The sequence below is a fragment of the Microlunatus capsulatus genome, from assembly GCF_017876495.1.
Taxonomy (GTDB): Bacteria; Actinomycetota; Actinomycetes; order Propionibacteriales; family Propionibacteriaceae; genus Microlunatus; species Microlunatus capsulatus.
In genome coordinates this window covers 3,184,811-3,296,666 of record NZ_JAGIOB010000001.1, presented here as the reverse complement: position 1 = coordinate 3,296,666, position 111,856 = coordinate 3,184,811, and the positions used below count along the sequence as shown (strand labels likewise).

General features: G+C 74.5%; 108 protein-coding genes and 3 tRNA genes (2 of these 111 cut by a window edge). 44 read left to right on the top strand and 67 right to left on the bottom strand.

Translation table 11 applies throughout. The features are described 5' to 3' along the window. The 3 genes from mfd to JOF54_RS15225 all read right to left on the bottom strand — a co-directional run. A protein-coding gene (gene mfd, locus JOF54_RS15235) for a transcription-repair coupling factor (protein ID WP_307804221.1) crosses the window boundary here: on the bottom strand, positions 1-791 show its 5' end (the start). It extends 2,806 nt beyond the left edge of the window; only the first 791 of its 3,597 coding nucleotides appear in the window; its start codon is at positions 789-791; its stop codon lies off the left edge, out of view. A gap of 185 nt (positions 792-976) precedes the next feature. Further along, the gene (locus tag JOF54_RS15230) at positions 977-1,873 is read right to left on the bottom strand and encodes a type IV toxin-antitoxin system AbiEi family antitoxin domain-containing protein (protein WP_210057345.1); all 897 of its coding nucleotides are present in this window, start codon (positions 1,871-1,873) and stop codon (positions 977-979) included. Positions 1,874-2,066: 193 nt separating this feature from the next. Further along, positions 2,067-3,815 carry a glycoside hydrolase family 36 protein gene (locus JOF54_RS15225; protein WP_210057343.1) on the bottom strand — a complete coding sequence of 583 codons (1,749 nt, stop codon included), beginning with the start codon at positions 3,813-3,815 and terminating at the stop codon, positions 2,067-2,069. A gap of 149 nt (positions 3,816-3,964) precedes the next feature. Between JOF54_RS15225 and JOF54_RS15220 the strand changes: the two genes are divergently transcribed. Beyond that, positions 3,965-4,456, top strand: a complete 492-nt coding sequence (locus JOF54_RS15220) for a hypothetical protein (protein WP_210057341.1) — start codon at positions 3,965-3,967, stop codon at positions 4,454-4,456. A gap of 12 nt (positions 4,457-4,468) precedes the next feature. On the opposite strand, the gene pth is transcribed toward JOF54_RS15220, so the two are convergent. The 5 genes from pth to JOF54_RS15195 form a co-directional block, all read right to left on the bottom strand. Next, entirely contained in the window at positions 4,469-5,053 is a 585-nt protein-coding gene (pth, locus tag JOF54_RS15215; protein ID WP_210057339.1) for an aminoacyl-tRNA hydrolase, read from the bottom strand. Between the two features lie 20 nt (positions 5,054-5,073). Then, a complete protein-coding gene (locus tag JOF54_RS15210; RefSeq protein ID WP_210057337.1) occupies positions 5,074-5,754 on the bottom strand; it encodes a 50S ribosomal protein L25/general stress protein Ctc in 681 nt (226 codons plus the stop codon). A gap of 362 nt (positions 5,755-6,116) precedes the next feature. After that, complete coding sequence (locus JOF54_RS15205) at positions 6,117-7,094, bottom strand: ribose-phosphate diphosphokinase (protein ID WP_210057334.1); 978 nt, start codon at positions 7,092-7,094, stop codon at positions 6,117-6,119. Further along, positions 7,091-8,752, bottom strand: coding sequence for a bifunctional UDP-N-acetylglucosamine diphosphorylase/glucosamine-1-phosphate N-acetyltransferase GlmU (gene glmU / locus JOF54_RS15200; RefSeq protein ID WP_210057332.1), 1,662 nt, complete (start codon positions 8,750-8,752; stop codon positions 7,091-7,093). Before glmU ends, JOF54_RS15205 begins: the two co-directional genes overlap by 4 nt. Before the next feature lie 37 nt (positions 8,753-8,789). Next, positions 8,790-8,868, bottom strand: a tRNA-Gln gene (locus JOF54_RS15195). Positions 8,869-9,078: 210 nt separating this feature from the next. On the opposite strand from JOF54_RS15195, the gene JOF54_RS15190 reads away from it, so the two are divergent. The 4 genes from JOF54_RS15190 to JOF54_RS15175 all read left to right on the top strand — a co-directional run bounded on the left by JOF54_RS15190 (position 9,079) and on the right by JOF54_RS15175 (position 12,029). Continuing rightward, positions 9,079-9,681: a TetR/AcrR family transcriptional regulator gene (locus JOF54_RS15190; RefSeq protein ID WP_245360253.1), complete on the top strand. Its 603-nt coding sequence runs from the start codon at positions 9,079-9,081 to the stop codon at positions 9,679-9,681. Between the two features lie 92 nt (positions 9,682-9,773). Next, complete coding sequence (locus JOF54_RS15185) at positions 9,774-10,991, top strand: MFS transporter (protein WP_307804220.1); 1,218 nt, start codon at positions 9,774-9,776, stop codon at positions 10,989-10,991. Positions 10,992-11,044: 53 nt separating this feature from the next. After that, positions 11,045-11,569 (top strand): MarR family winged helix-turn-helix transcriptional regulator, encoded by a 525-nt coding sequence (locus JOF54_RS15180; RefSeq protein ID WP_210057328.1) that lies wholly within the window; start codon positions 11,045-11,047, stop codon positions 11,567-11,569. 43 nt (positions 11,570-11,612) lie between these two features. Further along, complete coding sequence (locus tag JOF54_RS15175; protein ID WP_210057326.1) at positions 11,613-12,029, top strand: HIT family protein; 417 nt, start codon at positions 11,613-11,615, stop codon at positions 12,027-12,029. A 19-nt stretch (positions 12,030-12,048) separates the two neighbouring features. On the opposite strand, the gene JOF54_RS15170 is transcribed toward JOF54_RS15175, so the two are convergent. From JOF54_RS15170 to rsmI, 8 genes are all read right to left on the bottom strand, one after another. After that, positions 12,049-13,026 (bottom strand): phosphotransferase family protein, encoded by a 978-nt coding sequence (locus tag JOF54_RS15170; protein ID WP_210057324.1) that lies wholly within the window; start codon positions 13,024-13,026, stop codon positions 12,049-12,051. Further along, complete coding sequence (locus JOF54_RS15165) at positions 13,023-14,216, bottom strand: low temperature requirement protein A (RefSeq protein ID WP_210057322.1); 1,194 nt, start codon at positions 14,214-14,216, stop codon at positions 13,023-13,025. Before JOF54_RS15165 ends, JOF54_RS15170 begins: the two co-directional genes overlap by 4 nt. Positions 14,217-14,288: 72 nt before the next feature. Beyond that, on the bottom strand, positions 14,289-15,218 hold the full coding sequence (locus tag JOF54_RS15160; protein WP_210057321.1) for a 4-(cytidine 5'-diphospho)-2-C-methyl-D-erythritol kinase: 930 nt from the start codon (positions 15,216-15,218) through the stop codon (positions 14,289-14,291). Positions 15,219-15,261: 43 nt separating this feature from the next. Next, positions 15,262-16,128, bottom strand: coding sequence for a 16S rRNA (adenine(1518)-N(6)/adenine(1519)-N(6))-dimethyltransferase RsmA (rsmA, locus tag JOF54_RS15155; RefSeq protein ID WP_210059597.1), 867 nt, complete (start codon positions 16,126-16,128; stop codon positions 15,262-15,264). Beyond that, positions 16,125-17,300 (bottom strand): resuscitation-promoting factor, encoded by a 1,176-nt coding sequence (locus tag JOF54_RS21605; RefSeq protein WP_210057319.1) that lies wholly within the window; start codon positions 17,298-17,300, stop codon positions 16,125-16,127. The genes rsmA and JOF54_RS21605 overlap by 4 nt, the downstream gene beginning before the upstream one ends. A gap of 142 nt (positions 17,301-17,442) precedes the next feature. Continuing rightward, positions 17,443-18,093, bottom strand: a complete 651-nt coding sequence (locus tag JOF54_RS15145; RefSeq protein WP_210057317.1) for a nitroreductase family protein — start codon at positions 18,091-18,093, stop codon at positions 17,443-17,445. Between the two features lie 2 nt (positions 18,094-18,095). After that, positions 18,096-18,920 (bottom strand): TatD family hydrolase, encoded by an 825-nt coding sequence (locus JOF54_RS15140; RefSeq protein WP_210057316.1) that lies wholly within the window; start codon positions 18,918-18,920, stop codon positions 18,096-18,098. A 66-nt stretch (positions 18,921-18,986) separates the two neighbouring features. Further along, positions 18,987-19,847, bottom strand: coding sequence for a 16S rRNA (cytidine(1402)-2'-O)-methyltransferase (gene rsmI / locus JOF54_RS15135; protein WP_210057314.1), 861 nt, complete (start codon positions 19,845-19,847; stop codon positions 18,987-18,989). 68 nt (positions 19,848-19,915) lie between these two features. Between rsmI and JOF54_RS15130 the strand changes: the two genes are divergently transcribed. From JOF54_RS15130 to JOF54_RS21600, 6 genes are all read left to right on the top strand, one after another. After that, the gene (locus JOF54_RS15130) at positions 19,916-21,517 is read left to right on the top strand and encodes a dolichyl-phosphate-mannose--protein mannosyltransferase (protein WP_210059596.1); all 1,602 of its coding nucleotides are present in this window, start codon (positions 19,916-19,918) and stop codon (positions 21,515-21,517) included. A gap of 145 nt (positions 21,518-21,662) precedes the next feature. Next, positions 21,663-22,646 (top strand): ABC transporter permease, encoded by a 984-nt coding sequence (locus JOF54_RS15125; protein WP_210057312.1) that lies wholly within the window; start codon positions 21,663-21,665, stop codon positions 22,644-22,646. 9 nt (positions 22,647-22,655) lie between these two features. Continuing rightward, positions 22,656-23,591 carry an ABC transporter permease gene (locus JOF54_RS15120; RefSeq protein ID WP_210057310.1) on the top strand — a complete coding sequence of 312 codons (936 nt, stop codon included), beginning with the start codon at positions 22,656-22,658 and terminating at the stop codon, positions 23,589-23,591. Further along, positions 23,588-25,747, top strand: a complete 2,160-nt coding sequence (locus JOF54_RS15115) for a dipeptide ABC transporter ATP-binding protein (RefSeq protein ID WP_210057308.1) — start codon at positions 23,588-23,590, stop codon at positions 25,745-25,747. The genes JOF54_RS15120 and JOF54_RS15115 overlap by 4 nt, the downstream gene beginning before the upstream one ends. A gap of 130 nt (positions 25,748-25,877) precedes the next feature. Continuing rightward, positions 25,878-27,563: an ABC transporter family substrate-binding protein gene (locus tag JOF54_RS15110; RefSeq protein ID WP_210057306.1), complete on the top strand. Its 1,686-nt coding sequence runs from the start codon at positions 25,878-25,880 to the stop codon at positions 27,561-27,563. A 134-nt stretch (positions 27,564-27,697) separates the two neighbouring features. Beyond that, entirely contained in the window at positions 27,698-28,216 is a 519-nt protein-coding gene (locus JOF54_RS21600; protein WP_210057304.1) for a winged helix-turn-helix domain-containing protein, read from the top strand. Between the two features lie 425 nt (positions 28,217-28,641). Here JOF54_RS21600 and JOF54_RS15100 read toward each other — a convergent pair whose 3' ends face one another. From JOF54_RS15100 to JOF54_RS15090, 3 genes are read right to left on the bottom strand one after another with little or no spacing between them, the layout of a single operon-like run. Beyond that, positions 28,642-29,538 (bottom strand): TolB family protein, encoded by an 897-nt coding sequence (locus tag JOF54_RS15100; protein ID WP_307804217.1) that lies wholly within the window; start codon positions 29,536-29,538, stop codon positions 28,642-28,644. After that, positions 29,535-30,329 carry an SDR family NAD(P)-dependent oxidoreductase gene (locus tag JOF54_RS15095; RefSeq protein WP_210057303.1) on the bottom strand — a complete coding sequence of 265 codons (795 nt, stop codon included), beginning with the start codon at positions 30,327-30,329 and terminating at the stop codon, positions 29,535-29,537. Before JOF54_RS15095 ends, JOF54_RS15100 begins: the two co-directional genes overlap by 4 nt. 33 nt (positions 30,330-30,362) lie before the next feature. Continuing rightward, the gene (locus tag JOF54_RS15090) at positions 30,363-30,704 is read right to left on the bottom strand and encodes a hypothetical protein (RefSeq protein ID WP_210057302.1); all 342 of its coding nucleotides are present in this window, start codon (positions 30,702-30,704) and stop codon (positions 30,363-30,365) included. A gap of 304 nt (positions 30,705-31,008) precedes the next feature. Here JOF54_RS15090 and JOF54_RS15085 point away from each other — a divergent pair, with 304 nt between their 5' ends. The 4 genes from JOF54_RS15085 to JOF54_RS21155 all read left to right on the top strand — a co-directional run bounded on the left by JOF54_RS15085 (position 31,009) and on the right by JOF54_RS21155 (position 36,536). Further along, positions 31,009-32,097 (top strand): ScyD/ScyE family protein, encoded by a 1,089-nt coding sequence (locus tag JOF54_RS15085; protein WP_210057301.1) that lies wholly within the window; start codon positions 31,009-31,011, stop codon positions 32,095-32,097. Between the two features lie 76 nt (positions 32,098-32,173). Beyond that, positions 32,174-32,941 (top strand): PIG-L deacetylase family protein, encoded by a 768-nt coding sequence (locus JOF54_RS15080; protein WP_210057300.1) that lies wholly within the window; start codon positions 32,174-32,176, stop codon positions 32,939-32,941. A 17-nt stretch (positions 32,942-32,958) separates the two neighbouring features. Then, positions 32,959-33,993 (top strand): LLM class flavin-dependent oxidoreductase, encoded by a 1,035-nt coding sequence (locus tag JOF54_RS15075; protein WP_210057299.1) that lies wholly within the window; start codon positions 32,959-32,961, stop codon positions 33,991-33,993. 38 nt (positions 33,994-34,031) lie between these two features. Continuing rightward, positions 34,032-36,536 carry an AAA family ATPase gene (locus JOF54_RS21155; protein WP_307804216.1) on the top strand — a complete coding sequence of 835 codons (2,505 nt, stop codon included), beginning with the start codon at positions 34,032-34,034 and terminating at the stop codon, positions 36,534-36,536. 21 nt (positions 36,537-36,557) lie between these two features. Here the strand turns inward: JOF54_RS21155 and JOF54_RS15065 are convergent, their stop codons facing one another. Then, on the bottom strand, positions 36,558-37,295 hold the full coding sequence (locus tag JOF54_RS15065) for a TetR family transcriptional regulator (RefSeq protein ID WP_210057298.1): 738 nt from the start codon (positions 37,293-37,295) through the stop codon (positions 36,558-36,560). Positions 37,296-37,341: 46 nt separating this feature from the next. Between JOF54_RS15065 and JOF54_RS15060 the strand changes: the two genes are divergently transcribed. The 3 genes from JOF54_RS15060 to JOF54_RS15050 all read left to right on the top strand — a co-directional run bounded on the left by JOF54_RS15060 (position 37,342) and on the right by JOF54_RS15050 (position 39,678). Next, complete coding sequence (locus JOF54_RS15060) at positions 37,342-38,175, top strand: alpha/beta fold hydrolase (protein ID WP_210057297.1); 834 nt, start codon at positions 37,342-37,344, stop codon at positions 38,173-38,175. A 51-nt stretch (positions 38,176-38,226) separates the two neighbouring features. After that, positions 38,227-39,264: an ABC transporter substrate-binding protein gene (locus tag JOF54_RS15055; protein ID WP_210057296.1), complete on the top strand. Its 1,038-nt coding sequence runs from the start codon at positions 38,227-38,229 to the stop codon at positions 39,262-39,264. Positions 39,265-39,393: 129 nt separating this feature from the next. After that, the gene (locus JOF54_RS15050; protein WP_210057295.1) at positions 39,394-39,678 is read left to right on the top strand and encodes a DUF1540 domain-containing protein; all 285 of its coding nucleotides are present in this window, start codon (positions 39,394-39,396) and stop codon (positions 39,676-39,678) included. A 115-nt stretch (positions 39,679-39,793) separates the two neighbouring features. Here JOF54_RS15050 and JOF54_RS15045 read toward each other — a convergent pair whose 3' ends face one another. From JOF54_RS15045 to JOF54_RS15035, 3 genes are all read right to left on the bottom strand, one after another. Further along, positions 39,794-40,354 carry a dihydrofolate reductase family protein gene (locus tag JOF54_RS15045; protein ID WP_210057294.1) on the bottom strand — a complete coding sequence of 187 codons (561 nt, stop codon included), beginning with the start codon at positions 40,352-40,354 and terminating at the stop codon, positions 39,794-39,796. 98 nt (positions 40,355-40,452) lie between these two features. Next, a complete protein-coding gene (locus JOF54_RS21150; protein ID WP_210057293.1) occupies positions 40,453-40,995 on the bottom strand; it encodes a GNAT family N-acetyltransferase in 543 nt (180 codons plus the stop codon). Continuing rightward, the gene (locus tag JOF54_RS15035; RefSeq protein ID WP_210057292.1) at positions 40,992-41,498 is read right to left on the bottom strand and encodes a DUF402 domain-containing protein; all 507 of its coding nucleotides are present in this window, start codon (positions 41,496-41,498) and stop codon (positions 40,992-40,994) included. The genes JOF54_RS21150 and JOF54_RS15035 overlap by 4 nt, the downstream gene beginning before the upstream one ends. A gap of 57 nt (positions 41,499-41,555) precedes the next feature. Between JOF54_RS15035 and JOF54_RS15030 the strand changes: the two genes are divergently transcribed. After that, positions 41,556-42,341 (top strand): methyltransferase domain-containing protein, encoded by a 786-nt coding sequence (locus tag JOF54_RS15030; protein WP_210057291.1) that lies wholly within the window; start codon positions 41,556-41,558, stop codon positions 42,339-42,341. Beyond that, positions 42,338-42,532, top strand: a complete 195-nt coding sequence (locus JOF54_RS15025; RefSeq protein WP_210057290.1) for a DUF664 domain-containing protein — start codon at positions 42,338-42,340, stop codon at positions 42,530-42,532. The genes JOF54_RS15030 and JOF54_RS15025 overlap by 4 nt, the downstream gene beginning before the upstream one ends. 117 nt (positions 42,533-42,649) lie before the next feature. On the opposite strand, the gene JOF54_RS15020 is transcribed toward JOF54_RS15025, so the two are convergent. After that, entirely contained in the window at positions 42,650-42,964 is a 315-nt protein-coding gene (locus JOF54_RS15020; protein ID WP_210057289.1) for an SHOCT domain-containing protein, read from the bottom strand. Positions 42,965-43,286: 322 nt separating this feature from the next. Between JOF54_RS15020 and JOF54_RS15015 the strand changes: the two genes are divergently transcribed. The 5 genes from JOF54_RS15015 (at position 43,287) to JOF54_RS14995 (ending at position 48,321) form a co-directional block, all read left to right on the top strand. Next, complete coding sequence (locus tag JOF54_RS15015) at positions 43,287-44,057, top strand: class I SAM-dependent methyltransferase (protein ID WP_307804212.1); 771 nt, start codon at positions 43,287-43,289, stop codon at positions 44,055-44,057. A gap of 257 nt (positions 44,058-44,314) precedes the next feature. After that, the gene (locus JOF54_RS15010; protein ID WP_210057287.1) at positions 44,315-45,028 is read left to right on the top strand and encodes a DUF6766 family protein; all 714 of its coding nucleotides are present in this window, start codon (positions 44,315-44,317) and stop codon (positions 45,026-45,028) included. A 165-nt stretch (positions 45,029-45,193) separates the two neighbouring features. Further along, entirely contained in the window at positions 45,194-46,498 is a 1,305-nt protein-coding gene (locus tag JOF54_RS15005; RefSeq protein ID WP_210057285.1) for an ABC transporter substrate-binding protein, read from the top strand. Positions 46,499-46,525: 27 nt separating this feature from the next. After that, positions 46,526-47,440, top strand: a complete 915-nt coding sequence (locus tag JOF54_RS15000; protein WP_210057284.1) for a carbohydrate ABC transporter permease — start codon at positions 46,526-46,528, stop codon at positions 47,438-47,440. Continuing rightward, complete coding sequence (locus JOF54_RS14995) at positions 47,437-48,321, top strand: carbohydrate ABC transporter permease (RefSeq protein ID WP_210057282.1); 885 nt, start codon at positions 47,437-47,439, stop codon at positions 48,319-48,321. Before JOF54_RS15000 ends, JOF54_RS14995 begins: the two co-directional genes overlap by 4 nt. 55 nt (positions 48,322-48,376) lie before the next feature. On the opposite strand, the gene JOF54_RS14990 is transcribed toward JOF54_RS14995, so the two are convergent. Beyond that, complete coding sequence (locus tag JOF54_RS14990) at positions 48,377-49,231, bottom strand: helix-turn-helix transcriptional regulator (protein WP_210057280.1); 855 nt, start codon at positions 49,229-49,231, stop codon at positions 48,377-48,379. A gap of 101 nt (positions 49,232-49,332) precedes the next feature. Between JOF54_RS14990 and JOF54_RS14985 the strand changes: the two genes are divergently transcribed. Next, complete coding sequence (locus tag JOF54_RS14985; RefSeq protein WP_210057278.1) at positions 49,333-50,094, top strand: SDR family oxidoreductase; 762 nt, start codon at positions 49,333-49,335, stop codon at positions 50,092-50,094. A gap of 37 nt (positions 50,095-50,131) precedes the next feature. Here JOF54_RS14985 and aztD read toward each other — a convergent pair whose 3' ends face one another. The 4 genes from aztD to aztB all read right to left on the bottom strand — a co-directional run bounded on the left by aztD (position 50,132) and on the right by aztB (position 54,507). Beyond that, positions 50,132-51,364, bottom strand: a complete 1,233-nt coding sequence (aztD, locus tag JOF54_RS14980; protein ID WP_210057276.1) for a zinc metallochaperone AztD — start codon at positions 51,362-51,364, stop codon at positions 50,132-50,134. Positions 51,365-51,399: 35 nt separating this feature from the next. After that, a complete protein-coding gene (aztC, locus tag JOF54_RS14975) occupies positions 51,400-52,302 on the bottom strand; it encodes a zinc ABC transporter substrate-binding protein AztC (protein ID WP_307804211.1) in 903 nt (300 codons plus the stop codon). A gap of 20 nt (positions 52,303-52,322) precedes the next feature. Then, entirely contained in the window at positions 52,323-53,561 is a 1,239-nt protein-coding gene (locus JOF54_RS14970) for an ABC transporter (RefSeq protein WP_307804210.1), read from the bottom strand. Between the two features lie 79 nt (positions 53,562-53,640). Further along, positions 53,641-54,507, bottom strand: a complete 867-nt coding sequence (gene aztB, locus JOF54_RS14965; RefSeq protein WP_210057271.1) for a zinc ABC transporter permease AztB — start codon at positions 54,505-54,507, stop codon at positions 53,641-53,643. 51 nt (positions 54,508-54,558) lie between these two features. On the opposite strand from aztB, the gene aztA reads away from it, so the two are divergent. Further along, positions 54,559-55,287, top strand: a complete 729-nt coding sequence (aztA, locus tag JOF54_RS14960) for a zinc ABC transporter ATP-binding protein AztA (protein ID WP_210057268.1) — start codon at positions 54,559-54,561, stop codon at positions 55,285-55,287. Here aztA and JOF54_RS14955 read toward each other — a convergent pair. The 7 genes from JOF54_RS14955 to glp form a co-directional block, all read right to left on the bottom strand. Next, entirely contained in the window at positions 55,217-55,663 is a 447-nt protein-coding gene (locus JOF54_RS14955) for a Fur family transcriptional regulator (protein WP_210057266.1), read from the bottom strand. The two genes, aztA and JOF54_RS14955, sit on opposite strands and share 71 nt — an antisense overlap. Positions 55,664-55,999: 336 nt before the next feature. Beyond that, positions 56,000-56,072: transfer RNA gene (locus tag JOF54_RS14950), tRNA-Ala, on the bottom strand. Positions 56,073-56,133: 61 nt separating this feature from the next. Then, positions 56,134-56,907, bottom strand: coding sequence for a divisome protein SepX/GlpR (gene sepX / locus JOF54_RS14945; protein ID WP_210057264.1), 774 nt, complete (start codon positions 56,905-56,907; stop codon positions 56,134-56,136). A gap of 211 nt (positions 56,908-57,118) precedes the next feature. Further along, positions 57,119-57,742: a GNAT family N-acetyltransferase gene (locus tag JOF54_RS14940; RefSeq protein ID WP_210059593.1), complete on the bottom strand. Its 624-nt coding sequence runs from the start codon at positions 57,740-57,742 to the stop codon at positions 57,119-57,121. Between the two features lie 77 nt (positions 57,743-57,819). Beyond that, entirely contained in the window at positions 57,820-58,323 is a 504-nt protein-coding gene (locus tag JOF54_RS14935) for a MogA/MoaB family molybdenum cofactor biosynthesis protein (RefSeq protein WP_210057262.1), read from the bottom strand. Beyond that, the gene (gene moaC / locus JOF54_RS14930) at positions 58,320-58,808 is read right to left on the bottom strand and encodes a cyclic pyranopterin monophosphate synthase MoaC (RefSeq protein WP_210057260.1); all 489 of its coding nucleotides are present in this window, start codon (positions 58,806-58,808) and stop codon (positions 58,320-58,322) included. Before moaC ends, JOF54_RS14935 begins: the two co-directional genes overlap by 4 nt. After that, complete coding sequence (glp, locus tag JOF54_RS14925; RefSeq protein ID WP_210057258.1) at positions 58,808-60,130, bottom strand: molybdotransferase-like divisome protein Glp; 1,323 nt, start codon at positions 60,128-60,130, stop codon at positions 58,808-58,810. Before glp ends, moaC begins: the two co-directional genes overlap by 1 nt. A gap of 144 nt (positions 60,131-60,274) precedes the next feature. Between glp and JOF54_RS14920 the strand changes: the two genes are divergently transcribed. Next, the gene (locus JOF54_RS14920) at positions 60,275-61,201 is read left to right on the top strand and encodes an Fpg/Nei family DNA glycosylase (RefSeq protein WP_210057256.1); all 927 of its coding nucleotides are present in this window, start codon (positions 60,275-60,277) and stop codon (positions 61,199-61,201) included. Here JOF54_RS14920 and JOF54_RS14915 read toward each other — a convergent pair. Next, positions 61,179-62,861 (bottom strand): glycoside hydrolase family 13 protein, encoded by a 1,683-nt coding sequence (locus tag JOF54_RS14915; RefSeq protein WP_307804207.1) that lies wholly within the window; start codon positions 62,859-62,861, stop codon positions 61,179-61,181. The genes JOF54_RS14920 and JOF54_RS14915 overlap by 23 nt on opposite strands. A gap of 34 nt (positions 62,862-62,895) precedes the next feature. On the opposite strand from JOF54_RS14915, the gene JOF54_RS14910 reads away from it, so the two are divergent. Continuing rightward, positions 62,896-63,501: a 5-formyltetrahydrofolate cyclo-ligase gene (locus JOF54_RS14910; RefSeq protein ID WP_210057253.1), complete on the top strand. Its 606-nt coding sequence runs from the start codon at positions 62,896-62,898 to the stop codon at positions 63,499-63,501. Positions 63,502-63,595: 94 nt separating this feature from the next. Here JOF54_RS14910 and JOF54_RS14905 read toward each other — a convergent pair whose 3' ends face one another. The 5 genes from JOF54_RS14905 to JOF54_RS14885 all read right to left on the bottom strand — a co-directional run bounded on the left by JOF54_RS14905 (position 63,596) and on the right by JOF54_RS14885 (position 72,439). Next, the gene (locus JOF54_RS14905; RefSeq protein WP_210057250.1) at positions 63,596-64,090 is read right to left on the bottom strand and encodes a hypothetical protein; all 495 of its coding nucleotides are present in this window, start codon (positions 64,088-64,090) and stop codon (positions 63,596-63,598) included. Positions 64,091-64,229: 139 nt separating this feature from the next. Then, positions 64,230-64,502 carry an acylphosphatase gene (locus tag JOF54_RS14900; RefSeq protein ID WP_210057248.1) on the bottom strand — a complete coding sequence of 91 codons (273 nt, stop codon included), beginning with the start codon at positions 64,500-64,502 and terminating at the stop codon, positions 64,230-64,232. Positions 64,503-64,524: 22 nt separating this feature from the next. Next, positions 64,525-67,803 (bottom strand): isoleucine--tRNA ligase, encoded by a 3,279-nt coding sequence (gene ileS, locus JOF54_RS14895; RefSeq protein ID WP_210057246.1) that lies wholly within the window; start codon positions 67,801-67,803, stop codon positions 64,525-64,527. Between the two features lie 315 nt (positions 67,804-68,118). After that, a complete protein-coding gene (gene yicI / locus JOF54_RS14890) occupies positions 68,119-70,386 on the bottom strand; it encodes an alpha-xylosidase (protein ID WP_210057244.1) in 2,268 nt (755 codons plus the stop codon). A 1-nt stretch (position 70,387) separates the two neighbouring features. Then, on the bottom strand, positions 70,388-72,439 hold the full coding sequence (locus tag JOF54_RS14885) for a beta-galactosidase (RefSeq protein WP_210057242.1): 2,052 nt from the start codon (positions 72,437-72,439) through the stop codon (positions 70,388-70,390). 32 nt (positions 72,440-72,471) lie between these two features. Here JOF54_RS14885 and JOF54_RS14880 point away from each other — a divergent pair, with 32 nt between their 5' ends. Beyond that, a complete protein-coding gene (locus JOF54_RS14880) occupies positions 72,472-73,473 on the top strand; it encodes a LacI family DNA-binding transcriptional regulator (RefSeq protein ID WP_210057240.1) in 1,002 nt (333 codons plus the stop codon). A gap of 53 nt (positions 73,474-73,526) precedes the next feature. On the opposite strand, the gene JOF54_RS14875 is transcribed toward JOF54_RS14880, so the two are convergent. From JOF54_RS14875 to JOF54_RS14865, 3 genes are read right to left on the bottom strand one after another with little or no spacing between them, the layout of a single operon-like run. Continuing rightward, positions 73,527-74,498, bottom strand: coding sequence for a carbohydrate ABC transporter permease (locus tag JOF54_RS14875; protein ID WP_210057238.1), 972 nt, complete (start codon positions 74,496-74,498; stop codon positions 73,527-73,529). Continuing rightward, positions 74,495-75,511 (bottom strand): ABC transporter permease, encoded by a 1,017-nt coding sequence (locus JOF54_RS14870; RefSeq protein WP_307804205.1) that lies wholly within the window; start codon positions 75,509-75,511, stop codon positions 74,495-74,497. The genes JOF54_RS14875 and JOF54_RS14870 overlap by 4 nt, the downstream gene beginning before the upstream one ends. Beyond that, positions 75,508-77,166 carry a type 2 periplasmic-binding domain-containing protein gene (locus JOF54_RS14865; RefSeq protein WP_210057236.1) on the bottom strand — a complete coding sequence of 553 codons (1,659 nt, stop codon included), beginning with the start codon at positions 77,164-77,166 and terminating at the stop codon, positions 75,508-75,510. The genes JOF54_RS14870 and JOF54_RS14865 overlap by 4 nt, the downstream gene beginning before the upstream one ends. 264 nt (positions 77,167-77,430) lie before the next feature. Here JOF54_RS14865 and JOF54_RS14860 point away from each other — a divergent pair, with 264 nt between their 5' ends. Further along, positions 77,431-80,253, top strand: coding sequence for a glycoside hydrolase family 3 C-terminal domain-containing protein (locus JOF54_RS14860; protein WP_210057234.1), 2,823 nt, complete (start codon positions 77,431-77,433; stop codon positions 80,251-80,253). Positions 80,254-80,389: 136 nt separating this feature from the next. On the opposite strand, the gene JOF54_RS14855 is transcribed toward JOF54_RS14860, so the two are convergent. Continuing rightward, a complete protein-coding gene (locus JOF54_RS14855; RefSeq protein WP_210057231.1) occupies positions 80,390-82,936 on the bottom strand; it encodes a penicillin acylase family protein in 2,547 nt (848 codons plus the stop codon). Positions 82,937-83,096: 160 nt separating this feature from the next. Here JOF54_RS14855 and JOF54_RS14850 point away from each other — a divergent pair, with 160 nt between their 5' ends. From JOF54_RS14850 to JOF54_RS14840, 3 genes are all read left to right on the top strand, one after another. Next, positions 83,097-83,489, top strand: a complete 393-nt coding sequence (locus JOF54_RS14850) for an FmdB family zinc ribbon protein (protein ID WP_210057230.1) — start codon at positions 83,097-83,099, stop codon at positions 83,487-83,489. A 49-nt stretch (positions 83,490-83,538) separates the two neighbouring features. After that, positions 83,539-84,198, top strand: a complete 660-nt coding sequence (locus tag JOF54_RS14845; RefSeq protein ID WP_210057227.1) for an SAF domain-containing protein — start codon at positions 83,539-83,541, stop codon at positions 84,196-84,198. 84 nt (positions 84,199-84,282) lie between these two features. Next, a complete protein-coding gene (locus JOF54_RS14840) occupies positions 84,283-84,648 on the top strand; it encodes an MscL family protein (protein ID WP_210057225.1) in 366 nt (121 codons plus the stop codon). Positions 84,649-84,666: 18 nt separating this feature from the next. Here the strand turns inward: JOF54_RS14840 and JOF54_RS14835 are convergent, their stop codons facing one another. Continuing rightward, the gene (locus JOF54_RS14835; RefSeq protein ID WP_210057224.1) at positions 84,667-85,011 is read right to left on the bottom strand and encodes a hypothetical protein; all 345 of its coding nucleotides are present in this window, start codon (positions 85,009-85,011) and stop codon (positions 84,667-84,669) included. A 117-nt stretch (positions 85,012-85,128) separates the two neighbouring features. Between JOF54_RS14835 and JOF54_RS14830 the strand changes: the two genes are divergently transcribed. Further along, entirely contained in the window at positions 85,129-85,773 is a 645-nt protein-coding gene (locus JOF54_RS14830) for a malonic semialdehyde reductase (protein WP_307804203.1), read from the top strand. A 64-nt stretch (positions 85,774-85,837) separates the two neighbouring features. Here JOF54_RS14830 and JOF54_RS14825 read toward each other — a convergent pair whose 3' ends face one another. From JOF54_RS14825 to JOF54_RS14810, 4 genes are all read right to left on the bottom strand, one after another. Continuing rightward, the gene (locus JOF54_RS14825) at positions 85,838-87,220 is read right to left on the bottom strand and encodes a UTP--glucose-1-phosphate uridylyltransferase (protein WP_210057221.1); all 1,383 of its coding nucleotides are present in this window, start codon (positions 87,218-87,220) and stop codon (positions 85,838-85,840) included. Between the two features lie 55 nt (positions 87,221-87,275). Next, positions 87,276-88,325 carry an alpha/beta hydrolase gene (locus JOF54_RS14820; protein ID WP_210057219.1) on the bottom strand — a complete coding sequence of 350 codons (1,050 nt, stop codon included), beginning with the start codon at positions 88,323-88,325 and terminating at the stop codon, positions 87,276-87,278. A 74-nt stretch (positions 88,326-88,399) separates the two neighbouring features. Next, positions 88,400-88,894, bottom strand: a complete 495-nt coding sequence (locus JOF54_RS14815; RefSeq protein WP_210057217.1) for an aminoacyl-tRNA deacylase — start codon at positions 88,892-88,894, stop codon at positions 88,400-88,402. A gap of 42 nt (positions 88,895-88,936) precedes the next feature. Continuing rightward, complete coding sequence (locus JOF54_RS14810) at positions 88,937-89,815, bottom strand: dioxygenase family protein (RefSeq protein WP_210057215.1); 879 nt, start codon at positions 89,813-89,815, stop codon at positions 88,937-88,939. A 120-nt stretch (positions 89,816-89,935) separates the two neighbouring features. Between JOF54_RS14810 and JOF54_RS14805 the strand changes: the two genes are divergently transcribed. Next, entirely contained in the window at positions 89,936-90,433 is a 498-nt protein-coding gene (locus JOF54_RS14805) for a GNAT family N-acetyltransferase (protein ID WP_210057213.1), read from the top strand. Positions 90,434-90,437: 4 nt separating this feature from the next. Here JOF54_RS14805 and JOF54_RS14800 read toward each other — a convergent pair whose 3' ends face one another. Further along, positions 90,438-91,130, bottom strand: coding sequence for a zf-HC2 domain-containing protein (locus tag JOF54_RS14800; protein WP_210057211.1), 693 nt, complete (start codon positions 91,128-91,130; stop codon positions 90,438-90,440). Next, on the bottom strand, positions 91,127-91,663 hold the full coding sequence (locus JOF54_RS14795; protein WP_210057209.1) for a sigma-70 family RNA polymerase sigma factor: 537 nt from the start codon (positions 91,661-91,663) through the stop codon (positions 91,127-91,129). Before JOF54_RS14795 ends, JOF54_RS14800 begins: the two co-directional genes overlap by 4 nt. 210 nt (positions 91,664-91,873) lie before the next feature. Between JOF54_RS14795 and JOF54_RS14790 the strand changes: the two genes are divergently transcribed. After that, positions 91,874-92,713 carry a DUF4394 domain-containing protein gene (locus JOF54_RS14790; RefSeq protein ID WP_210057207.1) on the top strand — a complete coding sequence of 280 codons (840 nt, stop codon included), beginning with the start codon at positions 91,874-91,876 and terminating at the stop codon, positions 92,711-92,713. Positions 92,714-92,773: 60 nt separating this feature from the next. On the opposite strand, the gene JOF54_RS14785 is transcribed toward JOF54_RS14790, so the two are convergent. After that, positions 92,774-94,324, bottom strand: a complete 1,551-nt coding sequence (locus tag JOF54_RS14785) for an alpha-amylase (protein ID WP_210057205.1) — start codon at positions 94,322-94,324, stop codon at positions 92,774-92,776. Positions 94,325-94,622: 298 nt separating this feature from the next. Here JOF54_RS14785 and JOF54_RS14780 point away from each other — a divergent pair, with 298 nt between their 5' ends. Beyond that, on the top strand, positions 94,623-96,197 hold the full coding sequence (locus JOF54_RS14780; RefSeq protein ID WP_210057203.1) for a VCBS repeat-containing protein: 1,575 nt from the start codon (positions 94,623-94,625) through the stop codon (positions 96,195-96,197). 101 nt (positions 96,198-96,298) lie between these two features. Here the strand turns inward: JOF54_RS14780 and JOF54_RS14775 are convergent, their stop codons facing one another. Continuing rightward, on the bottom strand, positions 96,299-96,742 hold the full coding sequence (locus JOF54_RS14775; RefSeq protein WP_210057201.1) for an ATP-binding protein: 444 nt from the start codon (positions 96,740-96,742) through the stop codon (positions 96,299-96,301). Between the two features lie 21 nt (positions 96,743-96,763). Continuing rightward, positions 96,764-97,333: a dihydrofolate reductase family protein gene (locus JOF54_RS14770; protein ID WP_210057199.1), complete on the bottom strand. Its 570-nt coding sequence runs from the start codon at positions 97,331-97,333 to the stop codon at positions 96,764-96,766. Positions 97,334-97,430: 97 nt separating this feature from the next. Between JOF54_RS14770 and JOF54_RS14765 the strand changes: the two genes are divergently transcribed. The 3 genes from JOF54_RS14765 to JOF54_RS14755 are packed head-to-tail and all read left to right on the top strand — an operon-like array spanning position 97,431 to position 98,944. Continuing rightward, positions 97,431-98,198 carry a GolD/DthD family dehydrogenase gene (locus JOF54_RS14765; RefSeq protein WP_210057196.1) on the top strand — a complete coding sequence of 256 codons (768 nt, stop codon included), beginning with the start codon at positions 97,431-97,433 and terminating at the stop codon, positions 98,196-98,198. A gap of 4 nt (positions 98,199-98,202) precedes the next feature. Further along, positions 98,203-98,754 carry a GNAT family N-acetyltransferase gene (locus tag JOF54_RS14760; protein WP_210057194.1) on the top strand — a complete coding sequence of 184 codons (552 nt, stop codon included), beginning with the start codon at positions 98,203-98,205 and terminating at the stop codon, positions 98,752-98,754. A gap of 10 nt (positions 98,755-98,764) precedes the next feature. Further along, entirely contained in the window at positions 98,765-98,944 is a 180-nt protein-coding gene (locus JOF54_RS14755) for a hypothetical protein (RefSeq protein WP_210057193.1), read from the top strand. A 10-nt stretch (positions 98,945-98,954) separates the two neighbouring features. Here the strand turns inward: JOF54_RS14755 and JOF54_RS14750 are convergent, their stop codons facing one another. The 5 genes from JOF54_RS14750 to JOF54_RS14730 all read right to left on the bottom strand — a co-directional run bounded on the left by JOF54_RS14750 (position 98,955) and on the right by JOF54_RS14730 (position 103,624). Then, on the bottom strand, positions 98,955-99,977 hold the full coding sequence (locus JOF54_RS14750; protein ID WP_210057191.1) for a LacI family DNA-binding transcriptional regulator: 1,023 nt from the start codon (positions 99,975-99,977) through the stop codon (positions 98,955-98,957). Between the two features lie 182 nt (positions 99,978-100,159). After that, positions 100,160-101,332: a sialidase family protein gene (locus JOF54_RS14745; RefSeq protein WP_210057189.1), complete on the bottom strand. Its 1,173-nt coding sequence runs from the start codon at positions 101,330-101,332 to the stop codon at positions 100,160-100,162. A 124-nt stretch (positions 101,333-101,456) separates the two neighbouring features. After that, the gene (locus JOF54_RS14740; RefSeq protein ID WP_210057187.1) at positions 101,457-102,065 is read right to left on the bottom strand and encodes a hypothetical protein; all 609 of its coding nucleotides are present in this window, start codon (positions 102,063-102,065) and stop codon (positions 101,457-101,459) included. After that, a complete protein-coding gene (locus tag JOF54_RS21985; RefSeq protein ID WP_210057185.1) occupies positions 102,055-102,573 on the bottom strand; it encodes an RNA polymerase sigma factor in 519 nt (172 codons plus the stop codon). Before JOF54_RS21985 ends, JOF54_RS14740 begins: the two co-directional genes overlap by 11 nt. Before the next feature lie 978 nt (positions 102,574-103,551). Further along, positions 103,552-103,624 (bottom strand) — tRNA-Arg (locus JOF54_RS14730). 82 nt (positions 103,625-103,706) lie between these two features. Between JOF54_RS14730 and JOF54_RS14725 the strand changes: the two genes are divergently transcribed. Next, the gene (locus JOF54_RS14725) at positions 103,707-104,669 is read left to right on the top strand and encodes a nucleoside hydrolase (protein ID WP_210057183.1); all 963 of its coding nucleotides are present in this window, start codon (positions 103,707-103,709) and stop codon (positions 104,667-104,669) included. Between the two features lie 93 nt (positions 104,670-104,762). On the opposite strand, the gene trxA is transcribed toward JOF54_RS14725, so the two are convergent. From trxA to JOF54_RS14700, 5 genes are all read right to left on the bottom strand, one after another. Next, positions 104,763-105,161: a thioredoxin gene (gene trxA / locus JOF54_RS14720; RefSeq protein WP_210057181.1), complete on the bottom strand. Its 399-nt coding sequence runs from the start codon at positions 105,159-105,161 to the stop codon at positions 104,763-104,765. A 93-nt stretch (positions 105,162-105,254) separates the two neighbouring features. Continuing rightward, entirely contained in the window at positions 105,255-106,973 is a 1,719-nt protein-coding gene (locus JOF54_RS14715) for a cation:proton antiporter (protein ID WP_210057179.1), read from the bottom strand. Positions 106,974-107,015: 42 nt separating this feature from the next. Continuing rightward, positions 107,016-107,804 carry a class I SAM-dependent methyltransferase gene (locus JOF54_RS14710; RefSeq protein WP_210057177.1) on the bottom strand — a complete coding sequence of 263 codons (789 nt, stop codon included), beginning with the start codon at positions 107,802-107,804 and terminating at the stop codon, positions 107,016-107,018. Continuing rightward, entirely contained in the window at positions 107,801-108,859 is a 1,059-nt protein-coding gene (locus tag JOF54_RS14705; RefSeq protein WP_372443524.1) for a hypothetical protein, read from the bottom strand. The genes JOF54_RS14710 and JOF54_RS14705 overlap by 4 nt, the downstream gene beginning before the upstream one ends. 38 nt (positions 108,860-108,897) lie before the next feature. Next, entirely contained in the window at positions 108,898-109,593 is a 696-nt protein-coding gene (locus tag JOF54_RS14700; RefSeq protein ID WP_210057172.1) for an iron-dependent transcriptional repressor DtxR, read from the bottom strand. Between the two features lie 76 nt (positions 109,594-109,669). On the opposite strand from JOF54_RS14700, the gene JOF54_RS14695 reads away from it, so the two are divergent. After that, positions 109,670-111,073, top strand: a complete 1,404-nt coding sequence (locus JOF54_RS14695; RefSeq protein WP_210057170.1) for a cryptochrome/photolyase family protein — start codon at positions 109,670-109,672, stop codon at positions 111,071-111,073. Between the two features lie 134 nt (positions 111,074-111,207). Further along, positions 111,208-111,735 (top strand): hypothetical protein, encoded by a 528-nt coding sequence (locus JOF54_RS14690; RefSeq protein ID WP_210057168.1) that lies wholly within the window; start codon positions 111,208-111,210, stop codon positions 111,733-111,735. Positions 111,736-111,785: 50 nt separating this feature from the next. Here the strand turns inward: JOF54_RS14690 and JOF54_RS14685 are convergent, their stop codons facing one another. Further along, positions 111,786-111,856 carry the 3' end of a class II fructose-bisphosphate aldolase gene (locus tag JOF54_RS14685; protein ID WP_210057165.1) on the bottom strand. Its footprint extends 772 nt past the window's final position, so only the last 71 of its 843 coding nucleotides appear in the window; the start codon falls outside the window, past its right edge; its stop codon occupies positions 111,786-111,788.

The following is a 111,856-nucleotide window of genomic DNA, read 5'->3' as shown; positions in this document are numbered from 1 at the left end:
AGCATGTCGGACAGCTCGGGGTGCTCCTGGGACAGCGCGGCGGCGCGCGCCCTGACCTCGTCGGTGAGCAGCAGCTCCCGGCACGGCGAGGCGGTGACCTCGCGCAGGGTCAGGTCGCTGGAGCGCTGGTCGGCGACGGTGAAGTAGCGGATCTCCTCGACGGTGTCGCCGAAGAAGTCGATGCGGACCGGGTGCTCCTCGGTGGGCGGGAAGACGTCGAGGATGCCGCCGCGGACGGCGAACTCCCCGCGCCGCTCGACGAGGTCGACCCGGACGTAGGCCGCGCCGACGAGCCGGGCGGTCAGGTCGCCGAGGTCGTGGTCCTCGCCGGTGACGATGCGGACCGGCAGCAGGTCGGCCAGGCCCTTGACCTGCGGCTGCAGCACGCTGCGCACCGGCGCGACGAGGATCTTCGGCGCGGGCAGCTCGGCGTTGCCGGCCAGCCGCCGGAGCACGGCGAGCCGTCGGCCGACGGTGTCCGAGCGCGGGCTCAGCCGCTCGTGCGGGAGCGTCTCCCACGCGGGGTAGTAGGCGACGGCCTCCTCGCCCGCGAGGGACTGGAGGGCGGCCGTCACGTCCTCGGCCTCGCGGTAGGTGGACGTCACCACGAGCACGGGGCGCTCGGCGCCGCCGTGCGCGCTCGAGGCCGCCAGCGCGGCCGCGACGAACGGCCGCATCGAGGGCGGTGAGGTCAGGTCCAGCGCCGGCAGCCGACGCGCGCGCGCGTCGTCGATGCTGGCGGAGAGAGTGGGGTCGGTGCAGAAGAGGTCGACGAGTCCCGTCAGGGTCACCGGACAAACTTACAGGCCCCCGCGGACGCTCCCCACCGCGTGCGTCACCGCACCTCCTCCCGCGTCCCTCCCCCGCTCCCGCGCCCCGCCGGGACGACCGCGCCCCGTGCACCGGGCGCGGTAGTGCCGGCGGGGCGCGGGAGTGCGGGCGGGGCGCGGGAGCCCGGGCGGGGCTCGGGCTCCGGTCAGCGGGTGCCGCGGCGGAAGGCGCGCAGGATCCGGGCGCGCAGCTCCTCGGGACGCCGGAGGTCGTCCCGCACCCAGCGGACCACCTGCCAGTCGAGGTCGCGGACGGCGTCCTCGCGCCGCTTCTCCTCCACCACGGCGTCGGACGGCGTCTGCCCCGGGCGGAGGAGCTTCCCGTACTTCACCAGGCCGTCGAACTCGCCGAGCGTCCGGTGCTCCTCCCAGCCGAAATCCGCGCGGGCGACGAGGCGGCTGGCGGCGTCGCGGACCTCGTGCTGGAGGCTGGTCGGCGCCAGCCCGAGGTGGTGCAGGGTCACCCGGCTGCACGACTCCCACGGGCTCTCGCTCCGGGCGTCGAGCAGGGCCACGGCGCGACGGGCGGCCGCGACGCCCGGTCGGCCCGCGGCCGCCTCCAGGCCGAGCAGGAGGTCGTCCGCGTCCAGGCCCCGCCGCAGGGCGGCGTCCCCGGCCGCCACCGCGCGGTGCAGCGGGAGCGCCCGGCCGAGGTCGACGACGGTGCGGACCGGGCTCGTGACCCGGAGGCCGGCGACCTCGACCACCTCGTCGTCGGCGAGCGGGGCGACGTGCACGTGGACGTTGCCCCGCCGCTTGCCGCGGCCGGCGGCGCGAGTGACCTGGACGTGCACCAGCTGCTCCGGCCACACGGGCAGCCCGTGCAGCACCGCGGCGGACCCGTGGCTGAGCACGGAGCCGTCGCCGAGCAGGGGCCACGTCGCCGCCACGAGCTGCCGGTGCCGCGCGGCCGGGTCGGCGGCGGCCGCCCCGGCGGGCAGGTAGGTCCCGCGCCGGAGCCGGACCAGCTCGCCCCGGGCCGTCAGCCGCGCCAGCTCGTGCGGGGCCAGCAGGGCCAGGCGCGGGTCCGGGGAGCGGGGCACGCCCCAGCCGACCACGCCGGGACCGGCCCTGACGAGACGCTCCGGACGATCTGTGGACGACGCCGACCAGCCGTCCCGCGCCCCTCGTCGACGGCCGCGCCCCGTCGGGACGGCCGCGCCCCGTGCAGCGGGCGCGGGAGTGCGGACGGGGCGCGGGAGTCGCGGCGGGGCGCGGGAGCGGGGCGCGGCGGCGTCAGCCGAGCCGGAGGCGGAGGCTCCCCCAGGGGTCGACGGGGAGGTCGAGCAGGCCGGGACCGGCGGCGGTGACGGGTCCGGCGCCGGCGCCTGCCGCCGTCCGCGCCGTGCCGTCGAGGACGGGGCGGCGGGTCCGGACCGTCACCCGGGGCTCCGCGGTCGCGTTCACCACGTCGACGTGGCCGATCGGGAAGGCGTCGAGGTCGACGACGACGGGGGCGTGCCGGACGACGACGGCCCGGTCGAGGTCGGGGCGGACCGCGCTCACCGTCGCGTAGCCGTCCTCGGCGCCGGTGACCTCGAGGACGCCGTGCTGGGTGACCTCCGCGTGCTCGCGCCACAGCCCGAGCAGGCCCTCGAGCGCCGCGGACTGCACCGGCTCCAGCGCGGCCAGCCGCATGGAGATCTGCGGCACGGCGAACCAGCCGGCGTAGAGCTGCTGCGCCACGGCGGCCGCCCCGCCGACCGGGCCCCACATCATCGGGTCGGCGTGCACCACCCGGCCCGCCGCGACCAGCCGGGCGTCGACGACCGAGCGGCGGTTGACGACGGCGTCGGCCGGGCAGTCGCCGGCGCGCAGGACCTGGGCCGAGCGGGCCAGGGCGGGGCTGACGTAGGGCTGGCGGAACTCGAAGCCGACGCCGGCCCGGTCGGCGTCGACGAGCGCCCGGCGCAGGTCGGCCAGCAGCGCAGCCATCGCCTCGCCCACGTCGCCCTCGCCCGGCTCGTCGCGGTAGACCATGGCCTGGTCGAGGAAGTCGATCTTCAGCAGGTCGACGTCGTGCTCGACGACCAGCCGCAGGCAGGTCTCGACGACGAAGGCGCGGACCTCGGCGTGCCGCGGGTCGAGCACGTGGCAGCGCAGCCCCTCCTCGACCCGGACCGGCGCGAACGGCGCCATCCGCGCGAAGACGGCGCTCTGGTCCCCCAGCAGCAGCGGCGCCACCCACAGGGCGACGGCGAGGCCCTGGGCGTGCAGCCGGGCGACGGTGCCGGTCAGGTCGGGGAACTTCTCGGGGTCGGCCACCCAGTCGCCGCAGCCCTGGTAGCCGCGGCCGCGGGCGAAGCGCTGCCAGCCGTCGTCGAGGAACAGCGAGCCGCAGCCCAGCCGGGCCGCCAGCGCGCCCTCGGCGGTGACCACGGCGTCGTCGACGTCCTGGGTGAACGTGTACCAGGTCGAGTAGACCGGAACCCGAGCCGCGGGCGGCGGGTCCAGCGGCGGCTCGGCGTGCCGGTCGGACAGCCAGCCGGTCAGCCGCTGCGCGACGGTCGCGAGCGTCTCCCCGGAGGTGTCGAGCAGCACCCGCAGGGGCGTGGCCCGGGGCCGCACGGGCCGGGCCTCGACGACGAAGGTCTTGTGCTCCTCCGACACCCCGAGGGTGACGGCGAGCTCGGCGACGTCCTCGTCGGCGGCCCAGCCGAGCAGGACCCGGCCGGTGGCGTCGTGCAGCGCGCCCAGCGGGACGGAGGAGACGAGGCTGGTGACGGTCCGGCCGGACCAGTCCGGCGGCAGCGGCCGGGTGCCGGCGGCCATCGGGTGCCACCAGGCGACGGCGTCGGCGAGGTCGACCTCGAGCCGCAGGCCCGGGCGGCCGTCGCCCGCGGCGAGGCTGACCTCGAGCAGCCCCGGGCCGGAGGACGTCGTCGTCGCCGTCGTGCCGGGGTCCGGGCGGGCGAGCCGGAGGCCGGGGACGCCGGGCAGGTCGAGGTCGGCAGCGGCGGGGGTGGGCGTCGGGTCCGGGGTCACGGCCCCACCCTGGCCGAGGGGCGCGGCCGGCGCCAGGACCGCCGCGGGCCGGGTGCCGCTCTCGGGTCGGTAACGGTCGCGCCGATCGCGCCGCGCACCGGGCGCGGCGACCCTAGGGTCGGCCGCACCTACGTCTCGAAGGACCGGCCGTGTCGACCACCTCGCCCTCGTTCTCACCCGCTCCCCCGCCCGGCGCGGGCTGGGCGGCCGCGCCGCCCCACGTGCCGCTGCCGCCGCCGGGCACCCCGGCCTTCCCGCCCGCGCCGGTGCCGCCGCGCACGTCGGGGCTGGCCGTCGTCGCCGTGGTGCTGGCTTCGCTCGCGATGGTCGGCACCGTCGTCAGCGCCCTGTGGTTCGGCGGGAGCGGCATCGAGGGCTCGTCCGAGGACGGCTATTGGGGCCCGCTGACCGGGCAGATCGCCGTCGACGACGGGCGGGTGGCGGGCGTCGACCTCGCCGCGGCCGTCCGGAGCCACGTCGAGTCCGACGGCGGCCAGGTGGGGCGGATGAGCTGCCCCGACACCGCCGGGGTGGGCCAGAACGTCACCACCGTGTGCCACGGCCAGGTCGACGACGCCGAGTGGGCGATGGTCGTCTTCTTCGAGGACACCGGCGGGAACTTCACGATCCTGCCGGTGTGAGACGCGCCGCGGTCAGGAGTTGAAGGCGCTCTGGGTGCGCTCGAGGCCCACCTGCACCAGCGACTCGACGGCGTCGGCGGCCCGGACCACCTCGACGCCCAGACCCTCCCGCTCGCGCGCGGAGAAGTTGCTGAGGAGGAAGTCGGCCGGGTCCTGGCGGCCCGGCGGACGGCCGACCCCGACCCGCACGCGGAAGTAGTCGCCGGTGCCCGTCGAGCTGCGGATGGAGCGCAGGCCGTTGTGGCCGTTGTCGCCCCCGCCGAACTTCACCCGGAGCTGGCCGGGGTCCAGGTCCAGCTCGTCGTGCACGACGACGAGCCGGTCCGGGGCGATCTTGTAGTACGCGAGCAGCCGGGAGACCGGACCGCCCGTCTCGTTCATGTAGCTCCGGGACTTGGTCAGCCCCAGCCGGGGGCCGTCCGCCCCGGGCGGGCCGAGCCGGCTCTCCGCCAGCTCGGCCTTGATGCCCTTGGGCTTCGCGAACGAGGACCGCGTCCGGCGCGCCAGCTCCTCGACCACGAGGAAGCCGACGTTGTGCCGGTGACCTGCGTAGGTCGGGCCCGGGTTCCCGAGCCCGACCACCAGCCAGGGCAGCATGCGCCAGGACTACGCGGGCGTCAGGACTGCTCGGCCGCGTCGGCGGCCTCGCCGGTGCCGGTCTCGCCGTCACCCTCCTCGGGGACCTCGTCACCCTCGGCGATGGTCGGCTCGATGCCGGCCTCGGCCTCGGCCTCGGCCAGCTCGGCCTCGACCTCGGCGGCCGTCGGCGCACCGGTGATGTTGATGACCAGGGCCTCGGGGTCCATGCCGAGGGTCGCGCCCTCGGGGAGCTGGATGTCCTTGGCGAGGATCTGCGTGCCGGGAGCCAGGCCCTCGATCGAGATCACGATCTGGGTCGGGATGGCGGTCGCGTCGGCCTCGACGGGGATGCTGTTGTGGTCGACCACGACGAGGGTGTCCGGAGCGGCCTCGCCCTCGACCAGGATCGCGACGTCGACGGTGACGAGCTCGCCGCGGCGGACGAGGACCAGGTCGACGTGCTCGATGGTGTGCTTGATCGGGTCGCGCTGGACCTGCTTCGGCAGCGCGAGCTGGGAGGTGCCGTCGACGTCGATGGACAGCAGCGCGTTGTTGGTGCGCAGCGCCAGCAGGGTCTCGTGACCCGGCAGCGTGATGTGGATCGGGTCGGTGCCGTGGCCGTAGAGCACGGCGGGCACCTTGTCGGCGCGGCGGATCCGGCGGGCAGCGCCCTTGCCGAACTCGGTGCGGACTTCGGCGGTGAGCTTGACCTCGGGCACGAAACGAACTCCTCAGAAGAACTGGCGGTGGTGTGACCTGCAGGCCTGGCGAGGAGGACGACCGTCCGGGCGGGATGGAGCGAGCAGCCCGCATCCCTCGTCGATCACGGTGCGCGACCCTCGCCGAGGCAACTGGTCCAGCTTAGCCGAACCGGCGCGGGGGCGGAAACCCGTGCGGCCGGCCGCGGCCTCTGACCGCGGGCATCCGCGGCCTGAGCTCCCGTCACCCGCGGCCTGAGCCTGTCGAAGGCCCTTCGACAGGCTCAGGGAGCGGTGGTCGGGTCAGGCCCTTCGACGGGCTCAGGGAGCGGGGCCCTTCGACAGGCTCAGGGAGCGTGAGGTCGGCGATCAGGGAGCGGGGGTCAGCTCTGGCCGCCGAAGAGGCTCGTGACCGAGCCGTCCTCGAACACCTCGCGGATGGCGCGGGAGATGAGCGGGGCGATGGAGAGGACGGTCAGGCCCTCGAAGCGGCGCTCGTCGGGGATGGGGAGGGTGTTGGTCACCACGACCTCCTCGAAGCCGCTGGCCGTCAGCCGCTCGATGGCCGGGCCGGAGAGGACGGCGTGCGTCGCGGCGGCGATGACGGCCTTGGCCCCGCGCGCCTTGAGCGCCTCGGCGGCCTGGCAGATCGTGCCGGCGGTGTCGATCATGTCGTCGACCAGCAGGCAGACCTTGCCCTCGACGTCGCCGACGACCTCGTGCACCGCGACGGTGTTGGCCACGTTGGGGTCGCGGCGCTTGTGGATGATCGCCAGCGAGCAGCCGAGCTGGTCGGTCCACATGTCCGCGAGCCGCACCCGGCCGGCGTCGGGGGAGACGACCGTCATCTCGGCGGTGTCGTAGCGGGCCGAGATGTGCTCGCTCAGCACCGGCAGCGCCCACAGGTGGTCGACGGGGCCGTCGAAGAAGCCCTGGATCTGCGCCGCGTGCAGGTCGACCGACATCAGCCGGTTGGCGCCGGCGGTCTTGAACAGGTCGGCCATCAGCCGGGCCGAGATCGGCTCGCGGCCGCGGTGCTTCTTGTCCTGCCGCGCGTAGGGATAGAAGGGGGCGACGACGGTGATCCGCTTCGCCGACGCCCGCTTGAGGGCGTCGACCATGATCAGCTGCTCCATCACCCACTCGTTGATGGGCGCGGCGTGGCTCTGGATGACGTAGGCGTCGCAGCCCCGGACCGACTCCTCGAACCGGACGTAGATCTCGGAGTTCGCGTAGTTCAGCGCCCGGGTGGGCACGAGCTCGAGGTCCAGGTGGGTGGCGATCTCCTCCGCCAGCTCGGGGTAGGCCCGTCCCGAGAAGAGCATCAGGTGCTTCTCGTTGGGCTTCTTGAATCCGGTCATCCGTGGGCGTTCCCCTCGTCGTCCTGCGGGCCCGGGCGCTGGTCGCCGCCCGGGTGGTCGTGGGCCTGCTGCTGCACCTGCTGGTCCTGGACGGGCGCGGGCTGCGCCTGCTGCGTCTGCAGGGGGGCCGCGGTGGCGGCCTGGTCCTGCTCGGGCGCGGAGCCGACCGGCTCGGCACCGGCCACGGCGGCCTCGGCCGCCTGCGCCGTCCGCGTCCCGGCCCGCTTGCGCGCGACCCAGCCGGCGACGTTGCGCTGCCGGCCGCGGCTGACCGCCAGCGCCCCGATCTCGACGTCGCTGGTGATCGTCGAGCCGGCGGCGACGTAGGCGCCGTCGGCGATGACCACCGGCGCGGTGAGCACCGAGTTGCTGCCGACGAAGCTGAAGGCGCCCACGGTGGTGGTCGCCTTGTGCACGCCGTCGTAGTTGGCGAAGATCACGCCGGCCCCGATGTTGGCGCCGTCCCCCACCTCCGCGTCGCCGACGTAGGAGAGGTGCGGGGCCTTGGCGCCGGCACCCAGCCGGGCGTTCTTCGTCTCGACGAAGGTGCCGATCTTCGCGCCCGCGCCCAGCCGGGTGCCGGGCCGCAGGTGGGCGAAGGGGCCGACGCTGACGTCCGGCCCGATCACCGCGAGCGAGGCGTGGGTGCGGCTGACGTGCGCGCGCTCCCCCACCTCGACGTCGACGAGGGTGGTGTCGGGGCCGACGACCGCGCCGGCGGCGACCGAGGTCGCCCCCTCGAGGCTGGTGCCGGGCAGCAGGGTGACGTCAGTGCCGAGGTCGACCGAGGCGTGCACCCAGGTGCTGGCCGGGTCGACGACCGTCACCCCGGCCCGCATCCAGCGCTCCAGCAGCCGGCGGTTGAGCTCGGCGTTGATCCGGGACAGCTGCACCCGGTCGTTGACGCCCTCGGTCAGCCAGGCGTCCGCGGTCAGGTGGGCGCTGACCAGGCCGCCCTCGCGGCGGGCGGAGGAGAGCACGTCGGTGAGGTAGAGCTCGCCCTGGGCGTTGTCGGGCCGGAGCGCCGCCAGCCCCCGGCGCAGCGTGCCCGCCTCGAAGACGTAGATCCCGGAGTTGATCTCGCTGATGGTCCGCTGGTCCTCGTCGGCGTCGCGGTGCTCGACGACGGCCTCGACGGCGCCGCCCGCGTCGCGGACCACCCGGCCGTAGCCCGTCGGGTCGGCGACCTGCGCCGTCAGCACGGTGACGGCCGCGCCCTGGTCGCGGTGGTCGGCCAGCAGCCCGGCGAGGGTGTCGCCGTCCAGCAGCGGGACGTCGCCGTAGGTGACGACGACCTCCCCGCTGAGCTCGGGCAGCGCGGCCAGCGCGACCTGCACGGCGTGCCCGGTCCCCCGCTGCTCCTCCTGCACCACCGTGGTGACGTGCGGCGCGATCTCGGCGAGGTGGGCCTCGACCTGCTCGCGCAGGTGGCCGACCACGACGACGACGTGCTGGGGCTGCAGGGTGGTGGCGGCCGTGACCGCGTAGCTCAGCAGGCTGTGGCCGGCGACCTCGTGCAGCAGCTTGGACCGCGCGGAGCGCATCCGCTTGCCCTCGCCGGCGGCCAGCACCACCACGGCCGCGACGGTGCCGGGGCCTCCCGGGGTGTCGTCCTCGGCGGGAGCGGGCTGCACGGGCGCGTCGGGCTGTTCGGGCATCGAGCTCTCTTCGCTGGTGGTGGACGTCCTGCGGCAGCTCCCCGGGTAGGAGTCGAACCTACGTCGCTGGTCCTGATTCAAAGTCAGGCGGGCCCTGCCGGCAGACCAACCGGGGAACGACCGGTCCGGGGACCGACCGGGGACCACCCTATGCGAGCAGGACCCCTGCCGCACCCCGGCCGCGGGCCGGCCGGACCCGCCTGCGACGGCGCGCCGGAGCCCGGGTTCGGCGCCCCGGAGCCGCACCCCGCAGACTGGGCGGCATGGCAGCACGGGACGCGGAACGGCGCGAGTCCACGCGCGCCCGCCGTCCCGGCCGCGTCCGGATGTCCGGGGCGGACCGCCGCGAGCAGCTCATCGACGTCTCCCGCTCGCTCTTCGCGCAGCGCGGGTTCGACGGCACCTCGGTGGAGGAGATCGCCGCCACCGCCCTGGTCAGCAAGCCCGTCGTCTACGAGCACTTCGGCGGCAAGGAGGGCCTCTACGCCGTCGTCGTCGACCGCGAGGTGCGGACCCTGCTGGACGGCATCCGCGGCTCGCTGACCTCGGGCCACCAGCGCGAGCTGCTGGAGCAGGCGGCGCTGGCGCTGCTGGACTACATCGAGGCGCACACCGACGGCTTCCGGATCCTGGCCCGCGACTCCTCCCTCGGCCACGCCGGCGGGTCCTTCGCGACGATCCTCAACGACGTCGCCACCCAGGTGGAGGGCATCCTCTCGGCCGAGTTCAAGCGCCAGGGGCTCGAGCCCAAGCACGCCCCCATCTACGCCCAGATGCTGGTCGGGATGGTGGCCATCACCGGCCAGTGGTGGCTGGACGCGCAGCACCCGGGCAAGCGCGAGGTCGCCGCCCACCTCGTCAACCTCTCCTGGAACGGGCTGAGCCACCTGCAGGCCAAGCCCACGCTGGTCACCGACCCCGGTCGCTGACCCGCCGCCAGACCCGCCCGGCTTGCCCCCGCCCTCCCCCGGGCCCTATCGTCGTCGCTGTTCTCTTAATCGATACAGAAGACGGATGCGCTGTGGCCACGACGACCTCCCCCGCCCCTGCCACCGGCCGGGCGGCCCCGCTGGGCTCCCCGACGGCCTCCCGCGCCGTCGCCCTCCTGTTCGCGGTCAACGGCATGCTCATCGGCGGCAACGGCGGCGCCCTGCCGTCGCTGCGCGAGAAGCTGGAGATCGACGACAGCCACGTGGCGCTGATGCTCTTCTGCGGCGGGCTGGCCGGCATCCTCTCCATGCAGGTGGGCGGCCGGCTGGCCGACGCCGTCGGCGCGCGGGCCGTGGCGCTCTGCGGGCTGCCGGTGCTGATCGCCTCGGCCGTCACCATCGCCCTGGCCCCGACCTTCGGCGTCGCCGTCCTCGGCCTGGTCCTGCTGGGCCTCGGCAACGGGGCGATGGACGTCGGGATGAACGCCCTCGGCGTGCAGGTCGAGGCGGCCCGCCGCCAGCCGGTGATGAGCACCTTCCACGCCTGGTTCTCCATCGGCGGCTTCGCCGGTGCCGGTGCGGTGCTGCTGCTGGCCCGGGTGCTGGGCGTCGAGGGCGGCGACGTCGTCACCCCTCTGATGCTGGGGCTGGCCGCGATCGCGGTCGTCGTGCTGGTGGTGCTGGTGCGGATCACCCCGCAGAGCGCGGTCGTCGCGCACACCGTCGACGGTGTCCGCGCGCGGATCCCCCGCGCCGCCTGGGTGCTGGGCCTGATGGCGCTGGCCTTCGGCCTGTCCGAGGGCACCGCCGTCGACTGGTCGGCCATCCACGTCACCGACGTCGCCCGGGTCGACCCCACGACCGGCGCGCTGGGCCTGATCGCCGTCAACGGCTTCATGGTCGTCATCCGGTTGCTGGGCGACCGGCTGGTGGCCCGGTTCGGCCGCCGCGCCGTCGTCCGCTTCGGCGGCGCCTGCGCCGCCGCCGGCTACGTCGTGGTGACCCTGGTGGGCACGCTGCCGCTGCTGGTCGCCGGCTGGTGCCTGGTGGGCTTCGGCGTCGGGATGATCGCCCCGCAGGTCTACGCCGTCGCCGGCCACCTCGGCGGCGGACGGGTGCTGGCCGTCGTCGTCACCTTCGGCTACGCGGCCTTCCTGATGGGCCCGGCCGTGATCGGCTTCCTCGTCCGGCACCTCGGCATCCAGCACACGATGGCGGTGCCCGCGCTGCTCTGCGCCGGGATCATCGCGCTGGCGGCGACCATGCCGCGGACCGACACCGACCTGGCCGGGGCGCGCGACCGCGGCTGAGCGGACGTCGCGGGCCGCCGGGACCACCGGGCCCCGCCCGTAGGATGCGGGCCATGGCCGCCGACCGGGAACCGCGTGACGAGGTCGACCTCGTCGTCGAGGCCTGGTCGCGCGAGCGTCCCGACCTCGACGTCACCCCGCTGCGGGTGCTGTCCCGGGTGACGCGGCTGGCCCGGCACCTCGACCGGCAGCGGGCGGCGTCCTTCCAGGCCCACGGCCTGGAGACCTGGGAGTTCGACGTGCTCGCCGCGCTGCGCCGGGCCGGGGCGCCCAACCAGCTCTCCCCCGGCCAGCTGCTGCGGGAGACGATGGTCACCTCCGGCACCATGACCAACCGGGTCGACCGCCTGGCCGCCCGGGGCCTGGTCCGGCGCGACCTGCACCCCGGCGACAAGCGCGGGGTCCTCGTGGGGCTCACCGACGCCGGCCGGACCGCCGTCGACGCCGCCCTGGCCGACCTCCTGGAGGCCGAGCAGCAGCTGCTGGCCGGCCTGGACGAGGGCGACCAGCACCAGCTGGCCCGGACGCTCCGCCGGCTGCTCGTCGTCTACCGCGAGGACCCGACCGCGGCGCCCTGAGCGTCGTCGCGCCCGACGCCGGCGCGGCTGCCAGGATCGGCCCATGGCCGACGACGACTGCCTCATCTGCCGCAAGCACCGGGGCGAGGGACCGCTCGTCGGCCCCGTGGTGCACGTCGACGAGCACGTCAGCGTCAGCCACCGCGCCACGGGCGCCCTGGGCTACGTCTTCGTCGAGTCCCGGCGCCACGTCCCCTACCTGGACGGGCTGACCGACACCGAGGCGGAGGCGTTCGGCCGGACGACGACGCGGCTGGCCCGGGCGCTCAAGGCCGAGCTCGACGTGGCCTACGTGCACGTCCTGGTCACCGGGCACTCGATCGCCCACCTCCACCAGCACGTCGTCGTCCAGCACGCCGGGACCCCTGCCGGGCAGCCGTGGTGGCAGGAGTGGGACGGCGCGCCGCACGGCGACGTCGCCGCCCTGGCCGCCCGGCTCGGCTGGCACCTCGCGGGCTGAGCGGGATCGGGGTAGCGCCTCAGCCGGCGCCGACCAGCACGGCGAGCAGCCGCACCGGGTGGTCCGGCGGCGCCTCGGCCGGAGCGGTGACCGGCCAGAGCACCAGCTCGCGCAGCTGGTAGGCCACGCGCCATAGCCGGAGCCGCGCCGGCAGCCGGTCGACGGCTTCCAGACCCGGCAGCCGCCGCCGCAGCCCGGCCAGCAGCTCGGCGTGGCCGGCCACGCCGTCGGCCACGTCCTGGTCCACCTCGTCGGCGACCCGGGCCAGCTCGACCCACGGCGGCGCCGGCCGGACCCACTCGAGGTCGAGCAGACCCGTGACCCGCTGGCCGTCGGTCCACACGTTGTCCAGGTGCAGGTCGCCGTGCACCAGCGTCGGCGACGCGGCGTCGAGGGCGGGGCCGAGGGCGGCGTCACGCTCCAGCAGCCGGCGGACCGCAGCCACCAGGTCCGCCGGCGCCCGGTCGGACGCCGCGGCCAGGAGCACCCCGACGCCGTCGGGCCACGGGCTCATCGACCGGCCGACCACGGCGTCGACGGACGGCGCGGCCGGCAGCGGCGCGAGCCGCAGCACCGGCCGCAGCGACGGCGGCGGCCGGAAGGCGTGCAGCGCGGCCAGCGCGTCGACGACGGCGTCGACGGCGTCGCGCCGCCCACCCGGGCCCAGCCCCGGCCACGCCGTGCGCAGGGAGCAGCCCGGCAGCCTACGGGTGAGGGTCCAGCTGAGGGCGCCGTCGGCGGTGGTGCCCGCGCCCAGCACCGCCGGGTAGCCGACCGCCGCGGGCAGGGCGGCGCCGACGGCGGCCTCGCGGGGCAGCCGGGCGACGTCGCCGCGCCAGCAGACCCGCAGCACGGCGGCGCCCCACCGCTCGTCCTCGAGCAGCCAGGTGTCGTTGGAGTGGCTGGGCGCCAGCACCGGGTCCGCGGCCGGGCGCAGGCCGGCCGCGACCGCGACGACGGCCCAGCGGGCGGAGGCGTCGGCCGTCGCGCCCGTCACGGCGCCGCGGTGCCGCCCGCCGCGGCCGCCAGCCGCACCTCCACCACCAGCAGCGCGGCGACGACCAGGCCGGCGACGAGCTCGGGCACCGGCGTCAGGGTGCCGGCCAGCACCAGCAGCACGGCCAGCCCGAACGGCACGGCGGTGCGCGCGGAGGCGTCGGGCCCGCGCAGCTGGATGAGCCAGATCATGGCGACCAGCACGGCGGTCGGCACGGTGACCGACGCCGCCGTCACCAGCTCCGGGGCCTCGGCGTGGTGGGTCCAGTGGTCGACCCGTGCGGCCAGGCCCGCGCCCACCGCGGCGGCCGAGGCGAAGACGGCGTAGTGCCCGAAGCCCCAGCGGAAGGCCAGCCCGAGCCCCTCGGTCCGCGCCCGGGCCAGCACCGGCCCGGCCTCCCGGGAGAAGTAGAGCCACCAGCAGCTGAAGACGATGAGCACGCTGCTGACCACGACGACGAGGACCCCCAGCCGGGCCGCCGGGTCGGCGAAGGCCTCCGACACCGCCGTCGTGGCCGCCAGGACCGTCTCGCCCAGCACGATGATGAAGAACAGCCCGTAGCGCTCCGCCACGTGGTGGGGGTGCCAGCTGGTCATCCCGGCCCGCTCGGCCCAGACCGGCACCGCGACGTCGGCGGCGGCGAGCAGCACGAACAGCGGCACGCGCAGGACCTCCAGCTCCGCCAGCGGGATGAAGGCCACCCAGCCGAGCTGGACGACGACGATGCCCAGGGCGTAGCGGCGGTTCGTCGTCCGGTGGGCCGGGTCCTGCTGCGCCGCCCGCAGCCACTGGAGCACCAGCGCGACCCGCATCACCACGTAGCCGAGCACGACGACGGTGAAGTGACCCTCGAAGACCAGCGGGATGCCGGCCGCGAGCACCAGCACCCCGAGGATCTGCACGATGGTCAGCAGCCGGTAGACGACGTCGTCGTTGTCGTAGGCCGAGGCGAACCAGGTGAAGTTCAGCCAGGCCCACCAGATGGCGAAGAAGGCCATGAGGAAGCCGGTCACCCCGGCGACGACGTGGTCCTCGACGACGGCGTGGTGCAGCTGGGTCGCCGCGGCGGCGATGGCCACGACGAAGCAGAGGTCGGTGAGCAGCTCGAGCGGGGTGGCGACCCGGTGCGGCTCGTCGGGGTCGCGCGCCACCAGCCGGCGGACGAGGGCGGGGGCGGCGGGGGCGCTCATGCGCCGAACGGTAGGCGACCGCGGCCGCCGCGCGCCACGGGAGGACGCCTGCCGGACGGCCGGTCCGGGGGGCTAGGCGAGGACGCGGGCGCCGACCACGGGCCCGCTCACCCGGCGGACCTCCCGGCAGACGCCGTCGGCGCTGAGGGCGACGGCGAGGTCGATGGCCGCGGCCTCGCCGGCGGCGAGGAAGGCGCAGGTGGGCCCGGACCCGGAGACGACGGCGCCGACGGCCCCGTACTCCAGGCCGGCCTCGAGCACCTGCCGCAGCCGGGGCTGCAGGTCGAGAGCGGCGTCCTGCAGGTCGTTGCTGAGCGCCGCCCCCAGCAGGGCCGGGTCGCCGCTGCGGAGGGCGCCCATCAGGTCGTCGGGCACCTCGGGCGCCGCGGCGTCGGGCGTCAGCTCGTCGAAGCGGCCGTAGACGGCGGGCGTGGACAGCCCGTGGTGGCCGAAGGCCAGCACCCAGTGGTAGGTGCCGCGGGCCAGGGCCGGCACGACCTCCTCGCCGCGGCCGCTGCCCAGCGCGGTGCCGCCGAGGAGCGCGAAGGGCACGTCGCTGCCCAGCTCGGCCGCCAGCTCGCGCAGCGCCTCCGGGGAGACGTCGAGGTCCCACAGCACCGAGCAGGCCAGCAGCGCCGCGGCGCCGTTGGAGGACCCGCCGGCCAGCCCGGCGGCCACCGGGATGGCCTTGCGGATGCTCAGGCTGGCACCCAGGGAGTCGTAGGGCCCGTGCGTGCGGGCCAGCAGCCGGGCGGCGCGCAGGGCCAGGTTGGAGTCGTCGAGCGGGACCTGGTCGGCCCCCTCGCCGGTGACCTGGACGTCGAACTCGTCGGGCTCGGCCCAGACCGCCTCGACCTCGTCGTAGAGGGAGACGGCGTGGTAGACGGTGGCCAGCGGGTGGTACCCGTCGGGGCGCCGGCCGCCGACCTTGAGCGCGAGGTTGATCTTGGCGGGCACACGGACCCGTACTCCGACAGGGGTCGGCGGGAGAGGTGAGGCCACGGAGCGAGGCTACGGCGTGCCGCCGGGCCACCCGCCCCTGGGCTCAGGCCTGGACGTCCCCGGCGAGCCCGGCGCGGTCGAGCTGCTCGGCGATCCGGGCGAAGTCGGCCACCTCGAGCATCTCGCCGCGGGCCTGCGGGTCGACGTCGGCGGCGACCAGCACCTCGCTGGCCGCGGCCGAGCTGCCGACGAGGCCGGAGAGCGCGGAGCGGAGCATCTTGCGGCGCTGGGCGAAGGCGGCGTCGACGACGGCGAAGACCTGCTCGCGGGTGGCCGTAGTGACCGGCGCCTCCCGGCGGACGATCTGCACCAGGCCGGACTCGACGTTGGGCACCGGCCAGAAGACGCTGGGCGGCACCGTCCCCACCCGGGTGGCGGCGGCGTACCAGGCCATCTTGACCGAGGGCACGCCGTAGATCTTGGAGCCCGGACCGGCCACCAGCCGGTCCGCGACCTCGAGCTGCACCATGACCAGGCCGCGCCGCCAGCTCGGGAAGGTGGCGAGCAGGTGCAGCAGCACCGGCACCGAGACGTTGTAGGGCAGGTTCGCCACGACGACGGTCGGGTCCTGCGGCAGCGTGGTGACCCGGAGCGCGTCGGCGGTGACCACGGTCAGCGCGTCGGCCCGCCCGGGCATCCGCTCGGCCACCGTGCCCGGCAGGGCGCCGGCCAGCAGCTCGTCGATCTCGACGGCGACGACGGCCTCGGCGGCCTCGAGCAGGCCCAGGGTCAGCGACCCCAGGCCCGGCCCGATCTCCAGCACGACGTCCGCGGCACCCACCCCGGAGGCGGCGACGATGCGCCGCACGGTGTTGGCGTCGGTGACGAAGTTCTGGCCCTTCTGCTTGGTGGGCCGCAGGTCCAGACCGGAGGCGATCCGGCGGACCGCCGTCGGGTCGAGGAGGCTCAGCGGATGCCCAGCTTCGACGTGCAGGCGGGCCAGGCGCCCCAGCCCTGCGAGGCCTGGACCTTCTTGGCCACGGCGATCTGCTGCTCGCGGCTGGCGTTGTTCGGCATGCCGGAGCCGCCGTTCGCGCGCCAGGTGCTCAGCGTGAACTGCAGGCCGCCGTAGAAGCCGTTGCCGGTGTTGATGGCCCAGTTGCCGCCGGACTCGCACTGCGCGAGGCGGTCCCAAACGCCGCCCGAGGCGACGCTGGGGGCCGACGAGCCGGACGAGCTCGAGGAGCTGGACGAGTCGTCGGCGTCGTCGGAGGACGAGGACGAGGACGATCCGGTGGAGGGCTTCGGGGCCGGCGGCGCCTTGGTGCCGACCAGCAGGACGCGGTCGCGCGGGGCGTCGGTGACCTTGCTGGAGATCTTGGTGCGCCCGGTCACCTCGCCGTTCTCGCGGACGACGCGGTAGGTGAGGGTGCGGGTGCCCTGCTCGCCGGCGGTGTCCACCTTCGTGGTGCCGCGCAGCAGCGAGCCGGACTCCCGGCGGACGGTGCCGAAGGCGACGTCCTGCTTCTTGGTCTCCTTGCTCACGTCGACCTGGGTCCAGGTCAGGGTGTCCCCGTCCTCGACGGCCTCGTCGGCGTCGGCGCTGAGCTTGTCGTCGCGGTCGGCCTTGATCCCGGCCGCGGCCAGGACGTCGGCGACGGTGGTGCCCGTCGTCTTGACCTGGCGCTTCTTCCCGGCGGCGTCGACCGTGACGGTCTTCAGGGTGTCGACGTCGACGGCCAGGCCCTCGCGGCCGATGCTCGCGCTGCGGCTCGTCGACAGGTCGGCGCCGGTGGTGTTGACGCCGAGCGCGCCCAGGGCCTGGTCGAGGCTGGTGGCGGTGGTCCAGACGGTCTTCTTCTCACCGTCGACGGTGAAGGTCACCTGGCGGGCGAACTGGACGGCCACCCGGGTGCCGTCGGTCACCTTGGCCGACGCGTCGGGGGCGACGATGTCGCGGCTGGTGACGGCGATGCCCTGGTCCTGCAGGAGCTCGCCCACGGTCCCGGCGGTGGTGGTCACGGTCGTCGGCGAGCCGTCGACCGACAGGGTGACGTCCTTGTTCAGGGCGGCCCAGCCGACGGACGTCCCGGCCACGGCCAGAGCGGCGCCAGCGGCGACGACGGGGATGATCTTGCGCACAGCACTCCTGGAGGTGGTCCGCGGGCGCGGACCTCGGTGACATCAGGGCGCAGCGCAGAAGCCGGTCCCCGAGAAACGGTCACGGAATAGTAACGGGCACCTCGACACGACGCGAAATCCGCGCCCGGGCCGGGGCGGGCTGCTACGGGCCGGGTCGCTCCGGGGGGAGCGGACCCGTGGACCAGCGCCCCCGGTGCACCAGCTCCGCCGCAGGCCGACGCGGCCGGCGGGCCGCCGAGCCGCCGGGGCGGGCGTCCGGGGCCGGGTGCCCCAGGCTCAGCACGCCGACGCCCAGCTGGTCCTCGGGCACCCCGAACGCCGCCCGGACGGCGGCCGTCCGCTCGGCCGGCACGCCGAAGAAGCAGGCGCCCAGCCCGGCGTCGACCGCCGCCAGCAGCCCGGCCAGGGCGACCATCCCGGCGTCGACGAACCAGTAGGGCGCCGACCAGCGTCCCGGATCCCGGTCGGACCAGCCCTTGTCGGGCTGGGCGTAGCGGTCGAGGTAGGCCTCCCGGCTGGTCCACAGCAGGACGAGCACGGGCGCGGTCCGCATCCCGGCGAGCCAGCGGCTGGGCCGGTCGGGGTCGGCGTCGGCCGGGGTGGACGCGGCCCAGAAGGCGTCGCGGTCCTCGGCGGTGGCCAGCACGAGCAGCGAGACGCCCTGGGTGAAGCCGGCCGAGGGCGTCCGCAGCGCCGCGGCCAGCACGGCCTCGAGCGCGGCCGGCTCCACCGGCCGGTCGGGGTCGTAGCGGCGGACCATCCGCCGCCGGCGCAGCGCCTCCGCGAGCTCCACCGCTACCAGGCCCCGCCGAAGGCCGCCTCGGCGTTGGCGTCCAGCCGGGCGCAGAGCCCGGCCAGGTCAGTGGCGAGCTGGTCGGCGAGGAAGCGGACCGTGTGCGGCACGAGGTAGGAGGCGTTGGGCCGGCCGCGCAGCGGGACCGGCGTCAGGTACGGGGCGTCGGTCTCGGTCAGCAGCCGGTCGGCCGGGGTGAGGGCCAGGGCCTCGCGCAGGTGGTGGTTGGGCTTGAAGGTGACCGGTCCGGCGAAGGAGAGGTGGGCGCCGCGGTCGAGGCAGGCGCGGGCGAAGGCGGCGTCGCCGGAGAAGCAGTGCATGACCACCCGGTCGGGCACCCCCTCGGCGTCGAGGACGTCGAGGACCGCCGCGTGCGCGTCGCGGTCGTGGATGACCAGCGTCAGGTCGTGCGCGTGCGCCAGCGCGATGTGCGCGGCGAAGGCCTCCCGCTGCCGCGCCTGGCCGGCGGCGTCGGGGGTCCGGAAGAAGTCGAGCCCGGTCTCCCCCACCGCCCGGACGCCGGGCCGCCCCGCCAGCGCGGCGATGGCCTCCAGGCCGTCCGCCAGCCCGTCGCCCAGCCGCGCGGCGTCGTTGGGGTGCAGGGCCACGGCGGCCACGACCCCCGGCAGCCGGCCGGCGGCCTCGACGGCCCAGGCCGAGCTGGGGACGTCGCAGCCCACCTGGACCACCCGGGGGACGCCGACGGCGGCGGCCCGGGCCAGCGCGTCGGCGGGCTCGAGGCCGGAGAGCTCCTGGGTCGCGTCCAGGTGGCAGTGGGTGTCGACGACGGGGTGCGGCAGCGGGTCGGGCGGGGCGGGCAGGTCCACGGGGTCAGCCTCCCAGGTCCCTGGATCTGCAGACGCAGTCGCTCCCACCGGCCCCGACCGGGCCCGTCAGCCCGACTGCGTCTGCCGTTTCAGGGCGACCTCGTACAACGCGTTCTTGGCCAGCCCCGTCTCGGCGGCGATCGCGGCCACCGCGGGCTTCAGCCGGGTGCCGCCCGCGACGAGCGCGAGCACCTCGGCGGCCGCGGAGCCGAGGTCGGCGACGACGACGGGCGCGCCCGCGACCACCAGCGTCACCTCGCCGCGCACCTCGTGCTGGGCCCACGCGACGAGCTCGTCCAGCGGGCCGCGGACGACCTCCTCGTAGGTCTTGGTCAGCTCGCGGCAGACCGCTCCCGGCCGGTCGCCGCCGAAGGCCTCCGCCAGCGCGGCGAGGGCCTCGGCCGTCCGGTGCGGGGCCTCGAAGAAGACCAGCGTCCGCGGCTCGGCCGCCAGCTCGGCCAGCCGGCGGCCCCGCTCGCCCGGCTTGCGCGGCAGGAAGCCCTCGAAGCAGAAGCGGTCGACGGGCAGCCCGGAGACGGCCAGCGCGGTGAGCACCGCGGAGGGCCCGGGCACCGCGGTGACGCCGAACCCGGCCTCGACGGCGGCCGCGACCAGCCGGTAGCCCGGGTCGGAGACCGACGGCATCCCGGCGTCGGTGACCAGCAGCACCCGGGCGCCCTCGGCCAGCGCGGCCAGCAGCTCGGGGGTGCGCTGCACCTCGTTGCCCTCGAAGTAGGAGACGACCCGGGCCTGCGTCGTCAGCTCCAGGCGCTGCAGCAGCCCGCGCAGCCGGCGGGTGTCCTCGGCGGCGATGACGTCGGCGCCGACCAGCTCGCGGCGCAGCCGGGGCGAGGCGTCGGACACGTCGCCGATCGGCGTCCCGGCCAGCACGACCACCCCGGACGCGACCCCACCCGCTGCGCTCATCCCCCCAGCGTCCCAGACGTCACACCTAGGATGGCCCGGTGACCGAGCAGGTAGCCGCGGTCGAGCACATGACGCCCGTCCTCGACTCCCCTCGCAGCACCCCGCCCCCCGTCCCGCGACCCCCGACGACGCGGGAGCGGCTGCGCGACCCGCTGCCGGCCGACCGGCTGACGGGCTGGCTCGTCACCCTGGTGATCGCCGGCATCGCGTTCGGCCTGCGGGTGGTGGGGCTGGGCTACCCGAACAAGCTCGTCTTCGACGAGACGTACTACGCCAAGGACGCCTACTCGCTGCTCCGGCACGGCTACGAGCGCAGCTGGCCGTCCGGCGCCGACGCCTCGGTCACCGGCGGCACGCCCGACGTCATGCTCGAGTCGCCGTCGTTCATCGTGCACCCGCCGGTCGGCAAGTGGCTGATCGCGGGCGGGGAGCAGCTGTTCGGCATGAACGCCTTCGGCTGGCGATTCGCCTCGCTGGTCTTCGGGACGCTGCTGGTCGTGGTGACCATCCGGCTGGTCCGCCGCGTCTCGCGCTCGACGCTGGTGGGCGGGATCGCCGGCCTGCTGCTGACCTTCGACGGCCTCGCCTTCGTCATGGCGCGGACCGCCCTGCTGGACATCTTCCTGGCCTTCTTCGTCGTCGCCGCGGTGGCCTGCCTGGCCGCCGACCGGGACTGGATGCGGGCCCGGCTCGCCGACCACCTCGAGGACCGCGGGCTGCCCGACCTCGGCGGCCGCTACGGGCCGCTCCTGCTGGTGCGCCCCTGGCGGATCGCCGCCGGGGTCTGCTTCGGCCTGGCCCTCGGCTCGAAGTGGAACGCGATCTACCTGCTCGCGGCCTTCGCGCTGCTCTCGCTGGCCTGGGACGTCGGCGCCCGGCGGCTGGCCGGGGCCGGCTGGCGCGCCCCGACGGCCGTGCTGCGCGACGGGGTGCCCGCCTTCGTCTCCCTCGTGGTGCTGAGCGCCCTCGTCTACGTCGGGACCTGGGCCGGCTGGCTCGCGACCAGCGGCGGCTACGACCGGCAGTGGGGCGCCCAGCACCCCGACGCGCTCTCGACGCGGCTGCTCGGCGACGGCCTGGCCTCGCTGCTGCAGTACCAGCGCGACATCTACGCCTTCCACACCGGCAGCTTCATCAACTCCGCCACCCACGCCTACCGCGCCGACCCGGCCGGCTGGCTGGTGGTCGCCCGCCCGATCGGGATCGACGCCGTCAACGGCATCACGCCGGGCACCGACGGCTGCCTCGGCCCCGACAACTGCATCCGGGTGATCAGCGGGATGGGGACGCCGGTGCTGTGGTGGGCGGCGGTCTTCGCCCTCGGCGCCGCGGTGCTGCTGTGGGTCGGCGGTCGCGACTGGCGCTTCGGCATCCCCGTCGTCGGCGTCCTCGCCGCCTGGCTGCCGTGGTTCAGCCACGACACGCGTCCGCTGTTCTACTTCTACGCGATCGCGATCATCCCCTTCTCGGTGATGGCGGTCGCCCTGTGCCTGGGCCGGGTCCTCGGCCCGCGGGACGCCGGCGACCGGCGGATGGTGGGCGCGATCGTCGTCGGCGCCTTCGTCGCCCTGGTCGCGGCGAACTTCGCCTACCTCTACCCGATCCTCACCGACACGCTGCTGCCCTACCCCGCCTGGCTGTCCCGGATGTGGTTCCGCAGCTGGATCTGAGCACGCTCCTGCTTCGCTCGGCTATGTTCTCTCCGCGTCGCGCGCAGGCCGGGCGTGACGTCGTCGCAACAGTTCGCGGCTAGAGTCACGAGAACGACCGGGGGGAACGCCGCTCCCCGAACAAGGTGAGAGAGGCAGTTACCTCTTGGGTGCGTACGTCGCGCGACGACTCCTGAACTACGTCGTCCTGCTCTTCATCGCGGTGAGCCTCAGCTACCTGCTGGCGGCCAGCCAGCTCCAGCCCCGACGGCTCTACGAGCTCGTCAACCCGCCGCTGGACCCCGTCGCGATCGAGAGCAACCTCCGGCTCCGCAACCTCAGCGACCAGGTGCCGCTGCTCGAGCGGTACTGGGTGTGGCTGAAGGGCGTCGTCCTGCACTGGGACTGGGGCGAGGCGCCCAAGGGCGGCGAGGTCGTCGACGAGGTCGGCCGGCGGATCTGGGTGAGCATCCGGCTGATCACGCTGGGCTCCCTGCTCGGCACCCTCGTCGGGGTGCTGCTCGGCGCCTGGACCGCCACCCGGCAGTACAAGCCGTCGGACCGCTTCTCGACGCTGGGCTCGCTGTTCATCCTCTCGGTGCCGTCCTTCGTCATCGCCAGCGCCCTGCAGGTGCTGGCCACCAAGGTCAACAACGGCACCGGGCTGCGGCTCTTCGAGTTCGTCGGCGAGACCGGTGACCGCGGCGACTACTTCGGGGCCGCCTTCGTCGACCGGGCCCAGCACCTGGTGCTGCCCACGATCGCCCTGACGCTCATCAACGCCGCCTTCTTCAGCCGCATCCAGCGCAACCTCATGCTCGACGCCCTCGGCTCGGACTTCGTCCGGACGGCCCGGGCGAAGGGCCTGCGCCGCTCGCGCGCGGTGATGAAGCACGCGCTGCGCACGTCGCTGATCCCGACGGGCACCTACTTCGCCTTCAGCATCGCGACGCTGTTCACCGGCGCCACCTTCATGGAGATCATGTTCTCCTTCCACGGGATGGGCGAGTACGGCGTCTCCACCATCACCGGCCAGGACGTCAACGGCACGGTGGCCGTGGTCGCGTTCAGCGGGGCGTGCGTGCTGGTCGGCGCCGTCCTGTCCGACATCGCCGTGGCCATCCTCGACCCGCGCGTGCGGCTGAGCTAGGAGATCCCCATGGGTCAGAACCTCCTCGAGGTCGCCGACGAGCAGCCGCTGGGCGACGGGCCGGTCGAGCCGGTGGACACCGGCAAGCGGCTCTCCCGCAGCCGGCTGATCCTGCGCCGGTTCCTCCGCAACAAGTCCGCCGTCGTGGGGCTGGCGCTCCTGGTGGTCTTCGTCGTGCTCGCCCTGGTCGGGCCCTACCTCTCGAACTGGGCCTACGACGAGGTCGACCGGCAGGCCTACCTCAAGCCGCCGAGCGACCGGCACCCGCTGGGCAGCACGCAGAGCGGCCGGGACATGCTGGCGCTCACCCTGCGCGGGCTGCGCAAGTCGCTGCTGATCGGTTTCCTGGTGGCCATCCTGTCCACCGGCATCGCCGCGATCGTCGGCTCGTTCGCCGCCTACTTCGGCGGCTGGTTCGAGCGGATCGCCCTCTGGGTCGTCGACCTGCTGCTCGTGGTCCCGTCGTTCCTGCTGATCGCCGTGCTCACCACCAGCGGCCCGAAGGGCCCCAACTCCTGGCTGCTGCTGGTCGTCCTGCTGGCCGCCTTCGGCTGGATGCTCGCCTCCCGCGTGGTGCGCAGCCTCAGCATGTCGATCAAGGAGCGCGAGTACGTCCAGGCCGCGCGCTTCATGGGCCTCTCGGCCCCCAAGACGATCGTCCGGCACGTGCTGCCGAACATCTCCTCGCTGCTGATCATCGACGCCACCCTGAACGTCAGCGCGGCCATCCTCGCCGAGACCGGGCTGTCCTTCTTCGGCTTCGGGGTGCAGCCGCCCGACACCTCGCTGGGCACCCTGCTCGGCGAGGGCGCGCGGCAGGTCAACAGCTTCCCCTGGCTGTTCGTCAGCCCCGCCGTCGCCGTCGTCCTGTGCGTGAACGCCGTGGGCGACGGACTGCGCGACGCCCTCGACCCCAACTCGGCCTCCGGAGGAACCGCCCGATGAGCACCACCGCGACCACGCCCGCCGGACCGGGCAAGGTCCGCCGGACGGCGTCCGGCACCGTCCTGAGCGTGCAGGACCTGCACGTCACCTTCCCCAGCGAGGCCGGCCCCGTGCAGGCCGTCCGCGGGCTCAGCTTCGACCTCGCGGCCGGGGAGACCCTGGCCATCGTCGGGGAGTCCGGCTCCGGCAAGTCCGTGACGTCGATGGCGATCATGGGCCTGCACCCGGCCAGCGCCAAGATCACCGGCTCGGTCAAGCTGCACGGCGACGAGCTGCTCGGCCGCAGCGACGAGAAGATGTCGCGGCTGCGCGGGGAGTCGCTGGCGATGATCTTCCAGGACCCGCTCTCGGCCCTGACGCCGGTCTACACGATCGGCGACCAGATCGTCGAGGCGATCCAGACCCACCACGACGTGTCCCGGGCGGCGGCGACCAAGCGGGCCGTCGAGCTGCTCGACCTCGTCGGCATCCCCAACCCGCAGGTGCGGGTGCGCTCGTTCCCGCACGAGTTCTCCGGCGGCATGCGGCAGCGCGCCATGATCGCGATGTCCATCGCCAACGACCCGGACGTGATCATCGCCGACGAGCCGACGACCGCCCTCGACGTCACCATCCAGGCCCAGGTGCTCGAGGTGCTGAAGACCGCGCAGCGCGAGACCGGCGCCGCGATGATCATGATCACCCACGACCTGGGCGTGGTCGCCGGCATCGCCGACCAGGTGACGGTGATGTACGCCGGCCGGCCCGTCGAGCAGGGCAGCGTCGACGAGATCTTCTACAGCCCGCGGATGCCCTACACGATCGGCCTCCTGGGCGCGGTGCCCCGGCTGGACGCGACCGAGAAGAAGGCGCTCGCCACCCTGGAGGGGAACCCGCCGTCGGTGGTGGACCTGCCGCCGGGGTGCCCCTTCGAGCCCCGCTGCCCGCTCTCCACCCCGGAGTGCCTGGAGGCCGAGCCGCCGCTGGTGCCCACCGAGCACCCGTCGCACGTCGCCGCCTGCATCCACGTCGGCAAGGTCGCCGCGGGCGACCTGGGCTACGACGACATCTTCCCGACCCCCGCGCCGGCGCACTCGCCGCTGGAGCGGGTGCCCCGCGAGGAGCGCTCGACGGTGCTGCAGCTGGAGGGCATGAAGCGGCACTACCCGCTGATGAAGGGCGCGATCTACCGACGCCGGATCGGCACCGTGCACGCCGTCGACGGCATCGACCTCGAGATCAAGGAGGGCGAGACGCTGGGCCTGGTCGGCGAGTCCGGCTGCGGCAAGAGCTCGACCCTGCTGGAGGTGCTGAACCTCAAGGCCCCGACCGAGGGCCGCGTGGTGGTGCTGGGCCGCGACACCGGCCAGCTGGGGAACGCCGAGCGACGCCAGATGCGCCGCGACCTGCAGGTCGTCTTCCAGGACCCGATGGCCTCCCTCGACCCGCGGATGCCGGTCTTCGACCTCATCGCGGAGCCGATGGGCGTCTTCAAGGTGCCGCCGGCCGAGATCGAGCGGCGGGTGGCCGAGCTGCTCCGGCTCGTCGGGCTGGAGCCCTCGCACGCCAGCCGCTACCCCGGCCAGTTCTCCGGCGGGCAGCGGCAGCGGATCGGCATCGCCCGGGCGCTCGCCCTGGAGCCGAAGCTGATCGTCCTGGACGAGCCGGTGTCGGCGCTCGACGTCTCCATCCAGGCCGGCGTCATCAACCTGCTGGACGAGCTCAAGGCCAAGCTGTCGCTGTCCTACCTCTTCGTCGCCCACGACCTGGCCGTGATCCGGCACATCGCCGACCGGGTCGCGGTGATGTACCTGGGCAAGATCGTCGAGATCGGCGAGGTGGACGACGTCTACGACCACCCGACGCACCCCTACACCCAGGCGCTGCTCTCGGCCATCCCGATCCCCGACCCGAAGGCCGAGCGGAGCCGGCGGCGGATCATCCTCACCGGTGACCTGCCGAGCCCGGCGAACCCGCCCAGCGGATGCCGGTTCCGCACCCGGTGCCAGCGGTTCGCGACGCTCGGCGAGGCCGAGCGCAGCCGCTGCACCGACGTCGTGCCCGACCTCTACGAGATCGGCCGACCCGACCACACGTCCGCCTGCCACTACAACGAGGAGGTCCGCGTCGTGCAGCCGGTGACCGCGCCGGTCCCTCCGGAGGGGGACGACCGGTAACACGGCTGTTGCACGCAGAAGGCACAGTTGACGCAACCTCGGGCGTGGGAGCGCCAGATCGAGCCCTCGTCCGTACAGAGTTTGATGCGCGGTCGGCCACGAGTCGACCGCCAGATCTCATGGAGGAACAGTGAAGTCACGCAAGATCTTTGCGGCACCGCTGCTGCTGGGCGCGCTCGCGCTCGCCGCCTGCGGTTCCGGCTCGTCGAACGACCCGGCGGGCGACGCCACCGACCAGCCGAGCATCGCGCCGGTCACCGCCCAGGACATCAACGCCCAGGACCGCGGCAGCCTCGCGCAGGGCGGTGAGCTCCGGCTGGCCGTGAGCGACCTCGGCACCAACTGGAACCCGCTCCAGATCGACGGCAACAACAACGAGCTGACGGGCATCCGCAACACCTTCCTGCCCGGGTACTTCAACTTCGACGCCAAGGGTGCCTACACCCCGAACCCGGCGTTCCTGACCGCGGCCGACGTCGTCTCCGACGACCCGACGACGATCAACCTGAAGCTGAACCCGCAGGCCGTGTGGGGCGACGGCTCCGCCATCGACGTCGACGACATCAAGGCCACCTGGGAGGCGTGCAACGGCAAGGACAAGGACTTCCGCTGCGCCTCGACCGACGGCTTCGACAAGATCGCCAGCGTCACCTCCGGCGCCGACAAGTTCGACGTGACGGTCACCTTCACCCAGGCCTACCCGGACTGGGCCTCCCCGCTCTCCGGCCCGCTGAAGGCCGAGAGCGTCAAGGACGCGAAGACCTTCAACGACGGCTGGTCCGACCTCGACAACGACTGGCTCTCGGGCCCGTTCAAGGTCGACGCCGAGGACAAGACGCAGAAGACGATCACCGTCGTCCCGAACGACAAGTGGTGGGGCGACAAGCCGCTGCTGGACAAGATCACCTGGCGCACCATCGCCACCGACGCCACCCCGAACGCCTTCGTCAACGGTGAGATCGACGCCTTCGACATCGGGCCCGACCCGAACGGCTTCCAGCTGGCCTCCGGTGTCGCCGACGGCGCCGTGCGCAAGGCCGCCGGCCCCAACTGGCGCCACATCACCTTCAACTCCAAGGCCGGCGTGCTGAAGGACGAGAAGGTCCGCCAGGCCCTGGTCAAGGGTCTGGACCGGGCGTCCATCGGCGCCTCCGACCTCGCGGGCATCGACTGGCCGGTCACCCAGCTGAACAACGGGATCATCCTGTCCAACCAGCAGGGCTACGTGGACATGGGCCAGAAGACGGGCATCGACTACAACGTCGAGGCCGCCAAGTCCGACCTCGAGGGCCTGGGCTGGGTCGCCGGCTCCGACGGCATCCGCGAGAAGGACGGCAAGAAGCTCGAGGTCAAGTTCTCCGCCCTCGACGGCGTCCCCGCCTCCCAGAACGAGGCGCTGCAGACGCAGAACCAGCTCAAGGAGATCGGCGCCAAGGTCGACATCGTCAACGTGCCGGCCGACGAGTTCAACACGACGCTGTCCAGCAAGTCCTTCGAGCTGATCGCCTTCACCTGGATCGGCACCCCGTTCCCGTTCGCCAACATCAACCAGCTGTACGGCACGGGCTCGGAGAGCAACTACCAGCAGGTCTCGCTGCCGGAGACGGACAAGCTCATCACCGAGATCAGCAAGCAGACCGACCCGGCCGCGCGGATCGACCAGGCCAACCAGGTCGCCGAGCAGCTGTGGACCAGCGTGGGCATCGTGCCGCTGTACCAGCGCCCCGAGCTCATCGCGACCAAGGCCAAGCTCGCCAACTACGGCGCCTTCGGCCTGAGCAGCCCGCAGTGGGAGAACATCGGCTTCCAGAAGTAGGCCACGAGCACGACCCCGCCCCGGCGGGCTGAGGGACCGGAGGGCCGGCGCACCTGGGGTGCGCCGGCCCTCCGCACGTCCGGGCCCGGCTGCTAACGTCCTGACGTCATCACGTGATCCCCGCAGGAGGCCCGGTGGACCCGACGGACGAGGTGCTGGCCGACCTGCAGGAGCGGGTCCGCCGGCTGGAGGCGCGTCTCGGCGCCGACGAGGGCGCCCGTCCCGCGCCCGACGCGGAGCCGTCGGCCGGGACCTTCTGGTTGCTGGAGGCCCTCCGCGCGCAGGGGCTGGCCGGGGCCGTCGCCTTCGGGGGCACCGCGGCCGACGCCGAGGGCGGCCCCGTGTCCTGGCAGATCACCCGGTCCGCCGAGGACCTGACGGGCACCGACTGGGCGGTCTCGGTTCCGGCCCTGGCGGCCCTCGGGCACCCGTCGCGGATGCAGATCCTGCAGCTGGTGGCCACCGGCCGCGCCCGCACCGCCGCCGAGCTGGCGCACGCCGAGGGCCTGGGCACCACGGGGCAGATCTACCACCACCTGCGCCAGCTGGTGGCGGGCGGCTGGCTGCGGGTCACCACCCGGGGCCAGCACCAGGTGCCGGCCGAGCGGCTCGTCCCGCTGCTCGTCGTGCTGGCCGCCACCGCGGGCCCCTGAGCGGACACCCCGCTCCTTGAGCCCGTCGAAGGGCCGCCCACCGCTCCCTGAGCTCGTCGAAGGGCCAGCAGCGGAGGCCTTGGACAGGCTCAGGCAGCGGGGGTCGATCTGGGCAGCGGGCCTTCGACAGGCTCAGGCAGCGGGGGTCGATCTGGCAGCAGGCCTTCGACAGGCTCAGGCAGCGGAATCTGCTCAGAGTGCGAGCTCGGCTCAGGGTGCGGGCTGGCGACGGCCGGGCCCCGGGCCCGGCGCGGGCCCAGGGCCGACGGCGCGCGCGGACCCTGACGTTTGTCCCCGAGCGCCGCGGTCGTCCCGTCCATGCGTCCGACGGTGGATCCCCCGTCGTCGACCGGGACTGGCGGGCGGTCGTGACCACCACGGTGTGCGCCAGACGCTAGCGGGCGGGTCGGTCGTGCACCAGGGACCTAAGTCCCGACCTGCGGGTAGGCGACGTAGGCGAAGCGGTCGGAGTCGGGGGCCCAGCTGTTGACGTTGACGGTGCCCTGCCCGCCGCGGAAGGACAGCACGTCGCGCAGGTCCTCCCCCGCCGGGCCCATGGTGCGCAGCCGCACGTCCCGGCCGCCGGGGTGGCCGGTGGTGCCGGGCGGGAAGCTCAGCACCAGGACGGTCCGGCCGTCCGGCGAGACGTGCGGGAACCAGTTGACCGCCTCGTCGTGGGTCAGCTGTTCGGTCCCCGTGCCGTCGGGGCGCATCCGGAAGACCTGGGCGTGGCCGGGGGCCGCGGGCGGCTCGCCGTCGGGACGCAGCTCGCTGTTGAAGTAGACCCACCGGCCGTCGGGGCTGTACTCCGGCCCGTCGGTGGGGGCGGTCGTGCGGGTGAGCTGCACGTCCTCGCCGCCCTCCGCGGGGATCGTCCAGATGTTGCTGGCGCTGCCCCACACCCCGCCCGCGGTCTCCAGCCCGACGTAGGCCAGCGTCGCGCCGTCGGGCGAGACGCCGTGCAGGAAGTGCCAGAAGCCCTCGCCGCGGTCGTTGGTGACGCGCTCGGGCCGGCCGCCGCTCAGCGGCACCCGGTAGAGGTGCCGGTCCGAGGACGACGACAGGTACAGCGTCCGGCCGTCCGGGCTCAGCACGTGGTCGTTGTTGAGCTGGTCGAGCGGGGCTGTGTCGACGAGCTCCAGCTCGCCGCCCGTCGGCGCGACCCGGTAGATGCGGCCGTCGGCGTTGACGACGAGCCAGCGCCCGTCGGGCGTCCAGTTCGGCGCCTCGACGTGGACGTCGGTGGACAGCACCAGCGCGTCGGCGCCGGTGGAGAGGGTGTGCACGCGGAGCTCGGCCCGGACCCCGGGCTCGAGGGTCACGGCAGGATCCCGTCGACGTAGCCGCCGTCGACGCGCAGGGCGCCGCCGGTGGTCGCGGACGCCAGCGGCGACGCGAGATAGGTGACCATGTGGGCGATCTCCTCGGGTTCGATCAGCCGCTGGATCAGCGACTGGGGGCGGTGGCGGCGCATGAACTCGCGCTGCGCCTCGTCCCAGGGCAGCGTGTCGCCGACCAGGGAGCGGACGAAGTCCTCGACGCCGCCGGTGTGCGTCGGGCCGGCGATGACGGCGTTGACCGTCACGCCCGTCCCGGCGGCCGCCTTGGCGAAGCCGCGGGAGGCGGCCAGCAGGGCGGTCTTGGAGACGCCGTAGTGGATCATCTCGACCGGGATGACGACGGCGGAGTCGCTCGCGATGTTCAGCACCCGTCCCCAGCCGCGCGCGGTCATCCCGGGCAGCACGGCCCGGGTCAGCCGCACGGCGGTGAGCACGTTCACCTCGAAGTAGCGGCGCCAGGCGTCGTCGTCGACCTCCAGCGCCGGGGTGGCGCCGTAGACGCCCAGGTTGTTGACCAGGACGTCGACGTCGGGCAGCAGCCCCAGGGCCTGGGCGCAGCCCTCGTCGGTGGTCACGTCGGCGACGACCTCGACGAGGTCGGCGTCGGGGAGCCGCTCGCGCAGCTCCGCCACCGCGCGGCCGACGGACCCCGTCGAGCGGCCGTTCACCCCCACGCGGGCCCCGGCCCCGGCCAGCCCGGCCGCGATGGCCAGGCCGATGCCCTGGCTCGAGCCCGTCACCAGCGCGGTGCGCCCGCTCAGATCGATCTGCACGCCCCCAGCCAAGCAGACGCCTCCGCCGCCGGCTCAGTCGATCCCGTTCCCGAGCGGGTCGCCGTGCACGGGGCGGCGGGCCTGCAGGCCCCGCTCGTAGCCGACCCGGACCCAGTGGGCGAGCAGGTCGTAGTCCAGCCGCTCCGCCGCCATCACCAGCAGCCCCGCGACCACCAGCTCGTGGCCGACGCGCACCTCGGGCCAGGCCATCCACGAGCCGGCCGTCACCCCGGCCGCCTCGGCCAGCACGTCGTCGCGCCCGGCGGCCAGGCCGCGCAGCTCGGCGAGCGCGTCCTCGATCGAGCGCCGCTCGACCGCCGCCCGCCAGGCCGTCCCGTGCAGGACCGAGGAGAGCAGGTTGTCACGGGTGGCCATGCCCCAGTATCGAACACCTGTGCGAATGGACGTCAAGCCGACGCGTGCCGTCCCCGGCGTGCGCGATGCCGTCTCCGGCGACGGGATCGCGCCCGATGAACCCCTCGACGGGACCTCCGGGCAAGTTTTTCACGACCCTGGCGCGCGGCAGGAGGGCCCCGCTAGCGTCGCCGGTGCCGCGCCAGAGCCGACGCGGACCACGAGCTCCGGGGGAAACGTGTCCGAACAGCCGCCATCCGATCAGGTCCTGCCCAGCGAGACGCCGGCCAGGAAGAAGCGCTCCAGGAGGAGCGGACCGCTCGTCGTGCTGGCGGCCGCCAGCTGCGCCGTCGCGCTGGTGTCGGCCCCGGCCTCGGCCGACAGCCGCCCCGCTCCGCCCGCCGGCACCGTCGACGTCGTCACCCGGGGCCTGGACGGCCCCCGCCAGGTCTCGTCGAACGGCGGCCGGCTCTACGTGGCCGAGTCCGACTCCGGTGAGATCACCCGCGTCAACCCGCGCACCGGCGCGAAGACCGTCGTCGTCTCCGGCCTCGCCACCCCGCAGGGCGTGGTGAAGATCGGCGGCAAGATCTACGTGGCGACCGGCGACCCGGCCCCGGACTCCGCTCCGGGTGCCGTCGGTGCGGCCGTCGTGGTCGCGAAGCCGGGCGGGAAGGCGAAGAAGTTCGCCGACCTGGCGGCCTACGAGCTCAAGGCCAACCCGGACGGCCAGACCCAGTTCGGGCCGGACGGCGTCCCCCTCGACGCCCTCTCCAACCCCTACTTCCTGCTGCGCGACCGCAGCAGGAACGGCTTCCTGCTGGTGGCCGACGCCGGGGCGAACGCGGTGCTCAAGGTGGACCGCCGGGGCAGGGTGTCGACGTTCTTCGTGCCGCCGACGCAGACCACCGGGGCCTGCGCCGACGCACCCAACAACAACGCCAGCGGCAAGGGCTGCGACTCGGTGCCGACCGGCCTGGCCTACGGGCCCGACGGGATGCTCTACGTCTCGGCGCTGACCTCGGAGGTCCGCGGCCAGGGCCGGGTCTACAAGGTCGACCCGAGGAGCGGGAAGCTCGTCTACACGATCGGCGGCTTCACCTCCCCGACCGGCGTGGCCGTGGACAGGAAGGGCAACGTCTTCGTCTCCGAGCTGCTCGAGGGCGCGCCGCCGATGGACGGCCCGCCGCCCGCCGGCTTCGACCCGACCACGGTGGGCCAGATCGTCAAGCGCGAGCCCAGCGCCGCGCACAAGCGCAGCTACGCGCAGGTGACCATGCCCAGCGGCCTGCTGGTGCAGGGCGGGACGCTCTACTCCTCGGCCTGGTCCGTGGGCATCTTCCTCGGCATCCCGGCCGCCGGCCAGGTGGTCACCGTCGAGCCGGGGGCGTTCGTCCCGCTCCGCCGGAGCTGACCCCGCCGCGCGCACGGCCCCGGGTGCCCGCACCCGGGGCCGTCCGTCGTCCGGCCCGCCCGCCTAGGGTGAGCGGGTGACCGACCAGCCCGACCCGCGCCCGAACCCCTACGCCTGGGCCGAGCCGCTGCCCGACACCGAGGTGGAGCGGGCCCTCGTGGTCACGGCGCACCCGGACGACGCCGACTTCGCCGCCGCCGGCACGCTGGCCGGCTGGGTGGCCGCCGGGGTGGAGGTGACGCTGCTGCTGTGCACCCGCGGCGAGCAGGGCGGCTTCGACGACACCCCGCGCGACCAGATGCCCGCCATCCGCGAGCGCGAGCAGCAGGCCGCCTCGGCCGAGCTCGGCGTCACCGACGTGCGCTTCCTCGACGGCTGGAGCGACGGCTGGCTGGAGCCCTCCTGGGAGCTGCAGCGCGCCATCGTCGAGGTGATCCGCCGGGTCCGCCCGCAGCGGGTGCTCACCCAGTCCCCGCAGCGGCTCTACCAGCGGCTGCAGGCCTCCCACCCCGACCACCTGGCTGCCGGCGAGGCGACGGTGCGCGCCGTCTACCCCGCGGCCGAGAACCGGTTCGCGTGGCCCGAGCTCGTCGAGCAGGGTCTGGAGCCGTGGAAGGTCAGCGAGCTCTGGCTGATGGGCCACCCCGAGCTGCCGCACGCCGTCGACATCACCGACCGCTTCGACCGCAAGGTCGCCGCGCTCACCGCGCACGCCTCCCAGACCGGCCACCAGGCCGACGGGCTGGAGGAGATGCTGCGCGGCTGGAACGCGGGCAACGCCGCCCTCGCCGGCCTGCCCGAGGGCCGCCTCGCCGAGCTCTTCGCCGTCTCCCGGCTCAACTGACCCCGGAAGGACCTCCCGTGCCCCTGCCCGGCCAGCCGCTCCGCAGCCTCGGCTTCCTCACCATCGGCGTTTTCGACCCGGCCGACCCGGGCCCGGGCCACCAGTCGACGCTCGACGTCATCACGCTGGGCGAGGAGCTCGGCTACGACTCCGCCTGGGTGCGGCACCGCCACCTGCAGCACGGCATCTCCTCCCCCGTCGCCGTGCTGGCGGCGGCCAGCCAGCGCACCCGCCGGATCGCGCTGGGCACCGCGGTGATCCCGCTGGGCTGGGAGAACCCGCTGCGGCTCGCCGAGGACCTGGCCACCGTCGACCTGCTCTCGGGCGGGCGGCTCAACCCCGGCGTCAGCGTGGGCCCGCCGATGCAGTGGGACCGGGTGAAGGACGCGCTGTACCCCGACACGGCCGACCGCGAGGACTTCGGCTACGGCCGGGTCGAGCGGCTGCTCCGGCTGGTCCGCGGCGAGCCGGCCACCGACTTCAGCGGCGTGGAGGGGATCGAGGTGTTCTCCGACCGCGTGCAGCCGCACTCCCCCGGCCTGGCCGGCCGGCTCTGGTACGGCGGCGCCAGCCTGCGCTCGGCGCGCTGGGCCGGCGAGCACGGGATGAACTTCCTGACCAGCAGCGTCATCAAGGCCGAGGACGGCTCCACCGACTTCGCCGCCCTGCAGCAGACCCAGGTCCGGGCCTTCCGCGCCGCGCACCCCGACGGCGACGCGGCCCGGGTCTCCCAGGGCCTCGTCGTCATCCCGACCGACACGGCCACGCCCGCGCAGCGCGAGAAGTACCTCCGCTACGCCGCCTCGCGACAGGGCCGGGTCGGGGTGCCGCAGGGCCCGGGCCGGCTGCTGTTCGCCGCCGACCTGGTGGGCACGTCGGCCGAGATCGCTGCGCAGCTGCACGCCCACGCCGGCTTCCGGGAGGTCGACGAGGTGGCCTTCGCGCTGCCCTTCAGCTTCGAGCCCGAGGACTACGTCCAGATCCTCACCGACATCGCCACCCGGCTGGGCCCCGCGCTCGGCTGGGTCCCGGCGACGGGCACCGCGCCCTGAGCCCCGTCGCCGCCGGCGGGCCGGACGCCGGGCGGGCGGTGCCCGACGCCGTCATCGACGTCCGCGGCGCGCGCGAGCACAACCTGCGCGACGTCGACGTCCGGCTGCCCCGCGACGCCGTGGTCGCCTTCACCGGCATCTCGGGCTCCGGCAAGTCCTCGCTGGCCTTCGGCACCGTCTTCGCCGAGGCCCAGCGCCGCTACCTGGAGTCGGTGGCGCCCTACGCCCGACGGCTGATCCAGCAGGCCGGGGCGCCTCGGGTGGGCTCGGTGACCGGGCTGCCGCCCGCGGTCGCCCTGCAGCAGCAGCGCGCGGCCGGGTCCTCGCGCTCGTCGGTCGGGACGGTGACCACGCTGTCGAACACGCTGCGGATGCTGTTCTCCCGCGTCGGGCAGTACCCGCCGGGCGCGGAGCGGCTGGACTCCGACGCCTTCTCGACCGCGACGGCGGCCGGCGCCTGCCCCCGCTGCTCCGGGGTCGGGGTGACGTTCGACGTCAGCGAGGCCTCCGTCGTCCCCGACCCCTCGCTGAGCATCCGCGACGGCGCCGTCGCCGCCTGGCCGGGGGCCTGGCTGGGCAAGAACTTCCGCGACATCCTCACCGCGCTGGGCCACGACGTCGACCGGCCCTGGCGCGAGCTCGACCCCGACGTCCGGCAGTGGATCCTCTTCACCGACGAGCAGCCCGTGGTCACCGTGCACGCCGAGCGCGAGCCCGGCCGGATCCAGCGCCCGTACCAGGGGAAGTGGACCAGCGTGCGGTCCTACGTGCTCGAGACCTTCGCCGGCACCCGCTCCGCCCCCGTCCGCCGCGGGCTGCGCCGCTACCTCGACGCCACCCCCTGCCCCGTCTGCGGCGGGCGTCGGCTCCGCCCGGAGGCGCTGGCCGTCACCTTCGCCGGCCACGACATCGCCGGCCTGGCCGGGCTGCCGCTGACCGACCTGACCGCCGTGCTGCGCGCCGCCGCGGCCGACCGCGACCCCGACAGCGCCGCCGGCCTCCTGCTGGCCGACCTGCTGGGCCGCAGCGAGCTCGTCGTGCAGCTCGGCCTCGGCTACCTCGCGCTGGACCGCGCGGTCCCGACGCTGTCGGCCGGGGAGCTCCAGCGGCTCCGGCTGGCCACCCAGCTGCGGTCGGGCCTGTTCGGCGTCGTCTACGTCCTCGACGAGCCCTCCGCCGGCCTGCACCCCGCCGACACCGAGGCGCTGGCCGCGGTGCTGCTGGGCCTGCGCGATGCGGGGAACACTGTGCTGCTGGTGGAGCACGACCTCGACCTGGTGCGCACCGCCGACTGGCTGGTCGACGTCGGGCCGGGCGCCGGCGCCGCGGGCGGCCGGGTCCTGCACAGCGGCCCCGTCGACGGGCTGCAGCAGGTGCCGACCTCGGCGACCCGCCGCTTCCTCGACCCCGACCACCGGCCCGTCCTGCGCGACCGGCCACGCCCGCCCCGCGGCTGGCTCGGCCTCGACGGCGTCACCGCGCACAACCTCGTCGACCTCGACGTCGCCCTGCCGCTGGGCACCTTCACGGTGGTGACCGGGGTGTCCGGGGCCGGCAAGTCGACGCTGGTCACCGGCGTGCTGGCCGACGTCGTCCGCGACCACCTCGGGCTGCCCGCGGAGACCGAGGACGAGGAGCCCGGCCCGGACGAGGCCGCGGACGGCGCCGCCGACGAGGACCCGGCCGTCGGCGAGCCGGAGGGCACGGGGGCCGGCTGGTCGGTCCGCGGCACCCGCGGCCTGGAGGAGGTGCGCCGGCTGGTCGTGGTGGACCAGCGCCCGATCGGGCGGACGCCACGCTCGAACCTCGCCACCTACACCGGGCTGTTCGACGCCGTCCGGACCGCCTTCGCCCGCACCCCCGAGGCGCGGCGCCGGCGCTGGACGGCCAGCCGCTTCTCCTTCAACGTCGCCGCCGGCCGCTGCCCCACCTGCCGCGGCGAGGGGTTCCTGGCCGTCCGGATGCTCTTCCTGCCGGGCACCTACTCCCCCTGCCCCACCTGCCACGGCTCCCGCTACGCCGCGGAGACCCTCGAGGTCACGCTGCGCGGCCGGACCGTGGCGGACGTGCTGGACCTCAGCGTCGACGAGGCGGTCGAGGCCCTCGACGACATCCCGGCCGCGCTCCGCGGGCTGACGGCGCTGCGCGACGTCGGCCTGGGCTACCTGCGGCTCGGCCAGCCCGCGACCGAGCTGTCCGGGGGCGAGGCGCAGCGGATCAAGCTGGCCACCGAGCTGCAGCGGACCCGGCTGAGCGGCACCCTCTACCTGCTCGACGAGCCCACCACCGGGCTGCACCCGGCCGACGTCGAGCGGCTGCTGCGGCTGCTGCACGACCTCGTCGACGCCGGCAGCACCGTGGTTGTCGTCGAGCACGACGCGGCCGTGGCGCTGGGCGCGGACTGGCTGCTGGACCTCGGGCCCGGTGGGGGCGACGCGGGGGGCCGGCTGGTGGACGCCGGCCCGCCCGCCGACGTGGTCCGGCGCCGGGCGGGGCCGACCGGTGAGCACCTGGCCCGCCGGCTCGGTCCGCCGGCCGGCTGAGAGCTCGGGACGGACGCCGGCTCAGCCGCCGGCCAGCAGCCCGCGGAGCACGCCGCGGAGGGTGTCCGCGAACAGGTCCGGGCGCGGCCCGGGCGGGGTGGGTCGGGTGAGCGCGGCCACCAGCTGCGGGTGCCGCGCGGGCGTGGCGACGGCGAAGAGCTCGCCCGGGGTCAGCGGCCGCGCGTCGGCCGGCACGGGTCGGGCGAAGAGCGAGACCACCCCGGTCAGCAGCGCGACCGCCTCCATCTTCGCGGCCGACCCGGCCGGCGCCGGGGCCATCAGCCGCAGGCAGTGCTCGACGTGGTCGGTGCCGCGCGGTCCCAGCGTCCGACCGCGCAGGCCGGCCTCCGGGAGCCACGGGTGCCGTTGGTGCAGCGCGAGGAGGGAGCGGCCGACGTCGACGAGGTCCTCGAGCCAGTCCGGACCACCTGGGCCGGCCGGGGGCAGCTCCGCCAGCACCGCGTCCGCCATCAGGTCCAGCAGGTCGTCGCGCGAGGCGAGGTAGCGGTAGAGGGAGGCGGCGGCGGTGCCGAGGGCGGCGGCGACGGCGCGCATGGTCGCCGCGGACAGCCCGCCGGCGTCGGCGAGCGCGACCGCGGCGGCGGCGATGTCCTCGCGGCTGCGCTCGGGACGGGGCCCGCGGGCGCCGCGCTCCGGCCGGGTCCACAGGGAGGAGGCGCCGGGGCCGGGGTCGCCGCCGGGGCGGGGGGCGGGGTCGGGGTCGGGGTCGGCGGGGGTCGGGGGTCTTGTGCCGGGCACGTCCCCAGCCTAAACTGCGAACAACGTTCGCACTGAGGAGGGTCCGATGGAGGAGTCCACCACCCGCTCGTCCGACGGGGCACCGGTCCCCGTCCGCTCCACCGGCACCGGGCCCGGCGTCGTCGTCCTGCACGGCGGCGGGGTCGGCCAGCGCGAGTACCAGCGGCTCGCCGCCGCCCTGGCTCCCCGCTGCACCGTGCACCTCTACGACCGGCGCGGACGCCCCGGCTCGGCCCCCCTGGACGGCACCGAGACCCTGGCCACGGACCTGGCCGACCTGGCGGCCGTCCTCGCGCACACCGGCGCCCGCCGGCTGCTCGGGCACAGCGGCGGCGGGTTTCTCGCGCTGCAGGCCGGGCTGGTGCTGCCGCTCGACCGGATCGCCGTCTACGACCCCGGCCTCCACGTCGACGGCCAGCCCTCGTTCGCGTTCCTCGAGCCCTTCGAGGAGGCCGTCCGGCGGGGTCAGCACGCGCGGGCGATGACGGTGATGGCCCGCGCCGTGCACCCGCAGGAGCTGGGCGCCCGGCTCCCGTACCCCCTCGCGGAGCTGATGACGCGGGCCTTCCTGCGGACCTCCGTCGGCCGCCGGTTCGTCGAGCTGCTGCCCACGGTGCCGCCCGAGGTCCGCCGGATCGTCGAGCACGGCGGCCCCGCGAGCGACTACGCCGGCATCGACGCCGAGGTGCTGCTCGTCGCCGGCGGCCGGAGCGCGGACTACTTCGCGGCCCACTGCGCCGCGCTGGCCGACGCCGTCCCGCGCGCCCGCGCCGTCGTCCTGCCCGGCGCCTCGCACAACGCCGCCAACGTCGCCCGACCGGCGTTCGTCCAGCCCTTCGCCGACTTCCTGGCCGCGCCCGTGGACGCGGTGACGGGCTGACCCGCAATGCTGTCTAAGGTGAGGCTCACCTAACACGATCGGGGAGTGCTCATGCGTCGTCGCCAGTTCCTGTCCGCCCTCGGCGGCGCCGCCGCGGCGGCCGCGGTCGCCGGCTGCGCCAACCAGGCCAACCGCGCGCCGGCGGCCGGGGCCTCGGCGACGCCGGCCGGGTCCGGCTTCCCCGTCCAGGTGCGGCACCGGTACGGGACGACGACCGTGCCCGCCGCACCGCAGCGGGTGGTCACGCTGGGCCAGACCGACCACGACGCCCTGCTGGCCCTGGGCGTCGTCCCGGTCGCCGTCGCCGGCTTCGTGGACAGCGACTATTCCCCCGCCCGGCCCTGGAACGAGGCGCTGCTGGGCCCGACGCCGCCGGTGCTCAACATGCTGGAGATCCCCTTCGAGAAGGTCGCGGCGCTGCAGCCGGACCTGGTCCTCGGCGTGATGAGCGGCCTCACCGAGGACGACCACACCAAGCTCAGCGCCATCGCCCCGACGGTGGCCCAGCCCGTCGACCACGAGGACTGGGCGGTGCCCTTCCCGGCGCACACCCGGCTGGTCGGCGCGGCGCTCGGCCGGGCCGCCGAGGCCGACCGGCTCGTCACCGAGCTGGAGGCGGCGTTCGCCGAGGTGCGGGCGCAGAACCCGGTGCTGGTCGGCAAGCGCGCCGCCTGCGCCGAGCTGTGGGGTGCCGACTTCGCGGTCCTCGGGACCGGCGCCCCCCGCACCCAGTTCCTCACCGACGTCGGCATGACGTTCTCGGGGCCCCTCGCCGCGCTGGCCGGGAAGGGCTACAACGCCCCGCTGAGCGCGGAGAAGGTGGACCTGCTCGACGAGCTCGACGTGGTGGTCTGGACCACCGAGCACACCGACGTCGACGCCCTGCTCGACCACGAGGTCGTCCGCCGGCTGCGGACCACGACGGAGGGCCGCTACCTGCTGGCCTCGAACGGCGGGGAGGACGACCTGCTGTACTCGATGGACTGGGGCAGCGTCCTCAGCAACCGCTGGGCGATCGAGCACGCGGTGCCGCGGCTGATCCGGGCCGTCGACGGGGACTCCTCGACCGACGCCAACAGCGCCGGCTGAGCCCCTGCCGGGCCCGTCAGCACTGAGCCAAGGCTCACCTACCACGGGCTGAGCACAGCCTCACCTGCCTGGTCAGAGGCACTTTCACGGGCTACGGTCGGGGCCACCGACCACCCCTGAGGAGCCCTCATGACCACGACCCTCGAGATGCCGCACGTCACCGACTGCACGGCGACCTCCTGCGCCTACAACCACGACGGCTGCCACGCCTACGCCGTCAACATCGACGCGTCCGCCGCCTGCGGCACCTTCCTCTCGCTGAACCAGAAGGGCGGCCTCGACGTCGTCGCCCAGGTCGGCGCCTGCCAGCGCCAGGACTGCGTGTTCAACACCGACCTCGAGTGCCGCGCGCCCTCGATCACCGTCGGCTCCACCAGCGCCGACGCCGGCTGCCTCTCCTACCAGGCCGCCTGAGCCCTGCACCCCCCAGCAGGGGTGCGGAAACCGCTGAGGGGTCGCCGCCGGCCGCACGCCGGACGGACGACCCGTCAGCGGTTCCCCGTCTCCCGGGGAGCCCGGCCGGACCGGGTCAGGTGCGGGCGTAGGTCTGCAGGACCACGCCCGCCCGGAACGCGCGGGACTCCACCAGCGCCATCCGGCGCAGCGGCACCCTGTCCGGCACCAGGGTCCGGCCCCGGCTGCTGAGCACCGGGTGCACGAACAGCCGGTACTCGTCGACGAGGTCGGCCCGGACCAGCGCGTGCAGCACCCCGATGCTGCCGGTCAGACCCAGCTCGCCCCCGCCCTCGGCGAGGATCCCGCGCACCCCGTCCTCGAGGGACCCGTGCAGGAACGTGGTGCGCTGCCAGCCCGGGTCGGCCCTGCTCGAGGTGACGACGACCTTGCGCACCCGGTCCAGGTGCTCGGTCACCCCCGTCTCGTCGTCGGTCTGCAGCGGCCAGTAGCCCCGGAAGTCCTCGAAGGTCTGCCGGCCCAGCAGCAGCACCTCCTCCGCCGCGAACTGCTCCCGCTGGAAGACCAGCAGGTCGTCGGCGTCACCCTGGTCGCCGGGGTCGAACCAGGGGTCGAGGAACTCGACCACCCCGTTGGCGGTGATGTTCTGGGTCACGACGAGCCGGCGGTCGGGCATCAGCGGTCCTCCTGGGTGGGACGGGACGGTCCTCCTGCAGACCGCGCGCCGCCACCGAACTCACCGCGGCCGGCACCCCCGGTCCGGCGTCCCGCCGCTCACCCGCCGGGGACCCAGCGGAGCAGCACCAGCCGCGGCCGGGCGCCGTCCGGCGTCGTCCAGCTGGCGGTGCGCTGCCCGACCTGCTCCCAGCCGAGCCGCGCGTAGAGGCGGAGCGCGGCCGACCGGCCCTCCGCGACCACCTCCAGCACCAGGCCCGCGCCGTCGCGGACGGCGTGCTCCGCCGCGGTCCGCAGCAGCCGCTCCCCCAGCCCGCGGCCCCGGGCGGCCGGCCGGACGAACAGCCGGCTGACCGCGACCAGCTCGGCCGCCGGACGACCCGTGGCGCGGACCAGCTGCTCGTCCTCGACGCCGCGCACCAGCGCCAGGTGCCCCTGCACCTCCCCGTCGTCGACGACCCAGGCGGCCGCCAGCCGCGGTGGGGTCAGCCAGCGTCCCGGGTCGTCGGGCCACCGCGTCGGGTACCGGTCCAGACGGTGCACCGCGGCCAGCCCGTCGACGCAGCCGGGCAGGTCGGCCCCCTCCCGCAGCCGGACCACCGCGGGCCGCGTCCCGGCACCGGTCGAGCGCGGCCCGCTCACACCAGCCGCCACCGCGGCCGGAACGGCAGGGCCGCGAGCCCGGCGATGGCCCGGGGCGGGAAGTCGGGCCAGGTGTCGCGGCGCACGTCGTGGCGGCGGTTGAGGTGCCGGTCGAGGAACAGCTGGGTCCGGCGCAGACCGTCGACGACGTCCGCCGGCTCCCTCGCGCCGGACGCGAGCGCGTCCCCGTACTCGTCGAGGTCGAGGACCCGGTAGGGGTGGTCGGGCGGGCCGACGACCACGTCCACGAGGTCGTCGTCGACCCGGAGCAGGTCCCCGGACAGCTCCAGCCGCACGAGGTCGCAGTACCACCAGCCGCGCTGCTGCTCGGGGAAGATGACCGGCTGGTTGACCTGGAACCCGAGGTCCAGCAGGACGAAGGTGCGCTGCTCGAGCGCACGGCCCTCCCAGGTGAAGCCCCAGTCGTAGACGACGGCCTGGCCGTCGCGGTACCCGGCGGCCTCGACCCGGCCGTCGCGCAGCACGGTGAGCGCGGTGATCACCTGCCCGAGCCTCGCACGTCCTGGCGCCGGCCGGGACCCCTCCGTAAGGTCACCCGGGTGGACCTCTTCGCCGGCACCGCCGCCGCCTACCGCCGGTACCGCTCCGGCGTCCCGGACGAGGTCGCCGAGCTGCTCGCGCGGGCCGCACCCCGCCGGTTCCCGCGGCGGCTCCTCGACCTGGGCACGGGTACCGGGTTCGTGGTGCGGGCGATGCTCCCGCACGTCGACGAGGTGGTCGCCGTCGACGTCGACGCGGACCTGCTCGCGGTCGCGGAGGAGGACCTCCGACCCCTGGCGGGAACCACGCCGCTGACGTTCCTCCTCGGCCGGGCCGAGGAGGTCCGGCCGCCGGCGGGCTGGCAGGCGTCGCTGGTCACCGTCTGCCGCACCTTCCACTGGCTGGACCGGCCGGCGGTCCTGCGCCACCTCGAGGACCTCGTCGTCGACGACGGCGTCGTCGCGGTCTTCGGCGACCGCAGCGCCTGGACCTCCGACAACCCGTGGGCGCGGGAGGCGAAGCAGGTGGTCACCGAGTTCCTCGGGCCGGACCGCCGGGCCGGGTCGGGCACCTACCAGCGGCCCGCCCGCGGCTACCTCGACGACCTCGCCGACTCGGCCTTCTCCGCCGTCGAGCGGGTGGAGGTGCCGGTCCGGCGCGAACGCGACCTGGACGGCGTCGTCGGCTACCTGCACTCCACGTCCTTCGCCGCGGCCCACCTCTTCGGCGACCGGCTCGCGGCGTTCGACGACGAGGTCCGGCGCCGGCTCGCGCCACTGGCGGTGGACGGCCGCTTCGTCGACGACAACGCCTTCGACGTCCTGCTGGCCCGGCGGCCGGGATGACCCGGGGCGGTGGGGTCGTCGCCGACACCCAGCGCCACGCCGGGCACGCGGACGTCATCCGCGAGCTCCTGGACGGCGCCGTCGGGATGGAGTCCGGCAACCCGGGCCTGCCGGTCCGCGACCGGGCTGGTGGGGAGCAGCACCGCGCTCGGCTCGTGGACATCGCGCGGGGGTCCGCCGGCACCCGATGAGCGCGGTCGCCCTGGAAATGCAGACGCAGTGACGCGGGAAAGCGCTCATCCGGCCCCTGAGGGCTCACTGGCGCTGCATTTCCAGGGCGAGCACCGGCCCGGGTGGCGGGCGGAGCGTCAGCGGCGGAGCCGCGCCGGCCAGGGCCGCGGGGCCGCCGCGTCGACGCCGGGCGTCCAGTTGAGCAGGCTGGAGCGCTCCATGAACTCCTCGCCCGAGACCTCACCCCGCGCGAAACGCTCGGCCAGCACCCGCTTGGCCTCCTCCTCCGGGCGCGGCCCGGCGCCCCGCCCGCGCAGCTCGAGCCGGCCGGAGCGCAGCAGGTGCAGGCCCACACCGGCGAGCAGCGCCAGCAGCAGGACCAGGGCGGCGACGAACGGGAGCAGCAGGAAGGCCTCGCCGTGGACGCCGTGACCGAAGTCGCGCGGATTCACCGGTGGACCCCCGTCGTGGGTGCGGTCGGGTCGGCCGCTCCGGGTCGCGGGCTGGGTCGGGTCATCGAGACTCCTTCGTTCCGGTCACGGACGGAGCCGGTCAGCCCCGCCGCGCCCACCTTCGGACCGCCTCCAGGCAACCGGCTGGGACGCGGCTGTGCGGTACCTGTGAAGGCGCCCCGGACCACCGGCCGGAGGGGGTGACGGGCCCCGGCGGCCGTGGGAGGCTCGGCCTGTGCCGGAGGAGCGGACGGACAGGTCGGGCCCCAGGTCGTGGTCCTGGGACCCCTCTCTCTACGCGGGCAGCGCGGAGCACTACGCGGTGGGCCGGGCGCCCTACCCGACGGCGCTCGCGGACGCCCTGCAGGAGGCGCTGGGCCTGGACGGCCGGGGCCGGCTCCTCGACGTCGGCTGCGGCCCCGGCTCGCTGACCCTGCTGCTGGCTCCGCTGTTCGCCGAGGTGGTGGGGGTGGACGCCGACCCCGACATGCTCGTCGTGGCCCGCCGGCTCGCGGCGGCCGCCGGGATCACCACCACCACCACCTGGCGTCACCTCCGGGCCGAGGACCTGCCGGCCGACCTCCCGCCCGTCGACGTCGTCACCCTCGCCCAGTCCTTCCACTGGATGGACCAGCCGCGGGTCGCGGCGGTGCTGCGGCGCCTGCTGGTTCCCGGCGGGACGCTGGTGCACGTCAGCGCGACCACCCACGCGGGCGTCCCGGCCGAGCGGCCGCTGCCCCACCCGGAGCCGCCGCGGGCGGAGATCGAGCGGCTGGTCACGCGGTACCTCGGCGAGGAGCGGCGGGCGGGCCAGGGGCTCCGGCCCCCCGGATCCGGTGGTGCGGAGGACGACGTCTACCGGGCGGCGGGCTTCGCCGGTCCCGAGCTGCTGACCGTGCCGGGCCGGGTCGTCGAGCGGACCGCTGAGCAGGTGGCGTCGTCGGTGCTGTCGCTCTCGAGCGCCGCCCCGCACCTCTTCGGCGACAGGCTGGGCGCCTTCGAGGCCGACCTGCGGCAGCTGCTGCAGCGGGCGGCCCCGGACGGCCGGTTCGCCGAGCAGCTGGCGCCCACCACCCTGCACCTGTGGCGCTGACCTCCCGAGAGGTCAGGCCGCGCGGACGGGTAACCCGACCCGACGGAGCACGGGCGGACCGTGGGTCGTCCGGATTTACGGGCTTCGCCGCGCGTCCCGACCTTCTGCCTGTCTTCCTACCCACCGGGCACGCCTGTCACACGGGACACAGGTGACCCGTTGCGCCGTCGGCCACCCGGCCACGACCGCGGCGGCTGGTGTGGCCGCCGGCCGTCGCGGGTAGGGGTCCGGGGAGGACGTCGACGAGAGGAGCGCGGGTGCACGCCGTCGGTCAGGCCGTCCGGCCCCGGGCCGGTGCCGCGCGCTTCGTCCACGACAACGGGCTCACCCTGTTCTTCGGCGGCCTCCTGCTGCTGGCCCTCGTCGGCCAGTCGGTGGCCGGGCTGCTCGAGTTCAACAGCCAGCAGGTCGCCGCGGGGCTCGAGGAGGTCGGGTACCTGCACTACCTGACCACCTCCGACTTCGCCGTCGACGTCGCCGAGAACTGGCAGTCGGAGTTCCTGCAGTTCTTCCTCTACATCCTGGCCACCGTGTGGCTGGTGCAGCGCGGCTCCAGCGAGTCCAAGGACGTCGACGAGGCGGGCCCGGAGTCCGACCAGGACCAGCAGGTCGGAGCCCACGCCAGCGAGGACTCCCCGCGGTGGGCCCGGGCCGGAGGGCTGCGGCTGGCCCTCTACTCGCGCTCGCTGGGGGTGGTGATGGGCACGATCTTCGCCCTGTCCTGGCTGGCGCAGTCGGTCGCCGGCCGTGCGGCCTACAACGCCCAGCAGCTCAGCCAGTACCAGGACCCGGTGTCCTGGCCGGGCTACGTCGGCTCGCCGGACTTCTGGAGCCGGACGCTGCAGAACTGGCAGTCGGAGTTCCTGGCCGTCGCCGCGATGGCCGCGCTGTCGATCTACCTGCGCCAGCGCGGCTCCTCGGAGTCCAAGCCGGTCGGCAGCCCGCACCCCACCACGGGCGAGGAAGGCTGAGCTCCCGCACCCCGGTCCGTCGGCGCTCAGGCGGGCGGACGGGTCGGCTCGGCGGACTGGGCGCGGACCGGACCTCTCCGCCGCGACGAGCGGGCCGGCCCTTTGGCCGCCGTGGCTACGGTGTGCCGGGCGTTCCTTCGCCTGAGAAATGGCGAGGAGAACACCATGAGCTTGACCAGACGAGGCTTCCTCGGCGCGACCGCGGCGGCGGCCCCCGTGGCGCTGGCCGGTTGCGCCGGCTTCCGCACCGGCGGCGCGGCGACCGACGAGGGGGCCGACGGCGCCCTCACCTTCACGACGTGGGGCACCGACAGCGAGCTGGCCGGCTTCCGGAGCGCCATCGACCAGTTCCTGGCCGCCAACCCGGGCTCGCAGGTGCAGCTGAACGCGGTCCCGTACGAGCAGATGTTCACCAACATCGACGCGCAGATCCAGGCGGGCAACCCGCCGGACGTCTTCCGCGTGCCGTACTACACCTTCGGCGGCTACGCCGGGCGCCAGCAGCTGCTGGACCTCACCCCGCACCTCGAGGCCGGCTTCGCCGACCGCTTCACCGAGACCGCCTGGAGCGCCGTGCAGAACGACGGCAAGCCGTTCGGCGTCCCGCACCACACCGACACCTCGGCGATCCTCTACAACAAGGACGTCCTCGACGCCGCCGGCATCACCGCGGTGCCGACGGAGGTCGAGCAGGCCTGGACCTGGGACCAGTTCGGGGAGGTCGCGGCCACCCTGCGGAAGTCGCTGGACCGTGACAAGTACCCGTTCGCCTACAACTGGCAGGGCAACGGCGTCACGCGCTGGCTGAGCCTGCTGTTCCAGGCCGACGGCCGCTTCCTCGCCGAGGACCTCCGCACCCCGGCCATCGACTCCGCGGCCGGCCGGGCCGCCCTCGAGTTCAGCCAGGGCTTCTTCAGCGACCGGCTGGTCCCGCCCAGCGACTCGGTGAAGTCCACGACCTACGCGGCCGACCTCTGGTACTCCCAGACCACGGCCATGGTCTTCGGCGGCGCCTTCATGGTCCCCGACGCCGACGCCACCCTCGACTTCTCCTGGGGAGCCACCTTCGCCCCGCGGAAGGTCCGCGGGGGCGGCGACTTCGGCGGCAACGCCCTGGTGGCCACGGCCGGCACCCCGCGCCCGGAGCTGGCCGCGAAGTTCCTGGCCTTCGTCACCGAGCAGGAGCAGATGCGGGCCTTCTGCGCCGGCGCCTCGCTGCTGCCGACGCGCCGCGACCTCGCCGAGCAGGGCGTCGAGTTCGCCGTCCGGCCGGAGCTCTCCCCCGTCTTCCTCGGCCAGGCCGGCGTCGTGCGGGCCCAGGACGCCGCGCAGGTGGCCTCGCCGTCGATGACCGGGATCATCACGGTCCTCAAGGACCAGTTGGAGGAGGCCTTCGTCGGCGGCCAGAGCGTCGAGGACACCCTCGCCGGGCTCACCGAGGGCATCGCCTCGGCCACCGCCGGTGAGTAGCCGCCGGGCCGGCCGCGGCGCCGCCCGGTGAGCACGCCCGCGGTGCGCCTGCCGCGGACGGCCCGACGTCCGGGTCGGGCCGCGGAGGCGCTGGCCGGGTACACGTTCCTGGCCCCCAACCTCGTGCTGCTCGGGGTGTTCGTCCTGCTCCCGCTGGTCGGGGCCGCCGTCCTCAGCCTGCAGCGCACCGACGGCTTCGGGGCCGGCCGCTTCGTCGGTCTGGACAACTACGCGCGGCTGGTCGGCGACGGGCTGTTCTGGCGCTCGACGCTCAACACGGCCCTGTTCACCGCCGTCGTCACCCCGCTCTCGATGGCCCTCGGCCTGGGGATCGCCGTCCTGCTGAACTCCGTGCTCCCCGGCCGCGCCTTCTTCCGCAGCGTCCTCATCCTCCCGATGGCCGTCTCGGGGGTCGCGACCGCGCTGATGGGCGTGCTCGTGTTCGACGAGAACAGCGGCGTCGTGGACAAGCTGCTCCGGTTCGCCGGCCTGCCCGCCGTGCCCTGGCAGTCCGGCGGCGCGGCGGCCTTCGTCTCGGTCGTGCTGGTCACCCTGTGGTGGCGCGTCGGCTTCAACATGCTCATCTACCTCGCCGGCCTGCAGGGCATCGGCCCGGAGATCTACGAGGCCGGGAAGCTCGACGGCGCCAGCGGCTGGCAGGCCTTCCGGCACCTCACCGTGCCCATGGTGGGCCCGTCGTCCTTCTTCCTGCTGATCATGAACGTCATCTACTCCTTCCAGGTCTTCGACATCGTCTTCGTGCTGACCGGCGGTGGCCCGCGCAACGCGACGTCGGTGCTGGTGACCTACGCCTACGACACCGGGTTCGTCACCCGCGACCAGGGCTACGCCGCGGCGATCGGGATGGTCCTGCTGCTGGTCACGCTGGCGTTCACCGCCCTGCGCTGGCGCACCAGCCGCTCCCGGGACCTCGTCGGATGAGCGCCCCCACGACCCGGCTCGGCACCGTCCCCGCCCCCACCCGCCCGCGCGCCGGTCGCCGACGTCGGGAGCGGACCCTGCTCACCCTCCGGCTGGTGCTGGCGCTCGCCGTCAGCGTCGTGCTGCTGTTCCCCCTGTACTGGATGGTCGTGGTCTCGCTGTCCAGCCGGGCCGAGCTGCTGGGCGGCGACCTGCGCTTCTGGCCGCGGGACCTGACGCTGGAGAACTTCCGCCGCGTCCTCGACTCCTTCCCGGTGCTCACCTGGTTCGGCAACTCGGTGGCCATCGCCGTCGTCGTCGCCCTGCTGACCGTCGCCGTGAACCTGCTGGCGGGCTACGCCTTCGCCCAGCTGCGCTTCCGGGGCTCCGGGGTGCTGTTCCTGCTGGCGCTGTCGACGCTCATGCTGCCCGTGCAGGTGATCATGGTCAGCCTGTTCCGGCTGGTCACCGGGCTCGGCCTCTACGGCAGCTACTGGGCGGTGATCCTGCCCACGGCGGCGTCGGCGTTCGGGGTGTTCCTGGCCCGTCAGTTCCTCATCGCCATCCCGCGCGAACTGGTGGAGGCCGCTCGCATCGACGGCGCCGGGCACCTGGCGGTGTTCCTGCGGATCGTGCTGCCGCTGTCGAAGCCGCTCATCGCCGTGCTGTTCTTCATGAGCCTGCTGCAGACGTGGAACGACTTCGCCTGGCCGCTGATCGCGCTCAAGGACAACGCGCTGTTCACCCTGCCCATCGGGCTGCTGTACCTGCAGGGCCAGTTCGGCTCCGACTACGGCGGCACGATGGCCTTCGCCCTGCTCACGGTCGCGCCGATGGTCGTGCTGTTCCTGGGCTTCCAGCGCTACTTCGTCCAGGGGTTCGCCCGCAGCGGCATCCGCTGACCCGCGGCCCGCGGCCCGCGACCCGGACCCGGACCCGGACCCGGACGAGCCGACCTCAGCTCCCGCCTTCGGCCCCGATCCGCTGGCTGCCGAGCACCGCGAGCAGCTGGAGCGCGCTCTCGGCCGCCGAGCGCGGGGCGGCGGTCAGCACGAGGAGCACCTGCGACTCGTCCTCGGTGAACAGGGCCTGGCAGTCGACCTCGATCGGGCCGAGCTCGGGGTGGACGAGCACCTTGTGGTCCTCGAAGCGCCGGCCGACCTCGTGGGCCTCCCACAGCCGGGCGAACTCGGGGCTGCGGCGGGTCAGCTCGCGGGCCAGCACGCCGGCGCGCGAGCCCGGTCCGCGCGCACCGTGCGCGGCCCGGAGCGCGGCGACCTGCGCCCGGCTCTGCCGGTCGTGGTCCTCCGCGGGGTACATCCGCCGCTCGCTGACGGGGTGGACGAACCAGCGGTAGATGCCGCTGCGCTCCAGCCCGGTCAGGTGCTCGACCTCCCCGAACAGCGCCCGCGCCGGCTCGTTCTGCACCAGCGTCTCGCCCAGCGCGGAGAGGATGAGCGCCGGGGTGTCGGTCAGCCGGTCCAGCACCCGCTGCAGCCCCGGCGCGACGAAGTCGGGGTCGGCCACCCGGTCGGGGGCGCTGTGCCCGGCGACCCGGTAGAGGTAGTCGCGCTCGTCCGCGCTCAGCCGCAGCGCCCGGGCCAGCGAGCCCAGCATCTGCGTGCTGGGCTGCGGTCCGCGGCGCTGCTCCAGCCGGGTGTAGTAGTCGGTCGACATCGTCGCGAGCGCCGCGACCTCCTCGCGCCGCAGCCCCGGCGCCCGACGGCGGACCCCGACGGCCAGGCCGACGTCGGCCGGTTGGAGGCCGTTGCGACGGTTCAGGAGGAAGTCGGCCAGCGCTGCACGGTCCACCCCCGCAGTATCGCCGCCGGGGCCGCGCGCCCACCAGGGACCGCCGGTCCCCCGATCGGCGCGGCCTGGTGCGCCGGCCGGCCGCGACCCAGGCTGGGGTCATGGACATCACCGGAACCACCTTCATCCCCGGCGCGACCAGCGGCATCGGCCTCGCCCTCGCGCTCCGCCTGCAGGCCGCCGGCGGGACCGTCGTCGTCGGCGGGCGGCGCGCCGACCGGCTGCAGCAGATCGCCGCGGAGCACCCCGGCCTGGACACCGTCGTCGTCGACACCACCGACCCGGCCAGCATCCGGGCCGCGGCCGACCAGGTGCTCGCCGCCCACCCCGACCTCGACAACCTCGTCACCATGGCCGGGGTGATGCGCGTCGAGGACTGGCGGACCCCCGAGGGGTTCCTGGCCTCGGCCGAGGAGACCGTGACGACCAACCTGCTCGGCCCGATCCGGCTCATCGGGGCCTTCGTCGAGCACCTGCGCAGCCGGCCCGCGGCGACGATCATGACGGTCTCGTCCGGCCTGGCGTTCGTCCCGCTGCGGGCGACCCCCAGCTACAACGCCACCAAGGCGGCGGTGCACATGCTCAGCGAGTCGCTGCGGCTGCAGCTGGCCGGCACGGGCGTCCAGGTGCTCGAGCTGGTCCCGCCGTCGGTGCGCACCGCCCTGCTCCCCGGCCAGGAGGAGAGCGCCTTCGCCATGCCCCTGGACGCCTTCGCCGACGAGGTGGTGGCGCTCCTGGAGGCCGACCCGGACGCGCACGAGGTGCTCGTCGAGAACGTGCGGTTCCTCCGCTTCGGCGAGGCCCGCGGCGACTACGACCAGGTGGTCGCCACGGTGAACGCGAGCGACCCCCACGGCCACTAGCCACCACGGGCCTCGGCGTCGGCGGCGGGTTCCGAGCTCAGCCGGCGGCGACCGCCAGCTCGTTCGGGGTGACGTCCAGCGCACCCGTCGCGGTGACCTCACCCGAGGTCAGGTCGACGGCGTGCACCTTGTTCGCGGCGGGCTCGGTCACGTAGGCGACGTCCCCGTCGACGACGATGGCCGGGTGCGGGTCCTGCCACTCGGCCGGCCCCTCCCACGCCGCGATCACCGGGATCGACTGCGTGATCTCACCGTTCTCCGGGTCGAGCACGTGGACGGAGCCGTCGGTGCCGATGATGGAGGCCATCTCCCCCGGGCCCCGGGCGACGTCGCGGAACGTGTACTCCACGCCCTCGGGCAGGTCGACGACCTCGAGGGTCTTCTCGGCGGTGTCGATCAGGGTGACCTGGTCGAGCAGGTAGCCCTCGGCGTCGGCGTCGTCCTTGTAGTCGCCGACGACGACCGGGCTGGTCTCGCTGACGTAGGCGTTGCCCATCCGGCCGTACGGCTCGTCCGGGGCGTCGAGCTTGGTGATCGTCCCGTCGCTGTAGAGGAGGGCGCCGTCCTCGCAGCCGAAGACGACGGCCTCGCCCTGCGCCGTGCCCTCGCCGTGCACGCCGGGGCAGTCGTCGCTCTCGGCGATCTTCTTCCCCGCCGCGTCGCGCACCTCGATGCCGTTGCGGCCGTCGGCGTTCCCGACGGTGGTGAGGAAGGTGCCGTCCTCGAGCACGACGGAGACGCCGTGGTGGGCCTCGGTCCCCTCGACCGTCTCGCGCTCGGGAAGACCCTCGGCCGTGGCCAGCGCGGCCGTGTCGAAGATCGTCGTGTCGCTGGTGCCGTCGGCGTAGAGGACGGTCTTGCCCCCGTGCCGGACGACGTGACCCGGCGTGTCCGCCTCGAAGACGCGGTCGGTCAGCTCGGCCGGCCCGCCCGTCCCGGCCCCGGTGTCGAGCACCTGGAAGCCCTTGCTCATCGTGACCATGACGTGGCGGCCGTCACCGGCCGGGTTGAGCCGGGTGAACTCCTCCGACTCCAGCTCGGCCACGGGCTCCAGCGTCGTGCCGTCCAGCACCATGATCCCGCCGGTGTAGGAGAGGGCGAGGCGGGCGCCGGCCGCGGCGGGGCTCGGGCTGGTACTGGCGCTCGCGGCGCTGCTGCTCGGCCCGGCGGCGGGGGCCGCGCCGGTGCTCGACGAGCAGGCGGCCAGGGCCAGGGCCGTGCCCAGGGCGAGCACGGGGAGCTTCGCGCGGCGGAGGGAGGTGGGGTGCATGGGTGCCTCTTTCATCATCGGGTGGGTCCGGGCGCTCATCGCGAGAGCCCGGTGGCGATGCGCTCGGTGTTGACGCGCATCATGGACAGGTAGGTGGGTGCGCCCCCGTCGGCAGCGGTGAGCGACTCGGTGTAGAGCTCGACCACCTGGACCTGGACGTCGGCCTCGCTCGCGAGGGCCTGGACGAGCCGGTCCGGGGACGACGACTCCGCGAAGATGGCGGGCACGCCGGTCTCCCGGACGGCGTCGACCAGGTCGGCCAGGTCGGACGCGGAGGGCGCCGCCAGGGTGGTGCCACCGGGGATCACGGCGCCGACGACCTCGAAGTCGAAACGCTCCGCGAGGTAGCCGAACACGTGGTGGTTGGTGACCAGCGCCCGCCGCTCCTCGGGGATCGCCGCGAAGGCGGTGACCATGTCCGCGTCCAGCTGCTCGAGCTCGTCGCGGTAAGTGGCGGCCTGTGCCGCGAGCACCGCGGGGTCGACCCCCGCGAGCGCGGTGAGCGCGGGCTCGAGCGCGTCCACGACGTCGAGCACCCGGGCCGGGTCGGTCCAGAAGTGCGAGTCCGGCGTGCCCTCGGCGTCGCCCTCGCGGTAGTCGAGCACCTCGACGGCGTCGCCGGCCACGAAGGTCGCGACGTCGTCGGCCGCGGCGGCGTCGAGGTGCTGCTGCAGGCCCTCCTCCAGGCCCAGCCCGTTGGAGACGACGAGGTCGGCGGAGCGCAGCCGCGCCGCCTCCTGCGCCGAGATCTCGAAGGAGTGCGGGTCCGCGTCCGGCCGCATCAGGGTCAGGACCTCGGCCTCCTCCCCCACGAGCTCGCCGACGACGTCGCCGAGGATGTTCGTGGACACGACGACGAGCGGGCGGTCGTCCTCGGCCGGGGTGCACCCGGCGAGGGCGACCACGAGGAGGGCGGCGGCGCTCAGCACAGCGGTCACGGGGCGGGTGCTCGGCATGGTCAGCGTCCCGTCTCGGCGGTGAACGCCGGCTCGGTGGTGGTCTCGAAGGTGCGCGCGACCCGCGCGTCATCGGCGAAGTCGACCTCGTGCAGCCGCTGCTCGACGGGGCCGCTCAGGTAGGCGCGCTGCTGGTCGGCGATCAGGGCCGGGGTCAGCCCGGCGGCGAGCGAGTCCGCCACGAGCGGCTCGGTGCGGGAGAGCACGGAGCCGTCCTCGCCGTCCAGCACCAGCAGGCGGCCGTCCTCGGCCAGGGCCAGCACGTGCTCGTCGTCGTCGTCGACGGCGGTCACCGCCACCAGGGGGGCGGGGGCCGGCAGCAGGGTCCAGGACCGCTCCCGGGTGTCCAACAGCCAGATGCCCTCGGTCCCGGCGAGCGCGGCGGCGGTCGGGCGGCCCTCGCGGTTGGCGAAGGCGGTCGCCCGGGGCGCGGTGGTGCCCTCGGGGTACGGGATCCGCTCGACCACGAGCTCGTCGTCCTGCACCGAGGCGAGGAGGGCGCCGTCGGCGCAGCCGATGACCGCCCCGACCCGCGTGGTGAGGGTGCCGGACGCGCCGTCGCACCGCTCCTCCAGGCCGGTCGGCTCGCCGTCCGCGGTGTGGCCGACGACGGAGGTGGCCGCACCGTCCTCCCCCGCGGTGACCAGCGCGAAGGAGCCGACGGGCACGACCATCCCGGCGTGCGGCCCGGTCTCCAGGCGGAAGCGCTCCCGGACCTCGCCCTTCGACAGCGCCTCGGTGTCCAGCAGCACGGCCTCGCCGGACCCGGCGAAGAAGACGCCGGTGCCGCCGGAGGTCGAGAGGTTCGTGGTGGCGACCGTCGCCGGTCCCCGCCCCGCGACGGCGCCGAGGAGGCGCGGCTCGGCACGGTAGTAGTGGAAGTGGTCGACGTGGTCCCAGGTCCACACGCCGCTGTCCACGACCTCGACCCCCTGCGCCGTCCCGGCGAACAGGTAGCGGCCGTCGGTCGTCACCGCGTCCGGGGCGCCGACGGAGCCGACCTCGCGGACGCTCTCGTCGAGCAGGTCGAGGTGGGTGACCGTCCCGGCCCGGTCGACCGTCGTCAGGCCGAGCTGGGGCTCGGTGACCTCGGCCGCGCCCCCGACGCCGCCGTGGCCGTCGCCGACGGGAGGACCGATCGGGGCCTCCGCGGCCGGAGCGGCAGCCGGGTCGCCGCCGCAGGCGGTGAGGGTGAGGGTGAGGCTGGTCAGCAGGGCGAGCGAGGTGATGCGGAACCGCACGGGGTCCTTCCGGGGTGGGGCGTCCCGAGCGTCGGAGCTGCTCGGCGGGGGTCGGCGACGCGTCCTCGCGCCGCAGGGGTCAGGGCGTGGCGACAGCCGCCGGGGCGGTCCGCGACCGGAGGGCGTCGACGGCCTCCCGGAGCGCCCACGAGCCGCCCGCCAGGGCGATCGCGGACGCGGCGACGGAGGCGCCCGCCGCGGTGGCGGCGTGCCATGAGACGAGCAGGCCGAGCAGCACCGCGGCGACGCCGACGGCGGCGGCCAGCAGCATCCGGGTGGGGATCCGGGTGGTCCAGTGCCCCGCGGCGACGGCCGGAGCCAGCAGCAGGCCGACCACCAGGAGCGAGCCGACCGCCTGGTAGGAGGCGACGACGGCGAGGGTGACGAGCCCGACGAGCGCGGCCTGGGCCACCCGGGGACCGAGCCCCAGCACCGCGGCGATCCGCGGGTCGAGGGCCAGCGCCACCAGCGGGCGGTGCGCCAGCACCGCGACGAGCAGACCGAGCGCGGCGGCGGCCGCGAGCAGCACGAGGTCGACCGGCGCGATGGCGAGGATGTCGCCGAAGAGGATCGCCGTCGCGTCGGTGGCGAAGCTGCCGGAGTGGGAGATGACGATGACGCCGAGCGCGAGCATCGAGACGAACAGCAGGCCGATGCTCGTGTCGTAGGACAGCCGGCCGCGCCGCTGGAGGGCCGCGATGCCGAGGCTCATCGTGACGGCGCTCAGCGCGCCGCCGGCCAGCACCGGCAGCCCGAGGACGGTGGCCAGGGCGACGCCAGGCAGCATCCCGTGGGCCAGCGCCTCCCCCAGGAAGGCCATCCCGCGGATGACGACCCAGGTGCCGACGACGCCGCAGAGCACGGCGACGAGGCTCCCGCCGAGCAGGGCGCGCTGCAGGAAGTCGAGCGCGAACGGCTCGAGCAGCACGTCGGTCCACGAGGTCATGGTCGAGGAGCGTAGAAGTAATGAGAATGATTATCAAGTTAGGATGTCGGCATGCTGTCGCCCCTCCTCACCGCTCCCCCGGCCGCCCGCCTGTCCGCGGTGCACGTCGACTTCGCGGGGCACGAGGCCGTCTGCCACGTCGACCTCGAGGTGCGCGGCGGGGAGGTGATGGCCATCGCCGGGCCGAACGGGGCCGGCAAGACGACGCTGCTGGAGGTCATCGCGGGCACCCGCGCGCCCTCGTCCGGCACCCGGGAGGCGACCCCGGCGGTCGGCTTCGTGCCGCAGCGCACGGCCGTGTCCGACCGGCTCCCCCTCACCGTCCGGGACGTGGTGACGGTCGGGGCCTGGGGCCGGACGGGGCCGTGGCGCCGACTGGACGCCGGGAGCCGCGCCGCGGTCGACGAGGCCCTCGAGCGCCTGGGGATGACCGCGCTGGCCCGGCGCCCGTTCGCCGCCCTCTCGGGCGGCCAGCGCCAGCGCGCCCTGCTGGCCCAGGGCCTGGCCGCGCGGGCGGAGCTGCTGCTGCTGGACGAGCCGACGACGGGCCTGGACACCGACAGCGGTGACCGGATCCGGGCGCTGATGGCCGCCGAGGCCGGGCGCGGGGCCGCCGTCGTCTGCGTCTCGCACGACCCGGCCGTCCTCACGGGGGCCGACCGCCTGGTGCACCTGGCCGACGGGCGGGTGGTCGCCGACGAGACGCCGGTCAGCGAGGGACGGAGGTGGCCTCAGCCGCGCACTCCCCGCACTGGCCGAAGATCTCCAGGTCGTGGCTGACACCGGTGAATCCGTGCTCGGCGGCGACGCGGGCCGTCCAGGCCTCCACCGGGGGCCCGGTCACCTCGACGGCGAGCCCGCAGGAACGGCAGACGAGGTGGTGGTGGTGGCTGCGCGAGCAGCGGCGGTAGGCCATCTCGCCCTCGTCGGTGCGGATGGCGTCGAGCGCCCCGGACTCGGACATGCGCTGCAGCGTGCGGTAGACGGTGGCCATGCCGACGCGCTCGCCGCGATCGGCCAGCGCCGCGTGGATCTGCGCCGCCGTGCTGAAGGCGGTGGAGTGGCTCAGCACCTCGTCGACGGCCGTGCGCTGCCGGGTCTGCCGGGTCGCCCCCGGCTCGGGCCGGGCGGGAGCCGCTCCTGTGCGCGACGTCATGTCTCGGGCTCTCCCCTCCTGGGCGGGCCGGCGGCTGGTGCTGCCGGGGTCCGCGCAACGCGAGCACTGTACCCGCCGGGGTCTAGGGGCTCCGGGGACCGCCAGCGCCCTAGCGGGCCTCCGGGGTCAGGGTGGGCTGACGTCTCAACCCACCCTCACCGCTTCGTGAGGCCCTGGGGAGAAGCCGCCGGAGCGGCTCGACCTCGAGAACGATTAAATACCGAAGGCGGACAAATGCGCTAGACCCTGGCCCGCTCAGGTCACCCGTGCGGGACCGGAGCTGGAGTCGGGGGTGCGGGACCGGCGTCCTGCCCGGTCGACCGCGGTGATGGAGAGTGGAGCTTAGGGGATTCGAACCCCTGACCTTCTCATTGCGAACGAGACGCGCTACCAACTGCGCCAAAGCCCCTCCGTCGGCTCTCACCGACCCGAAGACAATACCACTGGCGGGCCGTCCTGCCCGCCACGGCTCACCCGGCTGCGGCCTGCCGGCCGTCGTCCTCGCGCTCGGGCCGGCTCTCCCGGACCGCGACGGCGGGGGCGTCGGCGGTGACCGGGCCGTCCTGCCGGGCCGAGCTGGCGACGCCGGGACCGGACAGGTCGATGGTGCGCACGGTGCGCGGGGCCAGCGGCCTGGAGACGTAGGTCGGCACCGTGATCGGGACCGGGTCCCACAGGGCACCGGTCGACGAGGTCGCCGTGACGGCCTTGGAGGGGGCGGACGTCGCGGCGGCGAGGTCCTTGCGGCTGAGCCGCACGGTCGACTCGGTGTCGCTGCCCTGGCGGATGCGGGCGAAGCGGGCGTCGAGCTCGCGGCGCATGGTGCGGACGCTGAACCGGGCGACGGTGAGGAAGGCCAGCAGCAGGGCGCCCGGGACCGCGACGAGCCCCCAGGGCAGGGTGCCGGCCGCAGCCACGCCGACGGCCGCGCTCAGCAGCGCGAGCAGGACCAGCAGCACCCGGCGGCGGCGGCTCGCGGCCACCTGCTCGAGTCGGCGCAGCTCGTGGATCGCGGCCCGCCGGGTGAGCGGCGTCGAGACCTCGTACTGGGCGATCGGGCTGAGGTCCTGGTTGAGCAGCGGGGCCGTGCCGTGCCGGACGACGCGCATCGACTCGGAGAAGCGGGCGGCCGGGTCGGTCTCGTCGACGACGAGCTCCTCCTCGCGGCGGCGCACGAAGTGGGGCACGAGATAGGCCAGCCAGGCGATCGCGATCGCCCCGAAGATCACACCTGTCGTCCCCACACCCGGAACCGTAGGTGGACGCCTCCGCCGCCCGCCGGACCTGCGGCGGTGTGTCGGGAAGTTCCGGCCCAGCACCGCTCCCTGACCCTGTCGAAGAGCCTCGCGACCCGCGCTCCCTGAGCCTTGCGACCACCGCTCCCTGAGCCTGTCGAAGGGCTTTCGACGAGCTCAGGCCGCGGTGGTTCCTGAGGGCCCACACGACACCACCCGGTCAGCGCGGCCGGAGGCTCTCCCAGCGCTGCAGCATCCCCTCGGGGACCTCCTCGGCGTTGAGGGCGAAGACCAGGTGGTCGCGCCAGTCGCCGTCGATGTGCAGGTAGCGGGGGCGCAGCCCCTCCGGGCGGAACCCGAGCTTGGCCACCACCCGCAGGCTCTGGGTGTTCTCGGGCCGGATGGCGATCTCGATCCGGTGCAGGTGCATGACCTCGAAGCAGTAGTCCACGGCCAGCGCCACGGCGGTCGGGATGATCCCTCGCCCGGCGAGCCGCTCGTCGACCCAGTAGCCGATCTGGCCCCACGACGCCGAGCCGCCGACGATGCCGCTGACCGTCAGCTGCCCCGCGAGCTGCGGCTGGCCGGGTCCACCCACGTCATAGAAGACCAGCCAGGGCAGCATCCGGCCCTCGCGGGCCTGCCGGGTGAGGGTGTGCACCAGGCCGGCGTAGGTGGCCGGGCCCGCCTGCGCCCCGGGCGGCAGCGTCGCCTCCCACGGCCGCAGCCAGCCGGCGTTCGCGCTTCGGACCCGCTCCCAGGCGGCCCGGTCGCGGCGCCGCATGGGCGCCAGCTGGACCAGCCCGTGGCGCAGGCTCACCGGCCAGTGGTGCCGCCCGAACATCTGGAGCGGGGACACGCTGCGCTGCGGCCGCTCGACGTGACCGCCCACGTCAGGGCCGCCTCCCCCGCCGCACGCGCTCACCGGGGATGGTCGTCTCCCCGCAGCTGGGCCACCGCGTGCGGCAGCACGGGGGCGAGCACAGCCATCCCGTCCCGGGCACCCCCGGTCGAGCCGGGCAGGTTGACGACGAGGGTCCGGCCGGCCACCCCGGCGACGCCGCGGCTGAGCAGCGCCGTCGGCACCCCGTGGTCGACGCCGTACCGGGCGACCTCGGCCGCCAGCGCCGGGACCTCGCGGTCCAGCACCGCCCGGGTCTGCTCGGGGGTGTGGTCGTCGGGGCTCAGCCCGGTGCCGCCGGTGGTGACGACGACGGCGCAGCCCTGCGCCACCGCGCGCCGCAGCGCCTCGCCGACGGCGTCGCCGTCGGGCACCACGACCGCGTCGCCGACGCGGAAGCCGAGCGCGCGCAGGGCCTCCACCACCACCGGACCGGAGCGGTCCTCGTAGACCCCGGCCGACGCGCGGGTGGAGACGGTGACCACGAGCGCGTCGGCGTCGAGGGACCGGTCGTCGCCGCTCACCGCCCGTCCTCCGCGCGCTGCCAGTCGCCGCGGCGGCCGCCGGACTTGCTGATCACCCGGACGTCGGTGATCACCGCGGCCCGGTCGATCGCCTTGATCATGTCGACGACGGTGAGCGCCGCCGTGCTGACGGCCGTCAGCGCCTCCATCTCGACACCGGTCCGGTCGGTGGTCCGCACGGTGGCGGTCAGCTCGACCCCGTCGTCGGTCACCTCGGCGGTGACGTCCACCCCGCTGATCGAGAGGGGGTGGCAGAGCGGGACCAGGTCCGGGGTCTTCTTGGCGCCCTGGATGCCGGCGATCCGGGCGACGGCCAGCGCGTCGCCCTTGGGCACCGCGCCGTCGCGCAGGGCGGCGACGCACTCCGCGCTCAGCCGGACCCGGCCGGCCGCGGTCGCGCTACGGGCCGTCACCTCCTTGGCCGAGACGTCGACCATCCGGGCTTGGCCGGTGGCGGTCAGGTGCGGGAAGGGCTGCTCGGCCATCACGCCACCTCGTCGAGCAGCCAGACGTCGACGTCCTCGCCCGCCTCGACGGCGGTGACGTCCTCGGGCAGCACGACCAGCGCGTTGGCCCGGGACAGGTCGCCCATCAGGTGCGACCCGTGGCCGCCGGCCAGCTCGACGAGCAGGCTGCCGTCCTCGGCCAGGCTGGCGATGCCGCGCGCCAGCTGCTGACGCCCCGGCGCGGAGCTGACGTCGTGGGTGACCCGGGCCCGGCGCACCGGGCGGGTGTACGGCGTCAGGCCCATCAGCCGCCGGATGGCCGGCCGGACGAACGCCTCGAAGGACACGAACGCGCTGACGGGGTTGCCCGGGAGCATGATCATCGGGGTCCGGTCGTCGCCCACGAGGCCGAAGCCCTGCGGCTTGCCGGGCTGCATGGCCACCTGGGTGAAGTCGGTCGCGCCCAGCTCGGGCATCACCACCTTGACCACGTCGTAGTCGCCCTGGCTGACCCCGCCGGTGCTCACCACGAGGTCGGCGCGGACCAGCTGGTCGGTGATCAGCTGCTTGACCTGCTCGGGGTCGTCGCTGACCAGGCCCACCCGGAACACGTGCGCCCCGGCCTCGCGGGCGGCGGCGGCCAGCAGGTAGGAGTTGGAGTCGTAGATCTGGTGCGCGTTGCCCAGCTCCTGGCCGGGCTCGACCAGCTCGGTGCCGGTGCTGACGACGGCCACCCGCGGCCGGGGGCGGACCAGCACCGAGTCCAGGCCGATGCCGGCCAGCAGCCCGACGTCGCGCGGCCCGATCTGCTGCCCGGCGGAGAACAGCTGGGCCCCCGCGACGACGTCCTCGCCGACGTAGCGGACGTGCTGGCCGACGCCGCTGGGGGCGAAGACGCGGACGTCGCTGGTGCCGCGGTCGGTCGCCTCGTAGGGGACGACGGCGTCGGCGTGGTCGGGCAGCGGCGCGCCGGTCATGATCTTGATCGCGGTGCCGGGCGAGAGCCGGTGCAGCGCGTCCTGCCCGGCGGCGACCTCGCCGACCACCGGCAGGCTGACGGGGGCGTCCGCGGTGGCCCCCGCGACGTCGACGGCCCGCACGGCGTAGCCGTCCATCGCGGAGTTGTCGAAGCGGGGCATGCTGACGGCGGAGTAGACGTCCTCGCAAAGGCTCAGCCCGAGGGCGTCGAGCACGTGCTGGCTGAACGCCGGCAGCGGCTCCAGGCAGGACAGCAGGTAGTCGCGGTGGTCCTCCAGCGAGCGCAGGCCCGAGGGCCCCGGCTCGGGCGGTGGGGGCAGGGGCTCACGCGTCCGGTCCAGCGGGACCGGGTCGTCCGTCTTCTTGCGGCCGAACAGGGGCATACCGGTCACCCTAGGTCCCGCCCGCACGGCTGGCGCTGAGCCACGGCGCGGCCCGGTGCCGACTTGTCAGAAGCCTGTTGACCCCTGGGTCAACCGAGTTCTGACAACTCCGGAGGTTGGGGCGTGCGCACTACAGTCGCCAGCGTGCCTGAAGGACATACGATCCACCGCCTGGCCCGACGGCACGCGAAGCTGTTCGGCGGCCAGACCCTCCGCGCGTCCAGCCCCCAGGGCCGGTTCGCCGACGGAGCTGCCCTGCTGGACGGGCGCACGCTCGAGGCCACCGACGCCTACGGCAAGCACCTCTTCCACCGCTACGACAACGGGCCCTCTGCCGACGGCGGGGGGACGACCCCCCGCACCCCCCGCGACGACCTGTACCTCCACGTCCACCTCGGCCTCTACGGCAAGTTCAGCGAGGGCAAGCTGCCCGCCCCGGAGCCGAAGGGGGCGCTCCGGCTGCGGCTGCAGGGCGAGGAGACCTACCTCGACCTGCGCGGTCCGATCACCTGCGAGGTGATCACCCGGGGCGAGAAGGACGAGGTCGCGGCCAAGCTGGGCCCCGACCCGCTGCGGCCGGGCGCCGACCCGGGGCTGGCGCAGGCCAAGCTGGCCCGCAGCCGGACGGCGCTGGGCGCGCTGCTGATGAACCAGACGGTGCTGGCCGGCGTCGGCAACGTCTACCGGGCCGAGATCCTCTTCCGGCACGGCGTCCACCCCTACCTCGCCGGCCGCGACCTCGACCCCGTCGTCTGGCTGGACATGTGGGAGGACCTGGTCCGGCTCATGCGGCACGGCGTCCGCACCGGCAAGATCATCACCACCGACCCCGACGACCGCGAGCGCCGCTCGGGGCCCGCACGCCGCGTCGACGCCCACTACGTCTACCGGCGGACCGGTGAGCCCTGCCGCCGCTGCGACACCCCGATCGCGCACGCCGTCATGGTCACCCGCAACCTCTTCTGGTGCCCGCGCTGCCAGCCTGAGCCGCGCGACGCCGCCCTGGGCGCGGGCGCCGAGGTGGCCACCGCCGCCCCGGGCGTCCCCGTCACGCCGGACGGGGACGAGTGAACCAGACCGTCGTCTCCCCCGGCAGCTGGTCGACGACGGGGCCGACGGCGCTGCTCAGCACCAGCTGACCCTCGGGCAGCGGCGCCGGGTCGGAGCCGAAGTTGGTCACGCAGTGCCACCCGCCCGGCCGCTCGAAGTGCAGCACCGGGCCGTCGGAGGAGACCCAGGTGAAGGTCTCCTCCCCCTGCAGCTGACGGCGCAGCCGCAGCGCTGAGCGGTACAGCTCGAGGGTGGAGCCCGCCGCACCCGTCTGCGCCTGCGCGCTGAGGGCGGCGAACCCCGCCGGCTGGGGCAGCCAGCCGGGACCCGACCCGAAGCCCAGCGACGGGCCCTCGGCGGTCCACGGCAGCGGGACCCGGCAGCCGTCGCGCCCCTTCTCGGTGTGCCCGCTGTTCTCCCAGGTCGGGTCCTGCAGCAGCTCCGTCGGCAGGTCGGCCACCTCGGGCAGCCCCAGCTCCTCGCCCTGGTAGAGGTAGGACGAGCCGGGCAGCGCCAGCATCAGCGCGGTCGCCGCGCGGGCCCGGCGCAGCCCGCGGGCCTCGTCGGCGACGGGGTCGGCGCCCTCGCTCATCAGCCAGGCGCGGGTGTCGACGTCGGCGGGCAGCCCGTAGCGGGTCGGGTGCCGCACGACGTCGTGGTTGGACAGCACCCACGTCGAGGACGAGCCGGTCTTGGCCGCCTCGCGCAGGCAGAAGGTGATGACCTCGGCGAACTGGGCCGCGTCGAAGTCGGCCTTGAGCAGGTCGAAGTTGAAGGCCTGGCCCAGCTCGCTGGGGCGGGCGTAGAGCGCCCGTCGGGCCGGGTGGGAGACGGCTTCGGCGACGGCGGTCCGCGGCGGGTCGTAGGTGTTGAAGACCTCCCGCCACTCCCGGTAGATCTGGTGCACGTCGTCGCGGTCGTACAGCGGGTCGGACCCGTCGACGGGCAGGTCGTCCTCCAGGTCCGGCTTGCTGCGCAGCGGCTCGGAGAGGTCCTTGGCCAGCGCGTGCGCGACGTCGACGCGGTAGCCGTCCACGCCGCGGTCGGCCCAGAACCGCAGCGTGGTGAGGAAGTCGGCGCGCACCTCCGGGTGCCGCCAGTCGAGGTCGGGCTGCTGCGGGGCGAAGAGGTGGCAGTACCACTGGCCGTCCGGCACCTGGGTCCAGGCCGGTCCGCCGAAGTGCGCCACCCAGTCCGACGGCGGGTGGGTGCCGTCGTGGCCCGGGCCGTCGGTGCCGATCCCGTCGCGGAAGATGTAGCGGTCCCTCGCCGGCGAGCCGGGCGGGGAGGCGAGCGCCTCGACGAACCAGGGGTGCTCGTCGGAGGTGTGGTTGGGGACGATGTCGACGATCACCTTGAGCCCGCGGCCGTGCGCGGCGGCGACCAGGGCGTCGAAGTCGGTCAGCGTGCCCAGCTGCGGGTGGACGTCGCGGTAGTCGGAGACGTCGTAGCCGCCGTCAGCCATCGGCGAGGGGTAGAAGGGGCTCAGCCACAGGGCGTCGACGCCGAGGTCGGCGAGGTGGTCGACCCGCGCGGTGAGGCCGGGCAGGTCGCCCAGCCCGCTGCCGTCGCTGTCGGCGAAGCTCCGCGGGTAGACCTGGTAGACCACGGCCTGGCGCCACCAGTCCCGGTCGGCGGCCGTGGCCGCGCTGGTCGTCGTCGCGGGGGTCGGTGCGCTCACCCGGGAGATGCTAGGGCCTCCCTAGCATGGGCGGATGCCCCCGACCACCGCCGACGACGCCGCCCTGGCCCGGGCCAAGGACGTGCTGCGTCAGGCGGTCCAGCTGCGCCGGGAGAGCCGGAGCGCCGAGCAGCGCACCGCCGACGACGAGGCCCGGCTGGCCGTGCTGGACGCGGCGCTCGGCGCCACCCTGCCGCGGACGGTGGCCGCCTACCTCTCCACCGGGGCCGAGCCCGGGACCCTGCAGCTGGTCGGCTGGCTCGCCGCGCACGGGGTGGAGGTGCTGCTGCCGGTCCTCAGCCGCGGGCGGGCGCCGGCCTGGGCGCCCTATGCCGGCCCGGACGCCCTGCGGCCCGGGCGGCACGGCATCCTCGAGCCGGCCGGCGAACCGCTGCCCGACGACGGCCTCCGGGCCGCCGAGCTGGTGCTGTGCCCCGGGCTGGCCGCGAACCGCCGGGGTGACCGGCTGGGCCGCGGCGGCGGCTGGTACGACCGCGCCCTGGCCGCCGCCGACCCGGCCGCGCCCGTCTGGGTGCTGCTGAACGCCGACGAGGTCTTCGACGCCGTCCCGGCCCAGGCCTGGGACGTCCCCGTGGACGGGCTCGTGACCCCGCAGGGCCTGCTGCCCTGCGCCCGCTGAGCGCCGCGCCCCGCCGGGACGACCGCGCCCCGGGCACCGGGCGCGGGAGTCACGACGGGGCGCGGGAGCCGACGACCGAGGCCGGTGGGCGCGCTCAGCGGCTGACCGGCTCCAGGTCGAGCAGGTGGTCAAGCACTCCGGTAGGTCCCTCGAGCCGGAGAGCCTCCCGCACCCGCCAGTCCGCCGACGCGCCGTCCGGCAGCTCGACGAGCGACCAGTCGGAGCCGGCGACGAGCTCGAAGGAGCACGGCAGGGTCACGCGGTCACCCCAGCGGAGCTGCTCGCGACGCCGGCGCCAGGTCCGGCAGATCAGGGGCGTACCGCCGGCGACCAGCAGGCCTCGTTGACCGATGTGGCCGCGGTCCGAGCCGTCCTCCACGAGCGCCGTCACCACTCCCGTCACCCAGGCCGTCGCACAGCCCGTCCGGCGGGGGTCGCGGCCGGGGATCGGCACCACGCCGTCCTCCTCGCGGGTGGGCTCGGTGCCCCAGGCGACCGCGTAGACACCCTCGTCGGCGAGCAACCCGCCGACCGGCACCGGGTGCACCTGGCCGTCGAGCACGTCGGACTCCCAGACCCAGACCCACACGCCAGCCATCGTCCCCTGGAGGCGGCGTCTTCACGGGCACGGCTCGCTCGTCGGCACCTCGGGAACAGCGTGTGACTTCGCGCGGTGACTTCACCACGCGAACTCACACGATGTCGTCCCCGCTCGGGATCGGCACTGCTCAGACCACCGCGAACCCGGTCTCGCCCGTCGGCTCCTCCTCGGTGACGGCGTGGGTGTCCACCCGCGCTCGGACGGGACCGCGCCGCGTCCACGCGACCAGGCCGTCGACGGCGTCGGGCTCGCCCTCGAAGACGGCCTCGACGCTGCCGTCGGCGCGGTTGGTCACCCAGCCGGAGACCCGCCGCCGGCGCGCCTCCCGGCGGGTGCTGTCGCGGAAGAACACGCCCTGCACCCGTCCGGTGACGACCACCCGGCGGCGGACCGCAGCCATCTCGACCGGCCCGACGACCGGGTCAGGCCCGCGCGACCGCGACGGCCACGCGCTGCTTGTCGCCGATGTCGACGGCGTCGGGACCCAGCGGCTGCTCCGACACCTCCAGCGTCGACGCCAGGGTCTCGGTCCCGATGAGGTCGGCGTGCGTGCGCACCGCCGCGACCAGGTCCGCTCCCCCGCCCAACGTCAGCGCGATCCGGTCGCTGATCTCCAGGCCGGCCTCCCGGCGGGCCTGCTGGACGGCGCGGATGACGTCGCGGGCCAGACCCTCGGCGGCCAGCTCCGGGGTGACGGCGGTGTCGAGGATGACGAAGCCGCCGCCCGGCAGCATGGCCACCGCGCGCTGGTCGGACGGGTCGGCGTCGGCCACCACCGTCTGCAGCGTGTACTCGCCCTCGGCCAGCGCGATGCCCCCGGCGGTGACGGTGCCGTCCTCGGCCACCGACCAGTCGCCGCTCTTGCTCCCCTTGATGGCGCCCTGCACCTGCTTGCCCAGCCGCGGGCCGGCGGCCCGGGCGTTGACCTGCAGGGTCTGCCGCACCCCGAACGCGGACGCGTCACCGGCGTCGACCGAGGTCAGCGTGACGGTCCGGACGTTGAGCTCGTCGGCGACGAGGCTCCGGAACGGCTCCAGCGCGGTCGCGTCGTCGGCGACGACGGTCAGCCCCGCCAGCGGCAGCCGCACCCGCAGGTTCTCGGCCTTGCGCAGCCCGGAGCCCGTCGAGCAGACCTCGCGGACCCGGTCCATGGCCGCGACCAGCGCCGGGTCGGCCGGCAGCAGCGACGCGTCCGGCCAGTCGGTGAGGTGCACCGAGCGCCCTCCCGTCAGCCCCCGCCAGATCTCCTCGGTGGTGAGCGGCAGCAGCGGCGCGATCGCCCGCGTCAGCACCTCCAGCACGGTGTACAGGGTGTCGAAGGCGGCGTGCGAGGCAGCGGACTCGCCGTCCCAGAACCGCTCGCGCGAGCGCCGGATGTACCAGTTCGACAGCACCTCGAGGAAGCCGCGGGTCGCGTCGCAGGCAGCGGCCACGTCGAGGCCGTCCAGCTCGGCGGTCAGCGTCTCCACCAGGTCGCGCAGCTTGGCCAGGACGTAGCGGTCCAGCACGTCCTCGGAGTCGTAGCGCTCCTGCGCGTCGTAGCCGGCCCCGCCGTCGGCCACGTCCGCGTACAGGGAGAAGAAGTACCAGGCGTTCCAGAGCGGGATCATCACCTGCCGGACGCCCTCGCGGATGCCCTGCTCGGTGACGACGAGGTTCCCGCCCCGCAGGATCGGCGACGACATGAGGAACCAGCGCATGGCGTCGGCGCCGTCGCGGTCGAAGACCTCGCTGACGTCGGGGTAGTTGCGCAGCGACTTGCTCATCTTCTGCCCGTCGCTGCCCAGCACGATGCCGTGGCTGATGCAGCTCTGGAACGCGGGCCGGTCGAACAGCGCGGTGGCCAGCACGTGCATCGTGTAGAACCAGCCGCGGGTCTGGCCGATGTACTCGACGATGAAGTCGCCCGGGTAGTGGTGCTCGAACCAGCCGGCGTTCTCGAACGGGTAGTGGACCTGGGCGTAGGGCATCGAGCCCGAGTCGAACCAGACGTCGAGGACGTCCTCGATCCGCCGCATGGTCGACTTCCCCGTCGGGTCGTCGGGGTTCGGCCGGGTCAGCTGGTCGACGTAGGGACGGTGCAGGTCGGTGACCTCGACGCCGAAGTCGGCCTCCAGCTCGGCGATCGACCCGTAGACGTCGACGCGCGGGTAGGCCGGGTCGTCGGACTTCCAGATGGGGATCGGGCTGCCCCAGAAGCGGTTGCGGCTGATCGACCAGTCGCGCGCGCCGGCCAGCCACTTGCCGAACTGGCCGTCCTTGACGTGCTCGGGCACCCAGGTGATCTGGTCGTTCAGCTGCCCCATCCGGTCCTTGATCGCGGTCACCGCGACGAACCAGCTGGAGACGGCCTTGTAGATCAGCGGGTTCTTGCAGCGCCAGCAGTGCGGGTAGGGGTGGTCGTAGGTCTCGCGGCGCAGCAGGACCGTGCCCTGCGTGACCGCGCCCTTCGACGAGCTCAGGGAGCGGGGGTCCGCCGTCGCCGCCCGCAGGTCGTCGATGATCGCCAGGTTGGCGTCGAAGACCTGCATCCCGGCGTACTCGGGGACCTCGGTGGTGAACCTGCCGGCCGCGTCGACGGGGACGACGACGGGGATCCCGGCGGCGTCGGTGACGGCCTTGTCCTCCTCGCCGAAGGCGGGGGCGATGTGCACCAAGCCGGTGCCGTCCTCGGTGGTGACGTAGTCGGCGGCCAGCACGACGTGCGCGTTCTCGGTGCCCAGGAAGTAGGAGAAGGGCGGGGTGTAGCGGCGGCCGAGCAGGTCGGCGCCCTTGAGCCGCTCGACGACGCGGTCGGCGGCGTCCTCCCCCAGCTCGCGGGCGTAGGCGGCCAGCCGTGCCTCGGCGATGACGTAGCGCTCGGTGCGGCCGTCCTCCTCGTCGTGCTCGACGACGACGTAGTAGACGTCGGGCCCGACGGCCATGGCCAGGTTGCTGGGCAGGGTCCAGGGCGTCGTCGTCCAGATCAGCGCCAGCTCGCCGGTCTCCAGCCGGAAGCCGACGGTGACGGCCGGGTCCTGCCGGTTCTGGTAGACCTCGTCGTCCATCCGCAGCTCGTGGCTGGACAGCGGCGTCTCGTCGTTCCAGCAGTAGGGCAGCACGCGCAGGCCCTCGTAGACCAGGCCCTTGTCGTACAGGGTCTTGAACGCCCACAGCACGCTCTCCATGTAGGAGATGTCGAGGGTCTTGTAGTCGTGGTCGAAGTCGACCCAGCGCGCCTGCCGGGTGACGTAGGCCTGCCACTCGTCGGTGTAGCGCAGCACGGACTCGCGGCAGGCGTCGTTGAACTTGTCGATGCCCAGCTCGAGGATCTCGTCCTTGGTCTTCAGCCCCAGCTGGCGCATCGACTCCAGCTCGGCGGGCAGGCCGTGGCAGTCCCAGCCGAAGCGGCGCTCGACGTGCCGGCCGCGCATCGTCTGGTAGCGCGGGACGATGTCCTTGACGTAGCCGGTCAGCAGGTGGCCGTAGTGCGGGAGCCCGTTGGCGAAGGGCGGGCCGTCGTAGAAGACGAACTCGTTGCTGCCGTCCTCGCCCGCCGGGTTGCGCTCGACGGAGGCGGTGAAGGTGTCGTCGGCTTTCCAGAACGCCAGCACCCGCTCCTCGAGCTCGGGGAACCGCGGGCTGGACGGGACGCCCTTCGCGGGCCGGGAGCCGCCGGCGTCGGCGCTCGACGGGCCGGTCGTCTGCTTCGGGTAGGTCATCGCGACATCTCTTCCTCGTGGGCTGCTGCCTGCACGAGGACGACGTCACCGCCGCGGTACCACCTCGCTTGCCGCCCCCCAGGGGACGACCGCTCTGGTCGAGGGCGCTGACGGGCCCACCCGTCCGGTTCTAGTGAGGCCTGGCGGCCCGTTCTTCCGGAGGCTCACCGGTGATGGCCGGATCACTGCCTGTGCGCCCATTCTAGGCCCGCACCGGGGGTGGCCCGCCAGCCCGTTGCGGCTCGCACGAGGAACGGCGGGGAGACGACGACGGATGGGCCCGGTGGACCCGTCGTCTCCCCGCAGTTCCCGGCCTCAGCCCAGGGTCAGGCTGACGGTGCCGGCGCCGGAGCCCGACGCCGACGCCGCCCCCGCGCGCAGGTGCCACGGCTGGGTCGTGCCCTCGGCGGTGGCGCTCAACGTGGCCCCGGTCCGGACGACGGTGAAGGTGGCCGCCTCCGCCCCGGTCCGCGGGGCGACCTGTACCGTCCGGCTCTCGCCGTCGGCCAGCCCGAAGACGTCGAGGGTGACGCCGTCGAGGTGGTCGTAGTCGGGCCGGTCGTCGACCGCGCCGCGGGCCAGCACCGAGCCGGGCCGGACGAACAGCGGCAGCGAGTCGAAGCCGTAGGTCTCGGTGTGCCAGCCCGGGCCCTGCCGGGTCTCCCCGGTCTGCAGGTGGGTCCAGGTGCCGGCGGGCAGGTAGTACTCGGCCACCCCGTCGGCGCTGAACACCGGCGCCACCAGGAGCGCGTCGCCCAGCATGTACTGGGTGTCGACTCCTGCGGCGCTGCGGTCCTCGGGGAACTCCAGCACCATCGGCCGCATGACCGGCGTGCCGGCGGCGTGCGCCTGCTCGCCCAGCTGGGCCAGGTAGGGCATCAGCGACAGCTTGAGCCGGGTGAACGTCCGGGTGACGTCCACCGCCTCCTCGTCGAAGGCCCACGGCACGCGCGAGGAGCTGGAGCCGTGCAGCCGCGAGTGCGACGACAGCAGGCCGAAGGCCAGCCAGCGCTTGAAGACGGCCGGGTCGGGCGTGCCCTCGAAGCCGCCGATGTCGTGGCTCCAGTAGCCGAAGCCGGACAGCGCCAGCGAGAGCCCGCCGCGCAGCGACTCGGCCATCGAGACGAAGGTCGACTCGCAGTCACCGCCCCAGTGGACGGGGAACTGCTGGCCGCCGGCGGTGGCCGAGCGGGCGAACAGCACCGCCTCGCCCTCCCCGCGCTCGGCCTTCAGCAGGTCGAAGACGCACTGGTTGTAGGCCTGGGCGTAGTAGTTGTGCATCCCGGCCGGGTCGGAGCCGTCGTGGTAGACGACGCCCTCGCTGGGGATGCGCTCGCCGAAGTCGGTCTTGAAGGCGTCGACGCCCATGTCCAGCAGCACCTTGAGCTTGCTGGTGAACCAGTCCCGGGCGTCGGGGTTGGTGAAGTCCACCAGCCCCATCCCGGCCTGCCACAGGTCCCACTGCCAGACGTCGCCCTCGGTGGTGCGGACCAGGTAGCCGAGGTCGCGGCCCTCGGCGAACAGCTCCGAGCGCTGGGCGATGTAGGGGTTGATCCACAGCGAGATCTTCAGGCCCTTGGCCCGCAGCCGCTCGAGCATGGCGGCGGGGTCGGGGAAGGTCGCCGGGTCCCAGATGAAGTCGCACCAGTGGAACTGCCGCATCCAGAAGCAGTCGAAGTGGAAGACCGACAGCGGCAGGGCGCGCTCGGCCATCCCGTCGACGGCGGCGTTGACGCTGTCCTCGTCGTAGCTGGTGGTGAACGACGTCGACAGCCACAGCCCGTAGGACCAGTCGGGCACCCGCGCGGGCCGGCCGGTCAGCGCGGTGTAGCGATCGAGGATCTCCTTGGGGCTGGGCCCGTGGATGACGTAGTACTGCAGCGCCTGGCCCTCGACGGAGAACTGGCTGCGCGAGACGACCTCGGTGCCCACCTCGAAGCCGACCCGCTCCGGGTGCGCGACGAAGACGCCGTAGCCGCGGTCGGTCAGGTAGAAGGGGACGTTCTTGTAGGCCTGCTCGCTGGCCGTGCCGCCGTCGGCGTTCCAGATGTCGACGGTCTGGCCGTTCTTGACCAGCGGCCCGAAGCGCTCGCCGAGGCCGTAGACGTGCTCGCCGACGCCCAGCGTCAGCTGCTCGCGGACGAAGGAGCGGCCCTCGCCGTCGCGGACCAGGCCGACGCTGCCGGGCAGGGACGCCGTCAGCACCCGCCCGCCGGCGCTGAACTGCGCGCGGTAGCCGTTCTCGGCGTCGACGGAGACGGTGAGGTCGCCCGAGGTCAGCGTGCCGGTGCGGCCGTCGGCGGTCACCGTCGGCGCGGTGTCGTCGCGGTGCAGCGGGAAGGCGGGGCCGAGGTCCCGGGTGCCCTGGAAGTGCTCCACGCGGACGCCGATCACCCCCTCGGCGGGGGCGTCGAAGGTGACGGTGAGGACCGGCTTGTTGAGGGTGTCGCCGCGGTGCCGGATCCGCGTCGTGGGGCAGTAGGCGACGAGCCGGTCGCCCGCGGCCTCCACCTGGTCGAGGTCGGCCGCCTTGAGGATGGTGACGCCCGGCAGGGTCTGCCAGTAGCCGTCGGTGAACTTCATCTCACTCCTTGTCCAGGACCACGACGTCTCCGGCGCGGAGGTCGAGGTGGTGCGTGTGGTGGGTCGTCGTCAGCAGGTCGCGCACCGGGGCGGTGAGGCCGAGGCGCACGTCGTGGTCGGTGTGGTTGAGCAGGAACCAGTGGTCGCCGCGGCGGGTGACCTCGACGCCCGGGGGCAGCGGGTCGTCGGACAGGCCCGTCAGCGCGCCGTCGACCCCGGCGTCGGCGAGCCAGCGCCCGGCCAGGTCGTCGAGCACCTCCGGCGCGGGGACGGTGCCCACGTACCAGGCGCGCCCGGCGCCGTGCCCGTGCCGCAGCACGGCGGGGCCGCCGTCGACGGGGCCGCCGGCGAAGCGGCCCAGCACCTCGGCGTCCGCCGCGTGCAGCCGCTCGGCCCACAGGCCCGTCGGGCCCGCGACCTCCCCGGCCAGCGCGACGGGGTCGGCGTCGGCGAGCGGCAGCCACTCCTCACCGGCCACCCCGAGGACCTCGGTGAGCCCGACGGGGAACGGCCCGGTGCGGACGTGCGCGCTCGCGTCGACGACGGCGGAGAACGGGCCCAGCACCAGCGTGCCGCCGCTGGCGACGTAGCGGACGAGCCGGTCCCGGGCGTCGTCGTCGAGCAGGAACGCCGACGGGGCCAGCACGAGGCGGTAGCCGGTGAGGTCGTCGCCGCTGCCCCGCACGTCGACGGCGACGCCGCGCTCCCACAGCGGTCGGTGCCAGGCGCGCAGCTGGTCCAGCGGGCGGAGCCGGGCCGAGGGCAGCGCCGGGGCCTCGGCGGCCCACCAGCTGTCCCAGTCGAAGAGCAGGGCGACGTCGGCCCGAGTGGGCGCCCCGGCCACGCCGCGCAGCCGGGCCAGCTCGGCGCCGTGGGCCCGGACGGCGCGGTGGGCCGCGGTGTCCGGGCCGGCGTGCGGGACCAGGGCGGCGTGGAAGCGCTCGCTGCCGGCGCGGGAGGCCCGCCACTGGAACCAGCAGGAGCCGTCGGCGCCGTGCGCGACGGCCTGGAGGGAGTCGCGGCGCATCCGGGCGGCCGACTTCGCGACGTTGTGCTCGCGCCAGCTGACGGCGCCGGAGGCCTGCTCCAGCAGCATCCAGCCGCGGCCGCCGCCGAGGCTGCGCATCAGGTCGTGGGTGAGCGCGGTCTCGGCCGGTGACGCCGGGTCCTCCGGGTCGGGGTAGGAGTCGTCGGCGACGACGTCGACCTCGGGCGCCCAGCGGCGGTAGTCGGCCAGGGGGAAGAAGCCCATGAAGTTGGTGGTCACCGGCGTCGCCGGCACCCGGGCGGTGATGAGGTCGCGCTGCTCGCGGTAGAGCGCCAGGAGGGCGTCGGAGGCGAAGCGGCGGAAGTCGAGATCGCGGGTCGGGTTGCCGAGGTAGGGCGCCCGCCGCGGTGGCAGCACCTCGTCCCAGCCGGCCAGCCGCTGGCTCCAGAAGGCCGTCCCCCAGGCCGCGTTGAGCGTGTCGAGGTCGCCGTAGCGGTCCTCCAGCCAGCGCGCGAACGCCGCCCCGCACAGGTCGCAGTGGCACACCTGGCCGAACTCGTTGCCGACGTGCCACAGCTGCACGGCCGGGTGGTCGGCGTAGCGCTCCACGAGGTCGGCGACCAGGGCCAGCGAGCGCTCCCGGTACACGGGCGAGCTGGGGCAGAAGTGGTTGCGCGAGCCGTGGCTCATCCGCACGCCGTCGGGGTCGACGGCCAGCGTCTCGGGCCAGCGCAGGCCCAGCCACGGCGGCGGCGACGCGGTCGGCGTGGCCAGGTCGACGGCGACGCCCTCGGCGTGCAGCAGGTCGACGACCTCGTCCAGCCAGCCCCAGCGGCGGGCGTCCGGCGTCGGCTCCAGCTCGGCCCAGCTGAACACGCCGACCGTGGCCAGGTTGAGCCCCGCCTCCCGCATCAGCCGGGCGTCCTCGGGCCAGGTCTCCCGCGGCCACTGCTCGGGGTTGTAGTCCGCGCCCACCAGCAGGCCGTGGCGCGCGGTGAGCTGGGCCAGACCCGGGCGGACGCCGTCGCGCGGACGGTCCCCGGCGGCGCCGGCCGTGGCTACCATGAGCCGACCCCCCCAGACCGGACCGGAGCACGATGGCCACGATCCACGACGTCGCCGACGCGGCCGGCGTCTCGACCTCCACGGTCTCCTACGTGCTGAGCGGCAAGCGCCCCATCTCCGCGGCGACCCGCGCGCGCGTCGAGAGCGCGATCATGAGCCTCGGCTACCGCCCGCACGCCGGCGCCCGGGCGCTGGCCTCCAGCCGCACCAACGTGCTGGCGCTGGTCGCGCCGCTGCGGGCCGACGTCAACGTGTCCGTGATCATGGAGTTCGTCACCGGTGTGGCCACGCAGGCCCGCACCTACGACCAGGACGTCCTGCTGCTGACGACCGACGACGTGTCGAGCATCGAGCGCGTCTCGTCCGGTTCCATGATCGACGCGCTGCTGATGATGGACATCGAGACCGATGATCACCGCATCCCCTTCCTGGTTCAGATGAGGCAGCCGTCGGTGCTGATCGGCGTGCCGGACGCCCCGCGGGGCCTGAGCTGTGTGGACCTGGACTTCGAGGCGGCCGGCCGGCTGGCGGTCAGCCACCTGCTGGGGCTGGGGCACACCCGGATCGCCCTGGTGGGCCCCACCCCGCTGGTGCTCGGCCGGCACACGGCCTACGCCGAGCGGATGCTCCGCGGCTACCGGCGCGAGGCCGAGCAGGCCGGCGTCGAGACCGTCATCGAGCTGAGCGAGGCCTCCCAGCCGGGCGGCCGGGACGCCCTGGACGCGGCGCTGGCCCGGGTCCCCGACCTGACGGCGCTGGTCGTGCACAACGAGGCCGCCCTGCCCGGCGTGCTGGGCCGCCTGCAGGAGCGGGGGCTCCGGGTGCCCGAGGACCTCTCGGTCCTCGCGCTGTGCCCGGCGACCCTCGCCGAGGCCCAGCCGGTGCCGCTGACCTCCATCGACATCCCCGCCACCACCATCGGCCGGCTGGCCGTCGACATGGCGATGAGCCGGGTGCTGGACGACGGCCTGGCCGAGACCCGGTTGCTGACGCCCCAGGTCGTCGAGCGGGCCAGCACCGTCGCGCTGGACTGAGCCGGACGGCGCCCGCGCGGGCCCGGCGGACGGCCGCCGGACCCGCGGGGGGCTCACCCCTTGATGGCGCCGAAGATGACGCCCTTGGTGAAGTGCCGCTGGACGAAGGGGTAGACGACCAGGATCGGGATGATCGCGAGCACCATCACCGCCATCTTGATCGGCAGCCCCGCGACCGCGCCCGACGTGCCGGTGTCGGGCTGGGCACCCGCGCCCGGCAGGTTGACGCCCTGCAGCACGTAGGAGCGCAGCACCAGCTGCAGCGGCCACTTGTCGTTGTCGTTGATGTAGAGGATCGCGTTGAAGAAGGCGTTGAAGTAGCTGACGCCGTAGAACAGGGCGACGACCGCGACGACGGCCCCCGACATCGGCAGCACGATCCGGGCGAGGATCCGCCACTCCCCCGCGCCGTCCACCCGGGCGGCGTCGGTGATCGCGGCGTCGATCCCCATGAAGAAGTTCCGCAGGATGAGGATGTTGAACGCCGAGACCGCGCCCGGCAGGATCAGCGCCCAGTAGGAGTTGATCAAGCCGAGACCGCTCACCACCAGGTAGGTGGGGATGAGGCCGGCGCCGAAGAACATCGTGATCAGGAAGACGAACAGGATCGGCCGGTGGCCGAGCGAGCTCGGCCGAGACAGCCCGTAGGCCGCCATCACCGAGACGACGGTGGACAGCAGGGTCCCGACGGCGGTGATGCCGATGCTGACCGCCGCGGCGCGGGTGACCACGCCGCCGGTGAGGATCTGCCGGTAGGCCTCGACGGTCAGCTCGCCGGGGACGACGACCAGCCCGCCGGTCCGCAGCGTCTCCGCCTGGGTGGAGAAGCTGGTCAGCAGCACGGTGTAGAGCGGGAAGACGATCGCCAGCACCAGCAGGACGAGCACGACGCCCTTGCCGACGAGGCCGACGACGCTGGGGTCCTCCTCCCAGGTCGGGCGGTGCTTCGAGCGGCGCAGCCGACGGGCCGGGGCGAGCTTGGCGGTGACCGGGGCCACCTCGAGCGTGGGGGTGGGGGCGCTCATGATCGTTTGTACACTCCTGACTCGCCGAACACGTGGGCCAGCTTGTTGGCGCCCAGCACCAGGGCCAGGCTGACGAGGCCCTTGACCAGCCCCGCGGCGGCCGCGAAGCTCCAGTCGCCGTAGACGACGCCCTGGTAGTAGACGTAGGTGTCGATCACCTCCGACACCTGGGCGCCGACGGCGCCGCGCTGCAGGATCAGCTGCTCGAAGCCGACGGTGAGGGAGTCACCGAGGCGCAGGATCAGCAGCAGGATGATCACCGGGCGCAGGGCGGGCAGCGTGATGTGCCACATCCGGCGCCAGCGGCCGGCCCCGTCGGAGGCCGCGGCCTCGTGCAGCGCCGGGTCGACGGTCCCGAGGGCCGCGAGGAAGATGATGATCCCCCAGCCCGCGTCCTTCCAGACCGACTGCATCGTGATCAGCACCAGGAACGTGTCCGGGTTCGTCATCAGGTCGAAGCCGGAGTAGCCGTTGTTGCGCAGCGTCTGGCTGATCAGCCCGGCGCCGCCGAAGATCTGCTGGAAGATCGTCACCACGAGCACCCATGAGAAGAAGTGGGGCAGGTAGACGACCGACTGCACGAACACCCGCAGCCGGGGCGACAGGACGCTGTTGAGCAGCAGGGCCAGCAGGATCGGCACCGGGAAGAAGAACACCAGCTGGAAGGCCGTGATCACCAGCGTGTTGCCGACGGCGTTGAGGAACAGCGGGTTGGCGAAGACCCGGGCGAAGTTGGAGATCCCCACGAACGGGCTGGAGAAGAAACCCGTGTAGGGCGAGTACTGCTGGAACGCCATGATGTTGCCGAGCATCGGCACGTAGGCGAACACGACCAGCAGCAGGACCGCGGGCAGGGTCATGACGAGCAGCGGGGCGTCCCGGCGGAGCCGGGTGCGCAGCGACAGCTTGCGGTGCGGGACCGACGGGGCGGCCGGCCGCCGGCGGGCCGGCGCCGCCCCCGGGGTGGGGGCGGAGCCGGTCGCCGGCGTCGTCGGGCGGGTGGCGGTGCTCACTGCTGGTCGAGGATCTTCTGGTAGAAGTCCCGCAACTGGTCACCGCCGGAGGCCTTCCACTCCGCGATGGCGTTGTCGAGGTCGGTCAGCGACTTGCGGCCCCGGGCGATGTCCTTCTCCAGGTCGGTGAAGGGCGCCGCGATGGAGGCGAACTGCGTCGGCTCGGTGATCTGCTGGCCGTAGAACAGCGGCTCCTTCGCGAACGGGGCGGCGCCGGCCATCCACGTGCACATGGCCTCGACGAAGCCCGGGTACTGCACCTTGGCCTCCACGACCGGCGGGTCGACGAGGAAGATGTAGGTCGGCTGCAGCTCCTTGGCGGCGAGCGCCGTGGGCTTCGGCACCCCGTCGGCGCCCCGGGTGAAGTGGACGCCCTCCTTGCCGTTGTTGATCAGGTCGAACTCGGTCGTGCCGAACGGCGCCGCGAGCACGTTGGCCATGGCCAGCAGCTCCTCGACCAGCGCGGTGTCGTCGGTCTTCTTGATGAACGAGAACATGTTGGCCCCGTTGCCCTTCCACAGCAGCGGCTCGCCGCCGTCGCCGCCGAACGGCGCGAAGGCCTGCTGGGCGTAGTCGGGGTTGCTGGCCAGGTTGTCGCGCAGGGCCTCGTTCCAGCCGCCGGTGCCGTCGCACATGATCAGCGACTTGCCGGACTGGAAGCGCGACTTCGCCTCGCTGGCCTGGTCGGCCACCGCGTCGGGGTGGACGACGCCGGCCGCGAAGAACTTGGCCGTGGCCTCCAGCGCCGCCCGGTACTCCGGGGTCTCGACGCGGTTGATGAGCTTGCCCGCGTCGTCCAGGCGCCACTTCGGCGGCACGCCGTAGGCGATGACGATGCCGGACCACGGGTCCTCCGCGCCCCACTGGTTCTTCGAGGGGTCGGTGAGCTCCTTGGCCAGGGCCAGCAGGTCCTCGGCCGACTTCACGTCCGGGGTGATGCCGCGCTCGTCGAGGATGTCCTTGCGGTAGTACGTCGCGTCGCGGATGACCGTGTCCGGGTAGGGCAGGCCGTAGAGCTTGCCGTTCCAGACGCAGGCCTTCCAGGCGTCGGTCGGGATGTTGGCGAGGTTGGGGTACTTGTCCACGGCCGAGCCGGCCAGGAACGGGGTCAGGTCGGTGAAGACGTTCGCGACGATCTCGGAGCCGAACCGCGGCGGCAGGACCCAGGAGGGCACCTGCACCCAGTCGGGCACGTCCTTGGCCGAGGCCAGCACGGCGGCCAGCTTGTCGCCGTAGACGTTGCCGTCGGTGATCTGGAACTGGATCGTCGAGCCGAGGATGCCGTTGACGGCCTCGTAGTACTGGTTGCCGTTCGACGGCGGGATGGTCCCCCACAGCGGCGTCATCGCGGTGATGGTCCGCCCGGTGCCGGGCGCCGTCGGGACCGACTGCACGAGCTCCTCCGGGATCGTCGTGTAGCCCGGGGTGGAGCCGTTGACGCTGGCGATGTCGGGCTTGGCGTACTCGACCGCCTTGTAGTTCGGCAGGATCGCCGAGTCGATGGCGGTGGGCGCGGGGGCCGAGGTGGCCGCGGTGCTGCAGCCGGCGAGCCCGGCGGGCAGGGCGGTCGCGGCGGCGCCGGCACCCAGCAGGCCGAGGAAGGACCGGCGCCGGAAGGCGGCGGGGGCGGTACCCGGGTGGGTCGAGGGACTCATCGGACGACACTCCTTTGTGGGACGGGCGGGCTCGAACGGTTCCCCATCTCCGGAGCGACACCGTCGAAGCGCTTCGATTATCGAGACCTTACGTCGCGCGATCGGCGAGGTCAATGCCACGCCGAGCCCCTTCTGCTGAGGCTTGGCCCAAGCCCTGCGGACTTGGATCTGAGCGCGGGATGGACGAGGATACCCGTCCGGGACCCGACGACGCCCTGCCCGCGCTCGGGTCGAATCGATTCGACCAGGAACCCGAGGAGCAGCGTGGACGACGCCGGCACCCCCACCGACCTGCGGGCGCGCGCCGCCGCCCTGACGGCCCGGCTGAGCACCGCCGAGAAGGTCGCCGCCTGCCACCAGCACGTCCCGGCCGTGCCCCGGCTGGGGCTGGCGCCCTTCGTCACCGGCACCGAGGCGGCCCACGGCGTCGCCTGGTTGGGCACGGCCACGGTGTTCCCGCAGCCCGTCGGGCTCGCGTCGACCTGGGACGCCGAGCTGGTCCGCCGCGTCGGCGAGGCGGTCGGCGTCGAGGTCCGGGCGAAGCACGCCGCGGACCGGAGGGTCAGCCTGAACGCCTGGTCGCCGGTCGTCAACCCGCTGCGCAACCCGCGCTGGGGGCGCAACGAGGAGGGGTTCTCCGAGGACCCGCACCTGACCGCCGAGCTGGCCACCGCCTACGCCCGCGGGTTGCGCGGGGACCACCCGACGGTCTGGCGCACCGTGCCGACGCTGAAGCACGTGCTCGGCTACGACAACGAGACCGACCGCGACGTCAGCTCGTCCACGCTGCGGCCGCGGGTGCTGCACGAGTACGAGCTGCCGGCCTTCACCGGCCCGCTGGCCGCCGGGGTCGTCGGCGCCCTGATGCCCGCCTACAACCTGGTGAACGGCCGGCCCGCGCACGTCAGCCAGGAGCTGCTGGACCTCCTCCGGGGCGCCGCCCCGCTCCCCCTGCTGGTGGTGTCCGACGCCTACGCGCCCAGCAACCTGGCCGGCTCCCAGCAGCACTTCCCCGACCACGTCAGCTCTCACGCCGCCGCGCTGCGGGCCGGCGTCGACTCCTTCACCGACGGCGGCGCCGACGCCGGCCCGACGGTCGAGCGGCTGACCGCGGCCCTGGCGGCCGGGCTGCTGACCGAGGACGACCTGGACCGCGCCGTCACCCGGATGCTGCACCTGCGGCTGCTGACCGGCGAGCTGGACCCCGACGACGACCCGTACGCCGCGATCACCGCCGACGACCTCGACACCCCGGCGCACCGGGCGCTGGCCCGCGAGGCGGCGACCCGCGCGGTGGTGCTGCTGGACGACCGGGCCGGGCTGCTGCCGCTGCCGGCCGGCGCGTCGGTCGCCGTCGTCGGGCCGTTCGCCCGCCGGGTGCTGCACGACTGGTACTCGGGCACCCCGCCCTACGTCGTCGGGCTGGCCGACGCGCTCGCCGAGTCGGGCGCGGTGCGCACCGCCGAGGGCGCCGACGTGGTGACCCTGCGCTCGACGACGACCGGGCGCTACGTGCGGCTGGACCGGGCCACCGGCGGGCTGGTCGCCGACGGCGAGGTCCCCGACGACGACGCCCGCCTCACCCTCGACGACTGGGGCCACGGCCTCGTCACCCTGACCGCGGCCGACGGGCACCTGCTGACGGTGGAGAACGGCCGCACGCTGCGGGCGGGCGCCACCCGCGTCGGCGGCTGGGAGGTGCAGGAGAGCTTCGCCCTCGACCGTGCCGAGGACGGCACCTGGTCGCTGCGGCACCGCGGCACCCGCAGCTGGGTGCGCCGCCAGCGCAGCACCGACCGGCTGGAGGTCGGGGCGGCCGGGCGGGAGCAGGCCGAGCGGTTCGAGCTGTCCACCGTGGTCGCCGGGCTCGCCGACGTCGCCGCGGCGGCCGCCGCCGCGGACGTCGTCGTCGTCACCGCCGGCAACGAGCCCCACCTCGCCGGCCGCGAGACCGAGGACCGGCCCGACCTCGTGCTGCCCGCCCGGCAGCGCGAGATCCTCCGGGCGGCGCGCGCGGCCAACGACCGCTGCGTCCTCGTGGTCGTCTCCAGCTACCCCTACGCGCTCGACGAGGTCGAGGCCGGCTGCGGCGCGGTGCTCTGGAGCAGCCACGGCGGCCAGGAGCTGGGCCACGGACTGGCCGACGTGCTGCGCGGGGTGGCCGAGCCGTCGGGCCGGCTGGCCCAGGCGTGGCCCGCGGACCCCGGAGCCGCCCCGGACGTCTTCGACTACGACCTCATCACCGGTCGGCAGACCTACGGCTACGACCCGGCGCCCGCCCGGTACCCCTTCGGCCACGGGCTCGGCTACGAGGCGGTGACCTGGGGTCCGGCGGCGCTGGCGCCGGCCGCCCTCACGGCCGGGCCGCCGCCGGCCGAGCCGCTGGTCGTCACCGCCGAGCTCAGCAACCCGGGGAACCGGACGACGACGGAGGTGGTGCAGGTCTTCGCCCGCCGGACCGCGCCCGGCCGGCTCGTCTACCCCGTCCGCCTCGTCGGGTACGCCCGGGCCACCCTGGAGCCCGGCACGACGCAGACGGTGACGGTCGTCGTCGACCCCGCCCGGCTGACGGTCTGGGACGTCCGGGCGGGCGCCCACGCCCTGCTGCCCGGGGAGCACGAGCTGCTCGTCGGGCGCTCGGTCGCCGACGTCCGCGCCCGGCTCCCGCTGACGGTGGCCGGGTCCGACCCGGCGCCGACGGACCTGGCCACGACGGTGCTGCGGGCCGCCGACTTCGACGACCACGAGGGCGCCGACCTGGTGCCCGACCAGCTCCTGGTGGGCGAGGCCGTCACAGCGGTCCGCGCTCGGGCGGTGGCGTCGGTCGACTTCTGGGCCGTCACCCCCGCCGATGACCTCCGGCTGCGGGTGCGCGGCACGGGGGGTCCGCTGCAGGTGCTGCACCGCGCGCCCGTGGGCGAGGAGCCCTGGCAGCTCCTGGGCTCGACGTCGGCCGCGCCGGCGCTGGGCGAGGGCTGGAGTGAGGTCCGGGTGCCGCTCGGACCGACCCCGGACGTCGTCGACCTCCGCGTCGAGGTCCCCGCCGGCCTGCAGCTCCTCGACCTCGGCGGCCCCTCCGCGCTCTGAGCCTCGTGACCGCCGCGCCCTGAGCCTGTCGACCCCCGCGCCCTGAGCCTGTCGAAGGGCTGACGAACTCAGGCAGCGGGAGTTAGCTCCGCGCCCTCGGTGTGGACTCCCGCGCGCCCTGAGCCTGTCGAAGGGCTCAGCCCCCGGGCACCAGCTCCAGCCGCTCCGCCGTCGCCGACTCCACCGCCGACCGCGAGCTGCGGAACGGCAGCGTCCGGTTCGTCGCCCAAAGAGCGGTCTGGTCGTCGTAGTGCTCGTCGAAGGCGTGCCCGGAGACCCCGCTCTGGTTGACCCAGCGGGAGTCGTCGAGGGCGCCGAGGTCCACCAGCATCCGCATCGTCGGGGCCGTGGTCACCGCGTAGCCCCCGAGATCGTCGTAGCCCTGGGCGTTGACCACCCCGGGTCCTCCGCCGACGGGGTACCGGCCGCGGTTGAACAGCGCCTCCACCGGCGCGATCCCGCTCTGCCCCAGCGTCAGGCTCTCCAGCCGGACCTGGTGCAGATGGCCCCACGTCCAGCCGGCGGGGTCGCGCGACATCAGCGAGGTGATCTCGGAGCGGGCCGCCGTCATGGCCGCCAGCAGGATGTCGTCGCGGCGCTCGACCCGCTCGGTGGTCACGTCGTCCCACCAGGCGTTGTCGGGATCGGCCAGCAGGGCGTCGACGACGGCGTACCAGCGGTCGCCGCCGTGCGGCCAATGGTCCTGCGGCAGCTCGTCGCGGAACGTCAGCTCCAGCAGGTTGTGCACGACGACGTTGTAGAAGGCCGCGGGAGCGGAGTCGGCGGAGGCGCTGTAGTCCCAGCCGACGAGGGTGCGCTGGCCCTCCGCGACCCACGGGTCGGCCACCTTGACCCGGAGCAGCGCCGGCACCAGCTGCGCCGCGGGCCGCACGGTCTCGTCGTAGAAGATCTGCTCCGCGGCGTCGAGGGTGAGCGGCGGGGCCTCGTCCAGCCGGTCCCGGATCTCCTGGCTGCGCCAGCCGTAGGAGTACTCCGAGCCCACCGGGTAGGGGTACTGCCGCCCGATCACCGGCTGGTTGGCCGCGACGAGGTACCCGCTGGGCGGGTTGTAGGTGTAGGGCAGCTCCGCGAAGGGGATGCGTCCGGTCCAGTCGTAGCGCTCGTCCCAGCCCGGCGACGGGGTGCGCCCGTCGCCGCGGCCGCGCACGGGCAGGTCGCCGGGCAGCTGGTAGCCGATGTTGCCGGCGGTGTCGGCGTACACGACGTTCTGCGACGGCGCCGACAGCAGCGAGAGCGCGGAGCGGAACTGGGCGAAGTCCCGGGCCCGGTTGAGGGCCATCAGGGCGTCCATCGTCCGGCCCGGCGTCGAGCCCACCCAGCCGACGGCGACGGCGTAGCCCGACCCGCCGGACTGGCCGCGCTGCGCCCCCATCCGCTGCAGCTCGGCGCTGACGTCGGAGAGCAGCGGGCCGTGCCGCGACGAGCGGATCCGGAGCGCCCGCGGCTGCTCCTCGCCGCGCACCCGGATCTCCTCGGTGCGCAGCTCCAGCGGCTCGTAGGCGTCGCCGCGCCGCACGGTGTCGCCCTGCACCTGCTCCAGGTAGAGGTCCTGGACGTCGGCGTAGCTGGTCGTCATCCCCCAGGCGATCGTGGCGTTGTGGCCGATGACCACCCCGGGCACCGCGGCCAGGCTGAAGCCCGAGACGTCGAACGGGCAGGCCTTGGAGACGGTGCGGCAGTGCAGCCCCACCTGGGCGAAGGTCGAGGGGATCGACGTCGCCAGGTGCGGGTCGTTGGCCAGCAGGGCCCGTCCGCTGGCTGTCCGCGAGCCGGCCACCACGAAGGAGTTGGAGCCGATGCCGCCGGCCCCGTCGGCGGTGCCGAGGACCTCGGGCAGCACCCGGTCGACCTGGGCGGCCTCGGTCAGCGCGGGCCCGCCGGAGCGCAGCTCGGCCGCGGTGAGCCCGGCCGGGGCGGGACGCCGCGAGACGGCTCCCGCGCGCGGGTCGAAGAGGCCCTGCCGCACGGTTCCGCGGTCGAGGATCGGGTCGTAGCCCTCGAGCGGGTGCTCGGGGAACAGGACCGCGGTCTTCTCCGGGCCCAGGAGGGCGCTCAGCTGGCCGCGGGACGCCTCGGCGTCCAGGTTGGAGCCGAGCTGCCAGGCCATCACCTTCAGCCAGGACAGCGAGTCGGCCGCGGTCCAGTCCTCCGGCGCGGTCCGCAGGCCCTGCAGCCCGAGGAGCCGGTACTCCAGCGACAGCTCGGCCGGCGAGCGCTCGCGCAGGTAGCTGTTCACCCCGGCCGCGTAGGCGTCGAGGTAGCGCCGCGTGGAGGACGACTGCAGCCGCAGCTCCTCCTCCGCGACGCGGCGCCAGCCCAGGGTGCGGACGTAGGCGTCGGTGCTGACCTGGGACTCCCCGAACAGCTCGGCGAGCCGGCCGGCGGCGAGGTGGCGGCGGAAGTCCATCTCGAAGAACCGGTCCTGCGCCGCGACGAAGCCCTGGGCCTCGAAGAGGTCCTCGGGGTTGTCGGCGTAGACGTGCGGCACGCCGCTGCCGTCGCGGAGCACCTCGACCGGAGCGGTCAGGCCGGGCAGGGTCAGCTCGCCCGTCGTCGTCGGGGAGGACTCGCGCACGGCGCTGACCGCCAGGAAGGGCAGCACCACCAGCGCCAGCACGACGACGATGGCGGGGAACAGCAGCCAGCGGGGAAGGCGACGCACCGGCTCACTCTAGTGACCGGGCCGGGGTGCCGGCGCCGCGCCGGAGGAGCGCCCTCCGCCGACGCGGCCGGACGGTCGTTGGCAGTCGGTATGCTGGAGTGCTAAGTGCGCCGGGTCGCCATCCGGTGCCTGATCGACCTGAACCGGAGAGAGCACGCTCATGCCTACCTACCAGTACCGGTGCACCGAGTGCGGGCACGACCTCGAGGCCGTGCAGAAGTTCACGGACGCGGCGCTGACCGAGTGCCCGAACTGCGGCGGCTCGCTCCGCAAGGTGTTCAACGCCGTCGGCGTCGTCTTCAAGGGCTCGGGCTTCTACCGCACCGACAGCCGCAAGGCCCCCTCCGAGGGTGGCTCGTCCGACGGCGGCAGCAGCAAGCCGGCCCCCGCCAAGGAGAAGGCGGCCCCGAGCGGCTCCGGCGACTCGGGCTCGGGTTCGGGTTCGGGTTCGGGCAGCAGCGGGAGCGCGCCGGCCAAGGAGTCCTCCTCCGGCGGCTCCTCCTCGTCCTCCTCCTCCTCGTCGTCCACAGGGAGCAAGGCCGCCAGCAGCTAGGACTGTGGACGGCGCGCACGCTGCGCCGTCGCCTCCCGAGACTGACGGCGTGACCACCTCCGTCCGCTCCCGCCGCCGTCCGGGCGCCCCCGCCGGTCGCCGGCACCCGCTGCGGTCCCTGCTCCGCGCCGCGTCCTGGCACCGGCGGCCGCTCGCCGCCGTCGCGGCCGCGCTGGCCGTGCTCACCGGGGTGTCGGCCGCCCTCCCCGAGGGCCCGCCCGAGCGCACCGTGCTGGTCGCCGTCCGGGAGGTGCCCGGGGGCAGCGTCCTCGCCGCCGCCGACGTGGAACCCCGCGCCCTGCGGTCCGACGACCTCCCGGCCGCGGCCCTCGACGCCTCGGCCGCCGTCGTCGGGCGGGCGGTGAGCGCCCCGCTCGCGCGGGGCCAGGTGCTGACGCCGCTCGCCCTCGTCGCCCCGCGGGCCGGGCCGTCCTCCGCCCGGGTGGTGACCCCGGTGCGGCTCGCCGACGCCGGGGTCGTCGCCCTGCTCCGGCCGGGCGACGTCGTCGACCTCGTGGGCACCGACGAGCAGGACGGGACCGCCGACGTGGTGGCCCCGGCCGCCCGGGTGGTGACCATCCCGCAGATCGAGGAGGAGGCCGCGCCGGGCAGCGCCGGCGGCCTGGTGCTGGTGGAGGTGCCGCCCGGGACCGGGACGCGGCTGGCGCGGGCGGCCGCCCGGGGTCCGCTGACCGTCCTGTGGCGCTGACGCGGCCCTGTCCGTCGCCGGGACCCTCTGCTAGCGTCCGGCGGGTCGGACCGCGATACCCACCCACACGCCGGAGGAAACAGGATGCTGCAGGGTTTCAAGGACTTCATCCTGAGGGGCAACCTCATCGAGCTGGCGGTCGCCTTCGTCATGGGCACCGTCTTCGCCGCCGTGGTGGATGCGTTCACCAAGATCGTCCTCGACCTGCTCGGCCTCGTCATCCAGGTCAAGGGCCTGAGCGAGATCGCCGTCAACGGCGTGAACGTCGGCAACTTCATCACCGCGCTCATCACCTTCCTGCTCACGGCCGCGGTGCTCTACTTCGCCGTCGTCGTGCCCTACAACCGCTTCAGCCAGATCCGCAAGGCGGCCGAGCCCGAGAAGGCGGCCTCCAGCGAGGACCTGCTGGCCGAGATCCGCGACCTGCTGCGCGCGCAGAACCGCAGCTGACGCCGCTCCCCCGACGACTCAGACGCCGTGGTGCGGGGGCACGTCCTGCAGCAGCCGCCGCTCGTCCGCGCTCAGCGGGCGCGGGTCGGCGACGACGGCGGGCGGCGGTCCGCTGAGCCGGCGGCGCAGCTCGGCCACGGCCGAGCCCAGCTGCGCCGGTCCGAGGCCCTCGGCCAGGTCGGGCGGCAGCGGGTGGGCCCGGGTGAGCTCCGCGAGGTCCACCTGGACGCCCAGCCGGGGCCGGAGCAGGGCGGCCAGCGACTCCAGGTCGGGCCGGTCCTGACGCCCCAGGTCCTCGAAGCGGACGCCGGTGACGGCGTAGGCCAGCGCCTGGTGCCAGGCGGGCAGGGCAGCCTCGTCCACGTCCACCTCCGGGTCTCGACGGGAGGCCCATCGTCGCAGACCCGGACCGCCGCGGCGTGTGGCGCAGGCCTCAGCGGTCGACCGGAATACCCGAAGTAGTTGATTGTTGAACCACCCGTGACCGACCTCGACGTGACCCGTGACCTGACCGACTTCGAGCAGGAGTTCGACTCCGGGCTCGCCATCTCCGCTGACGTCGCGGACCAGCTGTTCCGCCGGGCGGCGACGGCGTACACCTTCTCCGACGAGCCCGTGACCGACGAGCAGGTCCAGGCCGTGCACGAGCTCCTCAAGTGGGGCCCGACCGCCATGAACACCCAGCCCCTGCGCATCGTGCTGGTCCGCTCCGAGCAGGCCCGCGAGCAGCTCGTCGAGCACATGGCCGGTGGCAACAAGGAGCGCACCGCCGCGGCCCCGCTCGTGGCCCTGCTGGCGGCCGACGTCGACTTCCACGAGGAGCTGGACCGGGTCTTCCCCGTCTACCCGAACGCCAAGGCGAACTTCGCCGACGAGCAGGCCCGGGCTGCCGCGGCGCACACCAACGCCGTCCTGCAGGCGGGCTACTTCATCCTGGCCGTCCGCGCCGCCGGCCTGGCCGCGGGCCCGATGGGCGGCTTCGACGCCGAGGCGGTCAGCCGCCAGTTCTTCCCCGACGGCCGCCACCGCGTCTTCCTGGTCGTCAACCTCGGCCACCCCAGCGAGGAGTCCTACCGCCCGCGCCAGCCGCGGCTGGACTACGACGAGGTCGTGACGACGGCCTGAGCCGTGACCCGGACGACGACGAGGCCCGCACCCCGGCCGGGGGTGCGGGCCTCGTCGCGTCCGGTCAGCCCTGCAGCAGGGTCCCGGCGGGCACAGTCCGCGGCTCGCCCTCGTCGGGCAGCCGGCCGGCGCCCACCACGGTGACGTCGGCCTCGAAGGTCCAGTCCCCCTCGACGGCCAGCCCGCTCGCCCCGCGCAGCGAGGGCGCCCCCGCCGGGAACCGCTCGTCGAACGCCGCGATCGTCTTGTAGTGCCGGCTGTCCAGGTCCACCAGCGGCGCCGGGTCGGCGACCCGGACCAGGTGCCCGGCGTCGTCGACCTCGTACACGTCGGAGCGCAGCAGCAGCAGGTCGTTGGTCGTCTTGACCGGCAGGAACCGCTCGCGGCCGACGCCGATGGCCGTCGCCCCCTCGAAGACCTCGACGGCCGCGCCCATCGCGCACTCGATCTGCACGACCGGCGTCGACGTCGGGTCGGACGGGTCGACGGTCTTCTCGTTCTTGATCAGCGGCAGGCCCAGGACCGAGTGCCGCTCCTTGAGCGTGCGGGAGAGCACCTGCAGGTCGAACCACAGGTTGTTCGTGTGGAAGTACGGGTGCCGGTGCTCGTCGGTGAAGTAGTGCATCTCCTCCTTCGCCGTCTGCGCGGTGTCGCGCAGGATCAGCTGCCGGTCGGCCTTGCGGATGGCGAGGTGCCCGCCCTTGCGGTCGGCCGCCGTCCGCCGGCAGATCTCGGCCGCGTAGGGCGCGCCGCTGGCCGCGAACCAGCCGGCGATGGTGGCGTCGGGGGCCGCCCCGAGGTTGTCGGAGTTCGACACCGAGGCGTAGCGGTAGCCGAGCGCCAGCAGCCGGTCGAGGATGCCCGAGGCCTCCAGGGCGGTGTAGAGGTCGCCGTGCCCGGGCGGGCACCACTCCAGCGTCGGGTCGGCCGGCCACTCCACCGGGGTGAGGTCGTCGGCGCGGAGCTTCGGCTCCTGGCTCTGCAGGAAGTCGAGGTCGAGGCCGTCCACGGCCAGGTCGTCGTAGCCGGCCAGCGCGGCGAGGGTGTCCTCGCGGGTGCGGAAGCTGTCCATGAACACCAGCGGCAGCTTGGCCCCGTAGGTCTGACGGGCCGCCCGGACCTGGTCGACGATGAGGTCGAGGAAGCTCTTGCCGTCGCGCACGGTCAGCAGCGACTTGGCGCGGTCCAGGCCCATCGAGGTGCCGAGGCCCCCGTTCAGCTTGATGACCACCGTCGCCGCCAGGGCCGCCCGGGCGTCCTCGTCGCTGACGGTGACGTCGCTGAGCAGGTCGGGGTGCTCCAGCGGCTCGATGCTGTCCTCGGGGATGAACCCGGTGACGCCCTCCTCGAGCTGGTGGTAGTAGTGGCTGAAGACGTCGACCGCCTGCGGGTTCACCCCGGCGGCGGCCATCTTGTCCTGGGCCTGCTGCAGTCCCTGTGCGCTCATCCCCCGATCCTAGGGACGCGCCGCCCGGCCGCCGAACCGGTCGGGGCGGGTCCGGCTACTTCTTCTTCGCGGGCCTCGGCGTCACCGCGGCCAGCACCGCCCGGGTGGCCCGGGTCATCTCGGCCTGCGCCTCGTCGCGGTCACCGGTCGGGGTGCCGTCACCCGGCTGCTCGCCGTAGTCGCCGAACCAGCTGTGCACCGCCCCGGGCACCACGACGTAGGTGGTGTCCGGCGGCAGCTTGCTCTTCGACGCGTCGACCTTGGCCGGGGTGCTGAGCCCGTCGCGCTCGGCCGAGACCGAGGTCACCGCCAGGTCGGCGCGCTCCAGCCGGCCCGCGGGGTAGGACGCCCACAGCACGAGGCCGGCGACCGCCGCACCGCCCACCCGGGGGTGGTCGTCGGCGAAGGAGGCAGCCGTGACGCCGCCGAGGGAGTGCCCGGCGACGACCCACTGCGCGATCTCGGGGTGCGCCCGCATCACCCGCTCCGGGTGACCGGCGTCGACGAAGGAGATGCCGAAGGGCTCCTTGAGCACCGTGACGAGGTAGCCGGCCTGGGCGAGCGGTCGCAGCACGTGGGCGTAGGCCCGCGGGTCGACCCGGGCGCCCGGCACGAAGACGAGGCCGGTCGTCGGCCGGACGACCTGGTCGTCGTCGTCGCGGGCGGTCGAGGCCATCTCGAACCAGGTGAGGCGGTCCGAGACCCGCACGTCGCCCTCCGAGCGCATGGCCGCGACCGCCACGGGAGCGGCGGCGAAGGGCCGTGACCAGGCGAGCGAGACCACCAGCAGCGTGCAGAGGAACAGGGCCGGCACCGCCAGCGCGATCCGCCGGTTGGCGCGGCGCGCGTGCTGCCGCGGCGTCCGGGTCGGGCCGTCGTCGCCGTCGGAGCGGTCGCCCAGGACCAGGCTGGCCAGCGCCCAGGCCAGTGCGACGAAGCCGAGCAGCCCGCAGCCGATCGACAGCACCAGCATCAGCGGGTGCCCCATGAGGATCGGCTGCCAGCGCGTCCAGCCCAGCCAGACCGGCACGGCGACCATGGCGGCCCCCACCAGCAGCCAGACCGAGGCGAGCACGCGTCGGCTGTGGTCCCCCGGGTTGGCCATGCCGGGAAGTGTAGGGGTGCGGAGCCGGACGGCCCGCCGGCGCGACGGCCCGCGCGACCCGACGCCCGCCGCGCTCAGCCGGCGGGCTCGGCGAGGTCGGCGACCACCCCGCCGTAGGCCGTGACCAGGGCGTCGACGTCGACGAAGGCGCTGTAGCCGTGGTCGCCGGCCCCCATCGCGACCCGTCGGCCGGCGAGCCGCGCGTCGACCCAGAGCGGCCAGGCGGTGCTGCTGCCCACCGGGGTGATGGTGCCGCGGGCGTAGCCGGTGGCCGCGAGCGCCTCCCCGGCGTCGGGCAGCGTCAGCTTGTTCACCCCGACCAGGGCCCGCAGCTTCGGCCAGGCCAGCTGGGTGTCCCCGGGCAGCACCGCGAAGAGGTAGCTGCCGTCGGAGCGGCGCAGCACCAGGGTCTTGGCGATGTCGGCGGGGGTGAGGCCGAGCAGCGCGGCGGCCTCGGGCAGGCTGCGGGCGGGAGGCCGCGGCCGCACCTCCACGGCCAGGCCGTGCGCGCGGGCGCCGGCCAGCATCCGCTCGACGCCGTCGGGCCAGGTCTGCGCGAGATCGCTCACGTCGTCATCCTGTCCGTCGGCCGCCGACGCCGGTCCCCCGGGTCAGCCGAGCTGGAACGAGCGGCGCGACAGCCCCATCATGTAGCCGTCGATCGTCGTCACCGCGGTGCGCGGCTCGGCCGAGGCGGCCCCGAAGGTGACGAACATCGGGATGAAGTGCTCGACGGTCGGGTGGCACCAGGGCATGCCCGGCGCGTGGTCGCGGAACCCGGCCAGGCCGTCGACGTCGCCCTCGGCCAGCAGCTCGGCCGCCCACTGGTCGAAGTCGGAGGACCAGGCCGGCACCTCGCCGGCGGCGTTGGCCCGGGTGAGGAAGGGCAGCCCGTGCGTGGTGAAGCCCGAGCCGATCACCAGCACGCCCTCCTCCCGCAGCGAGCGGAGGCGGGCGCCGAGGGCGAGCAGGTCGCCCGGGTCCTCGGTGGGCAGGCTCAGCTGCAGGACGGGCACGTCGGCCACCGGGTACATGACCATGAGCGGCACCCAGGCCCCGTGGTCGAGGCCGCGGCGGGCGTGCTCGTGCACCGTGGTGGTGTCGCCCATCACCGCGTGCACCCGGGCGGCGAGCGCGGAGGCGTCCGGCGTCGGGTAGGTCAGCGCCGAGTAGCGCGGGTGGAAGCCGCCGAAGTCGTAGACGAGCGGGGCGGCGGCGGCGCTGGAGGACAGCGACAGCGGGGCCGACTCCCAGTGCGCGCTGACGATGAGGACGGCCCGCGGCTTGGGCATCGAGAGCGACCAGGCCAGCAGCTTGTCCATCCACTCCGCGTCGTCCAGCAGCGGCGGGGCGCCGTGGCTCAGGAACAGCGACGGCAGCGGGCCGTCCTCGGGCTGCCAGAGCGGCTGCCGACGGCTGGCCGCCACCGCGCCGGGGAGGAAGGCGTCGTAGGCGCCGGCGGGGACGCCGCGCTCGAACAGGGAGGTCATGGGTCGGCTCTCGGTCGCAGGGAGCATCGCTTGATGCTGCAACTCATCCTAGGAGCGCTGACTTGAATTATCAAGTAAACCTCCCGACCGGGTCCGGCGCCCGGCTGCTACGGTCGTCCGATGCCGTGGATCGAGGTGCATCCGGCCGCCCCGGAGAACGAACGAGCGCTCGCGACCCTGGAGAACGCCGCCTGGGCGCTCGAGGTGCGGGCCCGTCCCCGGATGGCCGTCGACGAGGCCTTCTTCGGTCCGCACCGCCAGCCGCACGACGTGCTGGTCGCCGTCGAGGAGCCCGAGGGGGTGATCCTCGGCCACGTCGACCTCGACCGGCAGTTCCCCGTGCCCAGCAACGCCCACGTCATCCGGCTGCTCGGGCTGCTGGTGTCACCTGCGGCCCGCGGCCAGGGCATCGGCGCGAAGCTGCTCGCCGCCGCCGTCGAGGAGGCGCGCGTCCGCGGCGCCCGCAAGGTCGAGGTCCGCGCGCTGTCCACGAACGCGACGGCCATCGACCTCTACGAGCGGGCCGGCTTCGTCGAGGAGGCCCGGTTCCGCGACGAGTTCGCCCTCGTCGACGGTCGCCTCGTCGACGACGTGTGGTTCTCCCGCTGGATCGCCTGAGCGCTCAGCCCAGGTCGGCGTCCATCACCAGAGCGCCCTGCGCGTCGGTGACCCGCAGCTGACGCGTCTGGTCGACGGGCACGGCCGCGTTGACGCTGCACCGCACCGCGTCGGCCCCGGTGCCCAGGAAGCTCCCGGCGCTGACCTGCGAGCCGTCGTCGGTGACGAAGGTGACGGCGTAGCTCTGACCGGCCGCGAGGCCGGTCGCCTCGAGCTTCAGCTCGGTCCCCCAGGTGTGCCGGACCAGCCCGGCGTCGGCCGTCAGGCCCGGGGCGTCGAGCCGCAGGTCGACGGCGATCACGGGTGGTTCGTCGCGCGGCCCGGCGGACCAGACGCCGGCGGCGAAGGCGGCGGCCACGCCGGCTGCGGCCACTAGCCCCACCCCCGCGCGGCGCAGCCGCGCCCGCCGAGCCCCCGCCCGCCGCCGGCCCCCCACCGCGGCCAGCACCTCGTCCTCGAGGCCCGCCGGCGGGTCCAGGGCGTCGGCGGCGGTCGGGTCGAGCTCCTGCAGCGCGGCCACCACCGGCGCCAGTGCGGCGACCTCGGCCCGGCAGCCCGCGCAGCCGGCCAGGTGGGCGTCGACGCGGGCCTGGTCGTCCGGGCCCAGCTGCCCCAGCACGTGCGCCCCCAGCAGCTCGCGCAGGGCGGTGTGCGCGTCGTCGCCCGGGCCGCGCCCGAGCTCGTCGTGGTCGGTCACAGCGACACCCCCATCTCCTCCATCGCGACCCGCAGCGCCTTCAGCGCGTAGAACGCGCGGCTGCGCAGCGTGCCGGCCGCCACCCCGGTGCTGGCGGCCAGCTCGTCGTAGCTGCGTCCCCGCAGGAAGGTCTCCACGATCACCTCTCGATGTCCAGGGCTGAGCGCGCCCAGTGCGCGCACGACCAGCGTCCGGTCCAGCACCTGCTCCGTCGCGTCGGCGCCCGGACGGCGCTCCGCCGCCTCGGTGGCCGCCTCCGCCGCCACCGGCGCGAACGACGCCGTCGTCCGCCGCCGGTGCAGGTCGATCATGACGTTGCGGGCGATGGCGAAGAGCCAGACCCGCAGGCTCGCGCGGTCCGGGTCGAAGCGGGCGGCCGACTGCCACGCCCGCAGGAACGTCTCCTGCACGGCGTCCTGGGCCAGCCCGGCGTCGCCCAGCCCGCGCAGGGCGAACCGGTAGAGCTCCGCCCCGTGCGCCGCGTAGGCCGCGCGCAGCCCGCTGTCCGCCGAGAGGTCACCGCCCCGCTGCACCGCACCGCCCCCGCTCTGGTCCCCTCGTCCGGGACTGCCTACGCAGCCGTCGGCGGCCGTGTTCACCGGGAGTTCGGAGCGGTCGCGCCGGTGGAGCGGCCGAGACGTCGGGCCGGTCCTTCAACACCAGGGGCGCGGGTCCCGTAGACACCCCCGTCGCCAGCAGGTGGCACCGAGCCCGGGGTCCGGGCGCACGAGAGGGATGTCCGCATGAGAGTTCGTCGAGCCGTCGTCGCCGTCGCCGCAGTTTCCGCCGCCGCCGTGGGGGTGCCCCTCACGGCTTCCGCCACCGGCTCCGGCGGGGCCGACGCCGTCGGCCTGACCCGCGGGGGCACCGCCCTCGTCTCCTTCGACACAGACCGCCCCACGAAGGCCCGCGCCATCGGCACGGTGCGCGGCCTGACCGGTGACACCCAGCTGGTCGGCATCGACCGGCGGGTGCAGAACGGGAAGCTCTACGGGGTCGGCGACCAGGGCGGCATCTACACCTTGTCCGCCCGCTCGGCCAAGGCCACCCCGGCCGGCCGGCTCACCACCCCCCTGGCCGGGACGTCCTTCGGCGTCGACTTCAACCCCGCGGCGAACGCGCTGCGGGTCGTCAGCGACACCGGCCAGAACCTGCGCCAGCCCTTCGGCACCGGCAACGCGGCCACGGCGCCGACCGTCGTGGACGGCCCGCTCACCTACCTGGGCGTGCCGGCCACCGGCGTGGCCGGGGCCGCGTACACCAACAACGACCTGGCCGCGTCGACGGCGACGTCGCTGTTCGACCTCGACACCGCCCTCGACCAGGTGGCCCTGCAGTCACCGGCGAACGCCGGGTCGCTGGCCGCCACCGGCAAGCTGGGCGTCGACGCGGGCTCCGACGTCGGCTTCGACATCGCCAGCACGGTCCGCAAGGGCACGACCACGGGCAACGCCGGCTTCGCGGTGCTCACCGCGGGCGGGCGCTCGGGCCTCTACGCCGTCGACCTGCTGACCGGTGACGTGGACCTCCAGGGCCGGTTCCCGGTGACGGTCACCGACCTGGCGGTCGACCTCGACCGCTGAGCCGGGGGGACGGTCCGCACCACGGCGGTGCGGACCGTCCCGTGCTCGTCCGCCCGCACCTCAGAGGCGGCTCGCCCGCGTGACGGCGACGACGCCCTTGGCCGGCACGGTGACCGTGGCGAAGCCGGTGCTGCCCACCGTCACCACGGTCCCGGTGCAGCCGCCGGCCTGCTCGGCCCCGCTGACGACGTCGCAGTAGCGGCCGCCCGGGAGCCCCGTCTGCACCCGGACCTCCTTCGGCGCCGTGCCGTTGTTCAGCGCCACCCAGCCGCGGTTGCCCTTGCTGAACGCCACGACGTTGGCGTCGTCGGTCCAGAAGTTCACCCGCTTGGCCGCGCCGACGTAGTCGTGCCAGCCGACCATCGCGACGATGCCGCGGTCGCGGTGCACGCAGGTCCAGCCCTGGCCGCAGACGGCGTCGGTGATCCGGCCGTCGGCCCGGGCCGGCGGCGAGTCGTCCTTCGTCACCCACGCGAAGCTGGAGTAGACCTGCGGCGACCCGTAGCCGTCGGCCAGCAGCCACTGGTGCGCCAGCACGTAGGTGGCACCGTCCTTGTAGTTGAGGTAGTCGCCCGCGTCGTTCCGCTCGCTGTCATGGTTGGTGACGAAGGAGACGGTCTTCCCGCTGGGCGTGAGGCCGGCGGCGGCGCCGAACACCTCCAACGAGGAGAGGCTGCCGGTGTGGTCGGCGGTGTAGCTCTTGAACGCCTGCTGCATCTGGCGGGCGCCGTCCACGCCGAGCACGTCACCCGAGCGCAGGTAGGCCTCGGGCCGCAGCACGCCGGGTCCGCCGGGCAGCACCTCCAGCGACCAGTACGGCTTCACGCCGTCCTTCGTCCGGTTCAGCCGGGAGTAGATGGCGTCGAGGTCGCGCGGCGGCATGTGCTTGGCGGCGTCCACCCGGAAGCCCGAGACGCCGTAGCGGATCAGCTTGTTGAGGTAGCCGGCGATCTCGGCCTGCACGTCGTCGCTCCCGGTGCGCAGGTCCTCCAGGCCCACCAGGTTGCAGTTCCAGACCTGGGCCTTGGCGTTGAAGTCCTGGATCCCGCCGTCGCTGGAGGGGCACTCCCCGCTCGGGGCGTGGAAGTCCTCGGGGCCGTAGAGGCCGTCGTAGCGGTAGGGCGTGTAGTCGACGCCGCCGTAGGAGGTGCTGCCCTGGCCGGTGGTGTGATTGATGACCGCGTCGACGTAGACCTTCACCCCCGCCCTGCGGCAGGTCTTCACCATCTTCTTGAACTGCGCCTCGGTGCCCATCCGGCTGGTCAGGTCGTAGCTGACCGCCTGGTAGACCTCCCACCAGGGGTGCAGCACGGTGTCCGAGCCGTTGCCCAGCGCCGTCCGCTTCAGCGAGTTCTGCGGCGGGGCGACCTGGACGCCGTCGTAGCCGGCCGGGCCCAGCACGTCGGTGCACTCGCGGGCGACGGAGCGCCAGTTCCACTCCCACAGGCTGACGGTCACCCCCGGCTCCTGTGTGCTGCGGCTCCCGCGCCCGACCGCGCCGTCGGCGGTCGGCACGGCGAGCGCGAGCGAGGCCGCCAGCGCCGCGACCGCCAGGACGGTGGTGCGGCGGAGGAACGGCGCGCGCCGCCCCCGGGTGCGTGATGGGTCCATGGGCTCTCCTGGCCTTCAGGTCGAGGCGTCGTCGACTCCCCCGACGGAACAGTGGTGCAGGTCACCTTGGCAGACGGGTCCGACAGCACGGAAGCGGCCGACCGCGGGACCGCGGACCCCGCAGCCGGGCCTGCCGTCCTGCACATATGTGCTTCTCGTCCGTCCTCGGCAGGCGGGGACCTGCCGCGGACGGTCGGCAGCGGCCGGGCCGGCTTGTTACCGTCATCCGCGACCGGTGCCCGACGGGGACGCGCCGGCTGACCGCTGGGAGGACTTCATGTCCGCACTACGACGCAGGGTGGGCGCGACCGCGCTCGCCTGCCTGGGACTCGGTTCGGTGGTGGCCCTGGTGGCCCCCGGACCGCTCGTCCAGACCGCTGCGGCCGCACCGGCGACCGCCTCCGACTTCAACGGCGACGGCTACGCCGACCTCGCCGTCGGCGTGCCCCTCGAGGACGTCGGCACCATCGCCGACGCCGGGGCCGTGCAGGTCTTCTACGGCGCGGCCGGCGGCCTGAGCGGCGCCCGCGGCCGGGTCCTGCACCAGGACGTGGCCGGGGTGGCCGACCAGGCCGAGGCCGGTGACCGCTTCGGCTCCTCCGTCGCCATGGGCGACCTCAACGGCGACGGCTTCGGCGACCTCGCCGTCGGCGTCCCGCTCGAGGACGTCAACGGGCGCGCCGACGCCGGCGCCGTCCAGGTGTTCTACGGCTCCGCGAGCGGCCTGACCACCACCAACCAGTTCCTCACCCAGGACACCGCGGGCACCGTCGACGTCGCCGAGGCCGGGGACCGCTTCGGCTCCGCCCTCGCGGTGGGCGACGTCTCGGGCAGCGGCATCGTCGACCTGGCGGTCGGCGTGCCCTACGAGGACATCGGACGCGCGGTCGACGCCGGCGCCGTCCACGTGCTCCGCGGCTCCGCCGCCGGGGTGACGGCCACCGGCGACCAGCTGGTGCAGCAGAACACCCGCGGCGCGGCCGACGTGGCCGAGAAGAGCGACCAGTTCGGCAAGGCCGTGGCGATCGGCGACATCGCCGGCAGCGGCAAGGCCGACCTCGCCGTCGGCGTGCCCTACGAGAACGTCGGCCGGATCGCCGACGCCGGCGCGGTGCACGTGCTCCGCGGCTCCACCGCCGGGGTGAGCACCGCCGCCGACCAGCTCCTGACCCAGAACAGCAAGGGCGCCGGCGACAAGTCCGAGAAGGGCGACCGGTTCGGCTGGGCCGTCACCACGGGCGACCTGTCCGGCAACGCCAAGGCCGACCTCGCCGTCGGCGTGCCGCGCGAGGACGTCGGCAAGGTCGTCGACGCCGGGGCGATCCACCTGTTCCGCGGCTCGACGGGCGCCGTCAGCACCGCCGGTGACCAGGTCATCAGCCAGAACACGCGGAACGTGGCGGACAAGTCCGAGCGGGGTGACCTGTTCGGCTACTCGCTGACGGCGGCCAACCTGGCCGGCTCGGGCAAGGCCGACCTCGCCGTCGGCGTGCCGCTGGAGAACGTCGGCTCCGTCGTCGACGCCGGTGCGGTCGCGGTCTTCGAGGGCTCGACGCCGGGCCTGCGCAGCGCCGACGACAAGCTGATCCACCAGAGCAACCGCGGCTCCGACGCCTCGGCCGAGCGCAACGACCAGTTCGCGGCGGCCGTGGCCTCGGCGAACCTCGTCGGCTCGGGCTACGCCGACCTCGCCGTCGGCGTCCCGCTGGAGAACGTCGGGGCGGCCCCCGACGGCGGCTCGGTCCAGGTGTTCCGGGGCGCGACCTCGGGCGTCACGATCAGCCGGGACCAGGTCCTGACGCAGAGCATCACCGGAGCGCCCAGCGCCGCGGAGCGGTCCGACCGGTTCGGGTCCGCGGTCACCGCGCGCTGACCCCACCCCCACGACGGCGCGGCACCTGCGGGTGCCGCGCCGTCGTGCTGCCCGGACCCCCTGCTGGGCCTCCCGACCCAGGAGGCCCGGGGCCTGCCGGCTCAGCCGCGCAGCAGCCCCTCGAGCACGTCGGCCAGCTCGGTGACGGGCCGCCGGCCGTCCAGCTCGAGGGTCGCCCCGGCCCGCAGCAGCGGCTCGACCTCGGCGAGGTACCCGAGGATCTCGGCGCGCTGCCCGGCCGTCCGCCCGTAGGGGTTCGCGGTCCGCGTGGTCACCCGCGCCAGCAGCACCTCCGCCGGGGCGCTCAGCAGCACGACGTGGGCGAAGCGGTCGTAGAACAGGCCCTGGTCGTCAGCGGTGCCGACGACGAGGAGGTCGTCGTGGGCCGCCAGCAGGGCGGTCATCCGCGGGTGGTCCCACCCGCCCTCGGGCCGGTGCCAGCCGGGGTCGTCGGTCTCGACGGTGCGGTGCCCGCGGCGGACCAGCTCGGCGCGCACGGTGCTCTTGCCCGTCCCCGACATCCCCGTCAGCAGCACCCGCGGCACGGCCGCCACCCTAGGGGAGCGTCAGGGACGGTGGTAGGTCTCGACCACCACGCCGGTCTCGAAGGCCCGGGTGCCGGTGCGCCGCAGGCCCGTCGGGGCGAAGGGGCCGGCGAACAGCGGGACGCCGGCGCCGAGCACCACGGGGTTCCGCTTGACGACCAGGACGTCCACCTCGTCGCGGAGCGCGCCGGCGAGCGCACCGCCGCCGGCCAACCAGATCCCGGCCCCCTCCTCCTGCTTGAGCCGTCGCACCACCGCGACCGGGTCGTCGGCGACCACCTCGACGCCCTCGGCCGGGACGCCGAGGGTGCGGGAGAAGACCAGCTGCCGCAGGTGCGGGTAGGGGCTGGTGATGCCCGCGGCCAACGCCGGCTCGTAGGTGCGCCGGCCCATCAGCACGGTGTCGAAGTGCCGGTTCGGCGTGCCCGTCAGCCCGAGCGGGCCGCGCGCCTGCACGGGGAGCGTCTCCGGGCACTCGGCGACGATCCAGGCCGCGCTGTCCCCGTCGAAGCCGAAGAAGTCGAACTCCCCGCCCGGTCCGGCGATGAACCCGTCGACGCTGGCGGCCACGTGGTAGGTGAGGGTGCGCACCGTCCCGACCCTAGGGCTGACGGCGGCTCCCGGACCAGGCCCGGGCGCTCCCGCGCGCCCTCTTGCGGCCACCGCCCGCGGGGAGGAAGGTGCGAGCGTGAGCGACACCGTCCCCGACTCCCTCCTCGACTTCTCGCTGGCGGGGAAGGTCGCCGTGGTGACGGGCGGCGCCTCGGGGATCGGCGCGGCCGTCGTCGACGCCTTCGCCGCCAAGGGCGCCGCCGTCGTCGTGCTGGACCGGGCGATGGAGGCCGCGCAGCACAAGGTGGCCGACGGCTCGGCGGTCGCCGCGGTGTCCTGCGACGTCAGCGACGAGGGCTCGGTGGCCGAGGCCGTGGGCGCCGTCGCCGACCAGTTCGGCCGGGTGGACGTGCTGGTGAACAGCGCCGGCCTGGCCCTGCTCGCGCCCGCCGAGGAGCTGGGGCTCGACGCGTGGGACCGGACGATGACGGTCAACCTCCGGGGCGCGTTCCTCGTCAGCCAGCACGTCGGCCGGCTGATGCTGGCGCAGGGCCGCGGCACCGTCATCAGCATCGCCTCCCAGGCCGCGACGGTGGCGCTGCCCGGTCACGTGGCCTACTGCGCGTCGAAGTTCGGCCTCGTCGGGATGACGAAGGTGCTGGCGGCGGAGTGGGCGGGCCGCGGCGTCACCGCCAACACCATCAGCCCGACGGTGGTGCTCACCGACCTCGGCCGCGCCGCCTGGGACAACGCCGAGGGCGAGGCGCTCAAGGCCGAGATCCCGGTGGGCCGGTTCGCGCTGCCCGAGGAGATCGCGGCCGCCGCGGTCTACCTGGCCAGCGACGCCGCGGCCATGGTCAACGGCGCCGACCTGCTGGTCGACGGCGGCTACACCATCCGCTGAGCCCGTGCCCGCTCCCCTGCCCCCGCTGCTGACGACGGAGCGCCTCCGGCTCCGCGCGTGGCTGCCGGCCGCCGACGCGGCGCTGGTCCGGACGCTCTGGTCGGAGCGGGACCCGCGGGCGCGCTACCGGATCGACGCCGACGGGCACCCGACGGTGGCGGAGATGGAGGCCCGGCTGGCCGAGCAGCTGGTCGTCACGGCGCGGACCGGCCTGGCCCTGCTCGCGCTGGAGCGCCGCGCCGAGGGCGACGTCATCGGCTACTGCGGGCTGATCGCCGGGCAGTCCAGCGCCGAGGAGCCCGAGATCGCCTACGAGCTGCTGAGCCGCGAGCACGGCCGGGGCTACGCCACCGAGGCGGCGCGGGCCGTCGTCCACGCCGCGACGACGGCGGGCCTGCCCCGGCTCTGGGCGACGGTCCGGGTCTGGAACGCGCCGTCGTTCCGGGTGCTGGAGAAGCTCGGCTTCCACGACAGCGGGCGGCTCGACCCCGACGCCGAGCGCGGCGACACCGTCTGGATGACCCGCGACCTGCGTGGGCCGGCGGTCAGCGGGTAGGGGGAGGGCCATGAGCGAGAACACCGTCGACATCGACGACCAGGACTCCGAGCCCACCATGACCGCCCCCGCCGAGGGACGCCCCGACGGCACCGACGGCCAGTCCGACCAGGTCGGCAGCGACCAGATCCACGCCCCGGCGGCCGACGACCAGACCGGCGCCGAGGACCCCGGGACGCCCGGCGTCTGAGCTCCCTGCTCTAGCCCCGGGACGCGGGGGCGGCGATCGACGCGCCGTCGACGAGCGGGCAGACGAAGGAGTAGTTCTGCGCCTCGGGGGCGCGGCCGGTGTCCAACCAGTCCATCAGCAGCTCGGCGGCGTGCGCGGCCATCAGGTCGTCGGGCCGCTCCATCCGGGTGGCCTCGGGCGACAGCTGGTTGCTCAGCTGCTCGCGGTCGTCGAGGCTCACCAGCGACAGGTCCTGCGGCACGGACAGCCCCAGCCGGGCGGCGGCGAGCATGACGCCGACGGCGAGCCGCTCGTTGGTGGCGACCAGCGCCGTCGGCGGCCGGTCCGAGCGCAGCAGCGCGGTGGCGGCTGCCAGCCCCTCGTCGATGCGGAGGTCCTCGGCCTGCACCTGGGTGGGGGCCAGGCCGGCGTCGGCGAGGGCCCGGGTGGCCCCGCTCGCCCGCAGACCGGTCTGGAAGTGGTCCAGCGGTCCGCTGAGCACGGCGATGTCGCGGTGCCCGCGCTCCAGCAGGGCCTCGACGGCGCCGCGGCCGGCGCCCTCCTCGTCGGGGGCGACGCAGGTGAGCTGCTGGTGCGGGTCCTGGCAGTTGAGCAGCACCACCGGTGAGGCCGACAGCGCCTCGACGGCCTCGTACTGGCACAGCTCCGGGGCCACGACGAGCATCCCGTCGACCTGCTGGTTGCCCAGCGTGGACAACGCCCGCCGCTGGTCGATCTCGGTGGGCTCGGCGTACATCTTGATCAGCTTGTAGCCGTTGTTGAGCGAGGTCTGCAGGGCCGACGCCATCAGGTGCAGCGGCAGCCCGCCCACGCCGCGCCAGGTGAGGACGCCGAGGATGCGGGTGCGGGAGGTGCGCAGGCTCTGGGCGACGGCGTTCGGCGTGTACTCCAGGCGGCGGGCCGCCTCGAGCACGGCCTCCTGCTTGACGGCGGAGATCAGCCCCTTGGCGCGTCCGTTGAGGACGAGCGACACGGCGCTGCGGGACACCCCGGCCAGGTCGGCGACATCTTGTGCGGTTGCTCTTCGAGCCATGCTGGTGCCCCCCGGAGGCGTGTTGGAACGTGCGTCGGAACCCTCCCCCGAGGTTGTCGCGGGACGCAATCTACCGAAGTCCGCCGGCGGCAGCCAGGTCCGCGTGGGCGCGACCGGGTCGCGGGGCAGCCGGCCGGGCGCCACGGGTCGAGGCCCCGCGCTGGGCGAGCGGCAGCGGTCGGTCAGCGCACGAGGTCGGCGATCCGCAGGCTGCGGAAGTCGATCCGCTCCTTCCAGGACGTCCGCCCGGTCTCGTAGAGGATGCCGACCGTCGCGCCGTCGAGCTGGACGAGGTCGGAGTAGGCGCCGGGGCGGCTGTCGCGCTGCACCGGGCGGCCGGCGCTCCAGGTCTTCCCGACCTTCGCGCCGCGGCTGACGAACACCGCCATCCCGTGCCGTCGGGTCGGGTCCTTGCGGGCCGGCGAGGAGAACAGCAGGGTGCCGGCGTGCGGTCCGGTGAGGGCGAGGGCGCTGCCCTGCACGGAGACCGTGGGCAGGCCGGCCCGCCGGAAGGGCGCGTCGAGGCTGGAGCCGCCGTCGCTGGAGAAGGCCGCGATGCGGCCGGTCCCGACGGGGGCCTGGGCGTTGCGGTTGCGGTAGCTGATCCACAGCCGGCCGTCGGGCAGCTCGGCGACGGTGCCCTCGATCCGGCCGTCGTCTCCGGTGGCCTTGTAGCCGACCTTCCAGGTCGTGCCGTGGTTGTCGCTGATGACGGCGTAGGCGCCGTAGCGCGTGCCGTCCTTGTAGCCCATGGGGACGACGAGGCGGCCGCGGTGCGGGCTCTTCGGCGAGCGCAGCTGCAGGGCGTGGCCGGGCCCGGTGAGGCCGCCGGCGTAGCGGGGGGTGCCGGCCAGGTCCTTGCCGGCCTTGCTGTACGGGGTGAAGGTGCGGCCGTCGTCGGTGCTGCGCTGCAGGTGGAAGCCGTGGCCGGTGGTGCCGCCCTTCGGCCGGTGGACCGAGAACAGCATGACCTCACCGGTGCTGGTGTCGACCAGCGGCGACGGGTTCCCGACGGTGCCCGTGCCCTGGTCGGCGATGACGCGCGGCCTGCTCCAGTGGCAGCCGCGGTCGGTGGAGCGGGCGGTGACGATCTCGAGGTCGGAGATGTCGGCGGACGGGCTGGTGCTGCGCCGGCGCTCGGCGAAGGCGACGAGCGTCCCCTTCGGCGTCACGACCAACGACGGGATCCGGTAGACGACCTTCTTGCCGACGTTCGTCCGGAACGGGGTGGCGGTGCAGGTGCGCGGGGCGGCGTCGGCGGTGGGCGGGAGGCAGACCAGCGCCAGGGCCAGCCCGACGAGGACGCTGAGGGGACGGAGCCGCTGCGCGGTGGGGACGGGCCGGGAGGCGGGCATGCGTGACCTTCTGCAGGAGGCCCCGAGCCACGGTCGACGCTACGTGCGCGTGGTGGGTGGTTCCAGAGCCCCGGCCCAGGAGGGGACCAAAGCCTCCGGGACTGCTGACCTAGGACCCGACGGGTCAGCTGGCGAGCGTGAGCTCGCCCTGGACGATCGTCTGACCCGAGTGCTCGGTCTCCCCCGGGCTCTGCTGCGAGATGTCGAGGATGCCGAACTCGGCCAGGTCGATGGAGTGGTCGACGGTCCACAGCCCGTGGCTGCCGTCGAGGATCCCCAGGGTCTGACGACGGGTCGGGTCGTGCCGGTGGACCAGCCAAGCCTGTCGGATGCCCGAAGTGGGGAGCTCGGCGTGCAGCGCCACCTGGAGGATGCGGCGGCCACGCTCGTCAGTGGCGAGCTCGGCGTCGCCGGTGGCGTCGGCCCAGACGGCCTCGACCGGGGCGAGGTGGGCGTGACCGGTGAGGTCGTCCTCGTCCTGGCCGTCCTCGGTCGCGGGCTCCTGGGTCGGGGCCGTGAGCCCCAGGTCGGAGCGGATGCTCAGCCACACCTGCTCGCCGGGGGTGGTCAGGGTGGCGTCGAGGGGCGCGCGACGTCCCTGGTCGACGACGCGGGCGAAGTCCGCGAGCTCGTGGGCGCAGACGGCGCAGGCCTCGACGTGGAGGCGCTCCTCCGGGGTGCCGGCGGGCTCGCCGAGGGCGAGCAGCGCGAGCAGGTCGGGGTCAGCATGCACGGGGCTGCACCTCCAGCCGCTCCCGCAGGGTCAGCAGGCTCCGGCGCAGGTGGCTGCGGACGGTGCCCGACGGCAGTCCGAGCCGCTCGGCGATCTGGGCGCTGGTCAGCTCGCCGTACAGGGCCATCCGCAGGACCTGCTGCGGCTCGGTGTCCAGGTGGGAGACCCCGTCGGCGACGAGGAGGCGCCCGGTGAGGTCGGCGGCCGCGGGCCGGGCCGGGGTGGCCGGCGTCCCGCCCTCCTGCTCGGCGATGGAGCGGTGGGTCAGCTCGACGAGCCAGGAGGAGAGCGACTCGGAGGCCTCGGCCAACCGGTCCTGGGCCGCCCACAGCTGCGCGAAGACCCGGCGGGTGACCGACTCGGCCCCCGCCTCGCTGTCGAGCGAGCTCAGTGCGAGGCTGTACACCAACGGCGACCACCGGTCGTAGGCCTGGGTCAGCGCCGCCTCGTCCCCGGCTCGGGAGTCGCGGGCGCCGGTCCCCCGGTCGTCCTCGTGCTGTGTCACCACCAGCTGCTCCTCGTCGTCGTACGCAGTTCGCGGCGTCGTGCGTCCAACCCTAGGCGACCGGTCCTCATGCGGGTCCGCGAATCCGCGGGGTGCTGGCGACGGGCGCTGCCGGAGCCCGCGGGCAGCGATGGTCCGGCCCTGGCGCGACTTATCACGCACGGGCCCACGCGGTGGTGGACCGGCATGCCCACCGGAGCTCGTCACCTCAGCGGACAGGGGCTCCTCCGACCGCGAGGCTGATCCCCGTGCAGGGATCCGCGCGGGCGACGGCACCGAACACGAGGCGTTCGTCGTCAGCGGCGGCTCCGGCTGGTGCTGACGCGGACCACCGGTGGGCACGCCTGCTGGTGGGCCGGGCCCCGCCGGTTGCTGCGGCGGGGTCCGGCTTCCAACCCCTGGGGAGGGGCTGAGGGGACCTTCCGCGAGCTGGCGGACCCAGGGGGAAGGGCCGGGGTGCCTCCCCGGGATGACGCGGTTCGCGTCGAGGTTGTGCTCGCATCCGAACCGAGTGGTTGGAAACTAACAGAGCCGTCCGCTGCCGGACGGGGGCGCACCGGAGGTCCGCGTCGAGCGTGCACGTGACCGATGTCCCACTCTCGGACATGTCCGAGAGTGGACAGGACCGCGGGGATGCTGTTATCAAACCGTGATCTTGCTTATCGTGTCAGAAGTTCACGTGCGCAGACAGAGGACGATCGGGGGATCATCAGGTCACCCACGCACGTCGAGCGAGGGACCGGCACCTCTCGTCCTCCGCGATCGTTCGAGGGGCGCCGGTCCCGTCCGCGCACGGCCGCCGGTCGCGGCACCGCCGTTCCCCGTCCGGGCAGGCGGGTCCGGGCCTCCCCGTCGCCGTGACGACAGGACATCCGCGGAGGAGACCCGAGCCCGGGACCGGACCGTCGCGACGTGGGCGCCGCGGGCCGGTGGCAGCGCCGACGACCACCGGGTGGTCGGGGAGCCCGGTCGGCGCAGGGGCGCCCCCAGCAGGATTCGAACCTGCGACACAAGGTTTAGGAAACCTTTGCTCTATCCCCTGAGCTATGGGGGCCGACCGACGCCCGGGGCGTCGGACCCGAGCGCCTAGGCTAGTGGATCGCCCGCGCCCCACCCCACACGCCCGGAGGTCGTCGATGCCCGCCCGCACCCTCGTCATGGACGTCGACACCGGCACGGACGACGCGCTCGCCCTGCTGTACGCCGTCGGCCACCCCGACCTGACGGTCACCGGGATCAGCTGCGTCGCCGGCAACGCGAGCCTGGAGAAGGTCGTCGACAACACCCACAAGGTGCTCGACGCGGCGGGCGCACCGGACGTCCCCGTCGCCGCCGGCGCGCGCAAGGCGCTGATCGAGCGCGTGCAGGAGGAGTCGGCCTTCCACGGCGAGGACGGGCTGGCCGGGATCGTGCTGCCCGACACCGCCCGCACCACCAGTCCGCTCACCGCCGTCGAGCTGCTGCGCCAGCAGGTCGTGGCGGCGGACAGCCCCGTCACGCTGGTCGGGCTCGCGCCGCAGACCAACCTCGCGATGCTGCTGACCCTGCACCCCGAGGTCACCGACCACCTGGAACGGATCGTCTTCATGGGCGGCTCGGCCTCGGTCGGCAACGTCACCGCGGTGGCGGAGTTCAACGTCTGGCTGGACCCGGAGGCGGCGACCTGCGTGGTCGAGTCCGGCATCCCCACCGCCATGTACGGGCTGGACGTCTTCAACCGGCTGACCATCCCCGAGGAGCACGCCCGGCGCTGGGCGGCCAGCGAGCACCCGGCGCAGCGGCTGACGGGTGAGCTGCTGCTGCGCCGCGGCGCCCGGGCCGACGGGCTGACCGAGCAGGACTACGTCGGCGGGATCGGCGACGCCGGCGCCCTGGTCTTCCTGACCCACCCCGAGCTGTTCACCGTGGGGCGGCACCCGGTGCGCGTCGACCTCGCCGGGCTCGGCCGCGGGCAGACCGTCGTCGACCGGCGACCGGTCTCCTACGACCTGCAGGCCCGCAGCGCCGACCCCTGGCAGACCCTCGAGGTCGTGCTGGACCTGGACGTGCAGCAGGCCGCGCAGGCCTTCACCGAGGTGGTGGACGCCTACACGGCCTGAGGTCCGCTGCCCTTCGACGAGCTCAGCGAGCGGGGGTGCTGCTCAGCCCTTCGACAGGCTCAGCGCGCGGAGACCGAGCTCCAAGCGCGGCGGTCAGTGCTGGTGGTCGGCGTGGTCGTGGTCGCCGTGCTCGGCCTGGAGCTTCGCGACCTGCGCGTGCACTTCCTCCATGTCGAGCTTCTTCACCGCGTCGATGACCTGCTCCAGCGCGGGGCCGGGGAGCGCACCGGCCTGGTTGAAGACCATGACGCCCTCGCGGAACGCCATCAGCGTGGGGATGGCCTGGATCCCGAAGTCGTTCATCAGGGAGGGGTGCGCGTCGGTGTCGACCTTGGCGTAGGTCACGTCGCCGTGCTGGTCGGAGGACTTGTCGTAGACGGGCGCGAACCGCTTGCAGGGGCCGCACCAGTCGGCCCAGAAGTCCACCAGGACGATGTCGTTGTCCGTGATGGTCTTCTCGAAGTTCTCCGCGCTGATGTCGATCGTTGCCATGCGTAGCTCCTGTCCTGAAAGTCGTGGCCGCGTACCCGCTGCGGTCACCGGGCACAACCGCCCCGGGGAGACCACTATTCCCCGCCCCGGCGCTCAGCCGTCGACGGGTCGGCCCCGCAGCTCGAGGCTGATCTGGTCGGCGTCGAGCACCGCGAGCGCGGCCTGCAGGGTCTCCGCGCCGAACAGGCCGTCGTCGCGGGCGTCGAGCACCGCCTGCCGCTGGGCCTCCAGCACGGCCAGCCGCTGCCGCACGAAGGCCTGGCGCCGGGCCGGGTCGGCGTCGGGCACCGGCCGCTTCTCCTCCCCCAGCACCGAGGCCGCGGCACCCGACATCAGCTCCAGCACCCGGGTCCGCTCCTCGCGCTCGGCGGCGTCGTCGACCGGCCCGCTCGGGGTCACCCGGCGCACCAGCCGGCCCAGCGTCCCGCCCTGCAGCAGCAGCGAGCCGACCGCGACGAGGAAGGCGACCAGCACCAGCAGGGAGCGGGCCGGGGTCTCCGGGGGCAGGGTCTGGGCCGCCGCCACCGTCACCGCCCCGCGCATCCCCGCCCAGACGACGACGCTGCCCTCGCGCCAGCCCAGCGGCGCGGCCAGCAGGTAGTCGATGTCGGCGGCCGAGCGGGTGATCCGGGTCTGGAAGCGCTGCAGGCGGCTGGCCGAGAGGGGCAGGTCGCCCCGGCGTCGCCGCTCCCCCGTCCCCGACCGCCGGCCGCGCCGTCGCGGCCGACCGGTCGCCGGCTCGTCGAGCGCGGCCCCGGCGACGCGGGCGTCGAGGCGCTCCTGCAGGTCGGCCAGCCGGGGCTTGAGCCCCTCGGCCCGCCGCGACCGGGTGTGCAGCGACCACAGCAGCGGCGCCACGTAGCCGGCCCGGACCAGCACTGTGATGGCCAGCGCGGCGGCGGCCAGCAGCACCGCCGTCCCGACGCCGGCCTCGGAGGCGACGACGTCGCCCACCAGGGCCGTCAGCTCCAGGCCGAGGACGAGGAAGACCGCACCCTCCAGCACCAGCTCGACCGTGCGCCAGTTCTCGGCGTCGGAGAGCCGGTGCCGGGGCGTCAGCCGTCGAGGCGCCCCGTGCCCGGTGACCAGCCCGGCCACCACCGCCGCGACGAGCCCGGAGCCGCCCAGGGCCTCGGCGGGGACCGCCGCCAGGAAGGGCACGGTGAAGGACAGCACGGTGTTGACGGTCGGGTCGGCCACTCGCTCGCGGACGCGGAGGTTGACCTTGCCGACGACGAACCCGAGCACGACCGCGACCGCCACGGCCTGCGCGAAGTCGCCGAGCGCCCCACCGAGCGTCACCGACGCCGACGCCCCGGCCACCGCGGTCCGCAGCAGCACCAGCGCGGTCGCGTCGTTGAGCAGGCTCTCGCCCTCGAGGATCGAGACCACCCGGCCCGAGACGCCGACCTGCTTGACGATCGAGGTCGCCACCGCGTCGGTCGGGCTGATCACCGCGCCGATCGCGATCCCCCACCACAGGCTCAGCCCGGGCACCACCCAGGACAGGAACGCCCCCAGCACCACCGAGGTCACCACGACGAGCAGCACCGACAGCCCGCCGATGGCGGGGAACTCGCGGCGGAAGTCCATGGCCGGCATCGACACCGCCGCCGAGTAGAGCAGCGGCGGCAGGACGCCGGCGAGGATCCACTCGGGGTCGACCTCGAGCTCGGGCACGAACGGCAGCAGGCTGACCGCGATGCCGGCCACCACGAGCAGCAGCGGCGCGGCCACCCCCAGCCGCGACGACAGGGCGGTGGCGCCGGCCACGGCCAGCAGGCCGAGCACGGCGAGGGCGAGCAGGTCCACGGGGCCACCTCCAGGGGGCGGCGGGCCGGGCCCGCCGACGGCTTACTTGATGGCCACCACGCGGCGCATCGGGATGGCGATCTCGACGCTCTCGGACCGCTCCAGCCGGTCCTCGAGGTACTCCACCGCCGCCACCACGCGGGAGCGGCGGGTGCTCGGCAGGTACAGCGCCGACATCACCAGCTCGGCGTCCTCACGGCTGCGGACCGAGAAGCGGTAGCGCTCGCGCTTGTCCTCCACCCGGGTGAGGCCGACGGCGTCGAGGGTCTTGTGGAAGCCGGCCAGCTCGACCGGTCCGGGGAAGCGGGGCTTGGCCCGCAGCCGTCGGCTGATCTGGCCCAGCGTCAGCAGGTCGGGCGGGCCCAGCGGCCGGACGGCGGGCGCGATGGCGGCCAGCACGCCGCCGGGGCGCAGCACCCGGGTGATCTCGGTGAGCAGCTCCTCCAGCGGGCGGACCACGACGAGGCCCATCGAGCTGGTGACGACGTCGACGGAGCCGTCGCGGAACGGCAGCCGGAGCGCGTCGCCGCGGACCCACGGCCCGGGGCCGCGCTCGGCGGCCAGCGCCAGCTCCTCGGCCGACAGGTCGACCCCGACGACGGTGCGGCCCGGCTGGGCGAGCACCCGCGACATCGGGCCGGAGCCGGCGGCGAGGTCGACGATCACCCGCGCGTCGGCGGACACCGCTCGGCCCAGCCAGCGGTAGGGCGAGTGGTCGCCGGCGGTCGCCCGGGACAGCACGGCCTCGGCCACCCCGGCCCGCGTCCGGTGGAACTCCGACAGGAAGCCCTTCCAGTCCAGCGGCTCCTCGCCGCCGTCGCGCCCGCTCACCCGACCACCTCCACGTCCGTCGCCTCCAGCGCCCGCGCCACGTCGTCGCCGATGTCGCGGAGCAGCCGGCCCGGACCCAAGGGTCGCCCCGCGACGGCCGAGACGAGCGCCGCCATGCCGGGCAGCGCCTCGTGCACCGCGGTGGCGGGCGGCGGGGTGGTCAGCAACGGGTTGCTGCCGTCGTTCCACGGCGTCGCCAGCTTCTCCCAGGTCCGCAGCCAGGCCTCGGAGATCTCCGCCGTCGACGGCACCCCGAAGAAGTGCCCGACGGGCGCGTGGTGGCGCAGCGCGACCACCGGGGACTCGACGTACAGCTTGGCCAGCCGGACCCGGGCGTCGAGGTCGCGGCGCTCCGGCAGCGGGCGCTCGGTGACGAAGGCGCAGGGGTTCGGGCACCAGTCGCCGACGTCGGGCCGCTCCCCCGGGCCGACCGTCGCGCCGTTCACGGCGCAGACGGCGAGCGCGTCGCCCTGGCGGGAGTGGAAGCGGTCCAGGTAGGCGGTGTAGCCCTCGACGTCGCCGCGGCAGGCGTTCAGCGCCCGCTTGGCCGTGCTGCGCAGCGCCGAGGAGTGCGGGCAGGCCGGGTCCTCGGTGCCCCAGCGGCTGCCGCCGACGACGTCGGCCAGCAGCAGCGGGTCGCCCGCGTGCCCCAGCGTCGACTCCCACGCCAGCTGCGGCAGGTACTCCCCGATGAGGTGTGCGGTGACCACCACCTGCAGCGGCTCGCGGCGGATGGCCCGCAGGTCCAGCACCTCGAGCATCAGCTCGTAGATCGGCACCAGGGACCCGAGCGCGCCGCGCTCGAGGGCACGGGGCTCAGCCGGGAACCCGGAGGCGGCCAGCCGGGGCGCCCACGGGGTGTCGAAGCCGGCGGCGATCTCGCCGAAGTCCTCGCCGTCCAGGTCCAGCACCCGGCGCGCGGCCATGGCGAGGTTCCGGGCGCGCGTCAGGTCGCGCATCTCCCCCAGCCCGAACGAGGGGTCCGGCCGGGTGAGCGCGGTGTCGAGCAGGCCGGCGACGGCGTCGTACCAGTGCCCGTCGAGCAGCGCGCTCATCGCCGGCGCCCCGACGGCTGACTCAGCCACGCCTCGCGTCAGACGCGGGACACGAACAGGTGGGTGGAGGCCTCGCGGTCGATCTCGCAGTCGGGCCAGCCGGCCGCCGACAGCCGGACGCCCAGGCCGCCGGCCTCGACGCTGACCTCCGCGCCGGGCTGGATGCCGGCCAGGCGCAGGGTCCCCATCATCTCGACGTCCTTCTGGATCTCCTCGCTCATCCGCTCGATGACCACCCGGGTGGGGGCGGTCTGGCGGCGGACGACGTCCTGCAGCTGCTCGTTGCCGTCCCGGAAGACGCCGGGGGCGTCGGTGACGCCCAGCTCGTCCATGCCGGGGATCGGGTTGCCGTAGGGCGACTGGGTCGGCGAGCCCAGCAGGTCGACGAGCTTGCGCTCGACGTCCTCGGAGATCACGTGCTCCCAGCGGCAGGCCTCGTCGTGGACCTTCTCCCAGTCCAGCCCGATGACGTCGATGAGCAGCCGCTCGGCCAGCCGGTGCTTGCGCATGACGCGGATGGCGCGGCTGCGGCCCTCGTCGGTCAGCTCGAGGTGGCGGTCGCCCTCGACGCGGAGCAGCTGGTCGCGCTCCATCCGGGCGACGGTCTGGGAGACCGTCGGACCACTCTGGTGCAGCCGCTCCGCGATCCGGGCGCGGAGGGGGACGATGCCCTCCTCCTCGAGCTCGTAGATCGTGCGGAGGTACATCTCGGTGGTATCGATCAGGTCACTCACGGTGTCATTCTCTCCGATTTCCGTCGTGGCCCGGTCCAGCCGTCGGCACGCCCGGTGCGCGGGGCAAGATTAGCCGGTGCACGCTCCCCGCCCGGCCGCGATCTGGTGGGCCCGCCGCGACCTCCGGCTCGCCGACAACCCCGCCCTGCTCGCCGCGGCCGAGGAGGGTGCGGCGGTCCTCCCGCTGTTCGTCCTCGACCCCGTCCTGCTCCGCTCCGCCGGGCACGGCCGGCGGGCCTGGCTGATGGCCGCGCTGCACGCGCTGGACGCCGACCTGCGCGCCGGCGGCGGGCCGGGGCTGTCCGTCGTGGAGGGCCGTCCGGCCGAGGTGCTGCCGCGGGTCGCGGCGCAGGCCGGGGCCACGACCGTGCACGTCAGCGCCGACTTCGCCCCCTACGGTCGGCGTCGCGACGCCGCCGTCGCCCGCGCCCTGGAGGAGGCGGGCCTGGCGCTGCGGCCCACCGGTTCGCCCTACGGCGTCGCGCCCGGCACGCTGCGCACCCAGGCCGGCCAGCCCTTCCAGGTGTTCAGCCCGTTCCACCGGGCCTGGCTGGCCCGCGGCGTGCACGGACCGGCCCCCGACCTCGACCCGGCCCAGGTCAGCTGGCTGGAGGCCGCGGACCGGGTGACGCCCGAGGCGCCGGACCCGGCGCTGGTGGCCGTCGCCGGCGAGCAGCACGCCCGCGCGGCCTGGCGGTCCTGGCTGGCGCGCGACGAGCAGGGCCCGGCCGACTACAAGGCGCTGCACAACGTGCCCGGGGCCGACGCCACGACGCACCTCTCGCCGCCGCTGCGCTGGGGCCACCTGCACCCGCGGACGGTGCTGGCCGACCTGGCCGGCCGCCCGTCGGAGGGGGCGGCCGCGCTCGCCCGCCAGGTGGTGTGGCGCGACTTCTACGCCGACGTCCTGCTGCACCGCCCCGACGCCGTCACCGCGCCGATCAAGCGCGACTTCGTCAACCTCCAGGTGGACGAGCCGGTGCCGGGCTCGCTGGCCGCCGCCCGGCTGGACGCCTGGGAGCAGGGCCGGACCGGCTACCCGCTGGTCGACGCGGGGATGCGGCAGATGCTCGCCGAGGGCTGGATGCACAACCGGCTGCGCCTGGTCACCGGCTCGTTCCTGGTCAAGGACCTGCACCTGCCCTGGTGGCACGGCGCCGACGTCTACATGCGCCACCTGCGCGACGGCGACGTCGCCCAGAACCAGCTGAACTGGCAGTGGGTGGCCGGCTGCGGCAACGACCCGGCGATGTACGTCCGGATCTTCAACCCCGTCACCCAGTCGGAGAAGTTCGACCCCGACGGCACCTACATCCGGCGCTACGTGCCCGAGCTGGCCGACGTCCCGCTGGTGCACCTGCACACGCCGTGGACCAACCCCGACGGCCTGCCGCGGGGGTACCCGCACCCGATCGTCGACCACGCCACCGAGCGGCGGGAGTCGCTGGACCGCTACGCCGCCTTCACCGGCCGCGGCTGACCCGCACCCGGGCGGCCTCCGCCCCCTCCCGGCGGGCGCGGGGCGGATCTACAGTGGGCGCACGGTCGAGGAGGTCCGCACCCCCGTGACCGGGCCGGCCCGCGCCGGCACCCGCTCGAGGAGGAGGGGTCGGCATGGAGCCCAGCGCGTCCGAGCTGTTCTCCTGGTTGGTCGTCGTCGTCGCGCTGGTGGGCCTCCCGCTGCTGCTGACCGACCGCGAGCGGGCCGCCCGACGGCTGGGTCCCCGGGTGCTCGCCGGGCTGGAGCGGCTGGTCGAGCACCTGCACCCCGAGGACGAGCCCGACCCGCTGGTCGAGGCGTTGCGGGCCCAGCTGCGCCGGGAGAAGCTGGTCGCCGACGTGCAGCGGCTGCGGCGGCTGGTCGCCCACGACACGGCCATGTCGGCCACCCGGCAGCTGGGCAACCGGATCGCCTACGCCTCGCTGGTCGCCGAGCTGGAGGCCCTCCGCGACGCCCCGTCGCCGTTCGCCGCCGTCGCCGTCGGACTGCCGGTCGCCGCCTCGGCCGTGACCGGCTCCCGCTGGACCGACGAGCTGGTGCTCAGCACGCCGTCGCGCGCCCGGACCTGGGGCGACGACGGCCAGCGGCCGCCGGTGGTCGAGGTGCTCGAGCTGGGACCGCGGCGGCGCACCGCGCACTGATCATGCGCGCGCGATCACGGGCGCGGTCGCGCTGATCACGGGGACGGGGCTCAGGACCCCGTGCCGTCGAGCATGATCAGCAAGCGTGCCGTCTCGGCCGCCATGGCGGCCCGCGCCGGTC

What these genes read in the sequence shown, in the direction of transcription:
- JOF54_RS15005 (WP_210057285.1), top strand. Translation starts at nt 45,194, where the DNA reads ATGAGCTTGACCAGACGAGGCTTCCTCGGCGCGACCGCGGCGGCGGCC.
- JOF54_RS15130 (WP_210059596.1), top strand. Translation starts at nt 19,916, where the DNA reads ATGACGCCCGTCCTCGACTCCCCTCGCAGCACCCCGCCCCCCGTCCCG.
- JOF54_RS14850 (WP_210057230.1), top strand. Translation starts at nt 83,097, where the DNA reads ATGCCTACCTACCAGTACCGGTGCACCGAGTGCGGGCACGACCTCGAG.
- JOF54_RS14875 (WP_210057238.1), bottom strand. Translation starts at nt 74,498, where the DNA reads ATGAGCGCCCCCACCCCCACGCTCGAGGTGGCCCCGGTCACCGCCAAG.
- ileS (WP_210057246.1), bottom strand. Translation starts at nt 67,803, where the DNA reads ATGACCTACCCGAAGCAGACGACCGGCCCGTCGAGCGCCGACGCCGGC.
- JOF54_RS15120 (WP_210057310.1), top strand. Translation starts at nt 22,656, where the DNA reads ATGGGTCAGAACCTCCTCGAGGTCGCCGACGAGCAGCCGCTGGGCGAC.
- JOF54_RS14820 (WP_210057219.1), bottom strand. Translation starts at nt 88,325, where the DNA reads ATGGCCAACCCGGGGGACCACAGCCGACGCGTGCTCGCCTCGGTCTGG.
- JOF54_RS14885 (WP_210057242.1), bottom strand. Translation starts at nt 72,439, where the DNA reads ATGGTAGCCACGGCCGGCGCCGCCGGGGACCGTCCGCGCGACGGCGTC.
- aztB (WP_210057271.1), bottom strand. Translation starts at nt 54,507, where the DNA reads ATGACCTCGTGGACCGACGTGCTGCTCGAGCCGTTCGCGCTCGACTTC.
- JOF54_RS14785 (WP_210057205.1), bottom strand. Translation starts at nt 94,324, where the DNA reads ATGGACCCATCACGCACCCGGGGGCGGCGCGCGCCGTTCCTCCGCCGC.
- glmU (WP_210057332.1), bottom strand. Translation starts at nt 8,752, where the DNA reads ATGCCCGAACAGCCCGACGCGCCCGTGCAGCCCGCTCCCGCCGAGGAC.
- JOF54_RS15060 (WP_210057297.1), top strand. Translation starts at nt 37,342, where the DNA reads ATGGAGGAGTCCACCACCCGCTCGTCCGACGGGGCACCGGTCCCCGTC.
- JOF54_RS14745 (WP_210057189.1), bottom strand. Translation starts at nt 101,332, where the DNA reads ATGCCCGCCTCCCGGCCCGTCCCCACCGCGCAGCGGCTCCGTCCCCTC.
- JOF54_RS15045 (WP_210057294.1), bottom strand. Translation starts at nt 40,354, where the DNA reads ATGCCCGACCGCCGGCTCGTCGTGACCCAGAACATCACCGCCAACGGG.
- JOF54_RS15090 (WP_210057302.1), bottom strand. Translation starts at nt 30,704, where the DNA reads ATGGCCACCCGTGACAACCTGCTCTCCTCGGTCCTGCACGGGACGGCC.
- JOF54_RS14910 (WP_210057253.1), top strand. Translation starts at nt 62,896, where the DNA reads ATGCCCCCGACCACCGCCGACGACGCCGCCCTGGCCCGGGCCAAGGAC.
- JOF54_RS15175 (WP_210057326.1), top strand. Translation starts at nt 11,613, where the DNA reads ATGGCCGACGACGACTGCCTCATCTGCCGCAAGCACCGGGGCGAGGGA.
- JOF54_RS14985 (WP_210057278.1), top strand. Translation starts at nt 49,333, where the DNA reads ATGGACATCACCGGAACCACCTTCATCCCCGGCGCGACCAGCGGCATC.
- trxA (WP_210057181.1), bottom strand. Translation starts at nt 105,161, where the DNA reads ATGGCAACGATCGACATCAGCGCGGAGAACTTCGAGAAGACCATCACG.
- JOF54_RS14880 (WP_210057240.1), top strand. Translation starts at nt 72,472, where the DNA reads ATGGCCACGATCCACGACGTCGCCGACGCGGCCGGCGTCTCGACCTCC.
- JOF54_RS14840 (WP_210057225.1), top strand. Translation starts at nt 84,283, where the DNA reads ATGCTGCAGGGTTTCAAGGACTTCATCCTGAGGGGCAACCTCATCGAG.
- aztD (WP_210057276.1), bottom strand. Translation starts at nt 51,364, where the DNA reads ATGCACCCCACCTCCCTCCGCCGCGCGAAGCTCCCCGTGCTCGCCCTG.
- JOF54_RS14995 (WP_210057282.1), top strand. Translation starts at nt 47,437, where the DNA reads ATGAGCGCCCCCACGACCCGGCTCGGCACCGTCCCCGCCCCCACCCGC.
- JOF54_RS14940 (WP_210059593.1), bottom strand. Translation starts at nt 57,742, where the DNA reads ATGTTCGGGCGGCACCACTGGCCGGTGAGCCTGCGCCACGGGCTGGTC.
- JOF54_RS15205 (WP_210057334.1), bottom strand. Translation starts at nt 7,094, where the DNA reads ATGACCGGATTCAAGAAGCCCAACGAGAAGCACCTGATGCTCTTCTCG.
- JOF54_RS14790 (WP_210057207.1), top strand. Translation starts at nt 91,874, where the DNA reads ATGAGAGTTCGTCGAGCCGTCGTCGCCGTCGCCGCAGTTTCCGCCGCC.
- JOF54_RS14865 (WP_210057236.1), bottom strand. Translation starts at nt 77,166, where the DNA reads ATGAGTCCCTCGACCCACCCGGGTACCGCCCCCGCCGCCTTCCGGCGC.
- aztA (WP_210057268.1), top strand. Translation starts at nt 54,559, where the DNA reads ATGCTGTCGCCCCTCCTCACCGCTCCCCCGGCCGCCCGCCTGTCCGCG.
- JOF54_RS14725 (WP_210057183.1), top strand. Translation starts at nt 103,707, where the DNA reads ATGCCCGCCCGCACCCTCGTCATGGACGTCGACACCGGCACGGACGAC.
- yicI (WP_210057244.1), bottom strand. Translation starts at nt 70,386, where the DNA reads ATGAAGTTCACCGACGGCTACTGGCAGACCCTGCCGGGCGTCACCATC.
- pth (WP_210057339.1), bottom strand. Translation starts at nt 5,053, where the DNA reads ATGCTGCCCTGGCTGGTGGTCGGGCTCGGGAACCCGGGCCCGACCTAC.
- JOF54_RS15025 (WP_210057290.1), top strand. Translation starts at nt 42,338, where the DNA reads ATGACCCGGGGCGGTGGGGTCGTCGCCGACACCCAGCGCCACGCCGGG.
- JOF54_RS14690 (WP_210057168.1), top strand. Translation starts at nt 111,208, where the DNA reads ATGGAGCCCAGCGCGTCCGAGCTGTTCTCCTGGTTGGTCGTCGTCGTC.
- JOF54_RS14810 (WP_210057215.1), bottom strand. Translation starts at nt 89,815, where the DNA reads ATGACCTCCCTGTTCGAGCGCGGCGTCCCCGCCGGCGCCTACGACGCC.
- JOF54_RS14805 (WP_210057213.1), top strand. Translation starts at nt 89,936, where the DNA reads ATGCCGTGGATCGAGGTGCATCCGGCCGCCCCGGAGAACGAACGAGCG.
- JOF54_RS15050 (WP_210057295.1), top strand. Translation starts at nt 39,394, where the DNA reads ATGACCACGACCCTCGAGATGCCGCACGTCACCGACTGCACGGCGACC.
- JOF54_RS14955 (WP_210057266.1), bottom strand. Translation starts at nt 55,663, where the DNA reads ATGACGTCGCGCACAGGAGCGGCTCCCGCCCGGCCCGAGCCGGGGGCG.
- JOF54_RS14755 (WP_210057193.1), top strand. Translation starts at nt 98,765, where the DNA reads ATGAGCGAGAACACCGTCGACATCGACGACCAGGACTCCGAGCCCACC.
- moaC (WP_210057260.1), bottom strand. Translation starts at nt 58,808, where the DNA reads ATGGCCGAGCAGCCCTTCCCGCACCTGACCGCCACCGGCCAAGCCCGG.
- JOF54_RS14825 (WP_210057221.1), bottom strand. Translation starts at nt 87,220, where the DNA reads ATGAGCGCACAGGGACTGCAGCAGGCCCAGGACAAGATGGCCGCCGCC.
- JOF54_RS15115 (WP_210057308.1), top strand. Translation starts at nt 23,588, where the DNA reads ATGAGCACCACCGCGACCACGCCCGCCGGACCGGGCAAGGTCCGCCGG.
- JOF54_RS14705 (WP_372443524.1), bottom strand. Translation starts at nt 108,859, where the DNA reads ATGAGCGCGCTGCTCGACGGGCACTGGTACGACGCCGTCGCCGGCCTG.
- glp (WP_210057258.1), bottom strand. Translation starts at nt 60,130, where the DNA reads ATGCCCCTGTTCGGCCGCAAGAAGACGGACGACCCGGTCCCGCTGGAC.
- JOF54_RS15165 (WP_210057322.1), bottom strand. Translation starts at nt 14,216, where the DNA reads ATGAGCGCCCCCGCCGCCCCCGCCCTCGTCCGCCGGCTGGTGGCGCGC.
- JOF54_RS14750 (WP_210057191.1), bottom strand. Translation starts at nt 99,977, where the DNA reads ATGGCTCGAAGAGCAACCGCACAAGATGTCGCCGACCTGGCCGGGGTG.
- JOF54_RS15055 (WP_210057296.1), top strand. Translation starts at nt 38,227, where the DNA reads ATGCGTCGTCGCCAGTTCCTGTCCGCCCTCGGCGGCGCCGCCGCGGCG.
- JOF54_RS15180 (WP_210057328.1), top strand. Translation starts at nt 11,045, where the DNA reads ATGGCCGCCGACCGGGAACCGCGTGACGAGGTCGACCTCGTCGTCGAG.
- JOF54_RS15190 (WP_245360253.1), top strand. Translation starts at nt 9,079, where the DNA reads ATGTCCGGGGCGGACCGCCGCGAGCAGCTCATCGACGTCTCCCGCTCG.
- JOF54_RS14900 (WP_210057248.1), bottom strand. Translation starts at nt 64,502, where the DNA reads ATGGCTGCGGTCCGCCGCCGGGTGGTCGTCACCGGACGGGTGCAGGGC.
- rsmI (WP_210057314.1), bottom strand. Translation starts at nt 19,847, where the DNA reads ATGAGCGCAGCGGGTGGGGTCGCGTCCGGGGTGGTCGTGCTGGCCGGG.